The sequence below is a fragment of the Dokdonella fugitiva genome (assembly GCF_004342425.1).
Lineage (GTDB): Bacteria > Pseudomonadota > Gammaproteobacteria > Xanthomonadales > Rhodanobacteraceae > Dokdonella_A > Dokdonella_A fugitiva.
On record NZ_SLWQ01000008.1, the window covers coordinates 1 to 112973 of the forward strand.

Annotated in this window: 106 protein-coding genes, 3 tRNA genes and 1 pseudogene (1 of these 110 running past the window's edge); 44 read left to right on the forward strand and 66 right to left on the reverse strand. The window is 69.2% G+C overall.

Annotation, left to right across the window (positions count from 1 at the left end; genetic code table 11):
- The first annotated feature begins 364 nt into the window (after positions 1-364).
- On the forward strand, positions 365-652 hold the full coding sequence (locus EV148_RS13815; protein ID WP_131999262.1) for a hypothetical protein: 288 nt from the start codon (positions 365-367) through the stop codon (positions 650-652).
- 124 nt (positions 653-776) lie between these two features.
- Here EV148_RS13815 and EV148_RS13820 read toward each other — a convergent pair whose 3' ends face one another.
- From EV148_RS13820 to EV148_RS13835, 4 genes are all read right to left on the reverse strand, one after another.
- Entirely contained in the window at positions 777-1460 is a 684-nt protein-coding gene (locus tag EV148_RS13820; RefSeq protein ID WP_199222789.1) for a lysophospholipid acyltransferase family protein, read from the reverse strand.
- 97 nt (positions 1461-1557) lie between these two features.
- Complete coding sequence (locus tag EV148_RS13825; protein ID WP_199222790.1) at positions 1558-2511, reverse strand: phosphatidate cytidylyltransferase; 954 nt, start codon at positions 2509-2511, stop codon at positions 1558-1560.
- Positions 2508-3125 (reverse strand): CDP-alcohol phosphatidyltransferase family protein, encoded by a 618-nt coding sequence (locus EV148_RS13830; protein ID WP_131999264.1) that lies wholly within the window; start codon positions 3123-3125, stop codon positions 2508-2510. Before EV148_RS13830 ends, EV148_RS13825 begins: the two co-directional genes overlap by 4 nt.
- Positions 3126-3221: 96 nt before the next feature.
- Positions 3222-5453 carry an AsmA family protein gene (locus EV148_RS13835; protein WP_131999266.1) on the reverse strand — a complete coding sequence of 744 codons (2232 nt, stop codon included), beginning with the start codon at positions 5451-5453 and terminating at the stop codon, positions 3222-3224.
- A gap of 186 nt (positions 5454-5639) precedes the next feature.
- Here EV148_RS13835 and metX point away from each other — a divergent pair, with 186 nt between their 5' ends.
- The 5 genes from metX to EV148_RS13860 all read left to right on the forward strand — a co-directional run bounded on the left by metX (position 5640) and on the right by EV148_RS13860 (position 8989).
- Positions 5640-6749: a homoserine O-acetyltransferase MetX gene (metX, locus tag EV148_RS13840; protein ID WP_131999268.1), complete on the forward strand. Its 1110-nt coding sequence runs from the start codon at positions 5640-5642 to the stop codon at positions 6747-6749.
- Between the two features lie 76 nt (positions 6750-6825).
- The gene (locus tag EV148_RS13845) at positions 6826-7176 is read left to right on the forward strand and encodes a hypothetical protein (RefSeq protein ID WP_131999270.1); all 351 of its coding nucleotides are present in this window, start codon (positions 6826-6828) and stop codon (positions 7174-7176) included.
- The gene (locus tag EV148_RS13850; RefSeq protein ID WP_131999272.1) at positions 7173-8000 is read left to right on the forward strand and encodes a hypothetical protein; all 828 of its coding nucleotides are present in this window, start codon (positions 7173-7175) and stop codon (positions 7998-8000) included. Before EV148_RS13845 ends, EV148_RS13850 begins: the two co-directional genes overlap by 4 nt.
- Positions 8001-8275: 275 nt before the next feature.
- A complete protein-coding gene (locus tag EV148_RS13855; protein ID WP_131999274.1) occupies positions 8276-8854 on the forward strand; it encodes a cysteine dioxygenase family protein in 579 nt (192 codons plus the stop codon).
- A gap of 51 nt (positions 8855-8905) precedes the next feature.
- Positions 8906-8989 (forward strand) — tRNA-Leu (locus EV148_RS13860).
- A gap of 121 nt (positions 8990-9110) precedes the next feature.
- On the opposite strand, the gene EV148_RS13865 is transcribed toward EV148_RS13860, so the two are convergent.
- The 3 genes from EV148_RS13865 to EV148_RS13875 form a co-directional block, all read right to left on the reverse strand.
- Positions 9111-9413 (reverse strand): hypothetical protein, encoded by a 303-nt coding sequence (locus EV148_RS13865; RefSeq protein WP_131999276.1) that lies wholly within the window; start codon positions 9411-9413, stop codon positions 9111-9113.
- 216 nt (positions 9414-9629) lie between these two features.
- Entirely contained in the window at positions 9630-9875 is a 246-nt protein-coding gene (locus EV148_RS13870) for a hypothetical protein (RefSeq protein WP_131999278.1), read from the reverse strand.
- A 67-nt stretch (positions 9876-9942) separates the two neighbouring features.
- The gene (locus EV148_RS13875) at positions 9943-10236 is read right to left on the reverse strand and encodes a hypothetical protein (RefSeq protein ID WP_131999280.1); all 294 of its coding nucleotides are present in this window, start codon (positions 10234-10236) and stop codon (positions 9943-9945) included.
- Between the two features lie 212 nt (positions 10237-10448).
- On the opposite strand from EV148_RS13875, the gene EV148_RS13880 reads away from it, so the two are divergent.
- Entirely contained in the window at positions 10449-10769 is a 321-nt protein-coding gene (locus tag EV148_RS13880; protein ID WP_131999282.1) for a hypothetical protein, read from the forward strand.
- Positions 10770-10844: 75 nt separating this feature from the next.
- A complete protein-coding gene (locus EV148_RS13885; RefSeq protein ID WP_131999284.1) occupies positions 10845-11090 on the forward strand; it encodes a DUF2188 domain-containing protein in 246 nt (81 codons plus the stop codon).
- A 56-nt stretch (positions 11091-11146) separates the two neighbouring features.
- Here the strand turns inward: EV148_RS13885 and EV148_RS18540 are convergent, their stop codons facing one another.
- Genes EV148_RS18540 through EV148_RS13895 form a run of 3 tightly spaced genes read right to left on the reverse strand, consistent with a single transcriptional unit; the run spans position 11147 to position 12590 of the window.
- Positions 11147-11305, reverse strand: a complete 159-nt coding sequence (locus tag EV148_RS18540; RefSeq protein ID WP_158287474.1) for a hypothetical protein — start codon at positions 11303-11305, stop codon at positions 11147-11149.
- Positions 11286-11780, reverse strand: coding sequence for a YetF domain-containing protein (locus tag EV148_RS13890; protein ID WP_131999286.1), 495 nt, complete (start codon positions 11778-11780; stop codon positions 11286-11288). Before EV148_RS13890 ends, EV148_RS18540 begins: the two co-directional genes overlap by 20 nt.
- Before the next feature lie 21 nt (positions 11781-11801).
- Complete coding sequence (locus tag EV148_RS13895; protein ID WP_131999288.1) at positions 11802-12590, reverse strand: SDR family NAD(P)-dependent oxidoreductase; 789 nt, start codon at positions 12588-12590, stop codon at positions 11802-11804.
- Positions 12591-12723: 133 nt separating this feature from the next.
- On the opposite strand from EV148_RS13895, the gene EV148_RS13900 reads away from it, so the two are divergent.
- Positions 12724-13362 (forward strand): DUF6766 family protein, encoded by a 639-nt coding sequence (locus EV148_RS13900; RefSeq protein ID WP_131999290.1) that lies wholly within the window; start codon positions 12724-12726, stop codon positions 13360-13362.
- On the opposite strand, the gene EV148_RS13905 is transcribed toward EV148_RS13900, so the two are convergent.
- Both EV148_RS13905 and EV148_RS13910 read right to left on the reverse strand, forming a co-directional pair.
- Positions 13359-13919, reverse strand: coding sequence for a cysteine hydrolase family protein (locus EV148_RS13905; RefSeq protein ID WP_131999292.1), 561 nt, complete (start codon positions 13917-13919; stop codon positions 13359-13361). The two genes, EV148_RS13900 and EV148_RS13905, sit on opposite strands and share 4 nt — an antisense overlap.
- 14 nt (positions 13920-13933) lie before the next feature.
- Positions 13934-14080, reverse strand: a complete 147-nt coding sequence (locus EV148_RS13910; protein WP_182518629.1) for a DUF3309 family protein — start codon at positions 14078-14080, stop codon at positions 13934-13936.
- Positions 14081-14136: 56 nt separating this feature from the next.
- Between EV148_RS13910 and EV148_RS18545 the strand changes: the two genes are divergently transcribed.
- Positions 14137-14487: a hypothetical protein gene (locus EV148_RS18545; protein WP_158287475.1), complete on the forward strand. Its 351-nt coding sequence runs from the start codon at positions 14137-14139 to the stop codon at positions 14485-14487.
- Positions 14488-14737: 250 nt separating this feature from the next.
- On the forward strand, positions 14738-15322 hold the full coding sequence (locus tag EV148_RS13920; RefSeq protein WP_131999295.1) for a hypothetical protein: 585 nt from the start codon (positions 14738-14740) through the stop codon (positions 15320-15322).
- A gap of 43 nt (positions 15323-15365) precedes the next feature.
- Here the strand turns inward: EV148_RS13920 and EV148_RS13925 are convergent, their stop codons facing one another.
- Positions 15366-15602, reverse strand: a complete 237-nt coding sequence (locus tag EV148_RS13925) for a DUF2188 domain-containing protein (protein ID WP_131999297.1) — start codon at positions 15600-15602, stop codon at positions 15366-15368.
- Between the two features lie 252 nt (positions 15603-15854).
- On the opposite strand from EV148_RS13925, the gene EV148_RS13930 reads away from it, so the two are divergent.
- Entirely contained in the window at positions 15855-16172 is a 318-nt protein-coding gene (locus tag EV148_RS13930) for a hypothetical protein (protein ID WP_131999299.1), read from the forward strand.
- A gap of 16 nt (positions 16173-16188) precedes the next feature.
- Complete coding sequence (locus tag EV148_RS13935; protein WP_131999301.1) at positions 16189-16473, forward strand: hypothetical protein; 285 nt, start codon at positions 16189-16191, stop codon at positions 16471-16473.
- Positions 16474-16506: 33 nt separating this feature from the next.
- On the opposite strand, the gene EV148_RS13940 is transcribed toward EV148_RS13935, so the two are convergent.
- Entirely contained in the window at positions 16507-16881 is a 375-nt protein-coding gene (locus EV148_RS13940; protein ID WP_131999303.1) for a hypothetical protein, read from the reverse strand.
- A 138-nt stretch (positions 16882-17019) separates the two neighbouring features.
- Here EV148_RS13940 and EV148_RS13945 point away from each other — a divergent pair, with 138 nt between their 5' ends.
- The gene (locus EV148_RS13945) at positions 17020-17559 is read left to right on the forward strand and encodes a DUF924 family protein (protein WP_425479869.1); all 540 of its coding nucleotides are present in this window, start codon (positions 17020-17022) and stop codon (positions 17557-17559) included.
- A 17-nt stretch (positions 17560-17576) separates the two neighbouring features.
- Here the strand turns inward: EV148_RS13945 and EV148_RS13950 are convergent, their stop codons facing one another.
- From EV148_RS13950 to EV148_RS13960, 3 genes are all read right to left on the reverse strand, one after another.
- Positions 17577-19850 carry a family 20 glycosylhydrolase gene (locus EV148_RS13950; RefSeq protein WP_131999305.1) on the reverse strand — a complete coding sequence of 758 codons (2274 nt, stop codon included), beginning with the start codon at positions 19848-19850 and terminating at the stop codon, positions 17577-17579.
- Positions 19851-20008: 158 nt separating this feature from the next.
- A complete protein-coding gene (locus EV148_RS13955) occupies positions 20009-22726 on the reverse strand; it encodes a TonB-dependent receptor (RefSeq protein WP_131999610.1) in 2718 nt (905 codons plus the stop codon).
- A gap of 94 nt (positions 22727-22820) precedes the next feature.
- Positions 22821-23885: a glucokinase gene (locus tag EV148_RS13960; RefSeq protein WP_241988102.1), complete on the reverse strand. Its 1065-nt coding sequence runs from the start codon at positions 23883-23885 to the stop codon at positions 22821-22823.
- Between the two features lie 272 nt (positions 23886-24157).
- Between EV148_RS13960 and EV148_RS13965 the strand changes: the two genes are divergently transcribed.
- The 8 genes from EV148_RS13965 (at position 24158) to EV148_RS14000 (ending at position 32666) form a co-directional block, all read left to right on the forward strand.
- The gene (locus tag EV148_RS13965) at positions 24158-25429 is read left to right on the forward strand and encodes a sugar MFS transporter (protein WP_131999307.1); all 1272 of its coding nucleotides are present in this window, start codon (positions 24158-24160) and stop codon (positions 25427-25429) included.
- Between the two features lie 49 nt (positions 25430-25478).
- Positions 25479-26516 carry a LacI family DNA-binding transcriptional regulator gene (locus tag EV148_RS13970; RefSeq protein WP_131999309.1) on the forward strand — a complete coding sequence of 346 codons (1038 nt, stop codon included), beginning with the start codon at positions 25479-25481 and terminating at the stop codon, positions 26514-26516.
- A complete protein-coding gene (locus EV148_RS13975) occupies positions 26513-27574 on the forward strand; it encodes an SIS domain-containing protein (protein ID WP_241988103.1) in 1062 nt (353 codons plus the stop codon). Before EV148_RS13970 ends, EV148_RS13975 begins: the two co-directional genes overlap by 4 nt.
- Positions 27574-28713, forward strand: a complete 1140-nt coding sequence (gene nagA / locus EV148_RS13980) for an N-acetylglucosamine-6-phosphate deacetylase (protein ID WP_131999311.1) — start codon at positions 27574-27576, stop codon at positions 28711-28713. Before EV148_RS13975 ends, nagA begins: the two co-directional genes overlap by 1 nt.
- 235 nt (positions 28714-28948) lie before the next feature.
- On the forward strand, positions 28949-29341 hold the full coding sequence (locus tag EV148_RS13985; RefSeq protein ID WP_131999613.1) for a YciI family protein: 393 nt from the start codon (positions 28949-28951) through the stop codon (positions 29339-29341).
- 141 nt (positions 29342-29482) lie between these two features.
- Entirely contained in the window at positions 29483-30751 is a 1269-nt protein-coding gene (locus tag EV148_RS13990) for an RNA polymerase sigma factor (protein WP_131999313.1), read from the forward strand.
- Positions 30752-31016: 265 nt separating this feature from the next.
- The gene (locus tag EV148_RS13995; protein WP_131999315.1) at positions 31017-31427 is read left to right on the forward strand and encodes a protease inhibitor I42 family protein; all 411 of its coding nucleotides are present in this window, start codon (positions 31017-31019) and stop codon (positions 31425-31427) included.
- Between the two features lie 45 nt (positions 31428-31472).
- Entirely contained in the window at positions 31473-32666 is a 1194-nt protein-coding gene (locus tag EV148_RS14000) for a C1 family peptidase (RefSeq protein WP_131999317.1), read from the forward strand.
- A gap of 57 nt (positions 32667-32723) precedes the next feature.
- Here the strand turns inward: EV148_RS14000 and serS are convergent, their stop codons facing one another.
- From serS to EV148_RS14015, 3 genes are all read right to left on the reverse strand, one after another.
- The gene (gene serS, locus EV148_RS14005; RefSeq protein ID WP_131999319.1) at positions 32724-34001 is read right to left on the reverse strand and encodes a serine--tRNA ligase; all 1278 of its coding nucleotides are present in this window, start codon (positions 33999-34001) and stop codon (positions 32724-32726) included.
- Between the two features lie 48 nt (positions 34002-34049).
- The gene (locus EV148_RS14010; protein WP_131999321.1) at positions 34050-35231 is read right to left on the reverse strand and encodes an MFS transporter; all 1182 of its coding nucleotides are present in this window, start codon (positions 35229-35231) and stop codon (positions 34050-34052) included.
- Between the two features lie 98 nt (positions 35232-35329).
- Complete coding sequence (locus tag EV148_RS14015) at positions 35330-36607, reverse strand: MFS transporter (protein WP_131999323.1); 1278 nt, start codon at positions 36605-36607, stop codon at positions 35330-35332.
- Positions 36608-36680: 73 nt separating this feature from the next.
- Between EV148_RS14015 and EV148_RS14020 the strand changes: the two genes are divergently transcribed.
- Positions 36681-37304 carry a TetR/AcrR family transcriptional regulator gene (locus tag EV148_RS14020; RefSeq protein ID WP_131999325.1) on the forward strand — a complete coding sequence of 208 codons (624 nt, stop codon included), beginning with the start codon at positions 36681-36683 and terminating at the stop codon, positions 37302-37304.
- 468 nt (positions 37305-37772) lie between these two features.
- Here the strand turns inward: EV148_RS14020 and EV148_RS14025 are convergent, their stop codons facing one another.
- Complete coding sequence (locus tag EV148_RS14025) at positions 37773-39110, reverse strand: replication-associated recombination protein A (RefSeq protein WP_131999327.1); 1338 nt, start codon at positions 39108-39110, stop codon at positions 37773-37775.
- Positions 39111-39208: 98 nt separating this feature from the next.
- Here EV148_RS14025 and EV148_RS14030 point away from each other — a divergent pair, with 98 nt between their 5' ends.
- From EV148_RS14030 to EV148_RS14040, 3 genes are all read left to right on the forward strand, one after another.
- Positions 39209-41038 carry a choice-of-anchor Q domain-containing protein gene (locus EV148_RS14030; RefSeq protein WP_131999329.1) on the forward strand — a complete coding sequence of 610 codons (1830 nt, stop codon included), beginning with the start codon at positions 39209-39211 and terminating at the stop codon, positions 41036-41038.
- Between the two features lie 140 nt (positions 41039-41178).
- Positions 41179-41946: a CsgG/HfaB family protein gene (locus EV148_RS14035; protein WP_131999331.1), complete on the forward strand. Its 768-nt coding sequence runs from the start codon at positions 41179-41181 to the stop codon at positions 41944-41946.
- Positions 41943-42995, forward strand: coding sequence for a hypothetical protein (locus EV148_RS14040; protein WP_131999333.1), 1053 nt, complete (start codon positions 41943-41945; stop codon positions 42993-42995). The genes EV148_RS14035 and EV148_RS14040 overlap by 4 nt, the downstream gene beginning before the upstream one ends.
- Here the strand turns inward: EV148_RS14040 and EV148_RS14045 are convergent.
- The 3 genes from EV148_RS14045 to EV148_RS14055 form a co-directional block, all read right to left on the reverse strand.
- On the reverse strand, positions 42992-43939 hold the full coding sequence (locus tag EV148_RS14045) for a copper resistance protein B (RefSeq protein ID WP_131999335.1): 948 nt from the start codon (positions 43937-43939) through the stop codon (positions 42992-42994). The genes EV148_RS14040 and EV148_RS14045 overlap by 4 nt on opposite strands.
- A complete protein-coding gene (locus EV148_RS14050; protein WP_131999337.1) occupies positions 43936-45681 on the reverse strand; it encodes a copper resistance system multicopper oxidase in 1746 nt (581 codons plus the stop codon). The genes EV148_RS14045 and EV148_RS14050 overlap by 4 nt, the downstream gene beginning before the upstream one ends.
- Before the next feature lie 92 nt (positions 45682-45773).
- A complete protein-coding gene (locus EV148_RS14055) occupies positions 45774-46160 on the reverse strand; it encodes a hypothetical protein (RefSeq protein ID WP_131999339.1) in 387 nt (128 codons plus the stop codon).
- Positions 46161-46225: 65 nt separating this feature from the next.
- Here EV148_RS14055 and EV148_RS14060 point away from each other — a divergent pair, with 65 nt between their 5' ends.
- From EV148_RS14060 to EV148_RS14070, 4 genes are read left to right on the forward strand one after another with little or no spacing between them, the layout of a single operon-like run.
- Positions 46226-47077: a 23S rRNA (adenine(2030)-N(6))-methyltransferase RlmJ gene (locus EV148_RS14060; RefSeq protein ID WP_131999341.1), complete on the forward strand. Its 852-nt coding sequence runs from the start codon at positions 46226-46228 to the stop codon at positions 47075-47077.
- 23 nt (positions 47078-47100) lie between these two features.
- Positions 47101-47448 (forward strand): hypothetical protein, encoded by a 348-nt coding sequence (locus EV148_RS14065; RefSeq protein WP_131999343.1) that lies wholly within the window; start codon positions 47101-47103, stop codon positions 47446-47448.
- A 38-nt stretch (positions 47449-47486) separates the two neighbouring features.
- Positions 47487-47642 (forward strand): hypothetical protein, encoded by a 156-nt coding sequence (locus EV148_RS18550; RefSeq protein ID WP_158287476.1) that lies wholly within the window; start codon positions 47487-47489, stop codon positions 47640-47642.
- 4 nt (positions 47643-47646) lie between these two features.
- Positions 47647-48048: a GFA family protein gene (locus EV148_RS14070; RefSeq protein WP_131999345.1), complete on the forward strand. Its 402-nt coding sequence runs from the start codon at positions 47647-47649 to the stop codon at positions 48046-48048.
- A gap of 154 nt (positions 48049-48202) precedes the next feature.
- Here the strand turns inward: EV148_RS14070 and EV148_RS14075 are convergent, their stop codons facing one another.
- From EV148_RS14075 to EV148_RS14085, 3 genes are all read right to left on the reverse strand, one after another.
- Positions 48203-50374, reverse strand: a complete 2172-nt coding sequence (locus EV148_RS14075; RefSeq protein ID WP_131999347.1) for a DUF4394 domain-containing protein — start codon at positions 50372-50374, stop codon at positions 48203-48205.
- On the reverse strand, positions 50371-52593 hold the full coding sequence (locus EV148_RS14080; protein ID WP_158287477.1) for an FG-GAP repeat protein: 2223 nt from the start codon (positions 52591-52593) through the stop codon (positions 50371-50373). Before EV148_RS14080 ends, EV148_RS14075 begins: the two co-directional genes overlap by 4 nt.
- A 525-nt stretch (positions 52594-53118) precedes the next feature.
- Positions 53119-55446: a winged helix-turn-helix domain-containing protein gene (locus tag EV148_RS14085; protein WP_158287478.1), complete on the reverse strand. Its 2328-nt coding sequence runs from the start codon at positions 55444-55446 to the stop codon at positions 53119-53121.
- 280 nt (positions 55447-55726) lie between these two features.
- On the opposite strand from EV148_RS14085, the gene EV148_RS14090 reads away from it, so the two are divergent.
- From EV148_RS14090 to EV148_RS14115, 6 genes are all read left to right on the forward strand, one after another.
- The gene (locus EV148_RS14090) at positions 55727-60685 is read left to right on the forward strand and encodes an alpha-2-macroglobulin family protein (RefSeq protein WP_131999353.1); all 4959 of its coding nucleotides are present in this window, start codon (positions 55727-55729) and stop codon (positions 60683-60685) included.
- A 101-nt stretch (positions 60686-60786) separates the two neighbouring features.
- Positions 60787-63132, forward strand: coding sequence for a penicillin-binding protein 1C (gene pbpC, locus EV148_RS14095; RefSeq protein ID WP_131999355.1), 2346 nt, complete (start codon positions 60787-60789; stop codon positions 63130-63132).
- An 8-nt stretch (positions 63133-63140) separates the two neighbouring features.
- Positions 63141-63359 carry a hypothetical protein gene (locus tag EV148_RS14100; RefSeq protein WP_131999357.1) on the forward strand — a complete coding sequence of 73 codons (219 nt, stop codon included), beginning with the start codon at positions 63141-63143 and terminating at the stop codon, positions 63357-63359.
- A gap of 76 nt (positions 63360-63435) precedes the next feature.
- The gene (locus tag EV148_RS14105) at positions 63436-63936 is read left to right on the forward strand and encodes an EF-hand domain-containing protein (RefSeq protein WP_199222791.1); all 501 of its coding nucleotides are present in this window, start codon (positions 63436-63438) and stop codon (positions 63934-63936) included.
- Position 63937: 1 nt separating this feature from the next.
- Positions 63938-64810, forward strand: coding sequence for an HvfB family MNIO-type RiPP peptide maturase (locus tag EV148_RS14110; protein WP_131999361.1), 873 nt, complete (start codon positions 63938-63940; stop codon positions 64808-64810).
- Complete coding sequence (locus EV148_RS14115; protein WP_131999363.1) at positions 64794-65567, forward strand: HvfC family RiPP maturation protein; 774 nt, start codon at positions 64794-64796, stop codon at positions 65565-65567. Before EV148_RS14110 ends, EV148_RS14115 begins: the two co-directional genes overlap by 17 nt.
- A 31-nt stretch (positions 65568-65598) precedes the next feature.
- Here EV148_RS14115 and EV148_RS14120 read toward each other — a convergent pair whose 3' ends face one another.
- Positions 65599-66504 (reverse strand): sensor domain-containing protein, encoded by a 906-nt coding sequence (locus EV148_RS14120; RefSeq protein ID WP_131999365.1) that lies wholly within the window; start codon positions 66502-66504, stop codon positions 65599-65601.
- Entirely contained in the window at positions 66501-66860 is a 360-nt protein-coding gene (locus EV148_RS14125) for a PadR family transcriptional regulator (protein ID WP_131999367.1), read from the reverse strand. Before EV148_RS14125 ends, EV148_RS14120 begins: the two co-directional genes overlap by 4 nt.
- Before the next feature lie 126 nt (positions 66861-66986).
- Here EV148_RS14125 and EV148_RS14130 point away from each other — a divergent pair, with 126 nt between their 5' ends.
- On the forward strand, positions 66987-68555 hold the full coding sequence (locus tag EV148_RS14130) for a tetratricopeptide repeat-containing sulfotransferase family protein (RefSeq protein WP_158287479.1): 1569 nt from the start codon (positions 66987-66989) through the stop codon (positions 68553-68555).
- Between the two features lie 7 nt (positions 68556-68562).
- Here the strand turns inward: EV148_RS14130 and EV148_RS18985 are convergent, their stop codons facing one another.
- A complete protein-coding gene (locus tag EV148_RS18985; protein WP_241988111.1) occupies positions 68563-68757 on the reverse strand; it encodes a hypothetical protein in 195 nt (64 codons plus the stop codon).
- 132 nt (positions 68758-68889) lie between these two features.
- Positions 68890-70094 (reverse strand): annotated as a pseudogene (locus EV148_RS18995) (ABC transporter transmembrane domain-containing protein); the annotation flags it as partial.
- A 353-nt stretch (positions 70095-70447) separates the two neighbouring features.
- On the opposite strand from EV148_RS18995, the gene EV148_RS14140 reads away from it, so the two are divergent.
- The gene (locus tag EV148_RS14140) at positions 70448-71158 is read left to right on the forward strand and encodes a PDZ domain-containing protein (protein ID WP_131999371.1); all 711 of its coding nucleotides are present in this window, start codon (positions 70448-70450) and stop codon (positions 71156-71158) included.
- Between the two features lie 40 nt (positions 71159-71198).
- Here EV148_RS14140 and EV148_RS14145 read toward each other — a convergent pair whose 3' ends face one another.
- From EV148_RS14145 to EV148_RS14165, 5 genes are all read right to left on the reverse strand, one after another.
- On the reverse strand, positions 71199-75161 hold the full coding sequence (locus tag EV148_RS14145; RefSeq protein ID WP_158287480.1) for an InlB B-repeat-containing protein: 3963 nt from the start codon (positions 75159-75161) through the stop codon (positions 71199-71201).
- A gap of 52 nt (positions 75162-75213) precedes the next feature.
- Positions 75214-75735 (reverse strand): GNAT family N-acetyltransferase, encoded by a 522-nt coding sequence (locus EV148_RS14150; RefSeq protein WP_241988104.1) that lies wholly within the window; start codon positions 75733-75735, stop codon positions 75214-75216.
- A gap of 132 nt (positions 75736-75867) precedes the next feature.
- Entirely contained in the window at positions 75868-76386 is a 519-nt protein-coding gene (locus tag EV148_RS14155; RefSeq protein ID WP_131999377.1) for a phage tail protein, read from the reverse strand.
- Positions 76387-76395: 9 nt separating this feature from the next.
- Positions 76396-76914: a phage tail protein gene (locus EV148_RS14160; RefSeq protein ID WP_131999379.1), complete on the reverse strand. Its 519-nt coding sequence runs from the start codon at positions 76912-76914 to the stop codon at positions 76396-76398.
- Positions 76915-76923: 9 nt separating this feature from the next.
- Positions 76924-77436 carry a phage tail protein gene (locus EV148_RS14165; protein ID WP_131999381.1) on the reverse strand — a complete coding sequence of 171 codons (513 nt, stop codon included), beginning with the start codon at positions 77434-77436 and terminating at the stop codon, positions 76924-76926.
- Positions 77437-77582: 146 nt separating this feature from the next.
- On the opposite strand from EV148_RS14165, the gene EV148_RS14170 reads away from it, so the two are divergent.
- A complete protein-coding gene (locus tag EV148_RS14170; protein WP_131999383.1) occupies positions 77583-77996 on the forward strand; it encodes a DUF6916 family protein in 414 nt (137 codons plus the stop codon).
- Here the strand turns inward: EV148_RS14170 and EV148_RS14175 are convergent, their stop codons facing one another.
- The 26 genes from EV148_RS14175 to tpiA form a co-directional block, all read right to left on the reverse strand.
- The gene (locus EV148_RS14175) at positions 77997-78305 is read right to left on the reverse strand and encodes a DUF6916 family protein (protein ID WP_131999385.1); all 309 of its coding nucleotides are present in this window, start codon (positions 78303-78305) and stop codon (positions 77997-77999) included.
- A 168-nt stretch (positions 78306-78473) separates the two neighbouring features.
- A complete protein-coding gene (pnp, locus tag EV148_RS14180) occupies positions 78474-80576 on the reverse strand; it encodes a polyribonucleotide nucleotidyltransferase (RefSeq protein WP_131999387.1) in 2103 nt (700 codons plus the stop codon).
- Between the two features lie 216 nt (positions 80577-80792).
- Positions 80793-81062 (reverse strand): 30S ribosomal protein S15, encoded by a 270-nt coding sequence (gene rpsO / locus EV148_RS14185; protein WP_131999389.1) that lies wholly within the window; start codon positions 81060-81062, stop codon positions 80793-80795.
- A 206-nt stretch (positions 81063-81268) separates the two neighbouring features.
- Positions 81269-82201 carry a tRNA pseudouridine(55) synthase TruB gene (gene truB, locus EV148_RS14190; RefSeq protein ID WP_131999391.1) on the reverse strand — a complete coding sequence of 311 codons (933 nt, stop codon included), beginning with the start codon at positions 82199-82201 and terminating at the stop codon, positions 81269-81271.
- A gap of 32 nt (positions 82202-82233) precedes the next feature.
- The gene (gene rbfA, locus EV148_RS14195) at positions 82234-82578 is read right to left on the reverse strand and encodes a 30S ribosome-binding factor RbfA (protein WP_131999393.1); all 345 of its coding nucleotides are present in this window, start codon (positions 82576-82578) and stop codon (positions 82234-82236) included.
- Positions 82579-82703: 125 nt separating this feature from the next.
- Complete coding sequence (infB, locus tag EV148_RS14200) at positions 82704-85322, reverse strand: translation initiation factor IF-2 (protein ID WP_131999395.1); 2619 nt, start codon at positions 85320-85322, stop codon at positions 82704-82706.
- A gap of 127 nt (positions 85323-85449) precedes the next feature.
- On the reverse strand, positions 85450-86943 hold the full coding sequence (gene nusA / locus EV148_RS14205) for a transcription termination factor NusA (RefSeq protein WP_131999397.1): 1494 nt from the start codon (positions 86941-86943) through the stop codon (positions 85450-85452).
- Between the two features lie 299 nt (positions 86944-87242).
- Positions 87243-87767, reverse strand: a complete 525-nt coding sequence (gene rimP / locus EV148_RS14210; RefSeq protein WP_131999399.1) for a ribosome maturation factor RimP — start codon at positions 87765-87767, stop codon at positions 87243-87245.
- A gap of 228 nt (positions 87768-87995) precedes the next feature.
- A tRNA-Met gene (locus EV148_RS14215) sits at positions 87996-88072 on the reverse strand.
- Between the two features lie 90 nt (positions 88073-88162).
- Positions 88163-89632, reverse strand: a complete 1470-nt coding sequence (gene nuoN / locus EV148_RS14220) for an NADH-quinone oxidoreductase subunit NuoN (RefSeq protein WP_131999401.1) — start codon at positions 89630-89632, stop codon at positions 88163-88165.
- Positions 89633-89642: 10 nt separating this feature from the next.
- On the reverse strand, positions 89643-91151 hold the full coding sequence (locus EV148_RS14225; RefSeq protein ID WP_131999403.1) for an NADH-quinone oxidoreductase subunit M: 1509 nt from the start codon (positions 91149-91151) through the stop codon (positions 89643-89645).
- Between the two features lie 19 nt (positions 91152-91170).
- A complete protein-coding gene (gene nuoL, locus EV148_RS14230; RefSeq protein ID WP_131999405.1) occupies positions 91171-93225 on the reverse strand; it encodes an NADH-quinone oxidoreductase subunit L in 2055 nt (684 codons plus the stop codon).
- A 6-nt stretch (positions 93226-93231) separates the two neighbouring features.
- Positions 93232-93537 carry an NADH-quinone oxidoreductase subunit NuoK gene (gene nuoK / locus EV148_RS14235; protein ID WP_131999407.1) on the reverse strand — a complete coding sequence of 102 codons (306 nt, stop codon included), beginning with the start codon at positions 93535-93537 and terminating at the stop codon, positions 93232-93234.
- The gene (locus EV148_RS14240; RefSeq protein WP_131999409.1) at positions 93534-94166 is read right to left on the reverse strand and encodes an NADH-quinone oxidoreductase subunit J; all 633 of its coding nucleotides are present in this window, start codon (positions 94164-94166) and stop codon (positions 93534-93536) included. Before EV148_RS14240 ends, nuoK begins: the two co-directional genes overlap by 4 nt.
- Before the next feature lie 13 nt (positions 94167-94179).
- Positions 94180-94668, reverse strand: coding sequence for an NADH-quinone oxidoreductase subunit NuoI (gene nuoI, locus EV148_RS14245; RefSeq protein ID WP_131999411.1), 489 nt, complete (start codon positions 94666-94668; stop codon positions 94180-94182).
- An 11-nt stretch (positions 94669-94679) separates the two neighbouring features.
- Complete coding sequence (nuoH, locus tag EV148_RS14250) at positions 94680-95672, reverse strand: NADH-quinone oxidoreductase subunit NuoH (RefSeq protein ID WP_199222797.1); 993 nt, start codon at positions 95670-95672, stop codon at positions 94680-94682.
- A gap of 63 nt (positions 95673-95735) precedes the next feature.
- The gene (gene nuoG / locus EV148_RS14255) at positions 95736-98081 is read right to left on the reverse strand and encodes an NADH-quinone oxidoreductase subunit NuoG (RefSeq protein ID WP_131999415.1); all 2346 of its coding nucleotides are present in this window, start codon (positions 98079-98081) and stop codon (positions 95736-95738) included.
- 106 nt (positions 98082-98187) lie between these two features.
- Positions 98188-99498, reverse strand: a complete 1311-nt coding sequence (gene nuoF, locus EV148_RS14260; protein ID WP_131999417.1) for an NADH-quinone oxidoreductase subunit NuoF — start codon at positions 99496-99498, stop codon at positions 98188-98190.
- Between the two features lie 100 nt (positions 99499-99598).
- Positions 99599-100126 carry an NADH-quinone oxidoreductase subunit NuoE gene (nuoE, locus tag EV148_RS14265; protein WP_131999419.1) on the reverse strand — a complete coding sequence of 176 codons (528 nt, stop codon included), beginning with the start codon at positions 100124-100126 and terminating at the stop codon, positions 99599-99601.
- A 148-nt stretch (positions 100127-100274) separates the two neighbouring features.
- Positions 100275-101528 (reverse strand): NADH-quinone oxidoreductase subunit D, encoded by a 1254-nt coding sequence (locus tag EV148_RS14270; protein WP_131999421.1) that lies wholly within the window; start codon positions 101526-101528, stop codon positions 100275-100277.
- Positions 101529-101668: 140 nt separating this feature from the next.
- Positions 101669-102412: an NADH-quinone oxidoreductase subunit C gene (locus tag EV148_RS14275; RefSeq protein WP_131999423.1), complete on the reverse strand. Its 744-nt coding sequence runs from the start codon at positions 102410-102412 to the stop codon at positions 101669-101671.
- Between the two features lie 14 nt (positions 102413-102426).
- Positions 102427-102981, reverse strand: coding sequence for a NuoB/complex I 20 kDa subunit family protein (locus EV148_RS14280; RefSeq protein ID WP_182518594.1), 555 nt, complete (start codon positions 102979-102981; stop codon positions 102427-102429).
- Positions 102972-103328, reverse strand: a complete 357-nt coding sequence (locus tag EV148_RS14285; RefSeq protein ID WP_131999427.1) for an NADH-quinone oxidoreductase subunit A — start codon at positions 103326-103328, stop codon at positions 102972-102974. The genes EV148_RS14280 and EV148_RS14285 overlap by 10 nt, the downstream gene beginning before the upstream one ends.
- A 121-nt stretch (positions 103329-103449) precedes the next feature.
- Positions 103450-103534 (reverse strand) — tRNA-Leu (locus EV148_RS14290).
- Positions 103535-103539: 5 nt separating this feature from the next.
- A complete protein-coding gene (gene secG / locus EV148_RS14295; protein ID WP_425479871.1) occupies positions 103540-104007 on the reverse strand; it encodes a preprotein translocase subunit SecG in 468 nt (155 codons plus the stop codon).
- 10 nt (positions 104008-104017) lie between these two features.
- The gene (gene tpiA / locus EV148_RS14300; RefSeq protein ID WP_131999429.1) at positions 104018-104767 is read right to left on the reverse strand and encodes a triose-phosphate isomerase; all 750 of its coding nucleotides are present in this window, start codon (positions 104765-104767) and stop codon (positions 104018-104020) included.
- Positions 104768-105040: 273 nt separating this feature from the next.
- Here tpiA and EV148_RS14305 point away from each other — a divergent pair, with 273 nt between their 5' ends.
- On the forward strand, positions 105041-105841 hold the full coding sequence (locus EV148_RS14305; protein WP_131999431.1) for an SDR family NAD(P)-dependent oxidoreductase: 801 nt from the start codon (positions 105041-105043) through the stop codon (positions 105839-105841).
- Positions 105842-105866: 25 nt separating this feature from the next.
- On the opposite strand, the gene EV148_RS14310 is transcribed toward EV148_RS14305, so the two are convergent.
- The 4 genes from EV148_RS14310 to dksA all read right to left on the reverse strand — a co-directional run bounded on the left by EV148_RS14310 (position 105867) and on the right by dksA (position 110625).
- The gene (locus EV148_RS14310) at positions 105867-107516 is read right to left on the reverse strand and encodes a hypothetical protein (RefSeq protein WP_131999433.1); all 1650 of its coding nucleotides are present in this window, start codon (positions 107514-107516) and stop codon (positions 105867-105869) included.
- Positions 107517-107644: 128 nt separating this feature from the next.
- Positions 107645-108598, reverse strand: a complete 954-nt coding sequence (locus EV148_RS14315) for an isopenicillin N synthase family dioxygenase (protein WP_131999435.1) — start codon at positions 108596-108598, stop codon at positions 107645-107647.
- A gap of 4 nt (positions 108599-108602) precedes the next feature.
- Entirely contained in the window at positions 108603-109964 is a 1362-nt protein-coding gene (glmM, locus tag EV148_RS14320) for a phosphoglucosamine mutase (RefSeq protein WP_131999437.1), read from the reverse strand.
- A gap of 136 nt (positions 109965-110100) precedes the next feature.
- Complete coding sequence (gene dksA / locus EV148_RS19155) at positions 110101-110625, reverse strand: RNA polymerase-binding protein DksA (RefSeq protein ID WP_425479872.1); 525 nt, start codon at positions 110623-110625, stop codon at positions 110101-110103.
- Here dksA and EV148_RS19160 point away from each other — a divergent pair.
- From EV148_RS19160 to EV148_RS14340, 4 genes are all read left to right on the forward strand, one after another.
- Entirely contained in the window at positions 110612-111064 is a 453-nt protein-coding gene (locus EV148_RS19160; protein WP_425479873.1) for a hypothetical protein, read from the forward strand. The two genes, dksA and EV148_RS19160, sit on opposite strands and share 14 nt — an antisense overlap.
- Before the next feature lie 98 nt (positions 111065-111162).
- A complete protein-coding gene (gene yidD, locus EV148_RS14330) occupies positions 111163-111435 on the forward strand; it encodes a membrane protein insertion efficiency factor YidD (RefSeq protein WP_131999441.1) in 273 nt (90 codons plus the stop codon).
- A complete protein-coding gene (locus tag EV148_RS14335; RefSeq protein WP_131999615.1) occupies positions 111428-112762 on the forward strand; it encodes a dihydroorotase in 1335 nt (444 codons plus the stop codon). The genes yidD and EV148_RS14335 overlap by 8 nt, the downstream gene beginning before the upstream one ends.
- A gap of 110 nt (positions 112763-112872) precedes the next feature.
- Positions 112873-112973, forward strand: the 5' portion of a protein-coding gene (locus EV148_RS14340; RefSeq protein WP_131999443.1) for a M23 family metallopeptidase. Its footprint extends 730 nt past the window's final position; only the first 101 of its 831 coding nucleotides appear in the window; its start codon is at positions 112873-112875; the stop codon falls past the right edge of the window.

Below are 112973 nucleotides of genomic sequence, written 5' to 3' on the forward strand. Positions count from 1 at the left end.
GCGGACTCCTCTCGCGATCCCGTGTCCTGAAGGCTAAACCTTTCAGTCTGGCTCATCGAAGCCGTGTGGCGACACGAGGGGAGTCCATTCGATCACTCAAGCGGACCGGTGCGACGGGTACTCGCGCTATCATGCAGTACGCGGCAGCGGCCGCTTAGCTCAAGCGTTAGGCCCCGGCAGTTCTGCCGCGTCAAGCGGGTGATTCATGTCTGTGCAACTTGAGCAGCCGGGCACCAAAGTCGTAGGACAGAATGAACTTGCCGCAATCGAATCCAGTGACGCAGGGTGACGGAAGGTCCACCGTCACCCCGGGCATTCCCCTGCGCCAAGCAGGCTCTCTCATACCGTCGTCGCGTGAACGACCATGAGCTGGATGTCGTTCTTCCTTTTCGGCTGGGGTTCGACTTTCGCCGCCTACGTCGTCTTGCAAGTGCTCACCGTCGCGACGCTCAAGGGTGCGGTCCGGTATGCGGCGCTGCTCCCGCTTCCGTTCATGATCGGGGTGGCGGTGGTCACCGTCAGCGCCTGGCACAATCAGAGCAACCTCTGGCCGATCGTCATGATCTTCGCGAGCCCGCTTGCATTGCTCTATCTGCTGTTCGTCGGCTTGGGCGGCTCTCCTACCAACGCCACCCGCTGCGCGGCGGACTGATCGCTCCAATGCTCGTGTTCACGTTCATCGGATGCTACCCGCTGTTCCGGATGTTCGGATAGCGAGCGAGGCCAGAGCGGACTTTCCTACGCTGCGTCATTGCAGGACTCCCCCCCGGCCTTCCTCAGGTCCAATCCGCATGCTTCTCCTCGAGCGCGAGCTCCGCCATCGCGTGGCGATAGCGATCCATGTACGCGAAGCGGTCGCCGTCGAAATGCAGCGGTTCGCCGACGAAGATGTCGACGAAGAACGGCACGATCATCCACTCGCCCTTCGGCAGTGCCTTGCCGAGGCCGTAGGTGTAGACCGGGATCACCGGCACGTCGGGACGGCGTTCGGCGATGCGCGCGAGGCCGGTCTTGAATTCGGCGAGCTGCTCGGGTTCGCCGCGCGAACCTTCCGGGAAGAACACGAGGATCTCTCCGCGTTCGAGCGCTGCGGCGATCGGCGCGAGCAGGTCTTCCTTCTCGTGCGTGCGCTGGCGGTTGAGCGGCACGATGCCGACGACGTTGAGCGCGAACCATGCGAGCAGCTTGTTGCGCAGGAAGTAGTCGGCGGCGGCGACCGGGCGCACCTTCGGCAGCAGGCGCAGCGGCAGCAGGCTGATCATCGCCATCGCGTCGAGGTGGCTGTTGTGGTTGGCGGCGAGGATCGCCGGCCCTCGGACGGGCAGGCGCTCGCGGTGGCGCACGTTGAGGCCTAGCACGAACAGCACGACGAGGCGTACGAGTACGCCGTAGAAGAACAAGCGCAATAGATATCCCATCGTCACGATCACCCTGCGCACGCCGTGCAGTGCGAATGTCATTCCCGCGACAGCGGGAGCCATCTGCTTGCCCGAAAATCAAAATGGATTCCCGCTTTCGCGGGAATGACGCCCGTTGTGACAGGCGCCGCCCGAAATCTCAAAAATAGAAGAACGCCATGAAATGGAAGAACAGCGGCGCCGTGAACAGCAGGCTGTCGATGCGGTCGAGGATGCCACCGTGACCCGGGATCATCGTGCCGGTGTCCTTGACGCCGATGTCGCGCTTGACCGCCGAGATCGTCACGTCGCCGAGGAAGCCGCCGAAGCCGATCATGAGGCCGATCGCGATCGAATCGGGACGCGTGAGCGGCGTCAGTACGGGCGCGAGCAGGAATGCGACGAGCGTGGTCGTGAGCGCACCGCCGACGAGGCCCTCGACGGTCTTCTTCGGGCTCACCGATTCCATGACCTTGCGTCGGCCGAGCGTGCGGCCCCAGATGTACTGCAGCACGTCGTTGAGTTCGGTGAGCAGCACCACGAACAGCAGCAGCGCGGCGCCGTGCGCCCCGCGTGCGGGCGCGCCGTCGGGCAGCACGAGCAGGTAGGCGAGATGGCTGAGGCCGAACACCATCGTCATGAGGCCCCAGTGGATCGTCCCGGCCGCGCGCAGGAAGTCCTTCGTCTCACCGCGCAGCACCATGCGCATCGCGATGAACAGGAACGCCCATACCGGGATGAAGATGAGGAACATGTGGTACCACTGCTGCCAAACCCACCAGTACTGGATCGGCACGCAGAGGTAAGCCCAGAACAGCACGCGCCGGTCGGCGCGTCGCGTCGGGATCAGCGACAGGTATTCCTTGAGCGCGAGGAACGAGAGCACCGCGAAGAAGCCGATCGCGATGCCGCGTCGGAACAGCAGCGCGACCGCGAACACGCCGACGAGTACCCACCACGAGTTCACGCGCGCGGCGAGTTCGACGTGACTGCCCGCGTCGCCGCGGCGCATCAGCGCGACGACGATGGTCGCGACGACGAGCAGCGCGACGATCGCGCCGAACGTCCAGAGCACGCTCGGCGGGATCCAGAGATGCAGCGAGGCGAGGTTCAAGCGGCGTCTCCTTTCGTACGCACCTCGGCAAGGGCGCGGCGCGCGCGCGTGGCGATCGCGCACGCACCGAGCGCGGTCGCGATCCAGAACGGCCAGGCGAGCCAAGCGAGCGGCGCCCAGCCGAAGCCGTAGACGAGGCCGATCGCACCGACGACGGACGCGCGATCGCTCTTGCCGAAGCCGTCGTAGCGGCGGCTCGCGCCGATCTGCACGCCGATCACGCCGGCCATCTCCACGATGACGCCGATCAGGACGAACACGACGATCGCCGCGGCCGGGAAGCCCGGGCGCAGTGCGAGCGGCAGGTACATCGCGGCGTCGCCGACGACGTCGCCGAGTTCGTTGAGGATCGCGCCGAGCTTCGACTGTTGCGCGTGCTCGCGCGCGAGCATGCCGTCGATCGCGTTGAGCGCCATGCGCAGGAACAGCGCGACCGGCAGCAGCAGCAGGATGCGCGGATCGTCGACGAGCGCGAGCGCGGCGCCGACCGCCGCGCACAGCACGACCGCGAGCACGGTCACCTGGTTCGCGGTGACGCCGCCGCGCGCGAGCGCGTTCACGAGCGGACGCAGCAGCCCCTGGAAGGCCGGTTTCAGCTGATAGATGCTCGGCACGCGCACGTGTCCGTCGGACGCCGGGCCGGCGTCCCTCCCCGTGCCCATCCTACCCGAGCACGACGCGGACGCGTCAAGGATGCCCGCGCGCGATCGTCACTTGCGCGCGCCTTTCGCTTTCGTTGCGGCCTTCGTCGCCGCCTTCGCGCGCGGTTTCGCTTCCGGCTTCGCGCCCTTCCTGCCAACCTCCGCCAGCAGCGGCGCGCACTGCTTCTCCTCGTCGCTGCCGGGTGCGATCAGCGGCACGACCGCGGCCGCCGGCGCGGCCGCGACACCGAGGCCGATCGCCGCGCCGACGCGCAGCAGCAGCTGCTTCTTCTCGACGCTGACGTCGACGTGCTCGAAGGTGCCCGCGACGCGCAACGGCGAGCGCAGGGTGAGCATGCGCAAGCCGCTCGCGCGCGGGCGCAACACGAGGTCGAGCTTTTCGTCGCCGAGGTCGATGGCGCCCTCAATGTCGATGCGCGCGTTCTCGGTGTCGAACACGAACAGGTCGGCGACCGCACGACCGTCCTCGACCGTGAACACGGCCGCTGCGCAATCGATATGCACGGGCGGGTCGCCGCGCAGCTTGGCGAAGAACGTGTTGAGCACGTTGAGGCCTGCCTTCTCGATCGTCGACTCGCTGACCTCGCCGTCGGCCATGACGACCTTGAGCGAACCGTCGGCGCTGCCGAGGATGGCCGCGATCGAATTGCCGGCGCCGTCGAGTTCGATGTCGCCGTTGACCTGGCCGAGGCTCTTCGAAAGACCGTCGCTCGCCTCGAACAGGCGCGCCAGCGCGAGCTTGCGCGCGGCGAGTTTCACCGAGCCCTTCGCTGGGTGCGGCCCCGAATCGATGCGTACACGACCGTCGACGCGACCGCCGGCCATGCCGAAGCGCAGCGGTTCGAGCGTGAGCACGCCGTCCTGCATGCGGATGCGCGTGTCGACGTCGCTGATCGGCTGTTCCTCGTTGCGGATCACGCGCTTGCCGCTGAAATGCACGTCGGCGTCGGCTGCGTGCCAGTGCTCGACGTCGAACGGCTCGGTCGGCAGCACGCGGCCGGCCGGCTGTGCGGCGCGGTCACCGCGCGCGGCACGGTCCTCGGCGCTGCCGGCGCCGACCACGGCGCCGAGGTCGCGCAGGCGCAGCAGCGTCGAGTCGACGTCGCCGCTCAGGGTCGGACGTGGCTCGCCGGAACGATAGGTGAGCGTTCCAGCCAGATCGCTGCCGCCGACGCGCGCGCTGAAATCCTCGTAGCGCAGCGAGGTCCGGTTCGGACGAAAATGTCCGGCGAGCCGGCCGACCGTCGCGTACGGCGGCGATTTCGGCAGTGGAATGCCGAGGATGTCGTAGAGATCCGCGAGGTTGCGCCCGCTGATCCACAGGCGCATGTCGACCGCGTCGGCACTCGTCGGGTCGGTGATGGTGCCGGTCAACGCGATCTGCGTCGAACCGACGTCGATGTCGGCGCGCAACGGGAACGGTTCCGGTTCGCGCAGCGCGAGCACGCCGCCGAAGCGGCCCTTGCCCGACACGTCCATGCCGGCGAGCGTGCCCTTCGCCGTGAAGCCGAAGCGATACGGCGGCGGCTTTACCGGGCGACCGCGCTCGGCACGCCGCTGCTCGCGCTCGGCCGCGGCGTCGCGCAGGCGCTGCGCCGCCGCCCGCCCGACGCGCTGGATCACGTCGCGGCGCGTGCTCGGGTCGTCGCCTTCGACGCGCTCGCCGAATGCGATCGGCGCGGCGAGCGGCTCGATCGTCGCGTGTACGTCGAGCTCGCGCTGCGCATCGCGCACGTCGACTTCGCCGGCGTCGAATACGACGTCGCCGAGTTCGACGCTCCACGCGTGCGGGCCGCTGCCGGCGGATTCGAAACTCCAGTTGTCGCTGCCGTCGGCGCGGCGTTCGACGTCGATGTAGGGACCGGCGACACGAACCGTGGGCATATCGATGCGATGCCAGAGCAGCGGCAGGGCACGCACGTCCACCTCGAGGCGCTCGAAGGACGCCGCAGACGGCGTGCGCGCCCAGTCCGCATTGGCGACGCGCACGCCGGATGCGCGCAGGCGCAAGCCCGGGGACCAGGCCGCGTCGTCGCCGTCGCCGCGGCGCCATTGCCAGGCCACGTCGAAGTCACCGTCGATCGCCACCGCGCGACCGAGCGCCGCGCTCGCCCGCGTGGCGAGCCACGGCTTGGCGCGGTTCCAGTCGAACATCACGATGAACGCAAGCAGCATGAGCGGCAGCAACACGGCGATCAAAGCCGCGACCAGCAACGCGCGCGCGATGCGGATGCGGCGCGGCCGCGCCGAGGCCTCGGGGCGAGGCTCAGTCCCGGCCATGCGGCGCACCCGCGCGGCGCGTGGCCGTGGTCGAAACCAGCACGTGGGGTTGGCGGGTCGGCATCGGTCCTCGTTCGGCCTGGAAGGGTGTTGCGATGCTAGCGAGCGTTGTCTGAGCGGCGCCCGACTTGGCGGGCGCGGCCCCCGCCGCTACATTGCGCGGTCCGTTCCGTCGTTGTGTGCCGCATGTCCGACGCCCGCCAGTGGTTCGCCCTGCCCTCGCCGTTCCGCATGAAGCGCGGCGGCGAACTCGTCGGCGCGCGCCTCGCCTACGAGACCTGGGGCGCGCCGTCCGCCACGCGCGACAACGCGCTGCTGGTCCTCACCGGCCTGTCGCCGAGCGCGCACGCGGCATCGAATGCGCAGGACCCTTCGCCCGGCTGGTGGGAGGAGATGATCGGCCCGGGCAAGTACATCGATACGAACCGCTGGTTCGTGATCTGCGTGAACACGCTCGGCAGCTGCAAGGGTTCGACCGGTCCGGCCGACGTGAATCCGGCGACCGGCGAAGCGTATCGCCTCGACTTTCCCGAACTCACGCTCGAGGACGCCGCCAACGCCGCATTCGAGCTCGTGCGCAGCCTCGGCATCGCGCGCCTCGATTGCCTGCTCGGCAACTCGATGGGCGGCATGACCGCGCTCGCCTACCTCGCGCAGCACCCGGGCAGCGCGCGCCGCCACATCAGCATCTCGACCGCGCCGCAGGCGCAGCCGTTCGCGATCGCGATCCGCTCGCTGCAACGCGAAGCGATCCGCCTCGATCCGAACTGGAACCAGGGCCGTTACGACGACGAGCACTACCCCGAAGCGGGCATGTCGATCGCGCGCAAGCTCGGCGTGATCACCTATCGGTCCGCGATGGAATGGGTCGGGCGCTTCGCGCGCATCCGGCTCCAGGCGGACCAGCGCGACGACGACCCGTTCGGCTTCGAATTCCAGGTCGAGTCCTACCTCGCCGGCCATGCACGCCGTTTCGTGCGCGGTTTCGATCCGAACAGCTATCTCTATCTCTCGCGCGCGAGCGACTGGTTCGATCTCGCCGAGCACGCGGCGGCGCCCGGCCCCGGCAGCGTCGAATCCGTGCTGAAACGCCTCGACGTGGAGCGCGCGCTGGTAATCGGCGTCGAGACCGACATCCTCTTCCCGCTGTCGCAGCAGGAACAGATCGCCGACGGCCTGCGTGCCGGCGGCACCGAAGTCGAATTCGTCGCGCTCGACAGCCCGCAGGGGCACGACGCGTTCCTCGTCGACATCGCGCGCTTCGGCGCGGCCATCGCGGGCTTCCTCGACCGCTGACCGCAGCCCCGTCCGCGCGGCTTCGACGCACGCCGGTTCGCGTGGCCCTTCCGGTCGCGCATTTGCGTGGGCGTGCATGGCTGCCGGCGAAATGCGCGGCGCCATCGTCCGGCTGCCGGAACCTGCCATGCGTTCGCACCGTCCACCTGCCACCCGCCTCCGGCGCCGTCACGTCGCGGCCGCCACCCTCCTCGGCCTGCTCGGCTGCGGCATTGCCACGGCACAGATCGTCGCGTATGCGATCGCGGGCGGCGGCGGCACCAGCCGCTCACCGGGCGGCTGCCGCGTCCTCGAAGGCAGCATCGGCGAGCCCGCAGTCGGCGTCTCCGGTGGCGCCGCCTTCTCGCTGCACGCCGGCTACTGGGCCGGCCCGGGCAGCCTGCAGCGCGACTCCCTCTTCGACACCGGCTTCGAGGCCTGCCAATGAACCGATCGATGCTCTACCCGACGCGCCTGCGCGCACGCGTGCGACAGGCGTCCGAGGCGCTGCTCATCGCGCTCGCGCTCGCGGGCACGACCGCATTCGCCGAGCCGCAATTGCCGGACTTCATCTACCAAGGCCGGCTGCAGCAGAACGGCGCCCCGGCCAACGGCACCTTCGACCTGAGTTTCGCGCTTTACGACGCGGAGAATGGCGGCAACCAGGTCGGCCCCGCGATCGATGAAGCGGACTACCCCGTCGACGACGGCCTCTTCAGCATCTCGCTCGCTTTTCCGGGCGCATTCAGCGGCACCCAGCTGTACCTGCAGGTATCGGTGGACGGCGTACCGATGCTGCCGCGCCAACCGATCGCGACCACGCCGGTCGCGCAGTTCACGCTGAGTGGCACCACGGCCCCTGCCGGCGGTGATCTCACCGGCACGTATCCGAACCCTTCGATCGCTGCTGGCGCTGTCGGCAGTGCCGAGCTGGCGGGCGGCGCCGTGACCAATGCGAAGATGGCCGACAACGCGGTCACCGCCTTCAAGATCGCGACGGACGCGGTCGGATCGAGCGAGATCGCCAGCGGCGCGGTCGGATCGAGCGAGCTGGCGAACGGCGCGGTCGGCACGGCGCAGCTCGCGAACGACAGCGTCACGCGCGGCAGGATCGCTGGCGGCTACGCCAACGGGGCCATCACCCTCACGGTCAGCGCGCACGATTGCAACGACTACAACGCCAGCGTGCCCGGCGTACAGGCCGGCGACATTCCGTTTTTCGCGATTCAGGCGGGTGCGACGATGCCGCAGGGCATGATCTCGTCGCGCTGAATTCGCCGAGCGCCGGCATGGTGAAGATCCGCGCGTGCAACACGACCGGCGCCACATTGGCTACCCATGACATGCCGGTCCACATCATCACGTTGCGCTGACCGCGGACGCCGCGTCGCGCGGCCACGGGCGCCGGGAACCGCCCCGGCGCGCCGGTTCCGGTCGCGCACCTGCGCGGCCCTGCTCCCGCGTGCGGGCGACGCGCGGGACCGCGCCGATCGACAGCCTGTTAGAATCCGCGCACCGTTCCGACGCCCCGTCTCCGGGTACATGCCATGCTTTCGCTCGAATTCCCCGGCGCCCGCCAGCTCATCGCCGCGATCGACGCCGCCGTCGTGCTGCCCGACGAGACAGCCACGACCGATGCGCTGCGCCATGCGCTGTGCAAGCTCATCCGCGACCCGAACGTGCAGCTCCCCGCCTGCGTGTTCGAGCGCGAGGACGACCACTACGCCCGGCGCGAGCTCTACCGCAGCGAGGAGCATGGCTACAGCGTGGTCGCGATGACCTGGGGCCCGGGCCAGGGCACGCCGATCCACGACCATGCCGGCCAGTGGTGTGTCGAGGGCGTCTGGCAGGGTTTCCTCGAGATCACGCCATACGAGCTCGTCGAATCGCGCGACGGCCGCTACCGCTTCGAGCCACGCGGCACGATGAATGCGGGCGCCGGCTCCGCCGGCAGCCTGATTCCGCCGCACGAATACCACACGATCCTCAACCCGAGCGACGAGGCGAACGCGGTGTCGCTGCACATCTACCGCCGCTCGCTGGAGAACTGCCTCAAGTTCTACCCGACCGGCGCCGGCTGGTACCGCTGCGACGAGTGCCAGCTCGCCCTCGACGCCACGCACTGACCGCTTTGCCGTATACTGCGCGGCCCCGCGCGACCCATCCGCGCGGCCCGTGCCGAAGTGGCGGAATCGGTAGACGCAGCGGACTCAAAATCCGCCGCCCTCAAAAGCGTGTGGGTTCGAGTCCCACCTTCGGCATGACACTTCCGTACTGCTGCATCCGATCCGATCCGGTCCGGAGCAGCACGTCTGCGCTCCCGCGTCTGCCTGACCTGCGCGCTCGCGCGTCGGCACGCCGGCCGCGCGAAGCGCTGCCGCGCTAAGCGGGGGCGAGGCTGGTGAGGGCCAGGTAGGCACGGCCGGCGATGATGCGGAAGTCGGTCAGGCCGCAGCCTTCGAGTTCGCCGAGGACGGTGCGTGCGATGCGCGATGCATGCTCCACGCCGGCACCGAAATCGACCTGGATGTCGATCCAGATGTAGCCCTGCGGGGATGCCGCGGCGCGCACGAAGCGGTACTCCGCCGCCTCGCGTGGAAGAAACTGCGTGATCGCTTCGGTGTCCGCGACTTCGACGGTGGCAACGACGGTCCATCCGCTCAGATGCGGTGATGGGCTGTTCATGATGGGTTCTTCCCGGTGGCCCGCGAAGATCAAGGTCGGGCAGGAGTTTCGACTACCGGGGAACGAGCTGACTGTCGTAGCTCATCGTGCGCAGCGGGACCCGTGATCGACATGCCCCGCTGCTTCGCGCCGAGGCAGATGGATTGCGACTCGCACCCTACGCGCTGCCGCGTGAAGAAAATGTAACCCGGCGCTCCACCCGGTTGCGGCGTGCGCTCAACTCGCGATCCGCTCGCCGAGTGGGAAGCGCAGCCGCGAACGCCACGCACGCTGCCGCCAGCCGTCGAGGTCGATCCAGACGGGTTCGCCGCGACCGACGCCCACGGCCGATCGCGTGTAATACACGCGCCCGTCCGCCACGCGATCGACGATCGCGCACTGCCAGGCGCGGTTGCGCGGATAGCGGAACCAGATCACATCGCCCGTACGGGGCTCCCACCGCGGATCTCGCTGTCTGTCCATGCGCGAGAAGCTCGTGCAGCCGCGTCGCGCAGGCTGAGACGGAACGCGCTGCCGATGGGTCGCCCGCTCAGTGCACCGACGGCGCCCCCTCGTCGAGCCAATGCTTGCCATCGATGATCGTGAGCGGAAAGCGCTGCGACGAGGCGAGCACGCAGAGCGTGTGCATCAGCGCGCGCGCAGCCGCGGCGCCGCGCGATTCCCCGCGCGCGAAATTCACGGACAGTTCCCAACGCGACGTCGATGCGCTGTTCGACCGGAGCGAAGCGCGGTACCGCATCGGCGCAGCGTCGCACGCGAGCTTGACGAGGGGATTGGTGATCGGGGTCTCGACGATGCCGATCGGGCGCCATTCTGGTTGCATGGGTCTCCTCCGGTCCGGGTTCTTCAGGGACCGGAGCATCCCCGAGTGCGTGTAACGAACGTGTTCAAGAATCATCAGCGCGATGTCAGCGGCCGGGCGGACGCAGCGGCCCGAACCGCTCCGCCTACTGAATGAGTAAAACTTTCCCGTTGCGGTGCCGTGCGCAAGCCGGCTACGTTCGCCTCCGCCGCAAAAGGCACAGGGGAACACGCATGCACGACATCATCGACGAGCTCGTATCGCCGCGGAAACTCGGGGAGATTTCCGCCGAACCGCAGCGCCTCGCCGAGGAAGCATTCAAGGCCGTCAAGGAGTACCGCGTGCCGACGACCGTGTTCATCGACCCGGACGGCAACGTGTACGCGCAACCGACGGTCTACGCCGCGGACCACGCGATGGACGAGATCGTCGGCATCTATTCGCCGGGCATCCGCGTCCACGACATCGCCGACGACCTGCGCGCGAGCGCCGCCCCGCGCCTCGCGGCGATCGGCATCCTCGTGCATTGGCCGGATGCGCGTCGCGCGACCTAGCCTCGCGCATGCTTCGCGCTGCATTCAGCCCGCGCCTGTTTTGCTGCGACGTGCTATGAACCGGAGGGCAGCGCCATGATGCCACGCTACGTGATGCACCTCGTCCACGAAGCCGGTGACGGCTTGTGGCACCTCAAGTACGACGGACACTCGGTCGCGACGTTCGGCTCGCGCGAGGAAGGCGAACGCGCGGGCGCAGCGCGCGGGCGCAGGGTCGTCGACGACGGCGGCGTCGCCGAACTCGTGGTCCACGGCCAGGACGGTGCGGTGGAGCACAAACACGCGTACGGCTACGATCATCCCGAACGCGAGCCCGGTTGAGCATGCGGCCCGGCACCGCGTGCCGCGCGCCGCACCGGGCGGCGCGCAACGCGTGCTCAGCGCTCGTCGTCGTCCTCGTCCTCGCTGAACTCCTCCGACTTGCCCGGCTCCTTGCGACCGGTGCGCCGACCGTCGGAAACGGAAGGCTCGGGATCATTCATGCCCGCGTCGCGGTGCGGGCTGACCGTTTCGTCGTCACGATGTTTCGCGTTCATGGGATGCTCCCTTGATGAAGGACATGCGGCCATCCGCTTCCAGGCGCGCCTCGGCGACCTCTTCGACCGAACGGATGCCTCGCGATCTCAGTCCGCGCTCGAATGCCGCGCGCGCCACGCGATGACGCTCGAGGCTACCCGGGATCACGGCGCCGGCCCTCGCGAGCAGGGCCGCCCTGCCCTCGATCAGGCGATTGCACGCGACGCTGTGCGCTGCGAGGTGCGCAAGCACCGTGTCGACGACGAGGATCGAGCCGATCGCGATGAACGGCCCGAGCACGGACCTGTCGTCGCCGACGATCGCGCTGCGCAGGGTGCCGCCGACGAGGATCAGTACGACGATGTCGAACGGCGACATTTCGCCGAACGCGTGCTTTCCGGCGAGACGCATGAGCAGCAGCAGGCCGAGGTAGGCGAGCGCTCCGCGCACGGCGAAGGCCCACCACGGCATCGAGAGGTCGAACCAGCCGTCCATCGGCTTGCGCGCGTGCCGGCGTCAGTGCCGCGTATTCGCGCTGCCGGGCCTGGCGACCTTGCCGTGCTGCGCGGCGAGATGTTCGCCCGGCGTGATGTTGGCGAGCGCGGCCTCGATCTTGTTCTTCCAGCCTGCGATCACGTCGGCCTCGCCGTCCATCATGGCGTCGTAGCCGACCTTGGCGACGATCGCGGGATCCATCTTCTTGCCGTTCGCCATCTTCGTGTCGAGCAGGCCGGCGCGCTCGAAGAAGTCTGTATCGGTCACGCCCGGCATGAGGCAGGAGACGGTGACGCCGGTTTCCTTGAGCTCGTCGCGCAATGCGAGCGCGAACGAGTCGACGAATGCCTTCGACGCGTTGTACACGGCCTGGTAACTGCCCGGCTGGTACCCCGCGATGGAACCGGTGACGAGGATCCGCCCGCCGCCCTGCTCGCGCATGCCGCGACCGACGCGATGCAGCAGATAGAGCGTGCCGGAAATGTTCGTATTGACGACGTGCATGATCTCGTCGAACGCCTGGTCGAGGAAGGCCTGGCCGAGTCCGTGGCCGGCGTTCGCGAACAGCGCGTCGACGCGGCGGTCGGTGGCGAGCGAAAGGAAGTGTTCGACGCCTTCCTGGGTCGAGAGGTCGACGTGAGCCGCGAACACCTGTGTGCCGAAACCCTCCAGTTCGCGCACGGCCTCCTCGAGCGGCGTGTCCGCGGCGACGACGAGATCGTGGCCATCCTGCGCCGCGAGTTTGGCGAGTTCGAATCCGATTCCTGATGAGGCGCCCGTGACGAGGGCGAGGGGACGATGGGCTGGCATGGCGGGTCTCCAAGGCGAGGGCGTCGACCCTAGGCTTGCGTCGTAAAGCACAGCATGAACCCATCCCAGCACGGCTTAGCGCCGATTCATCGTCGGCGGCAAACGATGGCTCATCTTCGGCGGCGTGGCCACGATGCTGCGAGCGAACGGTCTATCGTTGATTCTCATGGCGATCTTCGCCGCCTGCCTCGTCGCGCAGGTATTGTTCGGCCACGCCGCCTACAATGAAGAGCTGCTGCGCGAGGGGGCCGGCACGCTCGGTCTGGGCGCGTACCTGCGCAGCGGCCATTTCCTTTCGGCGCTGATGGAGAATTGGGAAAGCGAGTTCCTGCAGATGGGCATGTACGTGCTGCTCACCGTGCATCTGCGCCAGCGCGGCTCGGCGGAGTCGCGCCCGCTGGATCCATCCGAGGAACACGAGGAGATCGACGCGGGGCCGACGCCGTGGCCCGCGCGTGCCGGCGGCGCGTGGCGCGCAATCTACGAGCGATCCCTGTCGATCGCGATGTTCACCCTGTTCGCGATCGCGTTCACCGGTCATGCGATCGGCAGCTGGAAGCGCGAAGCCGCCGAGCGCGTCGCCTCGGGGAGGCCACCGGAAACCCTGCTGGAGCACGTCTCGGGCGCGCAGTTCTGGTTCGAATCGATGCAGAACTGGCAGAGCGAGTTCCTCGCCGTGCTGTCGCTCGTCGTGCTGTCGGTTTTCCTGCGCCAGAAGGACTCGCCCCAGTCCAAGCCGGTCGACGCGCCGCACCGGCAAACCGGAAGCTAGGCGCCCAGCCACCGCAATGCAGCGCGTGTCGCGACCACGCGAATCGGTCGATCGGTGCGCAGCAGGTCGAGCGCCCGGCGCGTCCGCGCGCTCGTCGCCGAGGCAACCGCATCGCGCACGACGGCGACTTCGTATTCGCGGATGTGTGCATCCAGCGCAGTGTTGAGCACGCAGGAATCCGCGGCGATACCGATGAGCGCGACACGCTTCACGCCGAGCTGGTTCAACAGGATGCGTAGTGGCGTTTCGAAGAACGCCGAGTGCTTGGGCTTGAGCACGAAATAGTCGAGCGGCGATGGCACGATCTCGCGCACGAGCGTGGCGCCGACGGCCCCCTCGCCCGCGCACAGGTCGACGTTGCTGCGGAAGTCCGAGCGCCATTGCCCGAAGTTGTCGTTGCAGTAGATGACCGGCACGCCGGCGGTGCGCGCGCGCCGCAGTACGCGGCGCATGTTCGGCAACACGCGCCGCGTCTCGCGCAGCAGCGGGGCAGCGCCCGGGAAATCGAACGGATTGATGAGATCGATCGCGAGGACCGCGGCGCCCACCGCCGGCATGGCACGCCCCGTGGCTAACGGAACAGCAGCACGAGCAGGATGATCAGGAGCAGCAGGCCGCCTCCACTCGGGTAATAGCCCCAGCCCGAGCTGTAGGGCCACACGGGCAACGCGCCGAGGATGAGCAGGATCAGCAGGACGAGCACGATCGCACGCAGCATGAGGATTCTCCTTCCGGGATCACGGGATCAGGCGCCACGGCGCCGGTTGCGCGCGCGTGCGCGCGGCCTTCTTCGCCGCCGCCGAGCGGCTCGATGAACTGCGCCGGCCGGCCGACTTCTTCGTCGCTCGCCTCGCCGGGGCCGGGCGCTTGCTTGCCGCGCGCTTGCGCGTCGAACTCTTCTTCGTCGAACTCTTCTTCGCCGGCGACTTCCGCGCCGACGTCTTCTTCGCCGATTTCCGGCCGGATGTCTTCCTGGCCGACTTGCTCGCGGATGTCTTCTTCGCCGACGTCTTCTTCGCCGACTTCTTGCCCGCACTTTTGCCACGCGCGCCGCCGGTCTGCTTGTTGACCGTCGCCCACGCGCGCTTCTGTGCGGTCTTCTTCGATACCCCGCGCTTCTCGTAACCTTCCTCGATATGCTCGGCTTGCCGCTTCTGCTTCGAGCTGTAGCTGGACTTGTCGCCACGTGGCATGACGTTCTCCTCCTATGACGGAATGCGACTGCGGCATGGAGCGTCCGCCCGCGCACGTGACTGAACGCCGAACCTGCGCCGGTACCCCAAGCGATTCATTCAGCAAACGCGTGACGATTCACCCGCGATTGCAGTGCGTGCACCGATGATGGACGGCCTTGTCCGCCATGGAGCGTCCTCCGATGCATCGCCAGCCCATCGATCGTGCGCAGGTCCGCCGGCTCCTGTTGCACGCGCTCGAAGCAGAGCGCAGCACGATCGGGGTCTACGAAGCCGCCATGGGCGTCGCGGTCGACGAGCAGGTGCAGCGGGAGTGGAGTACGCAGCTCGAGGAGACGCGCCTTCACGCGCGCATCCTGTGCGACCTACTCCCCGCGCTCGGCTTGGACCCCGACGCGACCTCACCTGCACGCGATGCCGTCCCGCGCCAGGGCGCCGCGCTCGTCGCAGCGATCGAAATGGCTGCGGCCAACGGCGACCACGCCGCCACGCAGCTCGTCGCCGCCGAATGCGTCGCGCTCGCCGAAGCGAGGGATCATCTCAACTGGCAACTCATCGGCATGCTCGCCGAGAGCGCGCCGGGCGACCTCGCCGCGGAGTTCGCGCCCGCGCCTGATGATGCGGAGCCGGATTCGTTCGGACTGGCGGACGACTCGGCACCCGCGTCGTGGCCGCAGGCACTCGGCTTGGCCACCGCGCCTTCATGCCCGGATGGGCGACCCGGCGCGGCGCACCGCGTGACGCTCGCGCGCGCACGCCCGACCTGACTGCGCAAGCACGAGGCCGCGCGCGGCGGCCTCGTCTGCCGTCCTACGGACGCGGCCGGAACGACGGACGGCCGAAGTGCAGTTCGCGTTCGATCGAACCGTCCAGCCGGTGGATCACCAGGTGCGCCTGCTCGCCCTCCGCCTCGTGCGCCTGCGCGCGACGCGCCGCTTCGCGTATCGCGTCGTCGCGGTAGTCGAAGCGGATCAGCAGCTCTCCCTTTTCCTCGATGTGCCAGTCGCGCTCGTTGCGCGCCGTGATGTGCCACGTCTTCGTCTTCATCGCCCGCTCCGTGAACGTTGGACTGCCCGCTCACGTTGGCGTCCTGCTGCCGAGGCGTGCATGAACGACATGCGCACGACTCATCGATGATTCATCGCCGGGGCGCGTTCTCGGCGCGTTCATGCGCGTTTTCAAGCGCTGCAGCGTGGGAATTTTTTTCCCATTGATGAGCTGACGGGCGAGGCGTACGGTCCATGCCTCGGGAAGCCTGCGCCGCGGGCATCCGTCAGGGAAGTCATCGTGGGCATCGCCATGAACACCAAAGCCGGCTGGCAGCAGGTCGTCGTATTCGAGGCGGACAGCGACGCGCAATCCGCGGTCAATGCATTCGTCGCGCGCTTCTGGCCCGGGGACGAGCACGGCGCATGCCGGATCGAACAGGCGACGCGCTCTCCCGCGGGCTTCCAGTGGTACGACGGCTACATCGATTTCAGCATCGGCGAGCGCCGCGCGATCCACCTCGCTTCGCGACTCGTCGACGAACTCGGGCGCGCGCAGCTTCCGCTCTACCGGCTGGTCGCGGGACGTGAGTGGATCGATCTCGCGGCCGCGCAAAACGCACCCGACTGACGACGGAGGAACATCCATGCACCGTATCCGCACCCAGGGGCGAGGCGCGCTGCGCATCGGCCGGCTCTCCGAAGGCGCAGCCGTGCTCGCGCAACGCGTGCACGACCAGCTCGCGAAAGGCGATCGCACCGTGTTCGCCGCCGATGACGGCGTGGTCTACGTCGACCAGCCCGACCACACCGACGGCATTCCGTTGCACTGGATCGCCGGCACGTTCACGCTCGGTCAGTCGTATCCCGACCTCGTCGAGGACATCGCGTTCCTCAGCGACAGCCGCAGCAAGGATTGGATCATCGGCTGACGGGCTTGGCCGCGCGGCTTGGCGCCGTAGCCGTCAGCTCGCATCGTCGCCCGTGCATGCGCGCAGCACGCGTGGATGGGCCGCGCGGGGCAGTTGGTCCAGTTGCGCGAGTTCGGGGTCGACCACGTCATAGTCGCCGAACGGCCGCGTGCCGTCGGCCATGCGCCAGCCGAGCACGCGCCAGTTCCCATCGCAGTCGACCGCGTCGCTCGCGAAGCGATCCGCTCCGGCGTGGAATCCGAGTACGTTCCAGACGTCACGGGCTTCGTCGACGAGCACGAGCTCCACCCGCGCGCTGCGCGCCGTTTCGCACCCGCCCTTGCCGTGCACGGCATAGCAATGTTCGACGCGGCGTGAGCCGGGCAGGGCGAGCGGGACGCGACGCGGCGATATCGTATCCGATTGCATTGACGGCCTCCTCTTCGTCGGGCCGTCGAGGGTCGATGCCCCGCGTCTCACCGTTGGCGACAGCCCGCCCGGCATGGCTGGCTTGCACGCGGCAAGGAAGGTAGATTCGCAGGACCACCCACCGACCGCGTCCGCCGCGTGCACATCGACCCCGCCGATCTCGTCGCATTCTGGAAGCAGGCCGGCCCGTCCCGGTGGTTCGCCCGCGACGACGCGTTCGACGCAGCACTGCGCGAGCGCTACGCCGCCGCGCACCACGCGGCGGCACGGCGCGAGCTCGACGCCTGGCGCGCAAGCGCCGAGGGCTCGCTCGCGCTCGTGCTGCTGCTCGACCAGGTCCCGCGCAACCTGTTCCGCAACAGCGCGCATGCATTCGCGACCGACGGCCTCGCGCGCACGGTGGCGGCCGCGGCGGTGGACGCCGGGCACGACCGCGCGGTCGATGGCGAGCTGCGCCTGTTCTTCTACATGCCGTTCGAGCACTCCGAGTCACTCGCCGACCAGGACCGCTCGCTCGCGTTGTTCACCGCGATGGGCGACGACTACTACCTGAAGTACGCGACCGCGCATCGTGACGTGATCGTGCGCTTCGGCCGCTTCCCGCATCGCAATGCCGCGCTCGGCCGCGCCAGCACGGCCGAGGAACAGGCGTGGCTCGATGCGGGCGGCGGGTTCTGAGCCACGTCCGCGGCGCTTCATCGCGGCAACAGCTCGATCGCATCGATCGCCCACAGCGGATCGCGGCCCTCGCCGCTGAACATGAAGCAGAGGTCGTGCACGCCCGGCAGCGACGGCAACCCGGCCTCGAGCACGGTCACGCCGGGCTGCGCGCGCGCATGCTCGAGCGGCAATGTCGCGAGCGGCTCGCCCGCGCAGCCGTCACGCACGAGCAGTTCCCCGGCCGGCGTCGCCGGTGCGGGACGCGGCACGATGTTCACGACGTCGGCGGCGAGCTGGAAGTTGTAAGGCAACTGGCCGACCGCGACACGGATGCGCGTGGCGGCATCGAGCGGCGCATGCGGCCACGTCCAGCACGGGTCGAACAGGTCGACATCGAAGAACGCGCGCGGCCCTTGCGGCGGCGCATCGTCCTCGATGCGCAGCACGAGCTTGCCGCTGCATTGCGCGAGTTCATTGCTCGCGCGCCGGCGTTGCGCGCCGGGCTCGCGGCTGGCGACCGGGCCAATGCGACGGCCCTCGAGCCACGCGGCCGCGCGAACCGTCGCGCCTGCCGGCACGGCGAGCGCGCCCGCGTAACGCTCCGCCTGCGCATTCGGTTCGCTGCCGTCGAGCGTGTAACGCATCGGCAAGCCGGCCTGGTTCGAGAGTACGACGCCTTGTGGCGTGTCGGAGAATCTCACCTCGAACGCGCTCCGAGCCGCGGCGATACCGTGCGCGCGCCAACGCTCCATCTGCGGCACGAGTCGCGTGATGAAACCGCGCCAGTCGCGCGATTCGCGCGGCGACCACAGCGTTTCGGCGAGCGCGGCCAGGCGCGGGAACGCCGCATGCTCGACCATCGCGGTCGTGCGCATGTGCTCGGTCCACAGGTTCGCCTGCGCCCCGAGCACGCGGCCTGCGGCCGACGCGTCCATGCCGGCCGTCGCGTCGAAGGCGTAGATGTCGGCGAGCGTGCGCAGGTCGGGCCGGCCCGACGGTTCGTCGGCGGCGTCGCTCTGCAGGTGGTCGAGATAGAGGTCCGGCGACGGCGCCATCACGACCCGATGGCCGGCGTTCGCGGCCTCGATGCCGCCCTTCGTGCCGCGCCACGACATCACGGCCGCATCGGTGGGCACGCCGCCTTCGAGGATCTCGTCCCAGCCGATCAGCTTGCGGCCGCGCGCGGCGAGATGACGCTGCATGCGCGCGATGAACCAGCCCTGCAGCGCGTTCTCGTCGGCGAGGCCGAGCTCGCGCATGCGTGCCTGGACCGCAGGCGATGCCTTCCACTGGTCCTTGACGGCCTCGTCGCCGCCGATGTGGATGTACGTCGACGGGAACAGGTCGACGACTTCGTCGAGCACGTCCTGCATGAACGCGATCGTCGTTTCGTCTACGGCGAGCAGGTAGCTGTGCACGCCCCAGTCCGGCGAGACGACCGGCTCGTCGCGCGAGGCGCCGAGTTCCGGGTATGCGGCGATCGCCGCCTGCATGTGCCCCGGCATGTCGATCTCGGGCACGATCGTCACGTAGCGCTCGGCCGCATGGCGCACGATGTCGCGGATCTCGTCCTGCGTGTAGAAGCCGCCATAGCGCACCGGCTTGCCGTCGGCATCGGTGCCGGCCGCGCCGGCGGGGCGGCGCCACGCGCCGATTTCGGTGAGGCGCGGATGGCGCTTGATCTCGATGCGCCAGCCCTGGTCGTCGGTGAGGTGCCAGTGCAGCACGTCGAGCTTGGCGAGTGCGATTTCGTCGATGAAGCGCTTGACGAATTCGGGGGGCTGGAAGTGGCGCGCGGAGTCGAGCATCGCGCCGCGCCAGGCGAAGCGCGGATGGTCCTCGATGCGCACGGCCGGGACGTCGATTGCCGTCGCCGGCGCCATCGTCGGCGTCAGCAACTGCCACAACGTGGTGCTGCCGCGGAACAGGCCGCGCGCCTCGCGTGCGGTGAGTTCGACGTGCGTCGCGTCGACGACGAGGCGATAGCCCTCGCCTTCCGGTAGCGAGGCATCGTCGGGGCGCAGCGCGAATACGATGCCCGCGTCGCGGACGTCCCCCGGGGCGACGTCGAGACGCAGGCCACGATCGCCGGCGATGCGCGCGGCGAATCCGCGCGCGATCGCGCCTGCCTCGTCACCACCCGCGGCGTCGAGCTTCGCGCCGTCGTGCACGACGTAACGGCCGTGTCCGGCCTCGACCCGCGCCGGCCACGGCAGCAGCGGCGGCAGCGTCGACGACGTGCGAGGCGGCGCGGGGTGGCTTGCGCACGCGGCGACGAGCAGCAATCCGAACATCGACCATCGGTGCATGCGCAAGAACCTCCTGCAATGAATCCGCTGTGGCTCGAGCGGGAACGGACCCGGCGGAACCTCGGACCTTCGTCCCCGACCGGGCCCCTCCCTGCCCCTTTCCCGCAAAAAAAGACGGGCCGGGGTGAGCCGGCCCGCAATGTCGCACGTTGGAGTCGTCAGAAGTTGAAGCGCAGGTTCGCCATGTAGCGCCGGCCGGTCGTGTATTCGCCGAACAGCTGGTCCTCGTTGCCGACCGCGTACTGGTGGTACTTCTCGTTGAGCAGGTTCATCGCGTCGAACGTGACCGAGAAGTTCTGGTTGAACTTCCAGCCGAGGCTGAGGCCGAGGTCGGCGTAGTCGTCGACGACCGCCGGCGGCGCGCCGGCGACGTAACCGCCGGCGAGGTAGTGGTCGCGCCAGTTGTAGTTGATGCGCGCGCTGAACGGGCCGTTCTCGTAGTACGGACCGACGCTCACCGAGTTCTCCGACTGGTACGGCATCGGCGTGCCCTGGCTCGTCTCGCCGTCGGCATACGTGTAATTCGCGACCATGCCGAAGCCGGTGCTGCCGAACGCCTGCTGGTAGGTGAGCGTGAAGCCCTTGATCTTCGCCGTGCCGGCGTTGCGCGGACGCGAGATGCTGTAGTCGCAGAAGCCGTCGGCGGTGCAGCCATGGCTGCCGACGAGCGAGTCCCACTGCGTCGGATCGGTGTCGCGGATCGAGTTGTAATGGCGCTCGGGCGACGGGATGGTGTCGATGTAGTTGAGCACGTGCTTGAAGAAGATCGAGGCCGCGATCACCGACTGCTCGGCGAAATACCACTCGGCCGACAGGTTGAAGTTGACCGACTTGTACGGCTCGAGGTCGGCGTTGCCGCCGCTGCCGGTGAGCACGGTGTCGTTGAGGAAGGTGTTGTTGACCATCTGGTTGTACGGCGCCCAGGCGATCACCTCGGCCCCGGACAGGCGCAGCACGACGTCCGGCGCCGCGTCGAAGGCGACGTTGAACGACGGCAGCCAGTTGTTGATCGACGACTTCTTGGTCTGGTACCAGCCCGGCAACGCCGGCAGCACCGGGGCGACGCTGCCCGGCAGGTTGTAGCCGGAGCCTTCCTGCTCGGTGTGCACATAACGCACGCCGACGTTGCCGCGCCACGCATCGTTGCCGAAGTCGAGCTGGGCGTAGGCAGCCGAGTTCTTCTGCGTCAGCGCCCAGGTGTTGTTGAGGTAGCTGCCCGGGTCCGGGTGCGCGAAGTCGAGGTTGCTGTTGCGGATCCAGTCGAGGATGTTGCGTTCACCCACCTGCAGGTGACGCGCCTGGTCGGGCGAGAAGCCGGAGAACTCGTCGAGGATGTCGGTCGGCGAGATCGTGCCGACGTCGGCGAGCGTGCCGGGCGTGACGCCGCCGTAGACGTTGAGGCCGTAGTTCTCGTCGTGCTTGGCGTAGCGCACGCCGACGAGCAGGCGGTTGATCCAGCTGCCGCCGAAGTCCTTGCTGAAATCGAGCTGGCCGTAATGGTCCTTCGCGTGCGCCATGAACACGCCGTTGTTGCCGAGCCAGCCGCCGCCCCAGTTGGCGGGATCGCGGCCCGCGGCCGGGTCGTCGAACGAGTAGCCGTGGCGGTCGTCCCAGCTGAAGCCGCCGAAGTAGACCGGCTCGAGCAGGTACTGGCTGATCTTCGGGTTGTCCGACTTGCTCGTGCCGATCTGGCCCGAGAGGTTCCAGCCTTCGCCGTGATAGGCACCGCGCAGGTCGAGGCCCTTGGTCGTCACTTCCGACGATCGGAGCTGGTTGTCGTAGATGATGCCGGCGCCCTCGCCCGCGGAATGCCCGCCGGTGACGAGGCCGTGGTCGCCCTGCGTGAAGCTGTCGACCGCCGCCATCGTCGCGGCGTTCCAGTGCAGGAAGTTGTAGACCGACTGGTTGTAGTTGTCGAAGCTTTCCTTGATGTACATGCCGCTCAAGGTCGCGTCGAAACGCTCGTCCGGCTTGAACTGCAGGTTGACGACCGCGCTGTTGCGCTTGCGCGTCTGCTGGAAGTACGCCGCGTTGATTTCGTCGGGCACGAGCGCGTTCGCGTCGAGCGAGCCGCTCGCGACCTGCGCGGCGATGGCCGGGCTGTTCGCGGCGTACTCCGACACCGGGTGGTAACCGAAGATCTCGATGCCCTGGCGGTCGACCGATTCCTCATAGTGCTGCGCGGCGATGTTGAAGCCGAACGTGCTCTGGTCATTCTTCCAGCTGTACAGCACCGACGCGTTCGGCTTGCCGTCCTCGGCCTGGTCGTTGTAGTTGTAGCCGATCGAGCCCGCGATCGAGTTCGCGTCGAGGTCGAGCGGCAGCCGCGTGTGCATCATGACCGTGCCGCCGAGGCTGCCCTCGGGCAGGCGCGCTTCGGACGACTTGTAGACTTCGAGGCGGCCGAGGATTTCCGGCGCGAGCAGGGTGTAGTCGAAGCCGCGGTTCGGCTGTTCGCCGTACAGCCAGATCGCCTGCGAGACCGGGTGGCCGTCGATGAACGACAGGTTGAGGCTCGGGTCGGTGCCGTCGATACTGACGCGCTCGCCCTGGCCGAAGCGCCGGTCGAGGGTGACGCCGGGGATCATCACCATCGCCTCGGCGACGTTCGTGTTCGGGAACTTGCCGATGTCCTCGGCGGTGATCGCATCGACGATCGCATTCGCGTCGCGCTTGGTGTCGAGCGAGGCCTTGAGGCTCTCGCGGATGCCGTGCACGACGATCGCGTCCATTTCCTGCGCGCGCGTGTCGTCCTGCGCAGCGCCGGCGTGGCCGTCGGCCGCGGCGTCCGTGGACGCGTCGGCGGCCGTGGCGGATTCCGCCGCGTGCGCCGCGGCGGCGAACGCGAAGGCGGCGAGGATGCTCGCCGACAGCATCGTCTTTCGGTATGTCCTGCTCTTCACGGTGAACCCCTCCTCCAGTGGTGTAGGTCCGCGGACGCGTTCGCTGCGCGCCGCTCGCCGGCTCGTGTCAGTCCGTCGTCGCTTTCGTCCCAATCCGTTCCGCCGCCGCGCGGCGGCCGCCGTCGTCGCGGTCGAAGTACCAGCTCGCTGCGCCGATGACACCGAGCTGCGCGTGGTCGACCAGACGAATCGAAGTGCGCGCGAGCGCTTCGCGCATCGCGCCCTTGTCGAGGAAACGCTCGATGAAGCGGCTGCGCACGAGCAGCTCCTTCATCTGCGGCAGCACGCCGCCGGCGAGATAGATGCCGCCCTCCGCGCCGTACAGCAGCGCGAGGTCGCCGAGCACGCTGCCGAACCAGCCGCAGAACACCTCGACCGTTTCCGTCGCGAGCGCATCGCTGCCGGCGAGCGCCGCGGCGCTGATCTGCGCCGGCGTCTGCGCGAGCGGCTGCGCGCCGCGCAGGGCGCGGATCGCCGCATGCAGGTTGGTGAGCCCGGTGCCGGACAGCACGTGTTCGATCAGCACGCGCGGGCTGCGCTTGCGCAGTTCGCGCAGCACGTCGAATTCGAGTTCGGTGGTCGCGGCGAGCGTCGCCTGTCCGACCTCGGTCGCGAGGATCACCGGACGCCCGTCCTGGGCGATGTGCACGGCTCCGCCGAGCCCGGTGCCGGGTCCGACCACGAGCATCGGCCCGGGCCGGTGTTCAGCCGGGCCACCGAGCAGGAGCGCGCTCGCATCATCGACGTGGCCGACCGCATAGGCGACCGCCTTGAAGTCGTTGACGACGGCGAGGTCGTCGAGACCGAGGCGCGTGCGCAGGTCGGAAATCGACACCGGCCACGGCAGGTTCACGTTGACGACCGCGTCGTCGACGACGAAGCCGGCGATCGCGAGTGCGGCGGACGAGACCGGCGTGCGCACGTAGCTCGCGCGGAACGACTCGACGATCGCGGCGAGGCTCGGGAAGTCGGCACAGGCGTACTTGCAGTAGTCGCCGATCGCGAACGCGCTGCCCCGCTCGTCGGCGACCGGCACGATCGAGGCGACGCGGGCATGGGTGCCACCGACGTCCGCCGCGATGAGCGGCTGGCCGGCGGCGCGCGATGCGATGCGATAGCGGTTCTCGTCCACCCCTTTCCCCGAAACTGGTGCGGCGGGCCGGCGATGGGCGCCTGCCGCGGTCGGGGCGCAGTCTCGGTGCGCTTGACAACGTTGTCAACTTGCACTGCAAAATGAACCCGGAGACGCGCATGGCTACCATCGGCAGCCACGCGGGAGGCGGCGGGGACTCCGTACGCCGCGCTGCAAATGTCGTGACGAGTACCCGTGCGGCCCGGCTGCGACACGGGATGACAACGTTAATACGCCCAGGCCATACCGGTCAGGGCCACAGGAGGGTCTCGATGGCCGCCACTGCCGCGAACACGTCCGTACCGGGCCGGCACGCGCCGATGCTGGTCATCGGCCTGCTGTTCTTCATCTTCGGCTTCGTGACCTGGATGAACGGGCCGCTGATCCAGTTCGTCGAACTCGCCTTCGAGCTCGACACCGTCAACGCGTTCCTCGTGCTGATGGCGTTCTATCTCTCGTACTTCTTCCTCGCCCTGCCGGCGGCGGCGATCCTGCGCCGCACTGGCATGAAGCGCGGCATGGCGATCGGCCTGTTCGTGATGGCACTCGGCGCGCTCGCGTTCGGCCAGTTCGCGGTCCAGCGCTGGTACCCGGGTGCGCTCGGTGGCCTGTTCGTGATCGGCGCGGGCCTCGCCCTGCTGCAGACCGCGGCGAACCCGTACATCAGCATCCTCGGCCCGATCGAAAGCGCGGCGCAGCGCATCGCCTTCATGGGCATCTGCAACAAGGTCGCCGGCATCCTCGCGCCGTTCGCCCTCGGCATGTTCGTGCTGCACGGGCTCGGCGACCTCAAGGCGCAGGTGCAGGCGGCCGATCCGGCCGCGCGCAACGCACTGCTCGATGCGTTCGCCGCGCGCGTGCACCTGCCCTATCTCGGCATGGCGCTCGTGCTGGCCGCGCTCGGCACGTGGATCGTGCGCTCGCCGCTGCCGGAAGTGCGCGCGGCCGAGGCGAACGCGTCCGCCGCGCAGGCGCGCGGCGCCGGGCTGCGCGCCTATCCGCACCTCTGGCTCGGCGTGCTCTGCCTGTTCCTCTACGTCGGCGTCGAGGTGATGGCGGGCGACGCGATCGGCACCTACGGCCGCGGCTTCGGCCTGCCGCCCGACGAAACGAAGTTCTTCACCTCGTTCACCCTGAGCGCGATGCTCGCCGGCTACGTCGCCGGGCTCGTCGCGATTCCGCGCCACGTCTCGCAGTCGCGCTACCTCGCGGGCTCGGCCGCGCTCGGCGTGCTGCTCGCGCTCGGCGCGTACTTCACCAGCGGCTACGTCTCGGTCGGGATGGTCGCGGCGCTCGGTTTCGCCAACGCGATGATGTGGCCGGCGATCTTCCCGCTCGCAATCAAGGGACTCGGCCGGCTGACCGAGATCGGCTCCGCGCTGCTGATCATGGGCATCGCCGGCGGCGCGCTCGTGCCGCAGACGTTCGCGATCCTGCGCGAGCACGTCGACTTCCAGTTCGCGTTCGCGGCGATCATGGTGCCGTGCTACCTCTACATCCTCTACTACGCGGTGCTCGGCCACCGCGTCGGACGGACGGATTGACGATGCGTTTGCAGCTACGATGCCGCTTCGCCCAACGGAGCGGACAGCGATGAGTCGACCGACGATCAGGGACGTGGCGCGCCATGCCGGCGTGTCGCTGAAGACGGTATCGCGCGTGATCAACGGCGAGGCGTCGGTGCGCGACGACACGCGCGAGCGCGTGCAGCGCGCGATCGACGAACTCGACTACGCGCCGGACCAGGCCGCGCGCAACCTGCGCGGCGCGACCTCGCACGCGCTCGGCCTCGTCTACGACAACCCGAACCCCTACTACGTGATCAGCGTGCAGAACGGCGTGCTCGCCGCCTGCCGCGACCAGGATTTCGGCCTGCAGATCCATCCATGCGACTCCAACGCGCCCGACCTCGCCGACGAGCTGCGCGAGCTGGTCGGCCACGCGCGCCTCGCCGGCCTCGTGCTCGCGCCGCCGATGTCCGAGCGCATGGAACTCATCCGCTACCTCGCCGAGCACGGCATCCGCTTCGTGCGCATCATCTCCGCCGCCGAAGACCCGGCCGACGGCTATCCCTGCGTCTACGTCGACGACCGCGACGCGGCCTACGACATCACCGAACACCTGATCCAGCTCGGCCACCAGCGCATCGGCTTCCTCTGGGGCGGTGCCGAGCATCGCTCGAGCCCGGAGCGCTTCAAGGGCTACGAGTCGGCGCTCAAGGACTACGGCATCCCGCTCGACAAGAAGCTGGTGATCCCCGGCGACTACTCGTTCGACGACGGCTTCCGCGGCGCGCGGCGGCTGTTCGCGCTGCGCGAACCACCGACCGCGATCTTCGGTTCCAACGACGAGATCGCCGCGGGCGTGCTCGCCGCGGCGAAGGCGAACGGCATCGACGTGCCGTACGAACTGTCGATCGCCGGCTTCGAGGACAGCCCGTTCTCGCGGCAGTCGTGGCCGGCGCTGACCACCGCCAAGCAGGCGACCGAGGACATCGCGCGCCATGCAGCGCTGCGCCTCATCGCCGAACTCAAGCCTGCCGGCAGCGGCGTCATCCATCTCAACCGCGGCTTCAGCCCGCAGCTCGTGATCCGCGACTCGACCGCACGCGTGCGCACGACCGCGCCATGAGCGCCGTGCCCGAGGACACCATGCCCGATACCACTGCCGCCGCCGAATCGACCCGCATGTATCGCGAGGTACGCGAATCAGCGGCGGCGATCGCGCGCCAGCTCGAGGCGAACCGCGGCGTGATCGGTGAACTCGCGGCGCGGCTGCGGCGCGAGCGCCCGTCGCTCGTCGCGACCGGCGCGCGCGGCAGTTCCGACAACGCGGCGACGTTCGCGAAGTATCTGGTCGAAACGCGCCTCGGCGTGGCGACGACCTCGGCCGCGCCTTCGGTGCAGTCGGTCTACGCGGCGCGCACCGCACTCGATGGCGCGCTGTTCCTCGCGATCTCGCAGTCGGGCAAGAGCCCCGACCTCGTCGCCCAGGCGAGCGCGGCGCGCGAGGCGGGCGCACGCGTGGTCGCGATGGTCAATGTCGTCGAGTCACCGCTCGCCGCCGCCGCCGACGTCGTCGTGCCGCTGCATGCGGGCCCGGAACTCAGCGTCGCGGCGACCAAGAGTTACCTCTGCTCGCTGTCCGCCCTGCTCCACCTCGTCGCCGAATGGACCGGCGACACGCGCCTGCGCGATGCACTCGCGCAGGTGCCGGACGCACTCGAAGCCGGCTGGCACAACGACTGGTCCGCGCTCGTCGACGGTCTCGCCGAGGCACGCAACCTGTTCGTCGTCGGTCGCGGCTTCGGCCTGTCCGCCGCGCAGGAAGTCGCGCTCAAGTTCAAGGAGACCTGCGGCCTGCACGCGGAAGCGTTCAGCGCCGCCGAAGTGCAGCACGGGCCGATGACCCTCGTCGAGCGCGGCTTCCCGGTGCTCTTCTTCGCCCAGCACGACGACAGCTACGAAGGCACGATGGCCGTCGCCGGGCGTTTCCGCGAACGCGACGCACGCGTGTGGGTCGCCGCGCCCGACGGCGGCGAGCTGCCGTTCGCCGCGACCGGGGATCCCGCCTGCGCACCGCTGCTCGCGGTGCACCGCTGCTACGGCGCGATCAATGCGCTCGCGCTGCGCCGTGGCCGCGATCCCGACGCGCCGCCGCACCTGCGCAAGGTCACCGAGACGCGCTGATGGCGACCGCATTCGTCAATGGCCGCGTGCTCGTCGACGACGGCTTCCGCGACGATCTCGCGGTCGTCGTCGAGGACGATCGCATCCTCGCGCTCGAACCGGCGCGCGGCCTGCGCGCGGCAGCAGACCCCATCGACCTCGGCGGCCATTGGCTCGTCCCCGGCTTCATCGACGTGCAGGTCAACGGCGGGGGCGGCGTGCTATTCAACGACGCGCCGACGTTGCAGACGCTCCGCCGCATCGGCGCCGCGCACAGGCGCTACGGCACGACCGGCTTCCTGCCGACCCTGATCAGCGACGACGCGGCGACGATGCGCGCGGCGATCGCCGCGGTCGACGCAGCAATCGATGCGGGCGTGCCCGGCGTGCTCGGCATCCACCTCGAAGGCCCGTACATCGCGCCCGCGCGGCGCGGCGCACACGACGCGGCGAAGTTCCGCGCGCTCGACGACGCCGAACTCGAACTCGTCTGCTCGCTGCGCCACGGAGTTACCGTGCTCACGCTCGCGCCCGACCAGGTGCCGCCCGCGCGCGTGCGCGAACTCGCCGCGCGCGGCGTGATCGTCTGCATCGGCCATACCGAGGCGGACTATGCGCAGGCGCGCGCCGCGCTCGATGCGGGCGCGCGTGGCTTCACCCATCTCTACAACGCGATGTCGCCGCTGCAGGGGCGCGCGCCCGGCGTCGTCGGCGCCGCGCTCGAGGATCGCGCGAGCTGGTGCGGCCTCATCGTCGACGGCCATCACGTGCATCCGGCATCGCTGCGGGTCGCGCTCGCGGCGAAACCGCGCGGCAAGCTCCTGCTCGTGACCGACGCGATGCCGCCGGTCGGTGCCGACACGGATACCTACGAACTCGCCGGCGTGGCGATCCGCTGCCGCGACGGCCGCTGCGAGACACCCGATGGCGTGCTCGCCGGCTCGGCGCTCGACATGGCGAGCGCCGTCCGCAATACCGTCGCGACACTCGGCGTGCCGCTCGAGGACGCGCTGCGCATGGCCTCGACCTGGCCCGCCGAATTCCTCGGCATCGCCGCCGAGCGCGGCCGCATTGCGGCAGGGCTGCGTGCCGATCTCGTCGAGCTCGACGGGGACCTGCGCGTGGTGCGGTGCTGGTGTGGCGCGAGGGCCGGGGACTGAGGGCCGAGGGCCGAGGGCTTCAACAGGCTACCGTCGTTCCCGCGAAGGCGGGATCCATGTGCTCTTGCGCTCGAGGCCGCCAGGCAGTGCAGGCCGGATCAGTCGCGCAGCGGCGGAGGCGGCGCTTGTGCGCCTCGATGCACGCGGGCCGCGGCGCCGGCATGTCGATTAGCCGCCCTCCGGTTCGTCGTCCACGATGAAAGCCGCTGAAGGGCCGGCGAACGAGGAGGCGATGATGCGCGTCATGGTCATGGTACGGGCGACCGAAGCATCCGAGCGCGGCGACCCGCCGAGCGCGGCGCTGCTGGCGGCGATGGGCCGCTTCAACGAGGAACTGGCCAAGGCCGGCATCCTGCTCGCTGCCGACGGCCTCAGGCCGAGCTCGGCCGGCGCGCGCGTGCGCTTTTCCGGCAAGGCGCGCACCGTCGTGGACGGCCCGTTCGCCGAAGCGAAGGAGCTCGTCGCCGGCTTCTGGTTGTGGCAGGTGCGTTCGCTCGACGAGGCGATCGAATGGGTGCGGCGTTGCCCCAACCCGTTCGAGCAGGGCGAGTCGGAGATCGAGATCCGCCCGCTGTTCGAGGCAGAGGATTTCGCCCCCGATGCCGACGCGGGCGGCGCGCGGACATGAACGCCGGCCCCCCGCGGCCGCTGCGATGAGCCGGCCATTCGCTCGTCGCGCAACGGCGATCGCCGTGCGGCGCCGATCGATGCGCGGTCGCGCAACCGTGGCGCTTGTGCGGCTCGCTCGGAGATGGTGTGATCGGCGGCCATGCCGACCGATTCCATCCACCGCGCGGTCGATGCGATCTGGCGCATCGAGTCGCCCAAGCTCATCGCGAGCCTCACGCGCATGGTGCGCGACATCGGCCTCGCCGAGGAACTCGCGCAGGACGCGCTCGTCGCCGCGCTGGAAAACTGGCCCGACGCCGGCATGCCCGACAATCCCGCGGCCTGGCTCATGGCGACCGCGAAACGCCGCGCGATCGACCAGATGCGCCGCCAGCAGCTGCAGCAGCGCAAGCACGAACAGCTCGGGCACGATCTCGTCGCCGAACAGGAGGAAGGCCACGCCGATATCGCCGATGCGCTCGATGACGACATCGGCGACGACCTGCTGCGCCTCGTGTTCACGTCCTGCCATCCCGTGCTGTCCAGGGAAGCGCGCGTAGCGCTCACCCTGCGCGTGCTCGGTGGCCTCGCCACCGACGAGATCGCGCGCGCGTTCCTCGTGCCGGAAGCGACGATCGCGCAGCGCATCGTGCGCGCGAAGAAGACGCTCGCGGCGGCGGACGTGCCGTTCGAAGTACCGCGCGGACCCGAGCTCGCCGAACGCCTGGCCGCCGTGCTCGAGGTGATCTACCTCGTGTTCAACGAAGGCTATTCGGCGACCGCCGGCGACGACTGGATGCGACCGGCGCTGTGCGAGGACGCATTGCGCCTCGGTCGCGTGCTGCAGGGACTGATGCCGGAGCAGGCCGAAGTGCACGGCCTCGTCGCATTGATGGAAATCCAGGCCTCGCGGTCACGCGCGCGCATCGGCCCGAACGGCGAGCCGATCCTTCTGCTCGAACAGAACCGCACGCTGTGGGACCGCCTCGCGATCCAGCGCGGCCTTGCTGCGCTGGCGCGCGCGGACAAGCTCGGCGGAGCACTCGGCCCGTACGCGCTGCAGGCCGCGATCGCGGCCTGCCATGCGCGTGCGCGCGTCGCCGATGAAACCGACTGGGCGCGCATCGCCTCGCTGTACGCCGTGCTCGCCGGCGTCACGCCGTCGCCGGTCGTCGAACTCAATCGCGCCGTCGCGGTCGCGATGGCCAGCGGCCCCGCCGAAGGCCTCGCGATCGTCGATGCGCTCGCCGGCGAGTCCTTGCTGCAGAACTACCATCTCCTGCCGAGCGTGCGCGGCGACTTCCTCGCCAAGCTCGGCCGCCACGCCGAGGCACGCGGCGAGTTCGAACGCGCCGCGTCACTCACGCGGAACGAACGCGAACGCGCCATGCTGCTGTCACGCGCCGCGGCCTGCGCCGCCGACGCATAGGCAGCTCGCGCAGGTTCGTCGCGGTTGCACTGCGGGCTACGGTTTCGGCACCGGAAGAATGGGGCCAGGATCCGCGCTGCTCGGCCAGCCGCGCTGAACACATTCCCTCAGGCCGGCTGCAATCGTACGTGCGCACGCCCGCGCGCATCGCAGGCGCGGCGCGTGCGCAGCGCGGCTCAGCATCGAAGCCCGGACACGCGGCTGCCCGCCATGCATCGCGGTGGCACACTCACGCGCGTCGTGGGAGGAGTGGACGGCATCGCCGATGATCGATCACGTCATTCCCTGGGCGTCGCTGCTGGCCGCCTGCCTCGCCATGGCGCCGCTGCGCGAACTCTCCGAAAAGGATGCGAATCGCACGTTCGACGTCCGCATCGGCGAGCGCGTCTCGATCACGCTGCACGCGCAGCTCGGCACGGGCTACCGCTGGATCGCGCGGCCCGCGCCGCGGGTCGCGCTGAGCGAACGCCCGTTGCAGGGTGCCGACCGGCCCGGCGGCGAGGAACGCCAGGTGTTCGACGTGACGCCGCTCGCAGGCGGCACGGCCGAACTGGAATTCGACTATCGCCGCTCGTGGATGCCGGACGAAGCGCCTGCGAGGCGCTGGCACGTCACGCTGCGCATCCACGCGGCAGGCGACGACGACCAACGCCCGCACGGGGCGGAGCAGCCATAGGCCGGGAGGCCGTGCGACTACCGACGCGTCAACAAGGAGGAGACCATGCATCGCCACGTCGTCCAGGTCATCGCCACCGCGATCGCGATTCTCGCCGCGGGCAGCGCATTCGCCCAGGATCCGCCATCGCGCGAGGAGATGCGCGCGACGCTCGCGAAGAAGCCCGACCTGCGCCGCGCACCGGCCGCGGTACGGGAGCAGCTCGCCGCGTCGAACGAACTCATCCGGCGCGAGCACCTCGCCTACAAGGTCGGCTACACCAGCGCGCTCGACGTGCCGCTGGAGATGCTCGCCGCGACGAAGATCCCGCGCGAGCTGCCGCCGGATGCCTTGAAGATCGCGCAAGCGGGCGCGGAACTCGCGCGCATCGACCATGAGCGCTTCGAGGAAGTGGCGCGCCTCAACCCGCACCTCCTCGATCGACTGAAATTCCGCCTCGCCTGCAACGCGAACGCAGGCAGCTGGGACTGGCGCAAGGTCGGCAAGGTCACGCCGGTGAAGGCGCAGATCTGCGGCACGTGCTGGGACTTCACCGCGATGGGTTCGTACGAGGCGAGCTACGCGATCCGCAACAACGCGCTCGTCGACACGTCCGAACAGTACGTGCTGAACTGCGCCAATGCCGGTTCGTGCAGCGGCGGCTGGTGGGGACCGGTGTACGACTTCCTCGTCACGCACGGCACCGCGTCGGAAACGGCCGATCCGTTCACCGGCAACGACGCGCAGGCGTGTCCGGCGAACATTGCGACGCCCTATCGGGCTACTGCCTGGGGCTTCGTCAATACCGCCGACTGGACCAAGGCGCCATCGCCCTCCGCGATCAAGCAGGCGCTGTGCGAGCACGGCCCGCTCGCGACCGCGGTGATGGCCGACGCGCAGTTCCAGGCCTACACGGGCGGCATCTTCTCGTCGAACCAGGCCTATTCGTGGATCAACCATGGCATCGTGATCGTCGGCTGGGACGACCGGAAGGGCGCATGGCTGATCCGCAATTCGTGGGGCACGAACTGGGGCGAGACCGGCGGCTACGGCAGCGAGCGCGGCTACATGTGGATCAAGTACGGCAGCAACAACGTCGGCATCGCGACCGCGTGGGTCGATGCGGCCCGGCGCTTCTACGTGTTGCCCGATCGCTACCGCGAGCTGCTGCGCGAACGGCAGATCCCGGTGCCGCCACTGCCGGATCCCGACCCGCTGATCCGCCAGAAGCTCAAGGTGATCAAGCTGCCCGGGCATTGAGTACGGGCAACCGTGGTCCGCGGCGTCGCCCTGCGCCGCCGCGGACCCGTGTCGGGATCACGCGATGCGTTCGGTGCCGCCCATGTAGCGGCGCAGCGCCTCGGGCACGGTGATCGAACCGTCGGCATTCTGGTAGTTCTCCATCACCGCGATCAGCGCGCGGCCGACCGCGACGCCCGAGCCGTTGAGCGTGTGCACGAGCTCGGGCTTGCCGGTGTCCGGATTGCGCCAGCGCGCCTGCATGCGGCGCGCCTGGAAGTCGACGCAGTTCGAGCACGAGGAAATCTCGCGATAGGTGGCCTGCGACGGCAGCCAGACTTCGAGGTCATAGGTCTTGGTCGCGGTGAAGCCCATGTCGCCCGTGCACAGCAGCATGCGCCGGTACGGCAGGCCGAGCCGCTCGAGCACGACTTCGGCGCAGCGCGTCATGCGCTCGTGTTCGTCGAAGCTCTCCGACGGCTTCGCGATGCTGACCAGCTCGACCTTCTCGAACTGGTGCTGGCGGATCATGCCGCGCGTGTCGCGCCCGTGCGAGCCGGCTTCGGCGCGGAAGCACAGCGAATGCGCGGCCATGCGCAGCGGCAGCGCGTCGGCCTCGACGATCTCGTCGCGAACGATGTTGGTCAGCGAAACCTCGGCGGTCGGAATCAGGTAACGCCTGGTTTCGCCGACCTCGGTCGCGAACAGGTCTTCCTCGAATTTCGGCAACTGGCCGGTGCCGTGCATCGCGTCCGCATTGACGATCAGCGGCACGTTGCATTCGAGATAGCCGTGCTCCTGCGTGTGCAGGTCGAGCATGAACTGCGCGAGCGCGCGGTGCAGGCGCGCGAGTTCGCCACGCAACACGGTGAAGCGCGCGCCGGAGAGCTTCGCGCCCGCATCGCCGTCGAGCCAGCCCTTGTGCGCGCCGAGTTCGACATGGTCCTTCACCGCGAAGTCGAACGCGCGCGGCGTGCCCCAGCGGTGCTGCTCGGCATTGGCCGACTCGTCGCTGCCCTCGGGCACCGATTCGTGTGGCAGGTTCGGGATGCCGAGCGAAAGCGCGGCGAGGCGCTCCTGCACCTCGGCGAGCGCCTGCTCGTTCGCCTTGAGCCGATCGCCGATGCCGACGACCTCGGCCATCAGGGCCGTCGTGTCCTCGCCCTTCGCCTTCGCCTGGCCGATCGCCTTGGAACGCGTGTTGCGCAGGTTCTGCAGCTCCTGCGTCTCGGTCTGCACGCGCTTGCGTTCGGCCTCGATCGCCTCGAACGCGGCGGTATCGAGCGTGTAGCCGCGCGTGGCGAGGCGCCGGGCGGTATCGGCGAGGTGGCCGCGCAGCAGGGCGGGGTCGAGCATGGGCGTTCCGGGACGTGGGGAAAGCCGCGAATTATAAGGGAAAGCCCTTCAATCCGCGGCTCGCCCGGTCGGCCCGACCCACGCGCGCAGCACCACGACGCCCGCGAACGCGCAGGCCGCGCCGAACGCGAACGCGGCGAACGGCGACACGCCGGACCAGATCTCGCCGAACAGCAGTGACGCCGGCAGCAGCAGCAGGCCGGCGACGAGGTTGTACCAGCCGTAGGCGCTGCCGATGCGCGCGCGCGGCACGAGGTCGGCGACGAGCGCCTTTTCGGTGCCTTCGAGCGCCGCAGTGACCGCGCCGTAGCCGGCGAACGCGACCCACAGCGCCCAGTCCGCGACCGGCAGCAGGCCGATCGCGAGATAGGCGATCGCATACGCGAGCCAGGCGACGGTGAGCACGCGCGCCCTGCCCCAGCGGTCCGACAGCGCCGACAGCGGCGTCGACAGCAGCGCCGCGACGAGCGAATACAGCGCCCACATCAGGGTCGTGCGCGTGGCGCTCGCGCCGAGTTCGTTCGCGCGCAGCAGCAGGAACATGTTCGACGAGTTGCCGAGCGTGAACAGCGCGAGCGCGACGAGATAACGACGGAACGGCGCCGGCAGGTCGGCCAGCTTCCAGCGCAGCGGTTCCTTCGGCGACGCGGCCGGGCGTTCCGGCTCGGGCACGGCGAACGCGAGCACGAGCACGACGACGGCCGGTATCACCGCGAGCAGGAACACGTTGCGCAGGCCGACGTCCGCCGCGAGCAGCGCGGCCGCCGCGAGCGGACCGACCACCGCGCCGACGTTGTCCATCGCGCGATGGAAGCCGAACGCGAGTCCGCGCTGGTGCGCCTCGACGCTGAGGCTGATCAGCGCGTCGCGCGGCGCAGAGCGCAGGCCCTTGCCGACGCGATCGGCGAAGCGGCAGGCGAGCAGGCCGGGCCAGCTCGTCACTACGCCGATCAGCGGGCGCGCGAAACCCGCGATGCCATAGCCCGCGATGACCCAGGCGCGCACCTTGCCGCTGCGGTCGGCGAGCGCGCCGGCAAACAGCTTGAGCACGCTCGACACGGCCTCCGCAATGCCTTCGATGAGGCCGAGCGCCTTCGGCCCGGCCATCAGCACGGAGGCGAGGTAGAGCGGCACGAGCGGATAGATCATGTCGCTCGCCGCATCGTTGACGAGGCTGATGAGGCTGACCAGCCAGACCGTGCGCGGCAACGAGCGGATGCCGCGGATCATTGCTTCGGTTCCTGCACGGCCATGCTCGCGGCTCCTCCCCCGGGGACGCCGCGATTATTACGTAATGCGCGCTCGGAAATGGAAGCGCGTCGAACGCGTCAGGCCGTCGCGAGCCCGGCGCCGCCGCGGCGCGCGCGCACCTGCAGCGCGAGGACCGCCGCGACCACGCCGGTCGCGCCGGCGACGATGAATGCGTAGAAGTAGTCGCCCTGGATCGTGCGCATCGCGCCGGCGAAGAACGCCGCGCAGGCGGCACCGAGCTGGTGGCCGGCGACGATCCAGCCGAACACGACCGGCGCATCGCGCTCGCCGAATGCCTCGTTGGCGAGGCGCAGGGTCGGCGGCACGGTCGCGATCCAGTCGAGGCCGTAGAACACCGTGAACACGCCGAGGCTGTAGAACGAGAAATCCGAGAACGGCAGGAACACGAGCGACAGCCCGCGCAGGCCGTAATACGCGAACAGCAGCTTGCGCGCGTCGTAGCGGTCGGTGAGCCAGCCCGACAAGGTCGTGCCGACGAGGTCGAATGCGCCCATCGCGGCGAGCAGGCCGGCCGCCTGAACTTCGCCAAGGCCACGGTCGCTGCACATCGCGATGAAGTGCGTGCCGACGAGGCCGTTGGTGGTGAAGCCGCAGATGAAGAACGTGCCGGACAGGAACCAGAAGTTGCGATCGCGCGACGCGCGCGCGAGCGTGCCGAAGGTCGCCTGCAACAGGCTGCCCGAAGGCGCTGGCGCGCGCGCGACCGGCGCGTCTGCGGGCGCGCCATACGGCCGCAGGCCGACGTCGGCAGGATGTTCGGGCAGCAGCCACAGCGCGAGCGGCACCAGCAGTGCGCAGGCGAGCGCGACGGTCACGACGACGGTGCGCCAGCCCTCGTGCTGCGCGAGCGCGGCGAGCAGCGGCAGGAACACGAGCGTCCCGGTCGCCGCGCTCGCGGTCAGCAGGCCCATCATGAGCCCGCGTCGTTCGACGAACCAGCGGTTGACCACCGCGGCGCCGAGCACGACCGCGACGCAACCGGTGCCGATGCCGGTGAACACGCCCCAGGTCAGCACCAGGTGCAGCGGCGAGGTCATGAACGCGCTCGCCGCGCTCGACACCGCCATCAGGGCAAGCGCCGCGACGAGCACGGTGCGGATGCCGAGGCGCTGCATCAGCGCGGCCGCGAACGGGCCGGTGAGCCCGTAGAGGAAGATGCCGATCGCCGCCGACAGCGAAATCACGTCGCGGCTCCAGCCGAATGCGCGCTCGAGCGGCACGATCAGTACACCGGGCGTGGCGCGCAGGCCGGCGGCGACGAGCAGCGACAGGAACACCACCGCGGTGGCGACGAATGCGTAGTTCTGGCCAAGCCGGCGCGCGACAGCTATCATGGGTGTTACTGACCGGTACGTCCGAGAGGACTCGAATGTTACTTACCGGTACGTCACCACGTCAACCGCCGCCATGAAGAATCGCCCGTCCCGATCCAGCCCCGCCCGCCCGAAGCCCGCCGCCGCGCCGTCGCGCGCGGCCGACCGCATCCGCGAGAGTGCGCGCGAACTGTTCTATCGCGAGGGCATCCGCGCGATCGGCGTCGACGAGATCGTCAGCCGCGCCGGCGTGACCAAGCCGAGCCTGTATCGCAGCTTCGCCTCCAAGGACGAGCTCGCTGCCGCCTATCTCGAAGACTACGAAGCGGCGTTCTGGGAACGCTTCGACGCCGATGCGGCCATGCACCCGGGCGACCCGCGCGCGCAGTTGCTCGCCTATTTCACGAGCCTCGCTCAGCGAGCGACGAAGACCGGCTATCGCGGCTGCGGCCTGACCAATGCCGCGGTCGAATACCCCGAGCCCGGCCATCCTGCGCGCAAGGTCGCCGAGGCACACAAGCGCGCGCTGCGCGAGCGCCTCGTCGCGATGGCCAGGCAGATGGGCGCGTTCGACCCACAGACGCTCGGCGACGGCCTGCTGCTGCTGCTCGAAGGCGCGTTCGCGAGCGGACAGCTGTTCGGCAAGGGCGGTCCGGCGCGATCGCTCGCGGCGGTGGCGGAGCGGCTCATCGATGCGAGTGTCGGGAGTGAGGGCTGAGGGCCGCAGGGCATCGCGGCGGAAACCGCTCCCACGCGAACGCGGTGCATATCCCCTGTAGGAGCACCCTGTGCGTGACCGTCGCGCCTCGGTGCATCGCCGCGAACGGTCGCCCACAGGTGGGCTTCTGCAGTTCCACTGCGCGTGCGATGGGAGTTCATCCGTTCGTCCCGGGCGCAGGCCGCAAGCCGGAATCGAGGGGTCGTTGCCTCGACGGCGGGCGCTTCGACTCCGGCCGCTTCGCGGGCTGCGCTCAGCGCGGACGGATCTTGTGGTGCGTGGGCGGGCGAAGACGCTTGCTCCCACGATGAAGCGCCTGCTTCCGGCGGGAGGGCCTTCAGCCGGCGCTCTCACCCAATCGCGACGGACAGCCATTCCCAAGCCCACACGAAATCGCAGGCGTGGATCAAGCTGACGCCGCGGTCGCGCACAGGTGCGCTCCTGCCGGCTTTCGAGGATGGCGTCGCGCTACGCTCCGCCGCGCGCCTTGCGTCGCGCCGCGCGCAATGCATCGAGCTTGTCGCGGAACTTGCCTTCGAGGCCGCGCTCGGTCGGTTCGTAGAACGTGCTGCCGGCGAGCGCATCCGGCAGGCATTGCTGGTCGAGCGCGACGCCGCCTTCGACGGCGTGGTCGTACTGGTAGCCGGCGCCGTAGCCGAGGCCTTTCATGAGCTTGGTCGGCGCATTGCGCAGGTGCATCGGCACCTCGAGTGTTCCCGTCTCGCGCACGACGCCACGTACGTCGTTGAACGCGGCATACGCCGCATTGCTCTTCGGCGCGACCGCGAGGTAGAGCGCGAGTTCGGCGAGGCCGAGTTCGCCTTCGGGGCTGCCGAGGCGATCGTAGGTTTCCCAGGCGTCGAGCGCCATCCGCCACGCGCGCGGATCGGCGAGGCCGATGTCCTCGACCGCCATGCGCGTCATGCGCCGCGCGAGGTAGGCGCGGTCGACGCCGCCGTCGAGCATGCGCGCGAGCCAGTACAGCGCGGCGTCGGGATCGGACGAACGCACCGACTTGTGCAGCGCCGAGATCTGGTCGTAGAACTGCTCGCCGCCCTTGTCGAAGCGGCGCGTGCGGTCGGCGAGCACCTGCTCGAGCGTCGCCGCGTCGACGACGCCGTCGTGGGCGAGTTCGGCCGCGATCTCGAGGAAGGTGAGCGCGCGGCGCACGTCGCCATCGGCCGCACGCGCCATCGCCTCGAGCGCATCCTCGTCTACGCGCAGCGCGGTCGCGCCGAGCCCGCGTTCGGCGTCGGCGAGCGCACGCTCGAGCGCGGCGACGATCGCCTCGGCCGGCACCGCGTCGAGCACGTGCACGCGGCAGCGCGAGAGCAGCGCGGAATTGAGCTCGAACGACGGGTTTTCGGTGGTCGCGCCGACGAACACGATCACGCCACGCTCGATGTACGGCAGGAACGCATCCTGCTGCACCTTGTTGAAGCGGTGTACCTCGTCGACGAACAACACGGTGCGGATGCCCTGCGCGTAGCGCGCCTCGGCTTCGGCAAGCGCGGCGCGCACGTCCGGCAGGCCGGACATCACCGCCGATATCGCGCGGAACTCGGCGTCGGCGTACTTGGCGAGCAGCAACGCGAGCGTGGTCTTGCCGCAACCGGGCGGCCCCCACAGGATCATCGAGTGGACATGGCCGGACTCGATTGCCCGCCGCAGCGGCGTGTTCGGCGCGAGCAGCCGCGGCTGGCCGACGACCTCGTCGAGCGAGCGCGGGCGCATGCGTTCAGCGAGCGGGCGCAGGCCCGCGCTGTCTTCGAAGAGGGAGCGGCCGGAGGCGGTCTTGCGTGCCATGTCCGATGATACCGCACGGCCGCGCAACTCCACATTTGCGCGCCGCACGACGCGCTGCTAGGTTTGCGGCGCGCCACCGCCGCCGCCGGAGCCACGTCATGCAGCATCGCCCGATCGTGCGCCCTGACACGGCGCTGAACCCGCTCGCCCGCTGCGTCCTCGCCGTACTCGGCACCGCCTGCGCGGGCCTCGCGCTCGGTGGCGATGGTGAGCGTGCGCGCGTGCAACCCGCCTTCGATCGTGCCGCGATCCCGCCGGCTCATTCGTCACGGATCGGCAGCCACAACCGTACACGCGCGCAGCTCGCGATCGGCACGAGCCGGCTGCCGCGGGGCGGCGCGACGCTGGCGGTCACCACGTGCGACGATGCCGGCCCCGGCAGCCTGCGCGAAGCCATCGGACTGGCTGCCGCCGGCGACACGATCGATCTGACGACGCTGACCTGCGGCACGATCACTCTCGAGACCGGCGTGCTGGCCACGTCCGCGTCCGCGCTCGAACTGGACGGTCCCGGTGAAACGCTGCTGGCCATCGACGGCAATGGCGCGTCGCAGGTGCTCCATCACCAAGGCATCGGCCTCTGCCTCACGGGCCTCACGATCCGCAACGGCATGGACGCGAGCGGATATGGCGGCTGCCTCTTCACGAGCGGCAACCTGCTCATGGACGCGAGCACGATCACCGGCTGCACGGCCGGCGACGGCTCGAACGCATACGCGTATGGCGGCGGCGTGGACGTCATCGGCAACCTGACGATGGTCCATAGCACGATCAGCGGCAACACCGCCACCGGTACCGCGGGCGCCATCGGCGGCGGCGCTTACGTCGGCGGCGATCTCAGCGCGATGTCGGGAAGCCGGATCAGCGGCAACCAGGCGACCTCGCAGGGCGGCTTCGTCGGCGGCGGCGGTGCGTACGTTTCCAACACGGCCATGCTCGATCTCGCGACGACCGTTGCCGACAACCATGCGACGTCGACGACCCGCGTCGCTTATGGCGGGGGCCTGCAGGCCGGCACCTCCGCCAGCGTGCGCTACAGCATGATCACGGGCAATACCGTCCACTCCGGGACCTCGTGGGCGTACGGCGGTGGCATCAATCTCGGCTACTACGGCGACGACGACTTCGATCGTTCGCTCGTGTTCCATCACAGCACGGTGAGCGGAAACACCGCGACGTCCAACTGCGAGAGCTGCTCCATCAATGGTGGCGGCGCCAATGCATTCGGGTCGATCTACAGCCGGGGCAGCACGGTACGCGACAACGTCGTCGCACTCGATGCTGCCTCCTCCGGCAATGCCGCTGGCGGCGGCTTGGCCACCTACGCGCCCGGCAACGTCGACACCACGATCTCGCTGGTCGATTCGACGGTGTCGGGAAACTCCGCCGTCGGAGGCTCCACGGGCGGAGGCATCGGCTTCGGTGGCGGCCTCGTTTCGATCACGGGCAGCGCGATCGTGTACAACGCCACGATCGCGTTCAATTCCGCGACGACGTCCGGCGGCGGCATCGCGATCAACGCCGTGCACGGGGCGATCGCGTCGAGTTCGCTGTTCGCAAACAACGTCGCTCCGATGGCGGCGGACGTAGCGAAGGTCGTCTTCGATCCGGGCGATGCCACGCTCCTCGGCGACCACGACATCGTGATGCAGGCCGGCGCCGACGTGATCTTGCCGGTGGACACGCTCGGCATCGACCCGCTGCTGTCGCCACTCGCCGACAACGGTGGCGCCACGGCGACGCATGCACTGCTCGCCTGCAGCCCCGCGGTCGACGCCGGCGCCAATCCGCTCGACCTCGACGTCGACCAGCGCGGCATCCCCTTCGTGCGCAACGCGGGCGCCGCGCCCGACATCGGCGCGTTCGAACTGCAGGCGGGCGCCGATCACATCTTCGACGACGGCTTCGATCCATCGCCGTGTCCCTGAACGGGCTGCGCACGGCCCCGCGCGCCGTGCGGGCCATGCGAGCCATGCCCGTGGGCGTGGATTTCGCGTGATGGGTTTCAGCGCCCTGCTCCGTACTGGAAGGAAGATCGGTGCGGAGCCGACACGGCGAGCGCAAACTCATGAACGGCAAAGGATGGATCCCACACCGGGCGGTGCGCGGCCTGCTCGCCTGCCTGCTGGCGACAGGAGCGGCGCTGCTGTCGGTGCCGGCGACCTGCCGCGCCGCCGATGGCGAAAAGCCGGTGCTCGGCGTGCTGAAGTTCCAGGACGAGACCGGCGCCCTGCCGTTCCAGGGCGGCATCGGCCGCGTGCTCACCAACATCCTGACCAACGAACTGGCCGCACGCCCGGCCTTCATCGTGGTCGAACGCCGCCGCCTTCAGGCAATCCTCGAGGAACAGGACCTCGCCGCTTCCGGCCGCCTGCGCCCGGGCGACGGCGCGCGCATCGGCCAGCTGACGGGCGCGGACTACCTCGTCATGGGCACGGTGACCGCGTTCGAGGAAGGCGTCGAGAAGAAGAAGGCGCGCGGCTTCTTCGGCGGCCTCGGCGGCTCGCGCGAATCGAGTACCGCCTACCTCGCGATCGACCTGCGCGTGGTGGACACGAGCACCGGCGAGATCGCGCAGGCTCGCACGATCGAAGGCCGCACGACACGCACCGCATCATCCGTGACCCTCGCTGCCGGCGGCGCGGGATTCGGCTACGAGGCGCTGCACAGCGAAGCGCTCGCCAAGGTCGTGCGTGCAGCGATCATCGAGGCGATCGACTACCTCGAATGCACGATGGTCACGCGCGATGCCTGCCTCGCCGGGTATGCCGGCAAGGAACAGCGGCGACTCGAAGGCACGCGCAAGGCGATCCGGCTCGAGGGAGGCACGCGATGAACGACTCCCCTCCGCGGCCCGCGCGTGCGGCGACCATTGCCGCCTGCGCGCTCGTACTGCTGCTCGCCTGCCCCGCCGGCGCGGCCACGCTGCTCGAATACACGCGCGAGGGGCCATGCCCGACCGAGTTCGAGCGCATGGCGCTGGACGGCCTGCAGGCGCGCATCGACATCGACGTCGACGGCTCGTCGATGTCGACGCTGTTCGACGACGACGAACAGCTCATGCACCAGCTGATGCACGACACGCGCGACTACATGACGCTCGAATCGGACGACGACGCGGTCGACTTCACCAGTGACGTCGGCCGTAGCGTGCTGCTGCACGCGGACAAGCAGACGCAGGCGCTCACCGGTTCGAGCAGTGCGCAGCTCATCGAGGCGCACCGCCAGGCCCAGGTCGCGGCCTGCCCCGAGATGGCGGCGATGGGCATGACCGATCCGGACTATGCCGACGCGGCGCTGCGCTGCGCGCGGAAGATGGCGTCCACGCCTCCGGTTGCGGGGAATCGCACGAGTGCGATCGGCGAGGCCTTGCGGCAACGCGGCGGCCGCCCCTTCGCGGACGCGGGCCGCACGGCAGCGGCGCGTGCCGATGCGTCGGTGAAATGGTCGACGACGAAGACCGAACGCGCCGCAACCACGGAGACGATCGACGGTCGCGCCTGCATCCGCGAACGGATCCTGCGCGGGGACACCGTGCTGCGCGAGGACTGCTATGCGACGATCGAATCGCTCGCGCTCGAGCCGCGCGCCGCGCGACGCCTCGCGCGCATCGCCAAGGTCGGCGCAGGGCTCGGCGCGGGCATCTCGAGCCTGCAGCCGGACGCGGCACAGGAGCGCGCGAGGCCGCCATCGGTCAGCCTCGAGCGCGTCTGCTATCGCGACGGCACCGCCAGCGGCCGCGCGCGGCTGCACATCCGCACCGCCGTCGCGATCGACGCATCGACGTTCCGCTTGCCGCCCGACTACACCCCGATCGAGATCGCAGCACCGCCCGCCACGGTGTCGCCGGAACGGCTGCTCGAGCAACTGCAGCAGGGCGGCTAGAACGCGAGGCGCACGCCCGCGACCCAGCGCGCGTCGTCGGCGTCGTTGCCGTCGGCATGCGCGTAGTGCGCGCTGCGGCCGAAGCGTCGGGACCATTCCACGCCGACGTACGGCGCAAGACCACGCGTGACCTCGTAGCGCAGGCGCAGGCCGACCGCCGCATCGGCGAGTCCGGAACCGGTGCGTGCCGCCGGATCGTCCTTGCCGTAGGCGTCGAGCTCGATGCGCGGTTGCAGCACCCAGCGCTGCGTCAGCAGGGCCTCGTACTCGGCCTCGATCCGGAGCGCGGTGCGGCCGCGCGAGCCGACGTAGGCGGTCGCGGCGACTTCCAGCCAATAGGGCGCGAGTCCCTGCACGCCGAACGCGAGCCAGTCGCGGTCCGCGCCTTCGCCGACGTCGTGGCGCACGCCGAGCTGCGAATTCCAGTACGACGCGACCGCGTGGCTCCACAGCAATTCCACGTCGCCGTGCGCCGTCCGCCCGTCTGCGTGTTCGCCTTCGCTGCGCAGCTGAACGCGATCGACGTCGCCGCCGTAGTCCGCGCGCAGGCTCCAGCCGAGTGCGCGGCCATCGCCGTGTTCGAGACGATCGAACACGGCGCGTCCCCAACGGGCGCGATCGTCCATGCCCATCACGTCGATCATCCGCGCTGGCGACATCGCGCCCATCACGTGCTGCGGTGGCGGCGGCGCGACATGGCCGGAAGGCGGTCGCGCATCGGGGATTGCGTGCTGCGGATGCTCCTGCGACGCAGCCTCGATGCGTTCGCGCTGCGTGCCGGGATGATCGGCAGGCGGGACCTCGTGCGTGTCGTGCGTGTCGTGCGTGTCGTGCGCGTCGTGCGTGCCGTGCGCCGCGTGCGCGGCGTGTACATCCTGCGCATGCGCGGTGGCCGTCGTGGCGAACGCAGCCGCCAGCGCGAAAAGGGGACGAAGCGGCCTCATGCGACCACCACCTCGCGGAACATGCCCGCTTCCATGTGGTAGAGCAGATGGCAGTGGTACGCCCAGCGCCCGATCGCGTCGGCGCTGACGCGATAGGCGATCTTCTGCGCGGGCTGCACGACGAGCGTGTGCTTGCGCGCGAGGAATTCGCCGGCGGGTGACTCGAGCTCGCTCCACATGCCGTGCAGGTGGATCGGATGCGTCATCATCGTGTCGTTGACGAGCACGATGCGCACGCGCTCGCCGTGCGCGAGGCGCAGCGGCTCGGCGTCGGAGAATTTCCTGCCGTCGAAGCTCCAGACGTAGCGTTCCATGTGCCCGGTCAGGTGCAGCTCGATCTCGCGGCCGACGTCGGGCGAAATCGGCGCCGTGACGGAACGGAGGTCCGCATAGGTGAGCACGCGCCGACCGTTGTCGCGCAGGCCGACGCCGGGGTCATCGAGGTTCGTGCGTGGCGCGTCGACGCGCATGTCCACGAACGGGCCGTACTCCGCCGGCGCGTGGTGCATCGTGGCACTGCCGCCGTGGCCCATCGCCGCATGATCCATGCCAGGCATCGACGCGCCGCAGCCGCCTTCCATCCCCTTCACGCCGGGCATGCCGTGATCCATCGTTCCCATCATGTCGCCCATCGCGAGCAGCACGCGCGCGTCGAGCGCCGGCACCTCGGCCACCATGCCGGCGCGCGGCGCGAGCGTGCCGCGCGCGTAGCCGGAGCGGTCCATCGCCTGCGCGAAGATCGTGTAGGCCTCGTCGCGGGGTTCGACGATCACGTCGCAGGTTTCAGCCGGGGCGATGCGGAATTCGTCGACGGTGACGGGTTCGACGTCCTGGCCATCGTGCGCGACGACGCGAAGCTTCAAGCCCGGGATGCGCACGTCGAAGAACGTCATCGCCGCGCCGTTGACGAAGCGCAGGCGCACGCGCTCGCCGCGTTCGAACAGGCCGGTCCAGTTCGACGCGGGCGTCGTGCCGTTCATCAGGAAGGTGTAGACGTGGCCCGAGACGTCGGCGAGGTCGCTCGGATTCATGCGCATCTCGTTCCACATGCGTCGCGCGGCGAGCGCCGCGGACACCCCTTGCGCGCGCGCATCGCGCAGGAAGTCGCCCGCGGTCGGCTTGGCGAAGTTGTAATAGTCACTGCGCTTCTTCAGCGTCGCGTAGATGTGCTCCGGGTCGACGTCGGTCCAGTCCGACAGCAGCACGACGTGCTCGCGCTCCGCCGGGAAGCGCTCGCCGGCGCGCGGTTCGACGACGATCGGGCCGTACAGGCCGAGCTGTTCCTGGAAACGCGAATGGCTGTGGTACCAGTAGGTGCCGGCCTGGTTCACCCTGAAGCGGTAGGTGTAGCTGCCGCCCGCTTCGATGCCCATGAAGGACAGCCCGGGCACGCCATCCATGTCGGCCGGCAGCACGATGCCGTGCCAGTGGATCGAGCTGCGCTCGGCGAGCGTGTTGCGCACGTGCAGGGTCACCGTGTCTCCCTCGCGCCAGCGCAGGAGGGGTCCGGGCAGGCGGCCGTCGACGACGACGGCGCGACGCGCGTGGCCGGTGAAGTCGACCGTCGTCGCGCCGATCTCGAGGTCGAAGCGCGTGCCCGACAGCACGCCCTGCGCGCTGCGCGCACGCAGCGGGGCGAAGCCGTACGCGGCGAGCAAGGCGCCGCTGGCGACGCCCCGCACGAAGCGCCGCCGCGACGGCAGCACGGGAAGCCGGCGTCCGCCGGCGGAAAGCAATTTCATGGCATGGATCCGATCGATACGCGCGGCAACCTGCCGCGCGAGGAAAACATGCGCGCGCGACGAAGCGTCTCGCGCTTCCTCCCGTTCCGGACTCAGGCGATCGGTGGCCGCAGCGGGGGCGGATTGACGACGCGGGGCGCGCGCGCATCCGGCGCGCGGGCGAGCGACGCCGATGCGGGCGCGGCGTGCGTGCACGCGAGCGGCGCGACGTCGACCGCGTGCGCGAATGCGCACGCGCAGGCGACGCGACAGCAGGCATCGGACGCGTGGCCGTGCTTGGCCGGCATCACCATGCCGTCATGGCCGCAGCCGTCGGCGCCGGTCGACGCAGCCGCCATCGCCGCGTGCAGCGGCGCCGCAGCGGCGAAATATCCGCCGAACACGAGCGAAATCGCGAGCAGGCAGGCGAGCACGCGCACCGCGCGAAGGCGCGCGAAGCGGGGCGTGCGTGGCCGGCGGCTGGCGAAAAACTGCGTCACGGGCGAGAATGGTACGCGCCCCTGCCAGCCCCGCAAAGCCCTCTCCCTGAAGCCCGGCTCGCACGATGAACTATCGCCATGGGTTCCACGCCGGCAACTTCGCCGACGTGTTCAAGCACGCCGCGCTGGTCGGCCTGCTCGACGCGTTGCAGGCCAAGCCCGCCGCATTGTGCTACTTCGATACCCATGCGGGTCGTGCGCTGTACGACATGCACGGTGAGCAGGCGCGCAGGACGCAGGAGCACGCGAGCGGCATCCAGCGCCTGCTCGGCGCGGGCGGCCTGCCGGCTGCGCTGCAGCGCTACGTCGACCTCGTGCAGGCATTCCAGCCGGCGAACGCGGCCGGCCTTGCGTTCTATCCCGGTTCACCGCTGATCGCTCAACGCCTGCTGCGCGAGAGCGACCGGGCGATCCTGTGCGAATTGCACCAGGAAGAAGCCGCTGCGCTGCGCGATGCACTCGCCGGCGACACGCGCTTCGCGATCCACCAGCGTGATGGTTATGCCGCGCTGAAGGCGCTGTTGCCACCGGCGCAGAAGCGCGGGCTCGTGCTCATCGACCCGCCGTTCGAAGCGCAGGGCGCGGAGTTCGAGCTGGTCGGGCAGGCGCTCGCGAACGCGTGGACGCGCTGGCCCAACGCCACGTACGCCGTGTGGTACCCGATCAAGCTGCGCGAGACGATCGTGCCGTTCCATCGCTGGCTGCGCGAACACGCAGGCCGCGCGGACGTACTCGTCGCCGAACTGCTGCTGCACCCGGACAACTCGGGCCTGCGCCTCAACGGCTGTGGCCTTGCCATCGTCAACCCGCCCTGGCGGTTCGACGAAGCCATCGCGCAATGGCTGCCGGCGGTGCAGGAATTGCTCGCGCAGAGCCGCTACGGCTCGTCGCGCGTCGAGTGGCTCGAGCGCGGCTGAGGCACCGATCCATACCGGAAGTCATGCCTGACGGTCGCGCTGCATCGCGCTACCATCGCCGCATCGCACCCGAAGGGTCGAACGCGATGACCGGCTCCCGCTTCCTCCACGTTCCCACGTCCCTGCTCGTCTCGCCGCTCGTGCTCGCGATCGGCGCACTCGTGCTGCTGTTCCAGTTTCCGCGCAACCTCGTCGCGTGGAACATCGGCGCCTGGACGGTCGTCGCGGCGAGCGTGCTGCTCGCACTGCTGGTCCCGCTCGCGGCGTGGTCGCTCGCGAAGAACGCGGCCACGCGCACCTGGCCGCGCATCCTCGCGTTCTCCGCCTGCACACTCTACCTCGCCGCGCTCGCGATCGGCTCGATCACCTGATCGTCGGCACCCGCGCAACCCGACGCCCTGGAGGCTCCATGCGAAGCATCGTCCTTGGCTTGCCGGCCGCCGGATTCGTCACCGCCGCCCCCGTCATCGCGAACGGCGAGATGGTCGCCGAATACCACCGCCTGCACGCGTCGGACGCGCCGATGCCGGTCCACGGGACGCAGCTCGAAATCGCTCCGAGATAGCGTCATGCGCAGTGCGTCCTGCAGTTGCGGCCAGCTCCGCATCGAAGTCGACGGCGAGCCGCTCGGCGTCGGCCTCTGCCACTGCCTTGCCTGCCAGCAGCGCACCGGCAGCGTGTTCGCTGCGCTCGCCTCGTTCGCGCCACCGTACCGCGTCAGCGGCCAAGCCACCGAGTACCTGCGCCAGGGCGACCAGGGCGCGCGCTTCCGCTTCCGGTTCTGCCCTGTCTGCGGCACGAACCTGTTCCACACGGAGGAAGGCTGCGAAGCGCGCTCGGTGTCTGTCGCGGTCGGCGCATTCGCCGACCCGGCCTTTCCCGCGCCACGCGCATCCGTTCACGACAGCCGCCGCCACGCCTGGGTGGCGCTGCCACCCGGCGTGCGCGTGTTCGACAAGGATCCGCCGTGAGGCCTTCGCGGCAGTCGTGACGAGCGGCGGCCGATCGCACCGAACGCGCCGGGCACACGAAGAAAGTGCATCGTCGCGATGCTTCGCTTCCCTCGTGTGCTCGGCTGCTTCGTGTTCCAGGCCACCATCGCCGCATCGAAAACCCGTCCGGGCGTCAGGGCGCGGTGACCTCGAAGGTCACCGGGACGATCACGCGCGGATGCGCGTTGTCGCCGTTGTCGATGCACAGGTCCGCCGTGTAGGTGCCCGTGTCGAGCGAGGTCGCGTCCAGCGTGAGCGTGACGTCGTTCGCCTGGCCCGGCATCGCCGAACCGCCGCCGACGTCCCAGTGCAGCCACGGCACCGCGTCGCGCACGTTGCACGGGCCGAGGCTCGCGATCGCGAACGCACTGAGGCCGTTCGAGCGTCCGTCGGGGCCGACGACGTCGACCGGCGTCGCATGCCCGGTGCCGGTGTCGACCGTGTAGACGCTCTCGGCCTGCTGCGCGGCGTCGCCGGCGAGCAGGTAGAGCGTGCCGGTCGCGTCGTCGAAATCCATGTCGGCGCCGGCGACCTGGAATCCGAGCGGGCCGATCACGCTCGCACGCGCGCTGTTGCGGTCGATCGTGATGAGGCTGTTCGTGACCGAATCGATGCCGTAGAGCAGGCCCTCGGGGCTCACCGCGATCGTCTTCACCTGGGTGCCGTACTGCGGGTCGTCGATGCCGCCGATCGCCCCGACGACCGTCGATGCGCCCGTCGCCGGATCGATGCGCAACAGGTGCGAGGTGCGCCGCTGCAGGCCGCCGAACGACACGCCCCAGAAGCGGTTGCTGGTGGCGTCGTAGTGCATGCCCATCCAGTCCTCCTCGGGCGCGGGCGGCGTCCAGCCGATGTGCACGAACTGGTCGATGCAGGCGCAGTCGGTCGTCTGCACCGCGAGCAGTTCCTCCTGCCAGAAGTCGATCGCGTAGAGCGTGCCGAAGTCGTTGCCGGCGAAGTCGGCCGCGGCGATGCGGCGCATGCCGTAGAACACGGGCACGATCGGGTCGGGATGCAGCACGTCGAACGTGACCAGCGGCGGATCCGTCGGCCACTGGTCGAACGCGTACGCGGGCAGGCTCGCGCCGAGCGGGCCCGGACGCGGCGACGCAGCGCGCACGGGCGCACCGGTCGCCGCGGCGCCCATGCCCCAGCCGAGCGGCAAGGTGCCGATGTTGCCGACCGCGAGCATCGCGGTCGTCGTCGATCCCGCGTTCGCGCTCGCCGAGATCGCCGCCGGCGTGACCTGGATGATCGGCTTGCCGACGGTGAGCTCGGCGCTCGCCGACGCCGCGTACGACGCGACCGCGGTCGGCGTGAACCGCACGACGAGGCCATCCTGCAGGCGCGCGGCGTTGCGCGAGTATGTCCGCGCGGGTTGCGCGCCCGAGTTGAGTCCCGCGGTCGCCCACAGGCCATGGTCGTACTGCGCGTCGCCGAACGACGTGTCCTGGTATTGGAAATCGATCGAACCGTCGGCCTCGTGCAGCACGAGTTCGTACGTCGCGCCGTCGGGTGTCGCCGGGAAGTGCACGTTGTCCTTCCACTCGACGACGAAGCGGCGCGTGGGTGCCTCGCCGAGCGTCTGCGCGTAGACGGTGCCCGGCGACTGGAAGAACGTGTCCCACCACGGCAGCAGCGCCGGTCCCAGGGTCGTCGACGGCAGCGGCGTCGGTGAATACGGCAGGTAGCCCGCGTCGATGCCGAACAGCACGCCGCCATTGATGCCTGCGGCGACGGCGTCCGCGGTGATCCCGTAGTACGTGAACGGGAAGCCGATCGATATCGGCGCGGCGGCGTTGCGCGAAGGATCGATGGCGAGTGGCGTTCCGCTCCCGGAGATGTCGACGAACGCGTACCGCGGGATGCCGGTATCGCCGTCGAAGCCGTCGCCGAACACCTGGTCGGGATCGTTCTGCGCCATCGTGTAGTCGGGCGCGACCGGGAACGCGGTCCAGTGCGTCTGCACCGTGCGTGATTCGAGCGCGGGCGCGGTGCGGTTGTAGCGATACGTGCCGCCGGGTGCGATCGTCTGCGGTTCGAGGATCTTGAAGCGGCCGATGTCGTCCTGCTCGGCGGTCACGAACGCGAGCGTCTCGCCGGTGCCGTTGGTGAGCGTGTAGCAGTAGTTGACCTCGGTGCCGGTCATCACGCTGAGGCTCGACTGGTCGCCGCAGCTGCCCGGCGTCGTGTCGACCGACAGCGTCAGCGTGAGTTCGATCCCGGGCGTGCCCGCGAGAACCGGCGTGGCGGCGAGCGCCAACAGCAGCGCGGCAGGAAACGATTGGGTGCGGGGGATGTTCATGGCGTCGTCTCGAATCCGTCGGCGAAGATGAGGTCGGGGTTGCCGACGTCCAATGTGATCGGCACGGCGACCGTCGCGTGCGACGCGTCCGATGTCCCGACGCACAACGTCGCCGTGTGGGTGCCCGCGGCAAGTCCGCTCGCGTCGATGCCGACCACGACGTCCGTGCCGTCCCCGGCGCCGACGTCGCCGCCGGAAGGCGTGACCGCGAGCCACGGCACGTCGGCCGCCGTGCTGCAATCGGCTTCGCTCTCGCCGATCGCGAACGAGAGCATGCTGCCCGCATCGCCGGCATTGCCGATGTGCAGCGTATCGGATGCGCTGGTACCCGTGTCCAGCGTGAAGGCGAACTGCAGCGGCGAAACCTGCGCGATCGCCTGGGACGCGTCGCTGCAGCCGAACGAAACGCCGTCGATCCACCAGCCGCTGCGCGACGCACTGACGTCGCTGGCGATGCGCCAGCGCAGCCGCACCGGCTGGCCGATCGCGGGCGGGAAATTCGCGCGCGTATCGATCCAGCCGCCGCTGTCGCCGGTCCACGCCGCGCGGCCGGCGATCGCGCTGGTGCCGATCATCGTGTCCGAATAGCCGCCTTCGTCGAAGCTGCCACCCGCCTCGACGAAATCGAGCCAGGGCCCGCTGCCGATCGCGATCTCGAGCACGCCACCGTCGTAGGTCGATTCGAGGTCGTAACGCTGGCGGAACGCGAGCGTCGCGCCTGCCTGCGGCACGAACACGGGCGCTTCGAGCATCGTGTCGGATGGCGATGGCGGATCGTTGGCGAACACCGCGTTCGGCGGCGTGTCGCCTTCCGCGACCGTGAGCCAGGTGTTGGAACCCTGCACCGCGTCGACACTCCAGCCGGAGGGCAGCGCCGGTGCAGTGACGCCATCGAAGGCTTCGACGAGCGGCGTCGGACACGTCCCTGCGCTGGACTCGAACGCATAGCCGGCACCCGACCAGCCATCGGCACCACTCGCGAACTCCGCGCCGATCACCGCGGTGCTGCCGTCGAGCGCGACGCCGATGCCGAAGTCCGCGCCATCCGAAGCGTCCGCGGCGACGAGCTTCGCCTGCTGCGTCCAGGTGCCACCGCTGCGCGTGTAGACGTACGCGGCGCCCGCGTTCTGCACGCCGGGAAGATCGGAGAACAGCGAGCCGGCGATCGCGATGCCGCCGGACAGCGCGACCGAGGTGCCGAAGCTGTCGCCGTTGAACGCATCGCTCGCGACGAGCTTGCCCTGCTCGCTCCAGTCCGCGCCGCCGCCGACGAACACGTACGCCGCGCCCTGGCCCGCCATGCCGTTCGAGGAGGCGCCGATGATCGCCTGGCCCGCGTCGAGCGCGACGGCACCGCCGAAGCCATCCCAGGGTTCGCCGTCGCTCGCGACGAGGCGCGCGCGCTCGCTCCAGTTTGCGCCGTCGCGCGTGTAGACGTACGCGGCGCCCTGGCCCTGGTTCGTGCCCACCGTCGCCGACACCGCGCCTACCAGCACGCTGTCGCCGCGCACCGACACGGCGCGACCGAACTGCACCCAGGCTTCGCCGTCGGACGCGGCGAGTTTCGACTGGAAGTTCCAGCCGCCGTCGAACGCATATACGTATGCGGCGCCCTGGCTCGTGTTGCCGCCCACCGCGGCATTCTGCGCGCCGATCACGATCGTGTCGCCGTCGATCGAGACCGAGTTGCCGTAGCCGTCGAAGGCGGCGCCGTCGGTGGCGGCGAGCTTGGCCTGCTGCGTCCAGATCGTGCCGTTGCGCTCGAAGACGTAGGCCGCGCCTTGCCCGGCGACGCCACCGATCGCGGCGAAGCGCGCGCCGACGACGATGCGGTCGCCGGAGATGGCGAGCGCGAAGCCGAACTCGTCGCCGGCGACGCCGTCGTCGGCGACGAGGCGCGCCTGCTGCGTCCAGGTACCGCCGCTGCGCACGTAGACGAACGCGGCGCCCTGGCCGTCGTTGCCGCCGACATCGGCGCCGGCGGCGCCGACCACGGCCGTGTCACCGTCGAGGGCGACCGCACGGCCGGCGTAGTCGTTGTTCGCGGCGACGTCGGCGAGCAGCTTCGCCTGCTGCGTCCAGCCGCCATTGCCGGCGATGATGGCGCCATGCACGGGGACCGTGCCGGCCGAAGCGATCGAGGTGGCCAGCGCGGCCAGGAGCGCGAGTCCGCGCACGAGTACGGGGCGTCGTGCGCGGCGGGCAGGATGATGCGGCATCGTTCCTCCGGGATCATGGAAAGGAGCCGCCGGCGGGCGTTGGATCGCAACGGGGAGCTCCCGCCGGCGGCAAGGCAGCGACGATCGCGCCGCCGGCGCGGGCTGGCACTCGAAAGCCGTTGCATTCGCGTTACGAAAAAATTTTTGTTCTTCGCGGAATTCGGCGAATGGGAATGTGAATCCCGAAAGCGATGCGGGTGTTGCGGGATTGCCGCCCCGGGCGGCCGCCCGTGTGCGAATTCTTGCTATCGCCAGGTTCCGCTCGCCTCGGCGGCGAGCAACTTCGCCGTAATTCCCGCGAAAGGCGGGATTCCTGTTTCGGTGCACCGAAGAGCACATCGGAAGCAAGAGCAAAATGGATTCCCGCTTTCGCGGGAATGGCGTCGCGGTGGACGGCGACCGGGCAATGACGGCGGTGGCGATCGGGGCGACGACGGGGCGGCCCGCTTCAGCTCCTGCTCTTCCCGCTCCTGCTCGCCTCGCTCCCGTTCTCGCGGCCGCGCAGGCCTCTCCGCGTGCTGGTCCTCACGCGTCGGGCGGACGGCGCAGCACGGGCGGGATCACGCGTTCGCCGGCGAGTTTCTCCGCCTGCGCGAGCGCGCGGTACCAGGGCGCGGCGGCGCGCAGGTGGCGGAACAGTTCGAGTTGCAGCAATGCGCAGCGATAGTCGCGATCGGCCCAGCCGGCGACGCGGCCGATGGTCGCCTGGGCATCGGCATCGCGCCCGAGCGCGAGCAGCCAGCGGCCGTAGGCATCGACGGCCGCGACGAGGTCATCGGCGACGCCGCCCGCGTCGGCGTGCGCGAGCGCGCGTGCGAACGCGGCGTCGGCCGCGTCGCGTCGACCCGCGGCGGCATCGACGAGTGCCCCGGCGAGCGTCTCCCAGGCGAGGCTGCGCGCGTCCGCCGGCGCCGCCTCGGGTGCGAACGCGGCCTGCTCCGCACGACCGAGGGCGACCAGCGCGCGGCTGCGCGCGGCATGGAACCATGCGCGCAGCGGCGCGAGATCCGGCGTGCGCTCGCCCGCGAGCGCGTTCGAGGCGATCGACTCCGCGTCCTGCCAGCGCGCTTCGTCGAGCGCGATCGAGGCGCGCGCGCGCGCGATGCGCAAGCCCGACTCCGGATTGCGCGGCGCGGGCTCCTGCGCGGCTTCGCCGAGGAGCGCGCCCGCCTCGGCGAGGCGGCCGAGTGCGTACAGCACGTCGATGCGGTCGGCGAGCATCTGCATGCGCAGTTGCGGGTCGCGCACGCGCGCGCGCAGGGCCCAGGCGCGATCGCTGAGCGCGAGCGCGCCGGCGTGGTCGAGCAGGCGTTCGCGGCAGGCGAACAGCATCGAGAGCGTATGCAGGTGTTCGTTGACCGCGTCGAACCGCTCGAACACCGCGACCGCGCGCTCGAGCACGGGCTGTGCCGCGTCGACGCGCCCGCGCGCAAGTTCGAGTTCGCCGGCGACCATGTCGATGCGTCCCTGGCCGGGGATGTCGCCGGCCTGCTGCAACTCGATGCGCGCGCGTGCGAGATCCTGCAAGGCCTCGGCATAGCGTCCCTGTGCCGCTCGCGCGGCGCCGCGCCCGCTGTAGGCCTGGCCGAGCTCGAGCGGCCGGTGCCAGGCCTCCACCTCGCTGATCGCCGCCGAAAAGTCGCGCTCGGACTCGGCGTAGTCGCCGCGATTGAGATGGATCGTGCCGAGCCCGGTCAGCGCGCCCGCGCGCAACGCGGGATCCTTCGCCGCCGGCTCGTCCTCGAGCAGCGAGGTCAGCGCCTTGGCGACCGCATCGAGGTTGCCGGCGCGGAAGTCGACCTGGGCGAGTCGGTAGCGCAGTTGCGGTTCCGCCTGCACGAGCGCGGGCGCCCGCAACAGGATCGCGCGCGCGACCTCGAGCTGGTTGGCGAGCATCGCGGCGTTGGCGCGCTGCAAGGTTTCGTCGAGCGCGGCATCGGGACCGGCTTCGTCCGGTGCGAGCCGGCCTAGCCGGACCAGCAGGCGGTCGCCGGCCGCACGCAGGGTCGGCAATGCGTCGCGTCCGTCCGCTTCGACGACGGTCGGCTCGCCTTGCGCCGGACGCGCGTGCAGGACGACGTGCCAGCCCTGCGCAGTGACCGTCGCCGCGCCGTCGACGAGGAGATCGACGCCGGTGGCCGCGCGCAGGCGCGCATCGTCCGCATCCGCATGCAACGCCGCGAGCACGGCCTCGCTCGGTGGCACGCGCAGGCCGCCCGCGCGCAGGCGCGTCGCCAGCGCGTCCATGCCGCCGAGGCGCAACCAGTCCTGCGGTGGCGTGGCGGTGACGTCGAGCGGTCGTACCAGCGCGCCGGGCGACGCGTCGGCGCGTGCCGGCGTGGATGGATGCCGCAGGGCCCATGCGACGGCGGCCGCGGCGAGCACGATGAGCACGATGGCGACCAGGACCGGCCGCCCGTGCCTGCTGCGCGGCGCCGCCGGCGCCGCAGCCTGGCGCGCCGTGTCCGTCGCGGGCGCTGCCGGCGTCGCGTCGGCCGGCGCGTCCGCGGCGCCGCCGGGCGTCGGCGCGGACAGCGTGCGCACCTCGGCCTGCCAGCGGTAGCCGAACTTCGGCATCGTGCGGATGTAGCGCTGGTCGTTGCCGTCGTCGCCGATCGCGCGGCGCGCGCGCAGCACGATCTGGCCAAGCTGGGCGTCTGACACGTCGACGCGCCCCCACAACGCCGCGACCAGTTCATCGCGGCCGACCGCGCGCTCGCGGTTCTCGATCAGGTACAGCAGGCAGTCGAACACGCGCGTCGGCACGTTCACCGGCACGCCGCCGCGGCGCAATTCGCGCGCGGAGCGGTCGAGGCGGAAGTCGTCGAAGAGATAGGTGATCGGCGATGGCATGCGTGGAACCGGCGCGGTCGGGCGCGTATGCCGGACCTGCGCCGCGGCGGTGGCGCGCCCGTGATCATAGCGTCGCCGCGACCGGGTCGCGTGCTGCACCGCGGCTTGCACCGCGGCGGCATGCGTGCGGCGGTTCACGCCTGCCGCGCGAAGCCCGTCGCATCCGCCCCGCGCAGCCGCACACGGCCGCGATGTCGACCGCAAGGCGCCCGCCATCGCCCCGGTCCGGCCATAATCCGCTGCGTATACTTGCCGAGCCATCCACCGGGGGGAGTTCTCAATGGATCTGCGTTCGCCCGCGTCGCGCCTGCGACTCGTCGGCACGGCCCTGCTCGTCGCCGCCAGCCTCGCCGCCTGCAACCGACCCGCCGACCAGGTGCCGGAAGTGCAAGGCAGGAAACCGATCGCCGCCGAGGCGGCCAAGCCGGCCAAGGTCGAGGGCTTCGCGCTCGCATCGGCGCGCGCCGAGCAGCACGACGGCCAGCTCGCGCTCGCGCTCGAATTCAGCCAGCCACTGGTCGGCACGCAGGCGTTCGACACGCTCGTCGCGGTGACCGATGCGAAGGGCGCGGCCGTGCAAGGCAGCTGGTCGCTCGACGATGACGGCAAGACGCTGCATTTCCCGTTCGTGCAGGCCGACCAGAGCTACGCGGTCAAGGTCAAGGGCGAGCTCGCGGCCGCCGACGGCAAGCTGCTCGGCAGCGAAGTGGCCAAGGACATCTATACCGGCCCGATGGAACCGAATGCGGCGTTCGCGTCGCAGGGCAACGTGCTGCCCGCGCGCGAGACGCGCGGCCTGCCGGTGATCTCCGTCAACGTCAAGGACGTCGACGTCGAGTTCCTGCGCGTGCGCGACGACGAAGTCGCGAACTTCTTCGCCGCCTACCAGAAGAACGGCAAGCGCAGCTCGTACGAACTCGATCCGCGCTACGGCTGGGGCCGCGAAGGCTCGCCGCTCGCGCAGATCGCCGACTCGGTCTATGCGAACCGCTTCGCGCTCGCCGGCAAGGACAACGAGCGCGCGGTGAACTACCTGCCGATCCAGTCGATCGCCGAACTGTCCAAGCCGGGCCTGTACTTCGCGGTCATGAAGCGCGCGGGCACGTTCAACGACGAGTACGAGACGAGCTTCTTCTTCGTCAGCGACATCGGCCTGCACACGCGCGCCTACGCCGAGACGCTGTTCGTGCACGCCGCCTCGCTGAAGAGCGGTGCGCCGCTCGCCGGCGTGGAACTGTCCGTGCTCGACGGCAAGGGTGAATCGATCGTCGCCGGCAAGACCGACGGCAACGGCAACGCCCAGCTCGCCTACGCGCTCAAGGCCGACCAGGTACTCGTCGCCAGGAGCGGCAACGACGTCTCGCTGCTGCCGTTCAACCAGCCCGCGCTCGACCTGTCCGACTTCGCCGTCGCCGGCCGCAAGCAGGCCTGGTTCGACGTGTTCGCGTGGTCGGACCGCGACCTCTACCGCCCGGGCGAGACGATCGCGCTGTCGGCGCTGCTGCGCGACTACGACGGCAACCTGATCAAGCCGCAACCCTTGTTCATCACGCTCAAGCAACCCGACGGGCGCACCTACGCCGAGACGAAACTCGAACCGAAGGACCTCAACTATTTCGAGTGGTCGCGCGAGATCCCGGTCGACGCGCCGACCGGGCGCTGGCAGGTCGAGTTCCGCACCGATCCCAAATCGAGCCAGGTCACGCAGGGCCTCACGTTCCGCATCGAGGAGTTCCTGCCCGAACGCCTCAAGCTCGACCTCACCAGCGAGCAGGCCGTGCTCAAGCCCGGCGAGCCACTCAAGCTCGCGGTCGAAGGCGACTACCTCTACGGCGCACCCGCGGCGGGCAACCGCTTCACCGCGCGGCTGACCGTCGCGGCCGACCAGCATCCGGTCGATGCGCACAAGGACTTCTTCTTCGGCGACCCGACCGTCGACCTGCCGAAGGAAGCCAGGGACGTCGTCGATGACGCGCTCGACGAGGACGGCAAGCTCGAACAGGACATCGAGATCCCCGAGGGCGCCAAACCGGCGACGCCGCTCGCCGCCCTGCTCTCGGGCAGCGTCTACGAGAGCGGCGGGCGCACCGTCACGCGCACGCTCAAGCGCACCGTGTGGCCCGCCGATGCACTGGTTGGCATACGCCCGCTGTTCGACCTCGCGCAAGGTTCCGACGCGCGCGGCCGCGCCGGCTTCGAGCTGATCCGCAGCAATGCCGCCGGCGACCTCCTCGCCGGCCAGCGCCTCAAGCTGACGCTCGTGCGCGAGCACCGCGATTACCACTGGACCTTCGACAAGGACAGCGGCTGGCACTTCGAATACGTGCAGCGTTACGAGGACAGCGAGAAGCGCGACATCGACGTCGAAGCCGGCAAGGTCGCGAAGTTCGACGTGCCGGTCGACTGGGGCAACTACCGCATCGAGATACTCGATCCCGCGACCGGCCTCACCACGCGCCTGCCGTTCTTCGCCGGCTGGAGCTGGAACGACGACAACCGCGGCAAGGAGGCGCGCCCGGACAAGGTCAAGCTCGCGCTCGACAAGCCGAGCTACCACGAAGGCGACACGCTCAAGGTCACGATCACGCCGCCCCAGGGCGGGCCAGGCCTGCTGCTGGTCGAATCGGACCATCTCATCTATTCGAAGAACATCGACGCCCAGCCGGGCGCGGTGTTCGAGATCCCGGTGACGAAGGAGTTCGAGCGCCACGACGTCTACGTGACCGCGCTGGTGTTCCGCGGCGGCTCCGCCGTGGACAAGATCACGCCCGCGCGCGCGGTCGGCGAAGCCTGGGTGCCGATGGATCGCGCCAACCGCAAGATCGACGTCGCGATCGACGCGCCCAAGCAGATGAAGCCGGAGACGGACCTGCCGGTCGCGGTGAAGGCCCCTGCGCTCGCCGGGAAGAAGGCGTACGTGACCGTGTCCGCGGTCGACGTCGGCATCCTCAACATCACGCGCTTCGCGCGTCCGGACGCAAACGCGTGGTTCTTCGCCCAGCGCGCGCTCGGCATCGACGCCTACGACCTGTACGGGCGCGTGATCGAGAGCTTCGACGGCAACACGGCCAAGCTGCGCTACGGCGGCGACATGGCGCTCGGCGCATTGCCGCAGGCGCGCCGCCCGACTGCCAAGGTGCTGACCGTCGACCTCTTCTCCGGCGTCGTCGCGCTCGACGCCAGAGGCGAGGCGAAGGTCGCGCTGAAGATGCCCGACTTCAACGGCACCGTGCGCATCGTCGCGCAGGTGTTCGGCGAGAGCCAGTACGGCGGTGCGGACACCGAGACGATCGTGCGCGCGCCGCTGGTCGCGGAGATCTCGACGCCGCGCGTGCTCGCGCCCGGCGACAGGTCGGCGCTGACGCTGGACCTGCAGAACTTCTCCGGCAGCGAACGCGAATTCGCGGTCAAGGTGTCGACGCACAAGCCGCTCGCGATCGACAAGGGCGAGCGCAAGGTCAAGCTCGCCGACGGCGCGAAGACGACGCTGGAGTTCCCGCTCGCCGCGCTCGACGGGTACGGCGTCGGCAGGATCAACGTGCAGGCGTCGAGCGGCGAGATCAGGATCGACCGCCATTTCGAGATGGTCGTGCGCGCGGCCTGGCCGGGCGTGATGCGCTCGAGCGCACGTTCGCTCGAGACGCTCGCGCCGGTGACGCTCGGCAGCGAGTCGATCGAGGGTCTCATCGCCGACTCGGTGGCCGCGCGCCTGACCGTGTCGAGCCTGCCGCCGCTGCCGTTCGCGGCGGCACTGCAGGATCTCCTCAAGTATCCGTACGGCTGCATCGAGCAGACCACGAGCAAGGGCTACGGCGCGCTGCTGCTCGACGACAAGACGGCGGAAAACCTGCACACCGACGGCCTGCCGCCCGACCAGCGCAAGCAGCGCGTCGACGGCGCGATCGGCCGCATCGCCTCGATGCAGATCCCGTCCGGCCACTTCTCGATGTGGGGCGGCGACAGCTACGTCAACGAATACATCACGCCGTACGTGGTCGAGTTCCTCGAGGATGCGCGCGACGAAGGCTTCCTCGTGCCCGACGAGATGCTGCAGAAGGCGCTCAAGCGGCTCAACGACGACCTGCTCTCGGGCGGCCATCCGTTCTACGGCTACGAGCACGGCGACCACCTGCGCTTCGCCAACGAGGCGTATTCGGGCTACGTACTCGCGCGCGTGAACCGCGCGCCGCTCGGCACCCTGCGTGCGCTCTACGACAACGACAAGGGCAAGTCGGTGACCGCACTGCCGCTCGTGCACCTCGCGATCGCGCTCAAGCTCATGGGCGACGAGCCGCGCGCGCAGAAGGCGATCGCCGATGCATTCGCGATGAAGGTCGAACGGCCGTGGTACCTCGGCGACTACGGCTCGAACCTGCGCGACACCTCGCTCATGCTCGCGCTCGCGCACCGCTACGGCCTGTCCAGGCCGGAATACGACGGCCGCATCTTCGACGTCGCGCGCTCGCTCACCAACGAAGAACACCAGGCCGACGCCCAGCAGCGCCGGTCCGGGCATCGCTGGCTCTGGCTCAGCACGCAGGAACAGATCGCGATCGCCCGCCTCGGCAAGACGCTGATCAAGGACGGCGACAAGGTCGTCTCCGGCACGCTCGCGATCGGCGCGAACACGAGCGAAATCAGCCCCGACCGCCTGTGGAGCCGACAGTTCGGCGGTGCCGACCTCGCCGCGGGCGTGCGCTTCACGCCGCAGGGCGACCTGCCGCTGTACGCGAGCACCGACGTCGCCGGCGTGCCGAAGACGGCGCCCGCGCCGGATGACCACTACGTGTCGATCCAGCGCCAGTTCTACACGCTCGACGGCAAGCCGTGGGAACCCGCTCCGCTCAAGGAGGGCGACAGCCTCATCGTCGGCCTCAGGCTCGAGGCGCGCGAGGCGATGCCGGATGCGCTGCTGGTCGACCTGCTGCCCGGTGGCCTCGAGATCGAGAATTTCAACCTCACCGACGCCAAGCAATGGGCCGACGTCGTCGTCGACGGCATCTCGATCACCGATCGCGCGCAGGCCGCGGACGTGCGCCATGAGGAGTTCCGCGATGATCGCTACGTCGCCGCGCTCAACCTCGGCAAGGGCCAGACCGCGCACGTGTTCTACCTCGTGCGCGCGGTGACGCCGGGCACGTTCCAGGTACCGCCGCCGCTGGTCGAGGACATGTACATGCCGCAGGTGCGCGGCATCGGCAAGAGCACGCCGGCGACGCTGAAGGTGATCGAGCCGTAACGTCCCATCGCACGACGTCCCGCTGCCCTTCCCCTTCGAGACCATTCGAAGGTGGAGGGCCGTGGGATGGCCGGTCGCCGGGCAAACACGCAACGGGGTCGATGAAGACGCGCATCGTCAAGCTACTCCGCGGTGCGGCCACCCTGCTCCTGTGCCTGTTGGTGCTCGCCGTCGTGCTCGACCGCCTGTTCCCGCTGCCGCTGCCCGACGGTTCGCGCGGCAGCACGGTCGTGCTCGCACGTGACGGCACGCCGCTGCGCGCGTTTCCGGACCGCGACGGCGTCTGGCGCTATCCGGTCGCCGTCGAAGACGTCTCGCCGCTCTACATCCAGGCGCTGCTCACCTACGAGGACCGCTGGTTCTGGCGCCACCCCGGCGTCAATCCGCTCGCGCTCGCGCGCGCGTTCGCGCAATGGATCGTGCACGGGCGCCTCGTTTCCGGCGGCTCGACGCTGACCATGCAGGTCGCGCGCATCCTCGACGGCACGCCGCACAGCACGCTCGGCAAGCTGCGCCAGATCGCGCGTGCGCTGCAGCTCGAGGCGCACCTCTCCAAGCGCCGGATCCTCGCGCTCTATCTCGAACGCGCGCCGTTCGGCGGCACGATCGAAGGCGTCGAGGCCGCGTCGTGGGCTTACCTCGGCAAGCCTGCCTCGCGCCTCTCGCGCGCGGAGGCCGCGCTGCTCGCGGTGCTGCCGCAGATGCCGAGCCGGCTGCGGCCCGACCGCAACCCCGATGCCGCGCGCGCCGCCCGCGACAAGGTGCTCGCGCGCATGGCCGACCTCGGCGTGTGGACGCGCGCGGAGGTGGACGATGCACGCGTCGAGTCGGTCGCCGCGCGCGCACTGCAGCCGCCGCTGAGCGCGGCGCTGCTGGCCGAACGCCTGCACGCGGAACGACCGCGCGAACGGCGCATCACGACGACGATCGACGCCGAGTTGCAACGCGCGCTCGAGGCCCGCGTGAGCGACTACCTCGGGCGCCTGCCCGAACGCACCTCGGCCGCCCTGCTCGTCGTCGACAACCGTACGCTCGAAGCACGCGCCTATGTCGGCTCGGCCGAATTCGGCGACGAGCAGCGGCTCGGCCACGTCGACATGGTGCGCGCGTGGCGCTCGCCGGGGTCGACGCTCAAGCCGTTCCTCTACGGCCTCGCGCTCGACGATGGATTGATCGACTCGGAAAGCCTGCTCGTCGACGCGCCGCAGTCGTTCGGCGGCTACCGGCCGGGCAACTTCGACCTCGCCTACAACGGGCCGATCGGCGCCGCCGAAGCGTTGCGCCTGTCGCTCAACGTGCCCGCAGTCGATCTCGTCGACCGCATCGGCCCGGCGCGTTTCGCCGCACGCCTCGCCAATGCCGGGCTCGACCTGCGCCTGCCGCGCGGCGCCGAACCGAATATGTCGGTGATCCTCGGCGGCACCGGCGTGCGCATGGAGGATCTCGTCGGCGCCTACACGGCGTTCAACCGTGGCGGCGTCGCCGGTCGCGTGCGCTACGCGCGCGACGACGCGACGATCGACCGGCGCATCCTCTCCGAAGGCGCGGCCTGGATCGTGCGCGACATCCTCGAGGCGAACCCGCGCCCGGGCTATGCGCCGGGCACGTTCGATCCCGGCACGCGACCGCGCGTGGCATGGAAGACCGGCACGAGCTACGGCTATCGCGACGCATGGGCGGTCGGCGCGACGCGCGCGTACACGGTCGCAGTGTGGATAGGCCGCCCCGACGGCACGCCGCTGCCGGGCCAGTACGGCGCCGTGACCGCCTTGCCGCTGATGTTCCAGGTCGTCGACAGCCTGCCGCGCAACGCGATCGCCGCCGCGCCTTCGCCACCACCGCCGAGCGTGAGCCAGCGCGAGGTGTGCTGGCCGCTCGGGCTCGCCTTCGATCCCGCGCACCCGGAGCTGTGTCACCAGAAGCATACGGCCTGGGTGCTCGATGGCGTGGTGCCACCGACGCTCGCCGAACGCGACGCGACGAGCTGGAGCGCGGGCCTTCTCCACCTGCGCATCGACGCGGCCACGGGCGAGCGCCTCGGCCCCGGCTGCACGCGCAAGCACATGCGCGAGATCGAGGTCGCGCGCTGGCCTGCCCTCGCCTATCCATGGCTGTCGCGCGACCTGCGCCGGCGCGCGAGCCTGCCCGCGCTCGCGCGTGGCTGCGCCGACGACGGCCTCGGCACGACCCTGCCGCTGCGCATCGACGGCATCGGCCCCGACGCTGCGATCGCGCGCGCGCCCAACAGCAGCACGCCGGCGACCCTGCATCTGCGCGCGCTCGGTGCGACGGGCGAGGTGCAATGGCTCGTCAACGGCCGTCTCGCCGGCAGCACGCAAGGTGCCGGCGTGTTCGCGCACGCATTCGAGCAGACCGGCCCGCAGACGATCACGGCGCTCGCCGACGGCGGCGCCTGGGCGCAGGTGCGGCTGCGCGTACTGCGCTGACGAAAGGAATGGCGGCGGCTTCCGGTCTCTCCACCCGACCGGCGACGATGATGCTGCACTGCATCGTCGGCGCGTCGTGCAAGGAAGCGCCCGCGACCACGGTCCTGTTCGCCGTACGCGACCATTGCAGTGCAGCAATCGACGAAGCGTTCGCCGCCAGCGGCGAAGCGTGGCATCGAAAGCGACCGTTGCGGGTCGAATACGCCGCGTTGACGCAAACGCGCTAACGTAGAGAGGCCAGTCGCCGGACGCTCGGCGCAATCAACGGGCTCGCGCCCATCATCCACCATGGAGATCACTCGAATGTCCAGCAAGATCGGCAATACCCTCGGCGTCGCGATCGGCGCAGCGTTCATCGGTTCGCTCTCGCTGAGCCAGCTCGCCGCGGCCAGCCCGGCGTTCCAGGCCAGCGACCTTGCGACCGGCTACATGCTCGCGGCCGCGGGCGAAGGCAAGTGTGGCGAAGGCAAGTGCGGCATCGAGAAGATGGACAGCAACAAGGACGGCAAGGTGTCGATGGACGAGATGAAGGCGATGAAGACCGCCAATCTCGAACAGCACTTCAAGGAAGCCGACACCAATGGCGACGGCTTCATCGACAAGGCCGAAATGGACGCGCACCACGCCGCGATGAAGAAGAAGGGCCACGAGGGCTCGTGCGGCGGCGACAAGAAGAAGGCCGAGGGTTCGTGCGGCGGCGACAAGAAGAAGGCGGAAGGCTCCTGCGGCGGCGACAAGAAGTCCGCCGAGGGCTCGTGTGGCGGCCACAAGGACGCCGAGGGCAGCTGCGGCGGCGCCCGCTGAAATGTCCTTCCGTAGTCCCGCGCTGCACGGTGCAGGACTCGGCCTGCGGCGGGCCCTGCTGGGCCCGCTGCAGGAACACCTCGCGACCGCCGAGGCCGGCGAGCGCGCGATCGATTTCCTCGAGATCGCGCCCGAGAACTGGATCGGCGTCGGCGGCAAGCTCGGCCGCATCCTGCGCGCGCTGACCGAGCGCCATGCCTTCGTCTGCCATGGCCTGTCGCTCTCGCTTGGCGGTCCGGAACCGCTCGACGAAACGCTGCTCGCGCGCATCCGCCGGCTGCTCGACACGCACGGCATCGCGCTCTATTCCGAGCACCTCTCGTATTGCTCCGACGACGGCCACCTCTACGACCTCATGCCGATCCCGTTCACCGAGGAAGCGGTGCGCCACGTGTCCGCGCGCATCCGCCAGGCGCAGGAGGTGCTCGGCCAGCGCATCGCGGTCGAAAACGTCTCGTACTACGCCGCGCCATCGCCGGCGATGACGGAGATCGACTTCGTCAACGCGGTGCTGCGCGAAGCGGACTGCGACCTGCTGCTCGACGTCAACAACATCCACGTCAACAGCGTCAATCACGGCTACGACGCGGCCGCGTTCCTCGATGCGCTGCCCGGTGAACGCATCGCCTACATCCACGTCGCCGGCCACTACGTCGAAGCGCCGGACCTGCTCGTCGACACGCACGGCGCGGCAATCATCGATCCGGTCTGGCAGCTGCTCGCGCGCGCCTACCGCAATTTCGGCGTGCGGCCGACCCTGGTCGAACGCGACTTCAATTTCCCGCCGCTCGCCGAACTGCTCGGCGAAGTGCGCATGATCCATGCGATCCAGGCCGACCACGGGAGCGCGACGCGCGATGTCCGCAGCGCCTGATGCCGGCTTGCGCGCGACGCAGTACGCGTTCGCCGCGCACATCCGCGATCCGCGCCACGCACCCGCGCCCGCGGACGTCGAGGCGCGGCGGATGGCGATCTACACCGAGCTGTTCTTCAACAACGTGTCGAACCTGCTCGCGGCGAACTTCCCGGTGATCCGCCGCCTGCACGACGATGCGGCCTGGATCGAGCGCGTGCGCGCGTTCTATCGCGACCATCGTACGCACACGCCGCTGTTCACCGAGATCGCGCGCGAATTCATCCGTCATCTCGAAACACGCGCGGAGGCGGGCGCAGGCGATCCGCCGTTCCTGGTCGAACTGGCGCACTACGAATGGAGCGAACTCGCGCTCAGCCTCGACGAGGCGGACCCTGGCGCGATCGACTGCGACCCAGACGGTGATGTCCTCGCCGGCGTGCCCGTGCTGTCGCCGGTCGCGCGCGTGCTCGCCTACCGCTGGCCGGTGCACCGGATCGGGCCGGATTTCGTGCCCGCGGAACCCGCACCGCAGCCGGTCCTGCTGCTGCTCGTGCGCGACCGCGACGACGAGGTGCGCTTCATCGAGATCGACGCGCTGTCGGCGATGCTCGTCGAACGCCTCGGCGCGAATCGCGATCGCCCGGGCGCAGCCTGCATCGACGACCTGCTGGTCGAACTCGGCCGCGCGGGCGATGCGGCACTGGCATCGTCCGGTGCCGCGATCCTGCGCCGCCTGCGCGCGCGCGACGTCATCCTCGGCACCATCAAGGCCTGAGCCGGCACGCGCGCGCCGGCCCGGCGGCCCGTCACGACGCCGACGACTTCACCAGCAGGTGCTTGGCGAGCGCACCCTGCAGGCGGCCGACGCCGCGCGCGAGATGCAACACCGCGAACGGCAGCACGATGCCGAGCAGCAGCGCGAGCGGCATCATCACGATCGGCGGCACGATCGATCGGCCGTCGAGGTAAATGCCGCCCTCGATGAGGCCGAACTGCGCCAGCAGCAGCGCGAACGGTCCCGCGACGAGGCCCACGGACAGGCTGATGCCGACCACCGCGAGCGTGAAGTAGACGATGCCGAGCGGGAGCATCAGCACCATGTACAGCAGCGTCGACCACGTGCGCGGATCGGTGAACATCGCGCCGATGCGCGCGCGCCACGACAGCTCGCGATCCGTGTACGGCGGCCGGCGCGGCATGCGCTCGCCGAGCATGACCTCGACGATGCGTCCCTCGACCAGGGCGAGTACGCGCACGGTACCGAAGAACAGTACCGCGAACGCGATGCCGAAGATGAGGATCGAAAGACCGAGCGAGAGCGACAGGCCGGTCACCGCCCACGTGAAGTAGAAGATGCCGGTCGCGAGCGAAAGCAGCATGTAGAACAGCGCCGCGTACGCGCGCGGGTCGGCGGCGACGCCGAAGAAGCGACCGAGCGCGCTGCGGCGCGGCGGTGGCGACGGCTGGCGCAGCGCCTGCTGCACGACCTGCTCCTTGTCGACGTAGATCGCCGCGACCTCTTCGGGCGCGCCGTAGCTGTTGGCGATCTTCGCGAGCACCTCCGCCTCGGACCTGCCGGGGTTCTCGGCGAGTTCGGAGCGCAGGTGGTCCTCGGCGTCGTAGAGCGCGTCCTGGATCAGCGCCGGGTCGGCGCCGCCGAGCGCGGCGCGCAGCTGCTCGAGGTATTCCCTGATCGTACGTGGCGTGCTCATGTGCCCTCCAGCACGGTGTCGACGAAATCGCGGGTCGCGGTCCACGCGTAGCTCCATTCATCGAGGACGCGGCGCCCGAGCGGCGTGATGCGGTAGTAGCGGCGCGGCGGCCCCGCGACCGAGGGTTCCACTTCGCTGGCGAGCAGCCCGGCCGCGTCGAGGTTGCGAAGCACGGGGTAGAGCGCGCTCTGCTTGCCGCTGAGCACGCCCTCGCCGGTCTCGTCGAGCTGCTTGGCGATCTGGTAGCCGTACATCGGCGCCCGCGCCCGCGCGAGCACCGCGAGCAGCACGAGCGAGACGATGCCCGCGCTCAGCTCCTTGTGGAACTTCCACAGATGGGTTTCGGTGGCGACCATGCCCTGACCTTCACCTCCGTATAGGCTCAGGTGGACTATAGTGTTCAGTTCGCACTAGCGGACGGGCCGGAAGTCATGCATCCGCCCCGGCATGGTCTAATGCACGTTTTCCCGTACGGCCCGCACATGATCGAACGACTCGACGGCCTCTCCGGCATGGCCTGCCAGTTGCTGCAGGAAGCGACTGCCGCACTGCAACGCCGCGACGCGGCGACGACCCTGCAGCGCGCGACCGCGCTGCACGCGCTCGCCCCGAAGCACCCCGAATCGCTGCGCCTGTTCGCTGCGATCGCTCGCCTGCAGGGGCGCGCCGAGGACGCGATCGCCCTGCTGCGCGAGGCGGCCGCGGCGCGGCCCGCGGACACACTCGTGCTCGGCAACCTTGCGCATGCGCTGGCCGAGCGCAACCGCTTCGACGAAGCGATCGGGTTGCTGCGTCGCTGCGTCGCCGCGGAGCCCGCCAACCACGGCCACGCGCTCGCCCTCGCGCAGATGCTCGAGCGCGCGGACGACATCGAGGCCGCCGCGGCCGTCCTGCGCGATGTCCTCGACCAGCGACCGGCGCTGGTGCCGGCACGGCTCGCGCTCGCGCGCACGCACTTCATGCTCGGCCGCACCGACGAGGCGATCGCGCAGTACCGCCGCGTACTCGCCGACGCACCGGACACGGTCGCCGCGTGGTACGGCCTGTCCAACCTGCGCGAACCGCCGTTCGACGACGACGATGTCGCGGCGATCGAACGCCTGCACGCTCGCGCCGACCTGCCCGACCACGCGCGTGCGTCGATCGGCTTCGCGCTCGCGCGCGCGTACGAGGCACGCGGGCGGCATGCCGATGCGTGGCCCGTGCTGGAATCGGCCAATGCGACCTGGCGCAAGCACCAGCATTGGGACGGCGCGAAGATGTCCGGGCACGTCCGCGCGACGACCGCCGCATTCGCGGGCATGCCGGCCGGCGACGGCGAGCGCGGCGCCGGGCTCGTTTTCATCGTCGGCCTGCCGCGCAGCGGCTCGTCGATCGTCGAGCAGATCCTGGCCGCGCATCCGGAGGTGTCCGCGGGCGGCGAACGGCTCGACCTGCCGACGATCATCCGCGAGGAATCGGAGCGTCGCGAGCGCGATTTCCCGGCGTGGGTCGCCGATGCGGGCGACGCGGACTGGGCGCGTCTCGGCGACGACTACCTCGGTCGCATCGACACGGCGCGCGCCGGCCGGCGCGTGTTCACCGACAAGGGCCTGCTGAACTGGCTCTACCTCGGCGCCCTCCGGCGCATGCTGCCGGGCGCGCGCTTCGTCGATTGCCGTCGCGATCCGCTCGAGACCTGCATCGCCTGTTACCGGCAGATGTTCGCGCGCGACCTCGGCTTCGCCTACGACATCGACGATCTCGCACGCTTCTGGCACGACTACGACGCCGCCATGGGCCACTGGCGCGCACTGCACGACGGCGCGATCCTCGCGGTGTCGCACGAGCAGCTCACGGCGGCGCCGGACCAGCATATCCGCCGCCTGCTCGAGTTCTGCTCGCTGCCGTTCGACGAGCGCAGCCTGCGCTTCCACGAGTCGACGCGCGGCGTGCGCACGCTCAGCGCCGAGCAGGTACGCGAACCGCTGCGGGCGAACACCGCGCGGGCATACCTCTACGGCCACCACGTCGACCGCCTGCGCGCATTGCTCGCCGCCCGACCGGATTGACCGAGGCTCAGTCGCCTTCGTCCTCGGCGAAGATCGGCGCGTCATCGGCGTCGGCGACGAACTGGCCCTGCCCGTCGAGTTCGGCGAACAGGCCGCCCAGCGCGACGAGTTCGTCGTAACGCCCGTGCTCGGCGAGCTCGCCGTCCTTGAGCACGAGGATGATGTCCGCGTTGCGCACGGTCGAGAGGCGGTGCGCGATCACGAACGTGGTGCGATTGCGCGTGAGCGTGCCGAGCGCGCGCTGGATGCGTGCCTCGGTCGCGTTGTCGAGCGCGCTGGTCGCCTCGTCGAGGATGAGGATCGGCGCGCCCTTGAGCATCGCGCGTGCAATCGACAGGCGCTGGCGCTCGCCGCCCGACAAGGAGCGGCCGCGTTCGGCGACGAGGGTCGCATAGCCTTCGGGCTTGACGACGATGAAGTCGTGCGCCTCGGCCGCGCGAGCGGCGGCCTCGATCTGCTCCTGCGTCGCATCGGGATCACCGATGCGCAGGTTGTCGGCGATCGAGCGGTAGAACAGGCCGGGGTCCTGGAACACGACCCGATCGCGTTGCGCAGCGAATGCAGGCTCAGGCTGCGGATGTCGATGCCGTCGATGGCGATGCGCCCCTCGCTCGGATCGTACGCGCGGCAGAGCAGGCTGAGTGCCGTGGTCTTGCCCGCACCGGTGGGACCGACGAGCGCGACCGTGCCGCCGGCGCGCACGCGGAACGAAAGGTGCTTGAGCGCCGGATGCGATGCGTCGTAGCCGAACGACACGTTTTCGAACGCGACCTCGCCGCGGACGGGCGGCAGGTCGGGCGCGCCCGGCTGTTCGTGCAGCGTCGCCGGCGTGTCGAGCACGGCGAAGAAATCGCCGAGGGAGTGCGTCTGGAAAAACAGGCCCGAGACGAAGCCGGCGAACTGCTCGAGCCGGCCGATGAGCATCATCGCGAAACCGACGAAACTGACGATCGCGCCGACCGTGACCTCGCCCTTGAGGTTGAGCGACGTGCCGAGCGCGAAGATCGCGACGATCGTCAGCGTGCTCGCGGCGCGGTTGGCGACCGACAGCCAGGCCCAGCCGCGCAGCACCGGGTATTGCGCGGCGAGCGCGCGCCGCATCAGGTCGCGGATCGCCGCGACTTCGGCGCCGAGCCGCGTGAAACTCTGCACGACCAGCACGTTGCCGAACACGTCGCCCGCGCGCTCGGAGATCGCGTGATGCAGTTGCTCGACCTCGCCCTGTGCCTTGTGCGTCCTGCGCATCGCGATCGCATTGAACACGGCGAAGCTGGCCATGAGCATGATCATCAGCAACGCGAGCTTCCAGTTGATGCGCAATGCGAGCGGCACCATCACGACGATCGACAGCAAGGTCGCGAGATGCTCGCGGAAGAAGCCGAGCCAGAGGCCGAACAGGTTGCCGCTGCCCGCGTGCATGATGCGCAGCAGGCGACCGGTGTGGTGCTGCCCGTGGAACGAGAGCGGCAAGGCGATCGCGTGCTCGAAGAAGCTCGCGATCGCGGCCTGGCGGCGGCGATGCGCAAGCCGGTCGGGCATACAGCGACACCCATACGCTCGCCGCGACGCCGCCGAGCCCCGCTCCGGCCCAGGCCCAGATCAGGCGCCATGCGCCCTGCTTCTCCGGCGCCGCGAGCGCGTCGACGACCTTGCCGAACAACCACGGCTCGAGGAAGTACACGCCGGCGAGCGCAAGGTTGGCCAGCGCGAGCGTCACCGCGAGCCACTTCTCCGGCGCGAGCAACGCGATCACGCGAAAGTAGATGCGCAGCATCGGCATGGCATGCTTCCGATCGCACGTTGATGAATCGTAGCAAACGCGCGTGCGTCGACGCCTTGACCGGCGCCGGCTCGGGGCGAGAATCGAACTTCCCCTGCCACCGGACCCCGCCATGTTCCGTCGCCTCGCCCTGTTCGCCGCGCTCGCCCTCGCCGGCTGCGCCGTCGCGCCTTCCCACGCACCGCCCGGCACGCCGGGGAGCGAACCATCCGGCGCGGACATCCGCTACGACGCCCTGCCTGGCCGCGACGCCCGGACCGTCGCGCGCATGCGCGCCGCGCCACCGCCCGGGCAGGCGGCGATCGAAGCCGCACGCGATGGCGAGGACGCACGCCTCTCGGCTCAGGGTTACGTGCGCATCGGACGCGGCCATTTCCCGGTCGAGCGCATCGGGCGCGACCGCGAGGAAGACGCACGCGCGGAGGCGCGGCGCCAGGCAGCGGCGAACGGCGCCGAACGCGTGCTGCTCGCGCCGCCCGCGAGCACGGCCGACGCGGCGTGGATCGCCGACTACTACGTGCGCTTCCGCTTGCCGTTCGGTGCATCGTTCCGCGACCTGCGCGAGCGCGAGCGCGAGGCGCTCGGCGCGCAGGGCGTCGCGATCGGCACCGTCGTCGGGGGCACGCCGGCGTCGCGCGCGAACCTCCTCGGCGGCGACTACGTGCTCGCTGTCGACGGCAAGCCGGTCGCCGGCCGCGCGGATTTCCAGCAGCAGCTCCAGCGCAGCGCCGGTCGCACGATCACGCTCACGCTCGTGCGCAACGGCGAAAAGCTGCGGCGGATGGTGAAGCTGGACGCGATGCCGGCTGCGGGCGGGTACTGACCACGGTGCCGCCGGAGCGATCGCTCCGGCGGCGCATGGCTCATTCTTCGCAGCCGCGCGGCGAGGCCAGCGTGAGGCTCGCCGGCGAGAGGCCGGCGGGCAGCGGCAATTCGAGCGGCGCCTGCGCGCCTTCGAGCAGCAGCATCGAACGGTCGGCACTGGTCGCGATGCCGAGCGCGAGCACGGCGCCGGCAGGTACCGGTACCCACGCCGTCGCCCGTTCGGTGCCGTCGCGGGCGGTCGCGACCAGGCGCAGCTCGGGTATTGCATCGATATCGAGGCGCTCGACGCGGATACCGCTCGAGGCCTCGCCACGCGCGATGAGGACGACGTCCATCCCCGCCACCGGCGCCGTCCGCGCCAGGGTGAACACGTGCGTCGTGGCCAGGTCGAAGCGTCGTGCTTCGCCGCCCGCCGTGCCGCAGGCAAGCGCGTCCTCGCCGGCCGCGTCGGTTTCCGCGCCGTCGCCGTACGGCACGTCCATGCCGGTGCGGAAGATCACGATCGTGTCGTGATCGGTCGCGCTCGCGGGTGACGGGCCGCCGACGTCGACGGTGTAGTCGATCACGCCGATGGGCGCATCCACGCGCACCGGCGCGGTGACGACCCAGGTCAGCGTGCGGCCAGGCGGCAGGGCGACACCGGTATCGTTCAACGCACCCGAGCCGCTCGCCTGGCAGACCGCGCCGCCACCGGCACCGTGGCAGGCCCAGCTCGTCGAAACCGTGTCGATCTGCGGCGGCGACACGTTCGTCACGCTGACGCCGGTCGCGGTGCCTTCGCCGTCGTTGGTCACGCGCACGAGGTAGGTGAGCAGCGTGCCGTAACGCACGTAGTCGCGATTGTCGGTGACGCTCACCGTGAGATGCGGCACCGGCGGCGCGCAGGTCACGGCGACGTCGGTGATGTCCGCGCCCGCCAGCGTGCCGTTGCCGCCCGTGACCGAACACAGCTGGGTCGGACCGTTAGGCTGCTGGCCGACGGTGACTTCGTAGGCGGTGAGGTCGTCGAGCGCCTGCGGGAACACGAACGAACCGTTACCCGGGATCGGCAGGTCGTTCGCGCCGTTCAGGCGCAGCACGAGACCGGAGCCGATCAGGCCGGAGACGTTGCCGCCGATCGTGTGCGTGTCGATCCCGAAGTTCGCGATCACCGTGCAGTCGGCGACGACGGCGTCGGTGGTGTAGACATCGCCCGCGAGGCTGCCCCCGCAGGTGCCGGCGACGTCGACGAGGTGATGGCTCGATGCGGGCGTGAGCGTGAAGCTCGTCGTCGCGCCATGGTCGACGGACTGCGGCGTCGACGGGCTGATCGTGCCGCTGCCGCTGCCCACGCTCGGCGTCACCGTGTGCGTGTCGATCGCGAAGGTCGCGACCACCGTGCAGTCGGCGTTCACTGCGTTCGTCGTGTAGACGTTGCCCGCGAGCGTGCCGCCGCAGGTGCCGCCGACCGGGGTCACGATGTGGTAGTTCGGGTCGGGCGCCAGCGTGAACGACGTCGTCGCGCCGTGGTCGACCGTCTGCGGCGTCGACGGGCTGATCGTGCCGTTGCCGCCGTCCACGCTCGGCGAGACCGTATGCGTGTCGATCGCGAAGCTCGCGATCACCGTGCAGTCGGCGACGACAGCGTTGGTCGTGTAGACGTTGCCCGTGAGCGAGCCGCCGCAGGTACCCGTCACGCTACCCACGTGGTAGTTGGCTGCGGGTGCCAGCGTGAACGATGTCGTCGCGCCGTGGTCCACCGTCTGCGGCGTCGACGGACTGATCGTGCCGTTGCCGCCCGTCACGCTCGGGCTCACGGTGTGCGTGTCGATCGCGAAGCTCGCGATGACCGTGCAGTCCGCGTTGACCGCATTCGTCGTATAGACGTTACCGGCGAGGCTGCCACCACACGTACCGGTGACGTTGCCGACGTGGTAGTTCGCCGCGGGCGCCAGCGTGAAGCTCGTCGTCGCGCCGTGGTTCACCGTCTGCACCGTCGAGGGGCTGATCGTACCGTTGCCGCCGTTCACGCTCGGCGTCACCGTGTGCGTGTCGATCGCGAAGCTCGCGATGACCGTGCAGTCGGCGACGACGGCGCTGGTCGTGTACACGTTGCCGGCGAGGCTGCCGCCACACGTGCCGGTGACGTTGCCGACGTGGTAGTTCGCCGCGGGCGTCAGCGTGAAGCTCGTCGTCGCGCCGTGGTTCACCGTCTGCGCCGTCGACGGGCTGATCGTGCCGTTGCCGCCGGACACGCTCGGCGCCACCGTGTGCGTGTCGATCGCGAAGCTCGCGATGACCGTGCAGTCGGCGACGATCGCGCTGGTCGTGTACACGTTGCCGGCGAGGCTGCCGCCGCAGGTACCGGTGACATTGGCGACGTGGTAGTTCGCGGCCGGTGCCAGCGTGAAGCTCGTGGCGGACCCATGGTCGACCGTGACCGGCACCGCCGGGCTGATCGAGCCGTTGCCGCCGGAAACGCTCGGCACCACCACGTGCGTGTCGATGGCGAAGTTCGCGACGACCGTGCAATTGGCGACGACCGCATTGGTCGTGAACGTATTGCCGGCCAGGTTGCCACCGCAGGTGCCGCCGACGCCGGCGATGTGATAGTTGGCCGCCGGACTCAGCGTGAAGCTCGTCGTCAAGCCGTTCGTGACGACCTGCGGCGTCGATGGCGAGATCGTGCCGTTGCCGCTGCCGACGCTCGGCGTCACGACGAAGGTCGCCGGCGCGAACGTCGCGACGCAGGTGCGCGCGCCCGTCATCGCGACGGTCGTCGTCGGGTTCGCACCGCCGACACAGGCACCGCTCCATCCGCTGAACAGCCAGCCCGCATTCGGCGTCGCGGTGAGAGTCACGGTCGGCTGCACTTCGCCGTCGTAGTACGCCGTGCAGCTGCCGGTGCAGTTGCTGATGCTGCCGATCGTCGGCGCCGGCGTCGCCGCGGCGGACGCGCTGCCACCGCCATCGATCGTCACGGTCAGCGGGGCCTGGCGGTACTCGACCGCGCCGATGTCGCAGTTGATGCCTTGCGGGCGCGTGAAACCGCGCTGGTCGGTCGTCTCGCACGAGCCGCCGCCCTGTTCGAGCAAGGGGCTGGTCGGTTGCGGCAGCTGGGTCGGCGTGGTGCCGCCGTTGTTGGCAAGCGCGCCGAGCAGCGTGTCGGTGCCGTTGGCGAGGTCGCTGGCGACATAGCCGGTGCCGTCGCCGCGCGTGCGCACGAGGTTGTGGCCGGCCGAAACGAGCCCACCGCCGAACGCACCGTGCAGGTCCGGATTGGTCGGCGTGCCGCCGCCGGTGCTGCCGCCACTGACGACGCTACCCGAAAGATCGAGCACGGCCGCGGCGCTACCCTTGTAGACGTTGCCACCACTCTCGCCCGCGCTGTTCGAGGTGATCGTGCTCTGGCGGATCGAGGCCGTGCCGTCGTTGAAGCTGACGCCGCCACCGCTGCAGGCATTGGCCGTGTTCGCGGTGATCGTGCTGTTGACGATCACCAGGCTCGACCCGTTCGTTTCGCTGCGGATCGCCCCGCCACCCGCGCAACCCGAATCCGTCACCGCGTTGCCGTTGAGCGTGCTCGCGCGCAGCGTGAGCGAGCCTGCGTTGTAGACCGCACCGCCCGCATCACCGGCGCTGTTCGCCGTGAGCACCACGCCGTCGAGCGTGAGCCAACCGAGGTTCTGGATCGCGCCGCCGCGTCCACCCGAGCCGGCCGAGCCGTGCGTGAGCGTGAGGCCCGACACGTTGGCCGAAGCCCCGGCCGCGACCGTGAAGATGCGACCGGCGTTGCTGCCGTCGACGGTCAGCTGGTTCGCGCCGGGTCCAGTGATCGTAGTGCCGCTCGGGATCGCGATCGCGCCCGAGGTCAGGATGATCGTGCCGCTCACGCCGAACGTGACCGTGCCACCGGCGGCGACGACGGCGCGCAGGCTGCCCGCACCGCTGTCCGCGGTCGTCGTGACCGTGCCGGCCAGCAACGGTCCGGCGCCGAGCAGCAGCGCCAGGTTTGCGGCCATCCGCACGAGGCGGGTTCGATCCAATGTGCGATTCATGAGTGCTTGCCCCTGTTCAAGCCGCCTTTTCCGCGCGCGGTGCACGCGGCCGGCGTTCCATCAATCGGTAGACCGGACCGCCTTCGTCGACGAACTCGAAGCCGTGACGCAGATACAGACGCTGCGCCGGATTGGCGTGCTCGACGTGGATCTGCATCGTGAGCGCATCCGCATCCGCCTCGCACGCGAGTGCCTCGAGCAGGCGCGTGCCGATGCCGCGGCCGCGATGCTCCGGCAGCAACGCGATGTCGATGATGTCGAGCGCGCCGGGCCGACGTTCGACGTAGAGTCGCCCGACGTCCTGCCCGTCGCAGGTCACGACGCGGAAGCGCGACGTGTCGTAGTTGCGCCAGTAGTCGGTGTGTTGCGCCACGTGCTGCATGCGGAGGAAGGACTCCAGCTGCGCCTCGCTCCAGCCGAGCGGGGCGAGTTCCTCGATGCGCGTGCCCGCGTAGATGCGATAGAGCAAGGCATCGTCATCGGCGCGCAGCTCGCGCAGGACGGGGTCCGGCGGCAATGGCGCGTCGGCTCTGCTCACGGGCGAACCGGGAGGACGCGCACGGCCGCGGCGCACGGATCGACCGCGGGACACGGTCCGACCTCGCTGCATGGCACGACGCCGGTACCGGACATGTGGGTTTCGCCGATGGACGGTTCGGACATGCCGGCCTCAATTGCGCGCGGGGAAGATGCCTTCGAGGGCAATGCAGAAATTGACCACGGCATAGGGCTGCATGTTGTTGTGCGCAAAGCCATTGCCTGCCAGTCCCATGCTTTGCGGCGACAGCGACGTGGTCGGGCCGAGGCCACTGGCGTAGATGCTCTCCGCGCCCTGTGCGAACGACGAGTTCTCCGCATTCGCGCGGTCGGCGCGCGAGCCCTGCGCGCGGAGCTGATGGGTATGTCCCGGCACCTGCTGCAAGGTGAGCGTGACGCTCTCGCTGCCGCCGCGCTCGCCGATGTCGCGCGGCGTCAGGCCCGGCCCCTGGCCCTGGTGCATCGGCGAGCGCGACCGCAGGTCGGGCAAGGCGAACGTGCTCGTGCCATTGCCGCCGTAGTACGTGCCGAGCAGGGAGAACAACGCGCTGTTCTGGCTGATCGACATGACCTGGCCGCTGCACGTGGCCCACCGGCGCGGGGCGAACGTGCAACCGAAAATGCGGATTTCACCGAGGAAGGGCTGGGTCATGGCCGGCGCTCAGTTGCGGGAAGGAAAGACGCCGTAGAGGGCGATCACGAAATTGATGCAGAGGAACGGGTGCATGTTCGGATGCGGCTGGTTGCCGCCCACGGACGTGACCTGCTGCGACGCCATCTGCACCGGATTGCCCGTGTCGTGCGTGTACACGTCCGCCTCGCCGGAACCGAGCATGTTCCCTCCGGGCAAGTTCGTGCGCGTGCCGTCGCGCGCGACGTTGAGGGAGTGCTGGTGAGGCGGCATCTGCGGCACCGACAGCGTAACCGTCTCGACACCGGCCCTCTCGCCGAGCGTGTAGGACGACAGCCCTGCCCCGGTGCCGCGATGCAGCGGCAGGCGGCCACGCAGGTCGGGCAGTGCGAACGTCGTCTGGCCGTCCCCACCATAAGTGGTGCCGATCAGCGCGAACAGTGCGTCATACTCCGATATCGCAAGCAGCTGGCCGTTGCAGGCCGCCCACCCGGCTGGCGTGAACGAAAAGCCGACCATGCGGATTTCACCGAGGAAAGGTTGGGACATGGCGCGTGCTCAGTTGCGGGACGGGAAGACGCCCACCAGGGCGATCGCGAAATTGAGGGTCAGGTACGGCTGCAGGTTGGAATGCGGTGCGCCGCTCCCGCTGCCCCCTGTCAGGGTGGCGGAAAACGTCTGCGTAGCACCTGCACGGTAGGGCTTGGTCGTCGCCGGCGTGGCCAGCAACGCATTGGATGGCCCGCCCAACGGGACTGCGCTCGTGGCGGCCAGTCCATGCTGATGCGACGGAATTTCGTTGATTGTCAACGCGTGCGATTCGGTGCCGCCGAGCTCGCCGAGCGACCGGGAGGTGAGGCCGGGGCCTTGCCCCGCGTGCATGGGCACGCGCGATTGCATGTTCGGCAGGGCGAAGTTCGTCGTCCCGTTGCCGCCGTAGATCGTCCCGAGCAGGGAGAACAGTGCCGCGTTCTGGTTGATCGGCAGGATCTGTCCGTTGCACATCGCCCAGCCGCGCGGAGCGAAGTCGAACGGGAACATGCGGATCTCGCTCATGAACGGCGTCGTCATCGGTATTGTCCCCTGTGCCACTGCCCGGCAGAACGTCCGAACCCGTGCATGGTAGGCGCTGTGCAGGCGCCAACTCAAGCGCGCGCGATTGCGCGGCTGCGCCGGGGCGGATTAGACTCGACGGCGTTCAAGGGGAGTCGAACACCATGCCGCAGCGCCGCCGTTTCCTGCTCCAGCTCGGTGCCGCATCGGTCGCGTTGTCGCTCGGCAAGGCAGGCGAGGTGCTGGCCGCCGCCCCGGCGTCGGCGCCCGCAGCAGCCGACTTCAGCGTGTCCGCATTCGCGCCCATGGTCGGGCGGCCCTTCAAGCTCGTGCGCGACGGCGCCTCGGCGGACCTGCGCCTGGCGCGTGTCGTCCCGCTGAAGAACGCGCAAGGCCATGCCGACGAGAAGCGCGCGCGCGAACGCTGCTTCACGCTCGTGTTCCGCAGCGAGCAACCGTCCGCGCTCGAGGAAGGCATCTACGAGTTCAGCACCGCGGGCAGGCCCGCCTTCAGTGCGTTCATGTCGCCGATCCTCGGCGACAAGCGCAGCTACCAGGTCGTCTTCAGCCAGGTCTGATCAGGCCGCGCCGATCGCGCGGTTGAAACACGCCTCGTACACGACCTGCCCGCCCTCGATGCCGATCGGCACGAGGAAGATCTGGCGCACGGGTTCACCGTCGAACACGACGTCGTACAACCCCTGCTGCGGCGCGCCGTCGGCACGGAACAACAGCGCGAACTGCTCGTAGCCCTGCCGTTCGCGGCGCTCCTCGACGTCGCTGAGCACGCCCGCGCGTTCGCCGCCGCCGTCCTCCGGTTGCGCGATCAGCCGGCACGGGCGGCCGGCCAGCGCAGCGAAATCCTCATGGCGCATCGATGCAGTCATCACGGCAACTCCTCACGGGATGAAGTCTAGCAGGCACGTGCGGGCGCGCTTGCTCGACGATCGAGGGAGCGCGGCCGCGGCTGGCGCCCCTCCGCGCGTGATCGCCGACGCAGGAACGAAAAAGGCGGGCACGAGGCCCGCCTTTTCCGGTACGAATGGAACCGATGATCAGGCCGCGCCTTCTTCCTCGGCCACCGCCTTCATCGACAGGCGGATGCGGCCCTGCTTGTCGACTTCGAGCACCTTGACCTTGACGATGTCGCCTTCCTTGAGCTTGTCGGAAACCTTCTCGACGCGCTCGTTGGAGATCTGCGACACGTGTACGAGGCCGTCCTTGCCCGGCAGGATCGTCACGAACGCGCCGAAGTCCATCAGCTTGGCGACCTTGCCCTCGTAGATGCGGCCCGGCTCGACGTCGGAGACAATCTGCTCGATGCGCTTCTTCGCCGCTTCGCCCGCATCGCGGTTGACCGAGGCGATGATCACGGTGCCGTCGTCGTTGATGTCGATCGTCGCGCCGGTCTCGTCGGTGATCGAGCGGATCGTCGCGCCGCCCTTGCCGATCACTTCGCGGATCTTGTCCGGGTGGATCTTCATCGTGATCAGGCGCGGCGCGTACTCGCTCATTTCCGCGCGGGGCGTGCTGATGACCTTGTTCATCTCGCCGAGGATGTGCAGGCGACCGCGCTTGGCCTGCTCGAGGGCGACCTTCATGATCTCCTCGGTGATGCCATCGATCTTGATGTCCATCTGCAGCGCGGAGATGCCGTCGGCGGAACCGGCGACCTTGAAATCCATGTCGCCGAGATGGTCCTCGTCACCGAGGATGTCGGACAGGACGACGAAGTTCGAGCCTTCCTTGACCAGGCCCATCGCGATGCCGGCGACCGGCGCCTTCAGCGGCACGCCCGCATCCATCATCGCGAGCGAGGAGCCGCACACCGACGCCATCGACGACGAACCGTTCGACTCGGTGATCTCCGAGACGACGCGCAGCACGTACGGGAACTCGTCGATCCCGGGCTTGACCGCCTGCACGCCGCGCTTGGCGAGGCGGCCATGGCCGATCTCGCGTCGCTTCGGCGCGCCGAAGCGGCCCGCTTCACCGACCGAGAACGGCGGGAAGTTGTAGTGGAACAGGAACGGATCCTTCGACTCGCCTTCCGGCGCGTCGATGATCTGCGCGTCACGCGTGGTGCCGAGCGTGCAGACGACGATCGCCTGCGTTTCGCCACGCGTGAACAGCGCCGAGCCGTGCGTGCGCGGCAACACGCCGACGCGCACGGTGATCGGGCGCACGTCGTCGAGGTTGCGGCCGTCGATGCGCACCTTGGTGTTGAGCACGCTGTCGCGCATGGTGCGGTATTCGAGTTCGGCGAACTCCTTGGCGAGGTCCGCCGCGGCCCAGCCCTTCTGCTCGGCTTCGGCCTTGAGCGACTCGAGCACGTCGGCCTTGATCGCGGCGATCGCATCGCGGCGCTGCAGCTTGTCGCGCACCTGGAAGGCTTCGGCGAGCTTGGTGCCGACCGCGGCCTTGAGCGCGGCGACGAGCGCATCGTTGCGCGGCGGCGGCTGCCAGTCCCACGACGGCTTGGCGGCCTCGGTCGCCAGTTCGGCGATCGCGCGGATGACGACCTGCATCTGCTGGTGGCCGAACATGACCGCACCGAGCATGACATCTTCGCTGAGCAGCTTGGCTTCGGACTCCACCATGAGTACCGCATTGGCGGTGCCGGCGACGACGAGGTCGAGGTCGGAGGCCTTCGTTTCGGTCGTGGTCGGGTTGAGCAGGTACTTGCCGTTGGCGTAGCCGACGCGCGCGGCGCCGATCGGACCCTTGAACGGGATGCCGGCCAGGCTGAGCGCGGCCGACGCGCCGATCATCGCGGGGATGTCGCCGTCGATCTCGGGATTGAGCGAGAGCACCTGCGCGATGACCTGCACTTCGTTGCGGAACTCCTCCGGGAAGAGCGGGCGCACCGGGCGGTCGATCAGGCGCGAGGTGAGTGTTTCCTTCTCGGTCGGACGGCCTTCGCGCTTGAAGAAGCCACCCGGGATGCGACCGGCCGAGTAAAACTTCTCGACGTAGTCGACGGTGAGCGGGAAGAAGTCCTGCCCCTCGCGTGCCTTCGGCGCCGCGACCGCGGTCACGAGGACGACGGTGCCGCCCATGCTGACCATGACCGCGCCGGTCGCCTGGCGGGCGATTTCGCCCGTCTCCAGCGTGACCGTATGCGCGCCGTACTGGAACGACTTGGTTACTTTCGCCACGTTGTTAGTCCTGTCTGGAAGGCGCATTCCCCATGGAACGCGCTCGTGCTTCACTTGAAGAGTGCGGCCATGGATGGCCGCTCTGGAATTTCATGTTGCGTGCAACGCATTCGCCCATGGAACGGCCCGGTGGGGCGGCGTTCATGGACGAACGCACAAACAAACGAGCGGCCCCGCATCCACTATCGACGTAATGTCGGAGTCGCATGTACGCGCTTAGCGGCGAAGACCCAAACGCTCGATGAGCGACTTGTAACGCTCGGCGTCCGCCTTCTTGAGGTAGGCCAGCAGGCTGCGGCGCTGGTTCACCATCTTGAGCAGGCCGCGACGCGAATGATGATCCTTGTCGTGGTCGGCGAAGTGCTTGGACAGGTGCTCGATGCGTGCGGACAGCAGAGCGACCTGCACTTCCGGCGAGCCGGTATCGTTCTTGCCACGACCGAAATCGGCAATGATCTTGCTGGTTTGTTCAACGGAGAGGGACATGGTGTCTGCCTTTTTGATGGAACATACGGCGCGGATCAGCCCGGGCATTCGGCACGAGCGCAAACCGCGTCAGGAACCCCGGCTCGCGCCGGGACGAAACTAAGCTCCCTATTCTAACCCGATTCCCGCGCGAATGGCGGGCGACTTCAATGCGAAGTCCCGTCCCGCGCTGCGGTCCTCCCTGCCGCCGCAGCCCGCCGGCGGGTTCAGACCGGGGAACGTGGCGCCGTGACGGCATTGAACCCGCGCAGCACCCGCATCTCGCCGCCGTCCCCGATCGCCACGAGCGCGACCAGCCGGCCCGTCGGGTCGATCGCGCAGGCGAGCGGGACCGCGGTTGCACCCGGCCGGACCGGACGCCGCCCCTGGCCGAGCAGGATCGCCTCGGTCGCCGAGACGGCGAGCTGCGGCAACGCGGCGAGGCCTCGTTCGAGCGGCAACAGGCAGGCGTCGAGCGCGGCCTCGCCTTCGGCAGCCAGCGCCTCGAGTCGTTCCAGCGTGAACATCCGCGGCTGCATGAACGGTTCGACCCACAGCCGGCGCAGGGCGGTCACGTGCGCGCCGCAGCCGAGCCGCTCGCCGAGATCGCGCACGAGGCTGCGCACGTAGGTGCCCGAGCCACATTCGACTTCAAGTCGCAGGCGGTCGCCCGCGCGCCCGAGCAGGTCGAAGCGGTACACCGCGACCTCGCGCGCCGGCGCGACGACGTCCTCGCCACGGCGCGCGCGCCGGTACAACGGTTCGCCGCCCTGCTTGAGCGCCGAATAGACCGGCGGCACCTGGGTGATGCGACCGGTCAGGCCCGCCGCGGCACGACGGATCGCCTCGTCGTCGAGCGGGGGCACGACGCGCCGTTCGAGCACCTCGCCTTCGGCGTCGTCGGTGGTCGTGCTCACGCCGAGGGCGCATTCGGCCGCATAGGCCTTGCGCGCCCCGAGCAGCAGCCCCGCGATCTTGGTGGCTTCGCCGAAACAGACCGGGAGCAGTCCGGTCGCGAGCGGGTCGAGGCTGCCGGTGTGCCCGGCCTTGTCGGCGCGGAATAGGCGCCGCGCCTTCTGCAGGGCCTGGTTCGAACTCAGGCCGGCCGATTTGTCCAGCAGCAGGATGCCATGCACGTCCCGCCAGACGGGCTTCACCATCACACGATCTCCCCCGCTGCGGCTCGCGCCGGTCAGGAACCGCCGCGCAGCAGCGTCTCGATGCGCTCGCCGCGGTCGACCGAATCGTCGTAGCGGAAGCGCAGCTCCGGCACGCGCCGCAACTTCATCGTGCGCGACAGCTCGCGGCGGAACTCCTTCGCGAGCTCGTTGAGCGCGGCGACCGCTTCGGGCCCCTGCTCGCCGAGCAGGGCGGTGACGAACACGGTCGCGACGTCGAGATCCTTGGTGACCTCGACGTCGGACACGCTCACCGACGGCAACGCATGCTCACGCACGGCGCCGTGCACGAGCAACGCGATCTCGCGGCGCAGTTCGGCCGAGACGCGATCGGAGCGATTGAAGGATTTGGCGGGCATGGCCGGGAATCGGGAATGGAGAATCGGGAATGGCAAAAAAACCGAAACCATCTACCGGAATGGGGAGGTGGAGTGCGGAATCTGCTTCAAGCGATTCCCCATTCCCGATTCCCCATTCCCGGCAGTCACAGCGTCCGCTGCACCTCGATGCGCTCGAAGCACTCGATCTGGTCACCCGGCTTGACGTCGTTGTACTGCTTCACGCCGATGCCGCACTCGGTGCCGTTGCGCACCTCCTCGACGTTCTCCTTGAAGCGGCGCAGCGACTCGAGTTCGCCCTGGAAGATGACCGTGTTGTCGCGCAGCACGCGGATCGGCTTGTGCCGCTTGACCGTGCCTTCGATGACCATGCAGCCGGCGACCGCGCCGAACTTCGAGCTGCGGAACACCTCGCGCACCTGCGCGACGCCGATGATCTCCTCGCGCACTTCCTTGCCGAGCATGCCCGTCGCGACCTGCTTCACCTGGTCGATGACGTCGTAGATGATCGAGAAGTAGCGCAGGTCCAGGCCGTTGGCCTCGATGATGCGTCGCGCGGAAGCATCGGCACGCACGTTGAAGCCGATGATCACCGCCTTCGACGCCGCGGCGAGCGTGGCATCGGATTCGGTGATGCCGCCGACGCCGGACGCGATCACGTTGACGCGGATCTTGTCGGTGGTGATCGCTGTCAGCGATTCGCGCAGCGCCTCGGCCGAACCCTGCACGTCGGCCTTGACGACGAGGTTGAGGCTCAGCTGGCCCGTGCCCTCGCCCATCTGCGCCATGATGTCTTCCATGCGGTTGCCGGCCTGCTTGACCAGGCGCGACTCGCGGCGCTTGTGCTGGCGCTGCTGGGCGACGTCCTTGGCCAGGCGTTCGTCGGCGACGACGACGAAATCGTCGCCCGCCTCCGGCACGCCCGAGAGGCCGAGCACCTGCACCGGGATCGACGGGCCGGCCGATTCGACCTGGCGGCCGGTCTCGTCGAACAGCGCACGCACGCGGCCGTACTCTACGCCGCAGACGACGAAGTCGCCGCGCTTGAGCAGGCCCTGCTGCACGAGCACCGTGGCGACCGGGCCGCGGCCCTTGTCGAGGCTCGATTCGATCACCGCGCCGCTCGCGCGGCCATCCGGCACCGCGGTGAGGTCCATGACTTCAGCCTGCACCGAGATCGCGTCGAGCAGCGCGTCGACGCCCATGCCGGTCTTCGCCGACACCGGCACGAACTGCACGTCGCCACCCCATTCCTCGGGCACGACCTCGTGCTGGACGAGTCCCTGCTTGACCGTGTCCGGATTCGCGTCGGTCTTGTCCATCTTGTTCATCGCGACGATCAGCGGAACCTTCGCCGCACGCGCGTGCTGGATCGCTTCGACCGTCTGCGGCATCACGCCGTCGTCGGCGGCGACGACCAGCACGACGATGTCGGTCGACTGCGCGCCACGCGCGCGCATCGACGAGAACGCGGCGTGGCCGGGCGTGTCGAGGAACGTGATGACGCCCTTCGGCGTGTCGACGTGGTAGGCGCCGATGTGCTGCGTGATGCCGCCCGCTTCGCCTGCGGCGACCTTGGTGCGGCGGATGTAGTCGAGCAGCGAGGTCTTGCCGTGGTCGACGTGGCCCATGATCGTGACCACGGGCGGGCGCGTCTGCTTCTCGCCCTCGTCGCCGGCCTGCTGCGCGAGCAGGGTGGTCTCGGCACTCGTGTCCTCGGCCGCGACGACCTTGTGGCCGAGTTCCTCGGCGACCAGCACCGCGGTGTCGTGGTCGATCGCCTGGTTGATCGTCACCATCACTCCCATCTTGAACAATGCCTTGACCACGTCGGCGCCCTTGACGGCGAGCTTCGCGGCGAAATCGGCGACGGTGATCGACTCGCCGACCGAGATCTCGCGCACGACCGGGGCGGTCGGGCGGGAAAATGCGTGCGCGGGGCCGCTGCGCGACTGCTCCACCTGTCGCGTCTTCGGGCGCTTGCGCCCGGTGCGGCGCGCAGCGCCCTCGCGCGAGAGGTGCAGCTCGTTGCCGAAGTAGCGCGGACCGCTGTCGTCGCTGCCGCCGTCGTCGCGCATGCGGTGCGAACCGTGCTTGGGCTTGTGGCGGTGCGGCGCGTCGGCAGGTGCGCCGCTCCCGGGGGCGCGTTCCGGGCGCGGGCGCTCCACCGCGGCTTCGCGCGGCGCGGCGGCCGCCGGCTCCGCAGGAGACGCCGGGGACTCGGTCTTCGTCTCTTCCTCGGCGCGCCGGCGCGCTTCTTCCTCCGCGGCGGCGCGGCGGGCTTCCTCGGCCGCGCGCATCTTCGCGTCTTCTTCCTGGCGGCGGCGATCGGCCTCGGCGCGCGCGCGGTCTTCCGCCTCACGCTTGAGCTGCGATTCGCCGAGCTTGCGCAGGGCCTCTTCGCGCTCGGGATCGACCTGCTGCGCTTCTTCGACCGTGCTGCGCTTGACGTAGGTGCGCTTCTGGCGCACCTCGACGTTGACCGTCTTCGCGCTCGCGCCGCGCTGGCCCGGGACCACGGTGATTTCGCTGACCGTGCGCCGCTTGAGCGTGATCTGCCGCGGCGACGAAGCCGCTTCCACCGGCGCCTCTTCCTTCTTGCCGTGCGTGCGGCGCAGGAAGCCGAGCAGCTTCACTTTTTCGGTGCTGCTGATGACCTGGTCGGGATCGGAGAACTTCATGCCCGCTTCGCCCAGCTGCGCGAGCAGCTTGTCGACCGGTGTGCCGAGGACCTTGGCCAGTTGTTTGATCGTGACGTCCGACATCGATTTGGTACTCCGTGGCCCTGCGACGCGTGCGGGGGTGGTTCCAGCCGGGGGCGCCTCGCACCGGCGCCGTCCGTGTTCGTGTATTGCCGACGATGCGCGGAGCGCACCGCCCTTGCGTCGCCGGTTACGCGGCGGCGCCCTCGCGAGCGGCCATGATCAGCGCCGCCGCCTGGTCCTCGTCGATCCCTTCGATGCCCAGTTCCATGAACTCGTCGGTGGCGAGGTCGGCGAGATTCTCGCGCGTGACGACGCCGTGCGAAGCGAGTTCGAACGCGAGTGCCTCGTCCATCCCCTCGACCGCGAGCAGGTCGTCGGCAGGCTTGTGCTCCTCGATGCCTTCCTCGACCGCGAGCGCGTCGGTGAGCAGCGCGTCGCGCGCACGCGCGCGCAGTTCCTCGACGATGTCCTCGTCGAAGCCCTCGATGCCGAGCAGCTCGGCGGTCGGCACGTAGGCGATTTCCTCGACCGTGGAGAAACCTTCCTGCACGAGGATCTGCGCGATCTCCCCGTCCACCTCGAGCTTGGCGATGAACAGTTCGCGCGCGACGGCCTGCTCGGCCTCGCTCTTCTGGCGCACCTGGTCGGCGGTCATCACGTTGAGCTGCCAGCCGCTGAGCTTGCTGGCGAGGCGCACGTTCTGGCCGCCGCGGCCGATCGCCTGCGACAGCTTGTCCTCGGCGACCGCGATGTCCATCGAGTGCTTTTCCTCGTCGACGATGATCGACTGCACCTCCGCCGGCGCCATCGCATTGATGACGAACTGCGCCGGGTTGTCGTTCCAGAGCACGATGTCGATGCGCTCGCCGTTGAGCTCGTTCGACACCGCCTGCACGCGCGAACCGCGCATGCCGATGCAGGCGCCGATCGGGTCGGTGCGATGATCGTGCGCGAGCACGGCGATCTTGGCGCGGTCGCCCGGGTCGCGCGCACAGGCCTTGATCTCGACCAAGCCCTGGCCGACTTCCGGCACTTCGAGCTTGAACAGTTCCATCATCAACTCCGGCGCGGTGCGCGACACGAACAGCTGCGGGCCGCGCGGCTCGGACTTGACCTCGTACAGGTAGCCGCGCAGGCGATCGCCCGTGCGCACCGCCTCGCGCGGGATGCTGCGGTCGCGCGGCACGAATGCTTCGGCGTTGCCGCCGAGGTCGAGGTAGATGCTGCCGCGCTCCACGCGCTTGACGATGCCGGTGATGAGTTCGCCGACGCGATCCTTGTAGGCGTCGACGACCAGCGCACGCTCGGCTTCACGCACGCGCTGAACGATGACCTGCTTGGCCGCCTGGGCGGAAATGCGCCCGAAATCGGGGTTTTCGATCTGCTGCTCGATGTACTCGCCGACCTCGATGCCCTCGACCTCCTCGATCGCGTCCATCAGGCGGATCTGCCGGTCGGGCGACTCCATCACCACGTCGTCGGCGACGACCTCCCAGCGGCGGAACGTCTCGTAATCACCGGTGTCGCGATCGATCGAGACGCGCACGGCGACGTCTTCCTCGGCGTAGCGCTTCTTCGCGGCGGACGCCAGCGCGGCCTCCATCGCTTCGAAAATGACGCCTCTCGGAACGCCCTTCTCGTTGGCGACCGCATCGACGACCAGCAGCAGATCTTTGCTCATTGTTGGGCTCCTCGGAACGGCATCGCTACCGCCCGAACGACGACTTCAATCCTGTTTGTTACCGCTTCGTCCGACCCTGTCGACCGGGCCTTACGCTCCGTTGGCTACTTCGGTATTGCTTCCACAACCCCGCCCGTCCTGCGGACGGGCCGCCCCCTTGACTCAAGGGGGCTCCATCTGCGCCATCCGAACGGCATCGCTACCGCCCGAACGACGACTTCAATCCTGTTTGTTACCGCTTCGTCCGACCCTGTCGACCGGGCCTTACGTTCCCGCCCGGGCCCAGCCCCGGGCGACCATCACTTCTTCTTCCGCTTCGGATGCGCCGCCTGCTCCGGCTTGCCCGGCTTGGCCGGGGCGAGCCCGAGCGCGACATAGTCGGGCACGAGGCGCGCCTTGGCGATGTTCGCATGCGCGATATCGACCGGCTTGCCGTCCTGCTCGATCGTGACGCGCTCCTCGTCGACGGCTTCGATCCGGCCCTGGAACCGGCGCCGGCCATCGAGCGGCAGGTTCACGCTGATCTTGACCTGTTCGCCGCGGAAGCGCTCGAAATGCGCCGGCGTGAACAGCGGGCGCTCCAGACCCGGCGACGAGACTTCGAGCGTGTAGCGTCCCGCGACCGGATCGTTGACGTCGAGGAGGGCGGAGATCTCGCGGCTGGCCCGCTCGCAGTCGTCGATCGTGACGCCCTGCTCGGGTTCGTCGATGTAGACGCGCAGCAGGCTTCCACCCGCGTTCGGGCTGAACTCGATGCCGACCAGCTCGAGGCCGAGGTCGGCGATCGCGGGTTCCAGCAGCTGGCTCAGTTCGTCGTTGGTCATGGCATCCGTCGCGATCGTCCCTGACCGCCAGAGGCAAGGGCGTCCATTCGGCCGCCATTGCGGGAAAAGCAAAAACACAAACAAAAAATGGGCACGAGGCCCATTCCGTAGTTCGCCGTTGTGTCGCATCCAACATCGGCGGATACCGCCCGAAGGCGGCCGGCGCATCCTGCGCCTGGCCAGAAAAAAAGCCGCTCGAGGCGGCCTTTTCCTTGGACCTCTTGAAACTGGTAGCGGGGGTAGGATTTGAACCTACGACCTTCGGGTTATGAGCCCGACGAGCTGCCAGACTGCTCCACCCCGCACCGAGCTACGCAGTGTAGCGGGAACGCCCCGTGACGGCAACCCCGATGTTGCGAAGACGGCCCGCGCGCCCGCCGTCGTTCAGCACGCGATCAGCGCGCGCCGACCATGAGCGCGCTGTTGCACCAGTCCAGCAGCGGCCCCCAGAAGACGCCGAGTGCGAGCAAGGCGAGGCCGTTCAGCGACAGCACCCAGCGGAAGCCACGGTCGCGCGGGAGTTCCAGCGCGGCCTTGTCGTGCGGCTCGTCGAAGTACATGACCTTGACGACGCGCAGGTAGTAGTAGAGGCCGATGATCGCGAACACGATCGCGACGATCGCCAGCCACATCTGGCCCGCGTCGATGACCGCCTTGAGCACCATGAGCTTGGCGAAGAAGCCGAACAGCGGCGGCACGCCGGCCAGCGAGAACATCGCGATCGCCATCACGCCCGCATACCACGGGTTGCGCTGGTTGAGGCCCTTGAAGTCGTCGATCTCTTCCGCCTCGAAGCCGGCGCGCGCGAGCAGCATGATCATGCCGAACGCGACCGCCGCCATCAGCGCGTAGCTGATCATGTAGAACATCGCCGCCGCGTAGCCGGACGCGCTGCCGTTGACGAAGCCGAGCAGCAGGAAGCCGACGTGCGAGATCGTCGAGTAAGCGAGCATGCGCTTGAGGTTGGTCTGCGCGATCGCGAACACGTTGCCCACGGCCAGCGACAGCACCGCGAGCACGCCGAGCATCTGCGTCCAGTGCGCGTTCATGCCGCCCATCGCGCCGTCGAGCAGGCGCCAGGTCATGCCGAATGCGGCAAGCTTGGAGGCCGAGCCGACGAACAGCGTGACCGCGGTCGGCGCGCCCTGGTAGACGTCCGGCAGCCACATGTGGAACGGCGCCGCGCCGAGCTTGAAGGCCGAGCCGACGACGAGGAACACGAGGCCGAATGCGAGCAGCATGCGGTGCGGGCTGTCGGCCGAGAAATCGGCGACCGCGTGGATCTTCGCGAGGTCGAGCGTGCCGGTCGCGCCGTAGATCATCGACATGCCGTAGAGCAGCAGGCCCGAGGCGAGCGCGCCGAGCACGAAGTACTTGATCGCCGCCTCGCTCGACACCGCCGAATCGCGATTGAGCGCGACCAGCGCGTACGAGCTCAGGGTCAGCAGCTCGAGGCCGAGGTAGACCGTGACGAGGTTGCCGGCCGAGACGAGCAGCATCATGCCGAGCGTCGCGAACAGGAGTAGCAGGTAGAACTCGCCGACGAACAGCTTGCGCTGGCGCAGGTAGTCGCGGCTGTAGAGGAACACGAGGCCCGTCGTCAGCAGCACGAACACCTTGAGCACGGTGGCCACGCCGTCGCGCAGGAACATGCCGTTGAAGGCGGCGATGCTGGTGCCCTGCTCCGGAGCGCCGCGCCAGACCAGCACGCCTGCGACGAGCAGCGCGGTGAGCGAAAGCCAGTGCGTGACGTCGCGCTGCGCCGGCTTGAGGAACAGGTCGATCAGCAGGATCGCGCAGGTCGCACCGAGCAGGAACAGCTCGGGCAGCATCGTCGCGAGATCGGCGGGGTTGAACTGGATCATGTCGGGTGGCTCACATCTTGGCCAGGACGAGCTGCTGCACGAGCTGCTGCACGGCAGGTTCCATGAGGTCGGTCAGCGGCTTGGGGTACACGCCGACCGCGAGCACGCCGGCGGCGAACGCGCCGAGCACGATCCATTCGCGCAGGTCGAGGTCCTTCATCTTCGCGACCTTGTCGTTGCCGACCTCGCCGAACACGACGCGCTTGACCAGCCACAGCGTGTAGGCCGCGCCGATGATCAGCGTGAAGGCGGCGACCGCGGCGATCAGCGGGCTGTCCTGGAACGCGGCGAGGATGACCATGAACTCGCCGACGAAGCCCGAGGTGCCCGGCAGGCCGCAGTTGGCCATCGCGAACAGCACCATGAACGCGGCGAACCACGGCATCACGTTCACGATGCCGCCGTAGTCCTCGATCATGCGCGTGTGCAGGCGGTCGTACATGACGCCGATGCAGGAGAACATCGCGCCGGAGACGAAGCCGTGCGAGATCATCTGCACCATCGCGCCCTGCACCGCGAGACGCGCGCCGTCCGGATTGGCGTTGACGCGCGCGAGCGCGAGCGCGACGAACAGGCCGAGCGTGACGAAGCCCATGTGCGCGATCGACGAATACGCGACGAGCTTCTTCATGTCCTCCTGCACCAGCGCGACGTAGCCGATGTAGACGACGGCGATCAGCGACATCGCGATGACGACCCAGGCGTATTCCTGCGACGCGTCCGGCGTGATCGGCAGCGAGAAGCGCACGAAACCGTAACCGCCGACCTTCAGCATGATCGCGGCCAGGATCACCGAGCCGCCGGTCGGCGCCTCGACGTGCGCGTCCGGCAACCAGGTGTGCACCGGCCACATCGGCACCTTGATCGCGAACGCGATCAGGAACGCGAAGAACAGCCACGCCTGCTCCCTCGCTCCGAGGCCGGCGTGCGCGAACGCGTCGAGCGAGAACTGGCCGGTCTTCATGTGCAGGTAGATCAGGCCCACCAGCATGAAGATCGAGCCGAGGAACGTGTAGATGAAGAACTTGAGCGTCGCGTAGACGCGCCGCGGGCCGCCCCAGATGCCGATGAGGATGAACATCGGGATCAGCATGCCTTCGAAGAACACGTAGAACAGCAGCGCGTCGGTCGCCGCGAACACGCCGACGAGCAGGCCCTCGAGCGCGAGCATCGCGGCCATGTACTGCGACACGCGCTCCTCGATCGGGCCCCACGCGCCGAGGATGACGAGCACGCTGGTGAACGTGGTCAGCACGATCAGCGCGATCGCGATGCCGTCGACGCCGAGCGCGTAGTTGGCGTTGAGCGCGGGGATCCACGCCAGCGTCTCGACGAACTGCATGCCGGGCGTCGCCGGCACGTAACCTGTCCACAACGGGATCGACAGCAGGAACGTAGCGACGGCGGTCAGCAGGGCGAGCCAGCGCGCGGTATTCGCTTGCCGGCCGAACACGAGCACGGCGATCGCGCCGAGCACCGGCAGCCAGATCAGGAGACTCAGAAGATGCGGAAGATGCATGGTCGTGTCAGTCCGTCGATCAGGGCGCCAGGTGGGTGACCCACCACACGCCACCGAGCAGCGCGATCAGGCCGAGGATCATGGCGAAGGCATAGTGGTAGAGGTAGCCGGACTGCAGCCAGCGCACGGTCGCGGCAACGCGATCGACCAGCGCGGCCGAGCCGTTCACTGCGACGCCGTCGATGAGGCCGGCGTCGCCGCCCTTCCACAGGCCGCGGCCGAGCGCGATGCCGCCGCGCGCGAACACCGCCTGGTAAAGCTCGTCGACCCAGTACTTGTTGTTCAGCATCGTGTAGAGCGGGCGCAGCGCGTTCTTGAAGCGCTCGGTCACGCCGGGGTTGAGCAGCCAGATCCAGGTCGCGACCGCGAAACCGGCGAAGGCGAGCCAGAACGGCGCCTGCGTGAAGCCGTGCAGCATCATCGCAAGCGGGCCGTGGAACTCGCGCCCGATCTCGCCGAGCACGTCACGCCCTTCCTCGCCGCTCACGCGGATCGCATCGCCGAACCAGCCACCGAACAGCATCGGCCCGATCGTGAACCAGCCGACGATGACCGACGGGATCGCGAGCAGCACGAGCGGCAGGGTGATGACCCACGGCGATTCGTGCGGCGCATGCGCGAGATGACCCGGCTCATGGTGGCCATGGTCGTCATGGTGCGCGTCGTGATGGCCGTGGCCGTGATGGGGCGCCTCGACGACGAAGCGCTCCTTGCCGTGGAACGTCTTGTAGAGCAGGCGGAAGCTGTACAGCGCGGTCACGAATACGCCGGCCATCACGCAGAAATACGCGTAGCCAGAACCCCAGCGGTGCGACTCGCCGACCGCCTCGATGATCGCGTCCTTGGAGAAGAAGCCGGCGAAACCGGGCGTGCCCGCGAGCGCGAGCGAGCCGAGCCACATCGTGATCCAGGTGACCGGCATGTACTTGCGCAACCCGCCCATGTAGCGCATGTCCTGCTCGTGGTGCATCGCGACGATGACCGAGCCCGCGCCGAGGAACAGCAGAGCCTTGAAGAACGCATGCGTCATGAGGTGGTAGACGCCGCCGGCGTACGCCGAGACGCCGAGCGCGACGGTCATGTAGCCGAGCTGCGACAGCGTCGAATAGGCGACGACGCGCTTGATGTCGTTCTGCACGATGCCGATCAAGCCTGTGAACAGCGCGGTGGTCGCGCCGATCACCAGCACGAACGACAACGCCGTCTCGCTGAGCTCGAAGATCGGCGACATGCGCGCGACCATGAAGATGCCCGCGGTCACCATCGTCGCGGCGTGGATCAGCGCGGAGATCGGCGTCGGGCCTTCCATCGAATCCGGCAGCCAGACGTGCAGCGGCACTTGCGCCGACTTGCCCATCGCGCCGATGAACAGGCAGATGCAGACGATCGTAGCGACGTGCCACGGATGGCCGGCGAAGATCTCGACCGTGCGCGAGGCGACGAGGTCGGACGCGGTCGCCGCGAACACCTGCGAGTAATCGAGCGAGCCGAACCAGAACAGCACGCCGGCGATGCCGAGCAGGAAGCCGAAGTCGCCGACGCGATTGACGAGGAACGCCTTCATGTTGGCGAAGATCGCGCTCGGGCGCTTGAACCAGAAACCGATCAGCAGGTACGAGACGAGGCCGACCGCTTCCCAGCCGAAGAACAGCTGCAGGAAGTTGTTGCTCATGACCAGCATGAGCATCGAGAACGTGAACAGCGCGATGTAGCTGAAGAAGCGCTGGAAGCCGTCGTCCTCGGCCATGTAGCCGATCGTGTAGACGTGCACCATCAGCGAGACGAAGGTGACGACGACCATCATCATCGCCGTGAGGCGATCGACGAGGAAGCCGACGTGCGCGCCGATGGACCCGACCTGGAACCAGGTGTAGAGGTTTTCGTTGAACGTCGCCGCGCCGCCCCAGACGAGCTGGTAGAGCACGTGGAACGACAGGGCGCACGAGAGCAGCACGCCCGCGATCGTGACGCCGGCGGCGCCCTTGCGGCCGACCTGGTTGCACAGCAGGCCCGCGACGAGCGCGCCGAACAGCGGCGCGAGGACGATGACGAGCAGGATGGTTTTCGAGAGCATCGTCGATCAGCCCTTCATCGAATCGATTTCGGTGACGTTGATCGTCGCGCGGTTGCGGAACAGCACGACGAGGATCGCGAGGCCGATCGCCGACTCGGCCGCGGCGACCGTGAGGATGAAGAACACGAACACCTGCCCCGACGGATCGCCGAGGAAGCGCGAGAACGCGACGAAGTTGGTGTTGACCGCGAGCAGCATCAGCTCGATCGCCATCAGCAGCGTGATGACGTTCTTGCGGTTGATGAAGATGCCGGCGACGGCGATGCAGAACAGCACCGCGCCGAGCGTGAGGAAGTGCGCGAGCGTGATCACGGCGTGGTCTCCCCGGCGTCGGCGGGCATGGCAGGCTTCTCCGCGGCCATCTTGACGATGCGCACGCGATCGCGCGCCTTCACCCTGACCTGCCGGCCCGGGTCCTGCGTGCGCACGCCGACGCGGTGGCGCAGGGTAAGCGGGATCGCGGCGACGATCGCGACGGTCAGGATCAGCGCGGCCACTTCGAACGGCAACAGGAACTGGCTGAACAGCGCGTTCGCGAGCCAGGACGTGTTCGACATGCCGGCGGCGGCGGCGGGTTCCGGCGGCGCCGGCAGCTGCATCGTGCGCACGCCGATCAGGCCGAGCATCTCGACCAGCATGACGACCGCGACGACGAGGCCGACCGGCAGCGCGCGCACGAAGCCTTCGCGCAGCGGGTCGAGGTCGAGGTCGAGCATCATCACGACGAACAGGAACAGCACCATCACCGCGCCGACGTAGACGAGCACGAGCGCGATCGCGAGGAACTCGGCGTCGGCGAGCAGCCACGTGCAGGCGGTCGAGAAGAACGTGAGCACGAGGCATAGCGCGGCGTGCACGGGGCTGCGCACCGAGATCACGGCGAGCGCGGCGCCCACGGTGACCGCGGCGAAGGCGTAGAAGCAGATCAGCTGGAAGCTCATGGGTCGGTATCCGTCAGCGGAACGCCGCGTCCTGCGCGCGCGCGGCCGCGATCTCCTTCTCGAAGCGGTCGCCGATCGCGAGCAACTGCGGCTTGGTCACGATGTTCTCGCCGCGCTTTTCGAAGTGGTATTCGTGGATCGACGTCTCGACGATCGAATCCACCGGGCAGCTTTCCTCGCAGAAGCCGCAGAAGATGCACTTGAACAGGTCGATGTCGTAACGCGTCGTGCGGCGCGTGCCGTCCTCGCGCGGCGCCGAGTCGATCGTGATCGCGAGCGCCGGGCACACCGCCTCGCACAGCTTGCACGCGATGCAGCGCTCCTCGCCGTTCGGGTAGCGGCGCAGCGCGTGCAGCCCGCGGAAGCGGTTCGACTTCGGGATGTGTTCCATCGGGTAGCGCACCGTGTACTTCGGGCGCCACAGGTACTTGAACGTCAGCCCGAGGCCGGCCAGCAGCTCCAGCAGCATCAGACTCTTGAGGTAGCTCGTGACTCGATTCATTGCCTATCGCCTCAGGCGCCCGTCGTGACCCAGCCGAAGTACTTCATGCAACCCGCCACGAACACCCACACGATCGTGATCGGGATGAACACCTTCCAGCCGAGCCGCATGATCTGGTCGTAGCGGTAGCGCGGGAAGCTCGCGCGGAACCAGACGTAGGCGGTCGCGAAGAAAAACGCCTTGGCGCACAACCACCACCAGCCGGGTTCGCCGAGAAGTCCCCACGATGCCGGGAATGGCGACAACCAGCCGCCAAGGAACAGGATCGGCGCAAGGAACGACACGAGGATCATGTTCGCGTATTCGGTCAGGAAGAACACCGCGAACGGCGCACCCGAGTACTCGACGTGGAAGCCCGCGACGATCTCCGACTCGCCTTCGGCGACGTCGAACGGCGCACGGTTCGTCTCGGCGACGCCCGAGACGAAGTAGATGACGAACATCGGCAGCAGGGGCAGCCAGAACCAGTCGAACAGTCCCTTGCCGCCGGCCTGCGCCTGCACGATGTCGCTGAGATTGAGGCTGCCCGCGAGGATCAGCACGCTGACCAGCGAGAAACCCATCGCGATCTCGTAGCTGACCACCTGCGCGGCCGAGCGCATCGCGCCTAGCATCGCGTAACGCGAGTTCGACGCCCAGCCGGCGATGATGATGCCGTACACGCCCATCGAGGTCATCGCGAGCAGGAACAGGAGGCCTGCGTTCGCGTTCGACCAGGCGACGTTCGGGCCGATGGGGATCACCGCCCACGCCGCGAACGACGGAATCAGCGCCCACAGCGGCGCGAGCAGGAACAGCGCCTTGTTGGAGTTCGCCGGATAGACGACTTCCTTGAGCAGCAGCTTGAACACGTCGGCGAACGTCTGCGCGAGGCCGAACGGGCCGACCTTGTTCGGCCCCATGCGCACGTGCATCCAGCCGATGACCTTGCGTTCCCACCACACGTACATCGCGACGCCGATGATCAGCGGCACGAGCGGCAGCAACAACAGGCCGAGCGCCATCGACAGCGTCGGGAACGTCGACACGAACCAGTGGAACGCGGCGGTGATCGAGTCCATGCGTCGTCAGGCCTTCGTGATGTCGAGGGAAGCGCCGTGCGGCGGCAAATGCGACGAGCCCTTGAGGCCGGCCTCGATCCACGCACCGCCGCGCGGCACGCGGGTCGACAGCTCGACCGGCAGTTCGGCGCCGGACACGCGCGCGGTGGATCCGGCGCCGAGGCCGAGGGCGAGCGCGTCTTCCGGATGCAGCGTCACGACCGCGGGGCGCGCGAGCGGATGCGCCTGCAGCGGCGGCGAGCGACGCACGACCGCATCGGTGGCGTAGATCGCGGTGGTCGCGATGCGCACGAGGCGGCCATGCGCAGGTTCGACGCGCGGGCGCAGCGCGTTCGTCGCGGTGGCCGGCGACGCGCCGTCCGCGGCCATCTGGGCGCGCACTTCGCCGATCTCGGTGAATTCGAAGCCGGGCACCGACAGTGCGGCGCCGAGCGCGCGCAGCACCTTCCAGCCCGGGCGTGCATCGCCCGGCAGCTTCGCCGCGGCGGCGAGCACCTGGGTGGTGCCGTCGAGGTTGGTGTAGCTGCCGTCGATCTCCGGCGGCAGGCCGATCGGGAGCACCGCATGCGCCGTGCGCTGCACGCCGTTGCACGCGTACGCGCCGATGTAGACGCAGAACTGCGCCTCGGTGCGCGCGCGGTCGAACGCGGCGGGCGCGCTCGTGTCCTGCGAACCGGTGTGGTAGACGACGAGGTGCTTGGGTGGATTGGCGAGCAGCGCGCCCGCGTCACGGCCGCCCTGGCGCGGCTGCGCGCCGGCGCGCGCGAGGCCGATCGCATTCGCGCCGCCGGGGATCTCGTCGACCGCCGACTGCGTGACCCTGGCGACGAAGCGCGCGGCCGCTCGCAGCGACGACGCGTTCGGATGGTTGAGCGCGGTCTCGCCGAGGATGATGACCGACTCCGGCGCATCGGCGAGAAGCTTGAGCAGCGCCTGTGCATTCGCGTTGGCCGTGAGGCCCGCGATCGACTGCGCGAGCGCGGACGACTCCGGCAGGTGGCCGGCGTCGTTGGCGGCCTTGGCGAGGCCGAGCAGCGCGTCGAGCATCGCCGACGGCGTGACGATCGTCTTGCCGGCAAGCTCGAAATTGAAATCGAAGTCGACCGGATTGATCGCATGCACCTTCGCACCGGCGCGCACGGCCTTGCGCAGGCGCTGTGCGAGCAGCGGCACTTCGTGGCGCGGATTGCAGCCGACCAGCAGGACGGCCTTCGCCTTCTCGATCGCCGCGACCGGCATTTCGAACGGCGTCGCGACCGGCGCGTCGGCGAAATCGAGCGTGCGCAGGCGATGGTCGATGTGGTCGCTGCCGATGCCGCGCAGCAGGCGACCGAGCAGGAAGCCCTCTTCGCTCGACGTGAGCGGCGCGACCAGCGCGCCGACGTCGCCACGCGCATCGCGCAGGTGGTCGGCGACGAACGCGAGCGCCTCGGCCCAGCTCGCCTCGACCAGTTCGCCGTTGCGACGGATCATCGGCTTCTGCGCACGATCCTTGGCGCGCAGGCCATGGTTCGCATAGCGGTCGCGATCCGAGGCCCAGCACTCGTTGATCGCCTCGTTGTCGCGTGGTACTGCGCGCAGCACCTCGCCGCGACGCGTGTGCAGCCACAGGTTGGTGCCGAGCGCATCGTGGTAGCCGATCGATTCGCGCGCGATCAGTTCCCACGGGCGCGCGCGGAAGCGGAACGGCTTGTTAGTCAGCGCGCCGACCGGGCAGACGTCGATGACGTTGCCGGACAGCTCGCTCATGAGCGGCTTGCCGACGTAGGTGCCGATCTGCAGGCGCTCGCCGCGCTCCATGCCGCCGAGCTCGTAGGTGCCGGCGATGTCGGCCATCACGCGCACGCAGCGCGTGCACTGGATGCAGCGTGTCATCTCGGTTTCGACCAGCGGGCCGAGGTCCTCGTCCGGGATGACGCGCTTCTTCTCGACGAAGCGCGACACGGAGCGGCCGTAGCCCACCGACAGGTCCTGCAATTCGCATTCGCCACCCTGGTCGCAGATCGGGCAGTCGAGCGGATGGTTGATGAGCAGGAACTCCATCACGTTGCGTTGCGCGGAGAGCGCGCGCTGCGACTGCGTGTGGATCTTCATGCCGTCGGCGACGGGCGTCGCGCATGCCGGCTGCGGCTTGGGCATCGGCTTGCCGCCCATCTCGACTTCGACCATGCACATGCGGCAGTTCGCGGCGATCGGCAGCTTCTCGTGATAGCAGAAGCGCGGGATCGCGATGCCGGCCTTGTCGGCGGCCGCGATGATCATGGAATTCTTCGGCACGACCATCGACCGGCCGTCGATCTCGATCGTGACGTGGTCCGGCGGCACGCCGGGTGCGGCAGGTTGGGCGCTCATGCTGAAGCCTCGAAGCTTGAACCACGGAGCACGCCGTGCACGCGGGGAAAGCAACGGCTCGACCCCGTGTTCATCGCGTGCTTCGCGTCGAAATCTCGTACGCGATTCATGCCGCGGCCTCGACCGGCGCGTCGACGATCGAGCGGCCGTTGCGGATGAAGTATTCGAATTCGTGCCAGTAGTGGCGCAGCATGCCCTGCACCGGCCATGCGGCAGCCTCGCCGAACGCGCAGATCGTGTGGCCCTCGATCTGGCCGGCGGCGGCCTTGAGCACGTCGAGGTCGCCGAGCTCGGCCTTGCCTTCGACGATGCGCGTGAGCATGCGGTACATCCAGCCGGTGCCTTCGCGGCATGGCGTGCACTGGCCGCACGACTCGGCGTAGTAGAAGCGCGCGATGCGCTGGCACGCGCGCACCATGCAGGTCGTTTCGTCCATGACGATGACCGCGCCGGAACCGAGGCCCGAACCGGCCTTCTGGATCGCGTCGTAATCCATCGTCAGCTCCATCATCGTCTCGCCCGGCAGCACCGGCATCGATGACCCGCCCGGGATGACCGCCTTGAGCTTGCGGCCATTGCGCACGCCGCCGGCCATCTCGAGCAGGTCCTTGAACGGCGTGCCGAGGCGGATTTCGTAATTGCCAGGCTTGTTGACGTGGCCGGACACGGAAAAGATCTTCGGGCCGCCGTTGTTCGGCTTGCCGAGGTTGAGGAACCAGTCCGCCCCCTTGTTGAGGATCGCCGGCACCGAGGCGTAGGTCTCGGTGTTGTTGATCGTCGTCGGCCGGCCGTACAGGCCGAAATTGGCCGGGAACGGCGGCTTGAAGCGCGGCTGGCCCTTCTTGCCCTCGAGCGATTCCATCAGCGCGGTCTCTTCGCCGCAGATGTACGCCCCTGCGCCGAGTGCATTGAAGATGTCGACGTCGATGCCGCTGCCCTGGATGTTCTTGCCGAGCAGGCCCGCCGCATACGCGTCCTTCACCGCCTGCTCGATGTGCTCGAACGGCTCGTGGTGGAATTCGCCGCGCAGGTAGTTGTAGGCGATGGTCGAACCGGTCGCATAGCAGGCGATCGCGAGGCCCTCGACGACCGCGTGCGGGTTGAAGCGCAGGATGTCGCGGTCCTTGCACGTGCCCGGCTCGGATTCGTCCGAGTTGCAGAGGATGTACTTCTGCATCGTGCCCTTCGGCATGAACGACCACTTGAGCCCGGTCGGGAAGCCCGCGCCGCCGCGGCCGCGCAGGCCGCTCTTCTTCACCTCGTCGATGATCGACGCCGGGTCGGGCTTCTCGGCGAGGATCTTCTTCCACGCCTTGTAGCCGTCGACCTTCAGGTAATTGTCGAGCGTCCACGGCTGCTCGAAATGCAGCGTGGTGTAGACGACCTGGTGTTCCTGCGGTGCGGGACCGTATGCCATGGTGTGCTTCGCTTCGTGTCCTGCAGGAGGGGTTTCGGCCGCGATTCGAATTTCCGATCGTCCGGAAAAAGCATCGCGGCCGGAGCCGCTCCTGCATGTCCTATTTCAGTTCGTCGAGGATCCGGTCGACCTTCTCGATCGTCAGGTTCTCGTGGTAGTGGCCGTTCACGACCATCATCGGCGCGCCGCAGCAGGCGGCGAGGCACTCTTCCTCCTTCTTGAGGTAGATGCGTCCGTCCTTGCTGCTCTCGCCGAGCTTGATGCCGTACTTCGCCTCGCAGTGGCGCACGATGTCTTCCGCGCCATTGAGCCAGCACGAGATGTTGGTGCAGATCGCCACGTTGTGGCGACCGACGGGGTTGGTCTCGAACATCGAGTAGAACGTCGCGACCTCGTATCCCCAGACCTGCGGCAGGCCGAGGTACTTTGTCACCGCGGTGATGAGCTCATCCGTGAGGTGCCCGCCGTTCTGTTCCTGCGCGGCCCACAGGCCCTGGATCAGCGCCGAGCGTTTGCGATCGGGCGGGAACTTCGCGACCCAGTGGTCGATGTGGTGGCGCGTCTGCTCGGTGAGGACCATGTTCGGGTCCACGTCGCGGACGGCTTCGTAGGTGCCTGTTGCTTTCATGCGGGACGCGCCGTGATTCGTGATTCGTGATTCGTGATCGGGAAAGGCGATCGATGAGCCGCGGCCGACAGTCGAATGGGGCCACGCTTGGCGCGCGCGCCCGTTCGTCGGAGCGAATCGCGAATCACGAATCCCCAATCACCGCCCTTCATCGGTCGACTTCTCCAAAAACGACGTCGTAGGTGCCGATCATCGCGACGACGTCGGGCAGCATGTAGCCGCGCACGATCGCGTCCATCGACGACAGGTGCACGAAGCTCGGCGCGCGGCATTTCAGGCGGAAAGGCTTGTTCGCGCCGTCCGAGACGAGGTAGATGCCGAACTCGCCCTTCGGCGCCTCGACCGCGGCGTAGGTTTCGCCGGCCGGCACCGCGTAGCCTTCACTGAACAGCTTGAAGTGGTGGATCAGCGCTTCCATGTCGTCCTTCATCTCGACACGCGAAGGCGGCACGACCTTGTAGTTGCGCACCATCACCGGCCCCGGGTTGGCACGCAGCCACTTCACGCACTGCTGGATGATGCGGTTCGACTGGCGCATCTCCTCGACGCGCACGAGGTAACGGTCGTAGCAGTCGCCCTTCACGCCCACCGGGACGTCGAAATCGACCTCGGCGTACTTCGCGTACGGCTGCTTCTTGCGCAGGTCCCACTCGATGCCCGAGCCGCGCAGCATCGGCCCGCTCATGCCCCAGGCGAGCGCCTGCTCGGGCGAGACGACGCCGATGTCGACGGTGCGCTGCTTCCAGATGCGGTTGTCGGTGAGGAGTTCCTCGTATTCGTCGACGCGGCGCGGGAAGTCGGCGCAGAACGCGTCGAGGAAGTCGAGCATCGAGCCGCCGCGCCACTGGTTGAGGCGCTCGAGGTCCTTGCCTTTGTGCCACTTCGACTCACCGTACTTCGGCATTACTTCCGGCAGGTCGCGGTAGACACCACCCGGGCGGTAGTAGGTCGCGTGCATGCGCGCGCCGCTGACCGCCTCGTAGCAGTCCATGAGTTCCTCGCGCTCGCGGAACGCGTACAGGAACACCGCCATCGCACCGAGGTCGAGCGCGTTCGAGCCGATCCACATGAGGTGGTTCAGGATGCGCGTGATCTCGTCGAACATCGTGCGGATCCACTGCGCGCGTTCCGGCGCCTCGATGCCGAGCAGGTTCTCGATCGCGCGCACGTACGCGTGCTCGTTGCACATCATCGAGACGTAGTCGAGCCGGTCCATGTAGCCGATCGACTGGTTGAACGGCTTGGACTCCGCCAGCTTCTCGGTCGCACGATGCAGCAGGCCGATGTGCGGATCCGCGCGCACCACCGTCTCGCCGTCCATCTCCAGCACCAGGCGCAGGACGCCGTGCGCAGCCGGATGCTGCGGGCCGAAGTTCATCGTGTAGTTCTTGATTTCCTGCATGTCGAAGTGACCCGAACTACATCAAGAAAGATTGAAACACGAAGGACACGAAGGACACGAAGGAATCAAGAAAAAGCCCTTCTCATGCTTTTCCTTCGTGTCCTTCGTGTCGAGGGCTTCTGCCTTTGCCATGGTCGCGCTCACTTCTTGCGCTCCGCGGCGGCTTCGGCGCGCGCCTGTTCGTAGCGCGAGTCGTCGCGGATCGTGCGCGGCACGAGCACGCGCGGCTCGACCGAAGTCACCGGTTCGTACACGACGCGCTTCTTCTCCGGGTCGTAGCGCACTTCCACATTGCCGATCAGCGGGAAGTCCTTGCGGAACGGGTGGCCGACGAAGCCGTAGTCGGTGAGGATGCGGCGCAGGTCCGGATGGCCTTCGAACACGATGCCGTAGAGGTCGAACGCCTCGCGCTCGAACCAGTCGGCGCTCGGCCAGATGCCGATCAGCGACGGCAGGCCCGGCAGGTCGTCGTCGCTGCAGTGCGCGCGCACGCGCAGTCGGCGATTGTGACGCAGCGACAACAGATGGACGACCACGCCGAAGCGATGCGGGATGCGCGCCGGATGCGGGCGGTTGGCCCAGGCGAAACGTCCGGGGCCTTCGCCTTCCACGCCGCGCGAGAAGCCGGTCCAGGACGCATCGTCGGTGTCCCACTCGGACTGGCCGTAGGACAGGTAGTCGACGCCGCAGAGGTCGACGAGCTGCTCGAAGTGGAGGTCGGCGTCGTCGCGCAGCATCGCCGCGACCGCGAGCCAGTTCTCCGGCAGCACTCCGATCGTGGTTTCGCCGCGCGCCTCGTCGATGCGCACGAGTTTCTGGCCGAGCTTCGCCTCGAGCTGCTGCACGAAGGCGGAGCGGCCGCTGACTGCCGTTGTTTCGCTCATGTCCGGAGTTTCCGCTAGCGCGCGATCGTGTTGGTGCGGCGGATCTTCTTCTGCAGCTGCAGGATGCCGTGGATCAGCGCTTCGGCCGTCGGCGGACAGCCGGGCACGTAGACGTCGACGGGCACGATCCGGTCGCAGCCGCGCACGACCGCGTACGAGTAGTGGTAGTAGCCGCCGCCGTTCGCGCAACTGCCCATCGAGATGACCCACTTCGGGTCGGGCATCTGGTCGTAGACCTTGCGCAGCGCGGGCGCCATCTTGTTGACGAGCGTGCCGGCGACGATCATCACGTCGGACTGGCGCGGGCTCGGGCGGAAGATCACGCCGTAGCGGTCGAGGTCGAGGCGCGCGGCGCCCGCGTGCATCATCTCGACCGCGCAGCAGGCGAGGCCGAACGTCATCGGCCACATCGAGCCGGTGCGCGCCCAGTTGACGAGCTCGTCGAGGCGCGCGGTGGCGAAGCCGCGCTGGATCAGCGGATTGTCGTCACCGGGGCGCAGGATGTCGTCGACGACATTGACCGGCGCCGGATTGTGCATCGACTCGCCGATGCGATCGATCACTCCCATTCCAGCGCTCCTTTCTTCCATACATAGACGAAACCGATCACCAGCAGCAGCAGGAACATGCCCATCTCGACCAACCCGACCACGCCGAGCTTGCCGAACACGGTCGCCCACGGAAACACGAAGGCGATTTCCAGGTCGAAGATGATGAACAGGATCGCGATGAGGTAATAGCGCACGTCGAAACGCATGCGCGCGTCCTCGAACGCCTCGAAACCGCATTCGTACGGCGAGGCTTTTTCCGCAGTGGGCTTGCGCGGGCCGAGCAGGTTGCCGATGACGATCAGCGCGATGCCGATCACGGCGGAGACCGCGAGGAACAACAGGACCGGGAAATACTCGGTCAGCACACGACACCTCCGCGCCGGGGGCGCATCAGCGATCGCGACGGCGCTGCCGGCGCGACGACGGTAAAGAAGATCCGGCACGGCGGCTGTGGACGTTGCATCCACAGCCGCCGGTCGAATCGAGTGGTGCCCAAGAGAGGACTCGAACCTCCACGGGTTTCCCCGCTACCACCTCAAGGTAGTGCGTCTACCAATTCCGCCACCTGGGCACTGCTTACTTTCCGTCCTTCCCCTCTTGCTTGGTCGCCGGTGCAGCCGGCTTGTCGGCAGCCGTCGCGGGCTGTTCCGGAGTCGCTGCCGTCGGCGCCGGCGTGTCGGCCGCGACCGCCGGAGCGGTCGGAGCCGGCACGTCGCTGCCCGCGGCCGGAGCCGGGGCGGCTTCCGGTTTCGCCGGGGCGGCGACACCGGCCATGACGCCGAGGTCGTCGGCGGCACTCACGGCCGTGCCGGTGCGACCCAGGTAAATACCCATGCCGAGGCTGAGCAGGAAGAACAAACCCGCGAGTACCGCCGTGCTGCGCGAAAGGAAATTCGCCGAACCGCGCGCACCGAAGACGGTTGCCGACGCGCCGCCACCGAAGCCCGACCCTGCCGCGGCGCCAGCGCCGCGCTGCAAGAGGATCAGGACGATCATGGCGATCGCGATCAGCACATAGAAGACGTTGGCAACAATCGACAGCATCAGTCGCTCTTCACGTTGCGGCGGCCGCGCAAATGGCGAGGAAATCCTCCGCCACCAGCGATGCACCGCCGATCAATCCGCCATCCACATCGGGCTGGCCGAACAACTCGGCCGCATTGGCGGGTTTGACGCTGCCGCCGTACAGGAGCCGCAGCGAGTTGGCGATTGTAGCATCCTGTTCGCGGATTGTGCCACGTATGAATGCATGCACAGCCTGGGCCTGGTCCGGCGTGGCCGTCCGGCCCGTGCCGATCGCCCAGACCGGCTCGTAGGCGACCACCGCCTGCGCGAACGCGCCAACGCCGGCGGCCCGCACGACCGCCTCGAGCTGGCGCGCGATCACCGCCTCGGTGGTGCCGCCCTCGCGTTCGGCGAGGGTCTCGCCGACGCAGAGGATCGGAACGAGGCCCGCCTTCTGCGCCGCGACGAACTTGGCGGCGACGAGCGCATCGCTCTCCGCGTGGTACTGGCGGCGCTCGGAATGGCCGACCAGCACGTAGGTGCAGCCGATGTCGCGCAGCATCGCGCCGGAGACTTCGCCGGTATAGGCACCCTGCGCATGTTCGCTGAGATCCTGCGCGCCGAAGGCGATGCCGCTGTCGCGCTGCGCGCCGATCAGGCCGTCCAGGTACGGGAACGGCGGCAGCACGGCGACTTCGGCCCCGGTCGGTCGCGCGAACACGATGCGGCCGACCAGCTCGCCGGCCATCGCGCGCGAACCGTGCATTTTCCAGTTTCCGGCGACGAGCGGGCGACGCATGGGCAGTCCGGGGTTGCGAAGGCGCGCAAGGATAGCGGCCGGTCCAGAGACCGACAACTCCGCGCTGCCCGCTGGCGTGAATCCTGGACCTCGAAGCCCCCGCGCCGGGCCCCTCGTGCCTGCGGCGCTGCGCCCGGGGCGAACGGATCGTGCAGTGCCGGGCGAAGCGCACGCGGCGGGCGCAGCCGAGCGCCCGCACGCGGCCATTCGGCGACCGGCGCGCAATCCGCCCGGTTTGCGACTACGCTCGTCACACCCGATCGAGGATCACCGATGTCGTCACTGCATGCCCTGGTCACCGGCGCATCCGCCGGCATCGGCGCCGAATTCGCGCGCCAGCTGGCCGCGAGCGGCTGCGGCCTCGTGCTCACCGCACGTCGCACCGAGCGGCTCGAGGCACTCGCCGCGCAACTGCGCGAACGACACGGCGTCGACGTCGCTTGCCTGCCCGCCGATCTCGCCGACCCGCGCGCGCCAGCCTGGCTGCACGAGGAATGCGCGCGACGCGGCCTCGCCATCGACGTGCTCGTGAACAATGCCGGCTACGGCGTGACCGGCTCGTTCCTGTCGCGCCCGTGGCAGACGCATGCCGATTTCATCCAGGTGCTCATGACCGCGCCGGCCGAGCTGTGCCACCGCTTCCTGCCGGCAATGCGCGAACGCGGCCGCGGCCGCATCATCAATGTCGCCTCGCTCGCCGGGCTCGTCCCTGCCCCTGCCGGCCACACGCTGTATGCCGCGTCGAAGGCGTACCTGATCAAGTTCTCGCAGGCGTTGTCACTGGAGAACCGCGCCTACGGCGTGCATGTGCTCGCCTGCTGCCCCGGCTTCACCCATTCGGAATTCCACGACGTCACCGGCACGCGCGAGCAGATGAAGGGCATGCCGCGCTGGATGTGGATGGACGCCGGTGCGGTCGTGAGCGACGCGCTCGCCGCGGTCGAGCGTGGCGAATCGATCCGCGTCAGCGGCCGCGTCAACCGCGCGATCAAGGCGCTGGTCAAGCTGTTGCCGGACCGCCTCGGCGAGCGCCTCGTCGCCGGCGGCGGCAAGAACTTCCGCGATTCGACCTGACGCGCGGCCCGAGCCGCAGACGCGGCTACGGCGGGCCGGAACCGGCCGGTAGCGCCGCCGCGTCGGCGCCGACCTCGTCGAATCCGCGGCCGTTCCAGCGCAGGTAGCGCGCTCGCGCATCGGCGTCGGCGGCGACGTGCGCGTCGAGATAGGCGATCGTCGCGCCGCCGACGTGCAGCCACGGCACCGTGCGACCCTCGTCCTGCAGCGGGCGGTATGGCAGCGCCGCGGAGGCGTCGACCGACGCCGGCATCAGGAAGAACCAGGTCGGATAGTTCGCATGGAACCAGCACGGCGCCACGCGCGCGAGGTCCGCGTCGAGCGCCTTCACGACGCTATCCATCGACACGTAAACGCTCCATTCGGGCGCAGGATCGATGCCGAGGAACACGACGTGGCACGGCGTGGTGGGCAAGGCGAGCGCATCGACCGCGTCGACCGCCGCATGCGCGACCGCGGCATTGCGCACCGATCCTTCGGTGAAGGCTTGCGCGTCGCGTCGTGCGGTCACGCCGAATGCGACCAGCACGCCCGCCGCGATCGCGCCGAGCAGCGGGCCGTACGCGGCGAAGCGCGTGCGCCACGCACGATCGAGCGCGGTCGCGAGCACGATCGCACCACCGGCGATGCCGAGGTAGTACAGGCGCGACTGCATCGCCGCCTCGATCGCCGACTCGCCGGTGCCGAGCGGATGCGCGTTGAGCGCGGCGACCGGCGCCTGCAGCAGCGCGGGCGACACCAGCAGGACGAGTCCGCACAGCACGGTCGCGACGTCGTCGCGGCCCGGCAGGCGGGTGCCGCGCAGCGCCGGCAGCGATGCCAGCGCAAGCACGACCAGCGCGCCGCGCGCGAACCCGTCGAGGCGCGGCCAGAACGTGAGGTAGCCCGGCGCCTGCTGCAGCCACGTACCGATGCCCGCGAGGATCGCCTCGCCGAGCGGCGTCGTGCCGGTGATGCCGCTCGCCGCCGTGCCGAGCACGCGCGCACGCCAGCCGAAGTAGACCGCCGCGCACAACGCGGCCCCCACGCACGCGAACAACGCGCGGCGCCGCTGCGCAGTCACGGTGAGCGCCTGCCGCAACCACAGCACGCCCGCTGCGGCGACGGCGACGAGGCCGATCTCCTTGGACAGCATCGCCGCGAGCGCGGCGAGCAGCGCAGCGGCGAGCCAGCGGCGATCGCCGTGGTCGCGATACTCCACCGCAGCGACGAGCGCGAGCAGCACGAACAGCGTCGCGAGCAGGTCGAAGCGCGCCGACCACCAGAGCGCCGGGCCCGTCGCCGCCGGATGCAGCGCGAACGCGAGCGTCGCGAGCGCGGCCGGCCACGGCGCGATGCGCAACCGGCGCAGGAGCGCGAACAGCGCGAGCGCGACGGCCGCGTGCAGCGCGACGTCGGACCACGCATGCGCCGCGTAGTCGCTGCCGAACAGCTGCACGCCGAGCCACATCGAGGCGAAGCCGAGCGGACGGAACACCGAACCCGGCACCGGGAAATGGTCGTGCGCGAACAGCGGCCACGGCGAGCCGACGAGGCGTGCGAAGGCGAGCTGGAAGTAGTCGTCGCGGCCCCAGTCACCGTGCACGCCGGGCTCGAGCACGCACACGATCGCGGCGACGATCAGTGCGATGGGGACGACTCGGGGGCTGGGAGCTGGGGGCTGAGGGCTGCTCATTCGACCGGTTCGGATCGCGCGCTTCGGATTCCGTTCGTAGGCCGCGGCCGGCCCGCCCATGCATCACGACCGGTGGAAAAAAAAGCGCCAGCCGGCCCGCAGTCCGCCGGCACGAGCGTCGCACCGCCTCAGATCAGCTTGATCTCGCGCAAGCGCTCCTGCAGGTACTCGTGCGCGCTGATCGGCTTCGGATAGCGGTTCGGGTTGCCGGCGCTGATGCACGAAGGCAACGCGTCGATGATGAAGTCGGGATTCGGGTGGAGGAAGAACGGCACCGAATAACGCGGCTTGCGCGCTTCCTCGCCGGGCGGGTTGACGACGCGGTGCGTCGTCGAGGGATAGACATGGTTGGTCAGGCGCTGCAGCATGTCGCCGATGTTGACGACGATGGTGTCGGCATCCGCGGTGAACGGCACCCACTCGCCCTTGCGCGACTTCACCTCGAGGCCCTGCGCGCTCGCGCCGACCAGCAGCGTGATGAGGTTGATGTCCTCGTGCGCGCCGGCGCGCACGTTCGGCACGTCGGGCGTGGTGATCGGCGGATAATGGATCGGGCGCAGGATCGAATTGCCGAAGTTGGTCTTGTCGTCGAAGTAGGTTTCCGGCAGCTCGATGTGCAACGCCAGCGCGCGCAGCACGCGCGACCCGAGCGCGTCGAGCGCCTCGAACAGGCCGTAGCCGTAGCGCTGGAAGCCGGCGACTTCGGTCGGCCACAGGTTCGGCGCCATCACGTCGGCGTACTTCGAGTCGCGCGGGATCTCGCGACCGATGTGCCAGAACTCCTTGAGGTCCGGGTACTTCGAATCCTTCGCGGTCTCGACGCCGAACGGCGTGTAGCCGCGCGCGCCGCCGCCGCCCTTGACGTGGTACTTCATCTTCACGTCCGCCGGCAGCGCGAAGAACGCCTTGAACGCGTCGTAGGCGCCGTCGATGAGCGACTGCGGGATGCCGTGGTTGCGGATGCCCGCGAAACCCCACTCGCGGTAGGCGGCGCCGAGCTCGGCGACGAACGCATCGCGATCGCTGCTGCTGGACGGCTCGCTGTAGCGGCGGATGTCGAGGGTCGGGATGCGCGAACTCATGGCGTCAGGCCGTCGTCGTCGTGGATGCCGCGGATTTTACGGCGTCGGCGAGCTCGGCGGCGAGCCGCTCGACGAGGCCGGCGTCGCCGGCCTCGACCGTCACGCGCACGAGCGGTTCGGTGCCGGACGGGCGCAGCACGACGCGCCCCTGCCCTTCGAGCTCGGCGCGCACGCGCTCGTACGCCGCCTGCACGCCCGCATCGGCGACGAGCGCCGCGGCGCCGCCGCTCACGCGCACGTTCACCGTCGTCTGCGCGACCTTGCGCATGCCGGCGACCGCCTCGTCGAGGCTGCGGCCGCTGCGGCGGAGCACGTCGAGCACCTGCAGCGCACTGACGATCGCGTCGCCGCTGCTCGCGCGGTCGAGCGTGAGGATGTGGCCGGACGTCTCGCCGCCGAGCACGCCCTGGTGCTGCTTGAGCTGCTGCAGCACGTAGCGGTCGCCGACGTTGGCACGGATGAACGGCACGCCGAGTTCATTCATCGCGCGTTCGAGCCCGTAGTTGCTCATGAGCGTGCCGACCAGCGGGCCCCGCAGGCGCCCGCTCGCGTGCCAGTCGGCGGCGAGGACGTACAGGAGCTGGTCACCGTCGACGAGCGCACCGTGGCGATCGACCATCTGCACGCGATCGCCGTCGCCGTCGAAGGCGATGCCGAGATCGGCGCCGCTCGCGACCACCGCGCGCTGCAGCGCTTCCGGATGGGTCGACCCGACGTCGCGGTTGATGTTGAGGCCGTCGGGTTGCGCACCGATCGCGGTGACCTTCGCGCCGAGTTCGCTGAACACGGTGGGCGCGATCTGGTACGTCGCGCCGTGCGCGCAGTCGAGCACGATCGCGAGGCCGCGCAGGTTCAGCGTCGGCGGCACCGTGCCCTTGCAGAATTCGGCGTAGCGCACCACCGCGTCGCGCACGCGCACGACCTTGCCGATGGATTCGGAGGCGACCGTCGTGAACGGTGCGTCGAGCTCAGCTTCGATCGCGGCCTCGACGTCGTCGTCGAGCTTCTCGCCTTCGGCCGAGAAGAACTTGATGCCGTTGTCGTGGTGCGGGTTGTGCGAGGCGCTGATCACGATGCCCGCGCTCGCGCGCAGCGAACGCGTGAGGTAGGCGACCGCGGGCGTGGGCATGGGCCCGAGCAGGCTCACGCCCGCGCCGGCCGCGACGAGGCCGGCCTCGAGCGCCGACTCGAACATGTAGCCGGACACGCGCGTGTCCTTGCCGATGACGACATTGACCGCCTGCCCGCGCGCGGCGAGCACGCTGCCGACCGCGCGGCCGAGCTTGAGCATGAACTCGGCCGTGATCGGCCACTCGCCGACGCGGCCGCGGATGCCGTCGGTGCCGAAGTAGCGGCGGGTACTCACGGGAATGGGGAGTGGGGAATGGGGAACGGCAGAGGCGATCGGACCAGCGTGCCGGAACTCCCGCGCGAGACAGTCGGTGTGCGCCGGACAGCATGCATTCTCGATTCCCTATTCCCCATTCCCCTATTCCCTGCGCTCAGTCGCCCATCTGCTTCTGGCGATGCTCCCAGCGCTCCTGCGCATCGAGGCTGAGCGTGGCGATCGGGCGCGCTTCGAGGCGCTCGATGCCGATTTCCTCATCGGTCTCCTCGCAGTAGCCGTAGCGGCCTTCCTCGATGCGCTTGAGCGCCTTGTCGATCTTCGCGATGAGCTTGCGGTAGCGGTCGCGCGTGCGCAGCTCGAGCGAGTTCTCGGTCTCGCGCGTCGCGCGCTCGGCTTCGTCGCCGACGTCGCGCACTTCGTCGCGCAGGCTCTCGATCGTCTGCCGGCTCTCCTCGACGAGCTCCTCGCGCCACTTCGACAGCTTGTTGCGGAAATACTGCAACTGTCGCGGCCCCATGTACTCCTCCTTCGGCGACGGCTTGTAACCGTTCGGGAGGTCGATGGTCACGGTGGTCGGCAGCGCGTAGCGGCCGTCCTGCATGGTGACGCCGTTGTCGACGGCGTTGGCCTCGGCCTTCTTGCTGCTCTTTGCGGCGGTTTGCGGCTTGCTGGTAGTCACGAAATTCCTGGGGTTCTCGGCGGCATTGCTGCTCGCGGTCTTCGGTTTCGATGCGGCCACGGCCGGCGCGGGTTTGGACGGTTTGGCCACCGGCGCCGGCTTCGCTGCCGGCTTCGCGGCCGGCTTCGCGGCCGGTTTGGCTGCCGGCCTGGCAGGTTTGGCGGCCGGTTTCGCCTTCGCGGGCGGCGCGGCCTTCTTCGCCGGCACGGGCTTCTTCGCAGCAGCCTTGCCGACCGGCTTGGCGGCCGGCTTGCGCGCCGGCGCGGCCTTGGCGACCGGCTTGGCCGCCTTTTTCGGTGCTGCCGCTTTCGCCTTCGCCACCGGCTTGGCGGGAACCTTGCGTGACGCCGCCGCACCCTTGCGCGCGACGGGTTTCGCCGCCTTGGTGCTCTTGCGCGGATCTGCTTTGCTCTTCGCCATTCCTAAGCCTACCTTGTGACTCGGCGGTCGCGTGTTATAGCCTAAGTCCTACCCCCCGGCAACCGCCGAAAATCCGTGCCGTGGCGTGCGATTGCGCGCGCCTTCCGGTGCGCGCCCATGTCCCGCCCCGCGATCATCCTGCTGCGTTGTTACAAGCGTTGGTTGAGCCCGTTGCTCGGCACGCGCTGCCGCTTCCATCCGAGTTGCTCGGATTACGCGCGCGTGGCGATCGCGCGCTTCGGCACGCTGCGTGGCGGCTGGCTCGCCTTTTGCCGCATCATCCGCTGCCAGCCCCTGTGCCGCGGCGGTTCCGACCCGGTGCCGCTGGAATTCCGCTTCTGGCCGCGACGCCCCCCGCACGAACAGGATCATGAGCATGAGCATGACTGACTGGCTGATCACCAACGCCGAACTCGTCAACGAAGGCCGCCGCTTCCATGCCGACGTGCGCATCGCCGGCGGCCGCATCGAGCAGATCGGCGGCCGCCTCGCGGCACGCGCGGGCGAGCGCGTGTTCGACGCGAACGGCCGCTGGCTGCTGCCCGGCATGATCGACGACCAGGTCCACTTCCGCGAGCCGGGGCTCACGCACAAGGCCGACATCGCTTCCGAATCGCGCGCCTGCGTCGCCGGCGGCATCACGAGCTTCATGGAGATGCCGAACACCAAGCCACCGGCGACCGACCGCGCCGCGCTCGAGGCGAAATACGCACGCGCGGCCGAGGTGTCACGCGTGAACTACGCGTTCTACCTCGGCGCGACCAACGACAACCTCGACGAGATCCGCGCGCTCGACCCGAAGTCCGCGCCCGGCCTCAAGGTGTTCATGGGCGCATCGACCGGCAACATGCTCGTCGACGACCCGGCCACGCTCGATGCGATCTTCCGCGACTGCCCGGTGCCGATCATCACGCACTGCGAGGACACACCGACGATCACCGCCAACGAAGAGGCGGCGAAGGCACGCTGGGGCGACGACATCCCGGTCGCGCAGCATCCGCTGATCCGCTCGCGCGAGGCGTGCATCAAGTCCACCCGGCTCGCGCTCTCGCTCGCGAGGAAGCACGGCACGCGCCTGCACGTGCTGCACATCTCCACCGCGGACGAATGCGCGCTGTTCGAGCCCGGCCCGGTCGCCGGCAAGCGCATCACCGCGGAAACCTGCGTGCATTTCCTGCATTTTTGCGACGCCGACTACGCGCGCCTCGGCACGCTGATCAAGTGCAACCCCGCGGTGAAGACCGCGCAGGACCGCGAGGCGATCACGCGTGCGCTCGCCGAAGGCCGCATCGACGTGCTCGCCACCGACCACGCACCGCACCTCGTGACCGAAAAATCGAACCAGTACCCGCGTGCGCCGTCCGGTCTGCCGCTCGTGCAGTACGCGCTGCAGTGCGCGATCGAGCGCGTGTTCGACGGCGTGCTCACGCTCGAGCGCGTGGTCGATGCGGCGATGCATGCGCCGGCGACCTTGTTCGACGTGAAGGAACGCGGCTTCCTGCGCGAAGGGTTCCATGCCGACCTCGTGCTGGTCGATCCCGCCAGGCCGCACACCGTGACGGCAGCCGAAGTGCTGTCGAAATGTTCGTGGACGCCGTTCGAAGGCCATACGTTCCGCTCGAGCATCGCCGCGACCTGGGTCAATGGCCGGCTCGCGTGGCACGAAGGCCGGCTCGACGACGACGTGCGCGGCATGCGCCTGGAGTTCGCGCGGTGACGCACGCCGCAGCCGCAAATGCTCCCGTCGTTCCCCGGGGGAACGGCTTCAGCCGCGACGCTTTCGCCGGGCGGAATGAAGAGCATCGCGGCTTCCGCCGCTCCCGCACGATGATGGCGTCGGCCACGCGCGCCGCGGTGCTCCTCGCCGCCGCCGTCCTCGCGCACGTCGCCGGTGCGGCTCCCTTTCCCGACCAGGTTTCGCAAGGCGC

Coding starts and splice junctions, on each gene's coding strand:
- EV148_RS14155 (WP_131999377.1), bottom strand. CDS start 76,386: ATGACCCAGCCCTTCCTCGGTGAAATCCGCATTTTCGGTTGCACGTTC.
- EV148_RS14100 (WP_131999357.1), top strand. CDS start 63,141: ATGGCGGCGGCTTCCGGTCTCTCCACCCGACCGGCGACGATGATGCTG.
- nuoI (WP_131999411.1), bottom strand. CDS start 94,668: ATGAATCGAGTCACGAGCTACCTCAAGAGTCTGATGCTGCTGGAGCTG.
- EV148_RS14080 (WP_158287477.1), bottom strand. CDS start 52,593: ATGCCGCATCATCCTGCCCGCCGCGCACGACGCCCCGTACTCGTGCGC.
- EV148_RS13910 (WP_182518629.1), bottom strand. CDS start 14,080: ATGCTGCGTGCGATCGTGCTCGTCCTGCTGATCCTGCTCATCCTCGGC.
- EV148_RS14020 (WP_131999325.1), top strand. CDS start 36,681: ATGAAGAATCGCCCGTCCCGATCCAGCCCCGCCCGCCCGAAGCCCGCC.
- yidD (WP_131999441.1), top strand. CDS start 111,163: ATGTCCCGCCCCGCGATCATCCTGCTGCGTTGTTACAAGCGTTGGTTG.
- serS (WP_131999319.1), bottom strand. CDS start 34,001: ATGCTCGACCCCGCCCTGCTGCGCGGCCACCTCGCCGATACCGCCCGG.
- EV148_RS13925 (WP_131999297.1), bottom strand. CDS start 15,602: ATGAAGACGAAGACGTGGCACATCACGGCGCGCAACGAGCGCGACTGG.
- EV148_RS14120 (WP_131999365.1), bottom strand. CDS start 66,504: ATGAGCACGCCACGTACGATCAGGGAATACCTCGAGCAGCTGCGCGCC.
- EV148_RS14125 (WP_131999367.1), bottom strand. CDS start 66,860: ATGGTCGCCACCGAAACCCATCTGTGGAAGTTCCACAAGGAGCTGAGC.
- EV148_RS13855 (WP_131999274.1), top strand. CDS start 8,276: ATGCTTTCGCTCGAATTCCCCGGCGCCCGCCAGCTCATCGCCGCGATC.
- EV148_RS14000 (WP_131999317.1), top strand. CDS start 31,473: ATGCATCGCCACGTCGTCCAGGTCATCGCCACCGCGATCGCGATTCTC.
- EV148_RS13985 (WP_131999613.1), top strand. CDS start 28,949: ATGCGCGTCATGGTCATGGTACGGGCGACCGAAGCATCCGAGCGCGGC.
- EV148_RS13965 (WP_131999307.1), top strand. CDS start 24,158: ATGGCCGCCACTGCCGCGAACACGTCCGTACCGGGCCGGCACGCGCCG.
- truB (WP_131999391.1), bottom strand. CDS start 82,201: ATGGTGAAGCCCGTCTGGCGGGACGTGCATGGCATCCTGCTGCTGGAC.
- EV148_RS14280 (WP_182518594.1), bottom strand. CDS start 102,981: ATGGGAGTGATCGATCGCATCGGCGAGTCGATGCACAATCCGGCGCCG.
- EV148_RS14105 (WP_199222791.1), top strand. CDS start 63,436: ATGTCCAGCAAGATCGGCAATACCCTCGGCGTCGCGATCGGCGCAGCG.
- EV148_RS14140 (WP_131999371.1), top strand. CDS start 70,448: ATGTTCCGTCGCCTCGCCCTGTTCGCCGCGCTCGCCCTCGCCGGCTGC.
- rbfA (WP_131999393.1), bottom strand. CDS start 82,578: ATGCCCGCCAAATCCTTCAATCGCTCCGATCGCGTCTCGGCCGAACTG.
- EV148_RS13955 (WP_131999610.1), bottom strand. CDS start 22,726: ATGCTGTCGGCGAGCATCCTCGCCGCCTTCGCGTTCGCCGCCGCGGCG.
- nuoN (WP_131999401.1), bottom strand. CDS start 89,632: ATGATCCAGTTCAACCCCGCCGATCTCGCGACGATGCTGCCCGAGCTG.
- tpiA (WP_131999429.1), bottom strand. CDS start 104,767: ATGCGTCGCCCGCTCGTCGCCGGAAACTGGAAAATGCACGGTTCGCGC.
- EV148_RS14015 (WP_131999323.1), bottom strand. CDS start 36,607: ATGATAGCTGTCGCGCGCCGGCTTGGCCAGAACTACGCATTCGTCGCC.
- EV148_RS14225 (WP_131999403.1), bottom strand. CDS start 91,151: ATGCATCTTCCGCATCTTCTGAGTCTCCTGATCTGGCTGCCGGTGCTC.
- nuoL (WP_131999405.1), bottom strand. CDS start 93,225: ATGCTCTCGAAAACCATCCTGCTCGTCATCGTCCTCGCGCCGCTGTTC.
- EV148_RS13880 (WP_131999282.1), top strand. CDS start 10,449: ATGCACGACATCATCGACGAGCTCGTATCGCCGCGGAAACTCGGGGAG.
- EV148_RS13875 (WP_131999280.1), bottom strand. CDS start 10,236: ATGCAACCAGAATGGCGCCCGATCGGCATCGTCGAGACCCCGATCACC.
- EV148_RS14050 (WP_131999337.1), bottom strand. CDS start 45,681: ATGAAATTGCTTTCCGCCGGCGGACGCCGGCTTCCCGTGCTGCCGTCG.
- EV148_RS14010 (WP_131999321.1), bottom strand. CDS start 35,231: ATGATCCGCGGCATCCGCTCGTTGCCGCGCACGGTCTGGCTGGTCAGC.
- EV148_RS14275 (WP_131999423.1), bottom strand. CDS start 102,412: ATGAGCGAAACAACGGCAGTCAGCGGCCGCTCCGCCTTCGTGCAGCAG.
- EV148_RS14145 (WP_158287480.1), bottom strand. CDS start 75,161: ATGGCCGCAAACCTGGCGCTGCTGCTCGGCGCCGGACCGTTGCTGGCC.
- EV148_RS13950 (WP_131999305.1), bottom strand. CDS start 19,850: ATGCACCGATGGTCGATGTTCGGATTGCTGCTCGTCGCCGCGTGCGCA.
- infB (WP_131999395.1), bottom strand. CDS start 85,322: ATGTCGGACGTCACGATCAAACAACTGGCCAAGGTCCTCGGCACACCG.
- EV148_RS14030 (WP_131999329.1), top strand. CDS start 39,209: ATGCAGCATCGCCCGATCGTGCGCCCTGACACGGCGCTGAACCCGCTC.
- nuoE (WP_131999419.1), bottom strand. CDS start 100,126: ATGAAAGCAACAGGCACCTACGAAGCCGTCCGCGACGTGGACCCGAAC.
- EV148_RS18540 (WP_158287474.1), bottom strand. CDS start 11,305: ATGAACGCGAAACATCGTGACGACGAAACGGTCAGCCCGCACCGCGAC.
- EV148_RS13940 (WP_131999303.1), bottom strand. CDS start 16,881: ATGCAATCGGATACGATATCGCCGCGTCGCGTCCCGCTCGCCCTGCCC.
- EV148_RS18550 (WP_158287476.1), top strand. CDS start 47,487: ATGCGAAGCATCGTCCTTGGCTTGCCGGCCGCCGGATTCGTCACCGCC.
- EV148_RS14115 (WP_131999363.1), top strand. CDS start 64,794: ATGTCCGCAGCGCCTGATGCCGGCTTGCGCGCGACGCAGTACGCGTTC.
- EV148_RS13975 (WP_241988103.1), top strand. CDS start 26,513: ATGAGCGCCGTGCCCGAGGACACCATGCCCGATACCACTGCCGCCGCC.
- EV148_RS14175 (WP_131999385.1), bottom strand. CDS start 78,305: ATGACTGCATCGATGCGCCATGAGGATTTCGCTGCGCTGGCCGGCCGC.
- EV148_RS13970 (WP_131999309.1), top strand. CDS start 25,479: ATGAGTCGACCGACGATCAGGGACGTGGCGCGCCATGCCGGCGTGTCG.
- EV148_RS13815 (WP_131999262.1), top strand. CDS start 365: ATGAGCTGGATGTCGTTCTTCCTTTTCGGCTGGGGTTCGACTTTCGCC.
- pbpC (WP_131999355.1), top strand. CDS start 60,787: ATGAAGACGCGCATCGTCAAGCTACTCCGCGGTGCGGCCACCCTGCTC.
- EV148_RS13890 (WP_131999286.1), bottom strand. CDS start 11,780: ATGGACGGCTGGTTCGACCTCTCGATGCCGTGGTGGGCCTTCGCCGTG.
- rpsO (WP_131999389.1), bottom strand. CDS start 81,062: ATGTCCCTCTCCGTTGAACAAACCAGCAAGATCATTGCCGATTTCGGT.
- EV148_RS14240 (WP_131999409.1), bottom strand. CDS start 94,166: ATGAGCTTCCAGCTGATCTGCTTCTACGCCTTCGCCGCGGTCACCGTG.
- EV148_RS14270 (WP_131999421.1), bottom strand. CDS start 101,528: ATGCAGGAAATCAAGAACTACACGATGAACTTCGGCCCGCAGCATCCG.
- EV148_RS13885 (WP_131999284.1), top strand. CDS start 10,845: ATGATGCCACGCTACGTGATGCACCTCGTCCACGAAGCCGGTGACGGC.
- EV148_RS13870 (WP_131999278.1), bottom strand. CDS start 9,875: ATGGACAGACAGCGAGATCCGCGGTGGGAGCCCCGTACGGGCGATGTG.
- EV148_RS14130 (WP_158287479.1), top strand. CDS start 66,987: ATGATCGAACGACTCGACGGCCTCTCCGGCATGGCCTGCCAGTTGCTG.
- EV148_RS14075 (WP_131999347.1), bottom strand. CDS start 50,374: ATGAACATCCCCCGCACCCAATCGTTTCCTGCCGCGCTGCTGTTGGCG.
- EV148_RS14085 (WP_158287478.1), bottom strand. CDS start 55,446: ATGCCATCGCCGATCACCTATCTCTTCGACGACTTCCGCCTCGACCGC.
- nagA (WP_131999311.1), top strand. CDS start 27,574: ATGGCGACCGCATTCGTCAATGGCCGCGTGCTCGTCGACGACGGCTTC.
- EV148_RS13920 (WP_131999295.1), top strand. CDS start 14,738: ATGCATCGCCAGCCCATCGATCGTGCGCAGGTCCGCCGGCTCCTGTTG.
- EV148_RS14090 (WP_131999353.1), top strand. CDS start 55,727: ATGGATCTGCGTTCGCCCGCGTCGCGCCTGCGACTCGTCGGCACGGCC.
- EV148_RS14035 (WP_131999331.1), top strand. CDS start 41,179: ATGAACGGCAAAGGATGGATCCCACACCGGGCGGTGCGCGGCCTGCTC.
- EV148_RS14305 (WP_131999431.1), top strand. CDS start 105,041: ATGTCGTCACTGCATGCCCTGGTCACCGGCGCATCCGCCGGCATCGGC.
- EV148_RS14040 (WP_131999333.1), top strand. CDS start 41,943: ATGAACGACTCCCCTCCGCGGCCCGCGCGTGCGGCGACCATTGCCGCC.
- EV148_RS14310 (WP_131999433.1), bottom strand. CDS start 107,516: ATGAGCAGCCCTCAGCCCCCAGCTCCCAGCCCCCGAGTCGTCCCCATC.
- EV148_RS13935 (WP_131999301.1), top strand. CDS start 16,189: ATGCACCGTATCCGCACCCAGGGGCGAGGCGCGCTGCGCATCGGCCGG.
- EV148_RS13900 (WP_131999290.1), top strand. CDS start 12,724: ATGCTGCGAGCGAACGGTCTATCGTTGATTCTCATGGCGATCTTCGCC.
- EV148_RS13990 (WP_131999313.1), top strand. CDS start 29,483: ATGCCGACCGATTCCATCCACCGCGCGGTCGATGCGATCTGGCGCATC.
- EV148_RS13820 (WP_199222789.1), bottom strand. CDS start 1,460: ATGACATTCGCACTGCACGGCGTGCGCAGGGTGATCGTGACGATGGGA.
- EV148_RS14170 (WP_131999383.1), top strand. CDS start 77,583: ATGCCGCAGCGCCGCCGTTTCCTGCTCCAGCTCGGTGCCGCATCGGTC.
- metX (WP_131999268.1), top strand. CDS start 5,640: ATGTCCGACGCCCGCCAGTGGTTCGCCCTGCCCTCGCCGTTCCGCATG.
- nuoG (WP_131999415.1), bottom strand. CDS start 98,081: ATGAGCGCCCAACCTGCCGCACCCGGCGTGCCGCCGGACCACGTCACG.
- EV148_RS14025 (WP_131999327.1), bottom strand. CDS start 39,110: ATGGCACGCAAGACCGCCTCCGGCCGCTCCCTCTTCGAAGACAGCGCG.
- nusA (WP_131999397.1), bottom strand. CDS start 86,943: ATGAGCAAAGATCTGCTGCTGGTCGTCGATGCGGTCGCCAACGAGAAG.
- EV148_RS14065 (WP_131999343.1), top strand. CDS start 47,101: ATGCCTGACGGTCGCGCTGCATCGCGCTACCATCGCCGCATCGCACCC.
- EV148_RS13850 (WP_131999272.1), top strand. CDS start 7,173: ATGAACCGATCGATGCTCTACCCGACGCGCCTGCGCGCACGCGTGCGA.
- EV148_RS14165 (WP_131999381.1), bottom strand. CDS start 77,436: ATGACGACGCCGTTCATGAGCGAGATCCGCATGTTCCCGTTCGACTTC.
- EV148_RS13905 (WP_131999292.1), bottom strand. CDS start 13,919: ATGCCGGCGGTGGGCGCCGCGGTCCTCGCGATCGATCTCATCAATCCG.
- nuoF (WP_131999417.1), bottom strand. CDS start 99,498: ATGGCATACGGTCCCGCACCGCAGGAACACCAGGTCGTCTACACCACG.
- EV148_RS14335 (WP_131999615.1), top strand. CDS start 111,428: ATGACTGACTGGCTGATCACCAACGCCGAACTCGTCAACGAAGGCCGC.
- EV148_RS14160 (WP_131999379.1), bottom strand. CDS start 76,914: ATGTCCCAACCTTTCCTCGGTGAAATCCGCATGGTCGGCTTTTCGTTC.
- nuoH (WP_199222797.1), bottom strand. CDS start 95,672: ATGGCGCTCGGCCTGTTGTTGCTGCCGCTCGTGCCGCTGATCATCGGC.
- EV148_RS13865 (WP_131999276.1), bottom strand. CDS start 9,413: ATGAACAGCCCATCACCGCATCTGAGCGGATGGACCGTCGTTGCCACC.
- EV148_RS13895 (WP_131999288.1), bottom strand. CDS start 12,590: ATGCCAGCCCATCGTCCCCTCGCCCTCGTCACGGGCGCCTCATCAGGA.
- EV148_RS14110 (WP_131999361.1), top strand. CDS start 63,938: ATGTCCTTCCGTAGTCCCGCGCTGCACGGTGCAGGACTCGGCCTGCGG.
- rimP (WP_131999399.1), bottom strand. CDS start 87,767: ATGACCAACGACGAACTGAGCCAGCTGCTGGAACCCGCGATCGCCGAC.
- EV148_RS13835 (WP_131999266.1), bottom strand. CDS start 5,453: ATGGCCGGGACTGAGCCTCGCCCCGAGGCCTCGGCGCGGCCGCGCCGC.
- secG (WP_425479871.1), bottom strand. CDS start 104,007: ATGCTGTCGATTGTTGCCAACGTCTTCTATGTGCTGATCGCGATCGCC.
- EV148_RS13845 (WP_131999270.1), top strand. CDS start 6,826: ATGGCTGCCGGCGAAATGCGCGGCGCCATCGTCCGGCTGCCGGAACCT.
- EV148_RS14315 (WP_131999435.1), bottom strand. CDS start 108,598: ATGAGTTCGCGCATCCCGACCCTCGACATCCGCCGCTACAGCGAGCCG.
- EV148_RS14045 (WP_131999335.1), bottom strand. CDS start 43,939: ATGAGGCCGCTTCGTCCCCTTTTCGCGCTGGCGGCTGCGTTCGCCACG.
- EV148_RS13995 (WP_131999315.1), top strand. CDS start 31,017: ATGATCGATCACGTCATTCCCTGGGCGTCGCTGCTGGCCGCCTGCCTC.
- EV148_RS13930 (WP_131999299.1), top strand. CDS start 15,855: ATGAACACCAAAGCCGGCTGGCAGCAGGTCGTCGTATTCGAGGCGGAC.
- EV148_RS14060 (WP_131999341.1), top strand. CDS start 46,226: ATGAACTATCGCCATGGGTTCCACGCCGGCAACTTCGCCGACGTGTTC.
- EV148_RS14070 (WP_131999345.1), top strand. CDS start 47,647: ATGCGCAGTGCGTCCTGCAGTTGCGGCCAGCTCCGCATCGAAGTCGAC.